Below are 113,798 nucleotides of genomic sequence, written 5' to 3'. Positions count from 1 at the left end.
CTCAGCGCGTAGTTGTCTGCTGCTCCTGCAGCCCACTTGTTGATCGTGTTGTAGGTCGCCGGCGCCACGATCACCGCATCCGCGGGCGGCACCGACTCGTCGCCCTCAACACGATACGTAGTTCGGACCTGATGCCCAGAAATCTTGCGTAGCTCGTCGAGATCGACGAAGTGTTCGACTGCGGCCGCGGTCACGATGCAGTAGGTATCCCAGCCATCCTGCCGCGCCAGATCGATCATGTCCGCGACCCGCTCCGCAGGGCCAGCGCCGCAAACGATCAGATGCAGAACACGACTCACGCTTCGACTCCTGCCCGCAGTGCCATGGTTCTAACGGAACAACTTTGGACTGCCTAGCTCCGGCCGTCGTGGAGGTAGGCGACGGTGTGCGACTCGGCGGCCTTGAGAGCTCCTTCGAGTCGAAGCCAGACGTAGGGACGAAGGCGGTCGCGAGCCTCGTCGAGCGTGAGGAACGCGTAGCGGCGCAGTTCGTCGAGGTCGGGCTCGAGGTGAGCGAGTTGCTCGGGCGAGACGCGGCCGGCGTCGAAGATGAACATCAGCGAGTCGTCCCACGGGCCGTGTGGCGACACCCAGTCGATGCATGCGAGTGTCAGGCCAGACGGGTCGAGCCGAAGGCTCAGCTCCTCGTTCAGCTCGCGGAGAAGCCCGTCGAGCGGCGGCTCGTTCGCCTCGATCATCCCGCCAGGTAGATCCCAGTCGGGCTTGTAGTCAGGGTCGACGAGAAGGATCCGGCCGCCTTCGTCGCGCAGAATCGCATCGGCACCGACGCGCTTGCGCGCCTGCTTGGCGTTGCCCTCGGCCAGGTGCTCCCGCCAAGCCTCCGGATCGCGCTTGTAGAGCGGTTCGTCGGCCGTCATCGTTGCTCGGTCTGTGTCTCGACGGTGCCGGAAATGATCCACTGCTGCAGCCAGGCGCGCTGGCGTAGGGTCTCGGCGAGCATCTGCCTTGTCTCGGCGACGCTGTTGATTCCCGCGTACGGCGTCAGGCGTTCGTAGATCTCCCGGAGTTGCTGAACGACGAGGTAGGAGCCCAGGGACTGCGTCGATTCGACGACGTCCTGCAGGACCCGACAGGCATGTTCCGGCTCGCCCTGATCAATGAGCGCAGCCGTCAGGAAGAGCTGGCCGAAGGCATGACTCCGAGTCCGGTTCGACGGCCGGAGTCGAATGATCGCCTCGGCGTGGCTCTGGGTTTCCGCGGGGCGCCCAAGCTGTCGCATGCAACGCGCGGCCTCGCTTGCCAGGCTTCCGCTGTCGAAATGGCTGATCCATTCCGATGGTTCGCCTGACGACGATCCGGTGAGTGCGGATTCCGCCTTGCCGAGTAGGGTCCGCGTCTCGTGATCGTCTCCTAGCGCGGCTCGCCCGCGTGCTTGCATGGCCAGTAGCCGTGCTCGAAGTTCTGGATTTGCGGGTCCTTCAGCAAGCGCCGTCTCGCCCGCCTGGGCGAACCGGATCGCGCCGTTCGGGTCGGCTCGGTGATGTGCCAGATGGCTGAGACTGGCGAGCACGTGGACTCCGAGTTGGCGGTCCTGGCCGGCCTTCGACAGGTGGAACGCGCGGAGGAAGTGGCTGTACGCGCGGTCGTCTCGACCCGCGTCGTGAGCCATCCAACCAGCCATCTCGGTCAGACCGGCGGCGGCCGTGAAGACGCCCGGATCTTCCACGGCATCGTCACCGCCGAACAGCCGCGGACCAACCTCCGTGCGTAGGTACTTCACGACCGACCCGTACAGGTGTCCGCCGCCGACCTGCAGGTCAGCCGATCGGAACGAACGCATCGCGAGAACATCTGGATCTTGGGTTCGTCGCCGGGCAAGCGCGGTGGCTGGCCGACGCTTCACAGCGACAGGGATTGGGCCTGGTTCCCTGGCATTCTCCAGGCGCGCGGCAAACCGTGTCCGTACGTCGTCGGTCGCGCTGGCGAGAAGCGAATCCAGGCCCTCCTGGTTGATCGGCCTCGGCCGGATGCGCTCACCGCCGGCCTCCCATCGGGACACCATCCGCTCACTCACGCCGATCCGCGCCGCGAACTCGCGAATACTGAGCCGCTGGCTTTCGCGCAGAGCTCGCACTTCACGGCCGGACCAGACCTGCACCATCACGGGCTCAGTCTGGCACTCAACCGAACACCTCTCCAGCCGAACAACGGGTGTCGGTTCAGTACAAGTTCAGTTGTACGTCGGCGGCGAACCATGTCGCTGTCAAAGCACCTTCCCCGACGCTGGTTGCTCGTCAGCAACTCAGCAGCAACGGGGTCAGACATGCGGTTCGCCTTCGGCTACTTCAAGAAACACTTCCTGATGACAGACGCCGAAGTAGCGTCACGTCGCCAACGAATCGTCGACTGCGCGGCGGCCAACCACCGCGAGCTCGTTGCCCTGTTCGTCGACGAGATCGCGACCGCTCCTGACGAATTTCACAACGCGTTGGTGGCGGTCATGGAGCTGAACGACAGGGCCATGATCGTCCCCAGCCTTGTCCACTTCGCAGGTAGCGGCAACCCGATCGAGTTCCGCGAACTGCTCCGAGCTCAGCACGTCGCCGTACTGCTCTCAGAGCCTCCTCAGCAAGCGGGGCGGGCGTGCTGACATCAGCTCCGCGCCCGTCCCGCTCTCCATCCGAGGACCGACGCCGGCCGTCGCCGAACCACCTGCTCCGCGGAGCAAGACTCCGCACCCCATCCCCGGCTGACGCCGACCGTCCCATGTCACGCGCGGAGCTGGCGGAAGCCGTCTGTGCCTGGTTGTGGCTCACGAAAGGCGACAACCGCCCGCTGGACGCCCACTACATCGCAAAGCTCGAGCGAGGCTCCGTCCGTCGTACCGGCGGCTCCTATCGCGAAGCCTTACGCGCAGTCCTGGGAGTCGCAAACGACGCCGATCTAGTCAGCTGTCGGTTGTGTCTTTCTCAGCCCGGCGGCGTGACCCAACGGTCATTGTGGCCATGAAGAGGCCGAAGAAGGCAGCGGCAAGCCCACCCCAAGCGTAGCCAGCCGGCAACCACGAGGGTGCCAGCGCTTTGCCGATCAAGGCGACGATCCAGAAAATACCGCCGTGGATCAGCACGAGAAGCCACCAGGGAGCTTTCGTCGTCAGGTAGTTGCGCATATCAGAGTTGTAGCCGGAGCACGGGGGCAACTCCATCACTCCAGCACCTGCCGGTATCAGTCAACCAACAGGAGTCTTGCTGCCTGGGCGCCTTCAGTCGAGTCATCAGAATTTCATCGCCAGTTCCTACGGTGAGCTGTACACCGACCGAAGGGACCTGGAATGACCATCAAGCGAGTTGCAGCATTGTTCGCCTCGGCCGCGCTGATCGTGGCCGGGGCCTGGATCCTCAAGCCGACCACCACAGTTGACGCAAGCGAAACCCCGGCCAGCCAGGGCCAAACCGACGGCTTCGAGTGGAACTAACCGCCAGGACAGAGTCCAGCGAGCTACGGCGGCGGTGAGTGGTCAGGTGCGCAAGATGCGGGCGCGGCGGGCGGGGAGGTCGACGGTTGTGACGCTGCGCCCGGATTCGTCGCGGTACGGCATTGGGAGGGTGACTCGGCGGGAGGTGTCCGGGTCGGAGTTCACGAGCACGAGGCCGTGCTCGAACGCTCGTTGGTGGAGGTTCGGTTCGAGCTGGGTACGGCGGCCGGTCGGCTTGCCGAGTTGCCAGTCGTACATGTCACGGCTCGCAACCCAGTCGCCGACCACCGCGTCGACATTCGACTCCATGAACACCTGCGTACCGTCGTCGGCCAGCAGGAACCCGGCATAGCCGTAGCGGGCACACTCCGTACACCGCCCGCCGGATGTCTGGGCGCTGAAGACCCCGAGCTTCCCGGTCGCGGCAGCAGTCTCGACCTCGGCCAGTTGGACCTGCCAGCCCGAGGGCTCGTAGGCAGGCAGGTTGTCCGGCTCGGTCTCCGTGCCGCCGAAGGTGGTCCAGAATTCGTCGAATCCACCGGACTGCTGAGCGGAGTACCGGTCCCACAGACCCGCGAACAATCTGGCGTCAGCCATGTTTGCCAGCACACCGAACCCGGCGTTGCGCAACTGGCTTCCCGCATAGTCGATGAACGACTGGTACGCCGCCTGCCCGGCCCGGTCGTCAGCGTACTGATCGGGTGCGACCCCGCCCGGCGTGTAGGCGCCGATCTTGGTCAGCTGATTGTCCACGAAGACACCGTCGAAAGCCGGGCTTCCGTGCAACTCGGCCAGAACGTTCGCCGTCCAGCGTTCCTTGTAGTCCGGCGCGCCGACATCGGCATGCCAGTGCGACCGGTAACCGGCGTACTCGAAGCGGTCACCGTGGACAGTCAGGAACCACTTGGGATGGTTGGCCACGGCATCGCAGTAATCCACACCCCAGTCGCGACCGATCGTCCCACCGTCGGCGTTGCACCACTCACTCGCGGGCCGGCTCAGATCGCGACGGGCCGAGCTCGCATCCTTGTAGACATAGACGAGTGCGTCCGCTCGAGCTTCCTTCACGGCGGCCGCGATCTTCCGCATGTACGGGCTGAGAAGGAACAGCCGATACCGGCTGACGTCCACCTGTGCGAGGCGGCCCGGATCGTCCGCACCGCCGAACAGCCGGAACGCAAAGCTGTCCGCTGACTGCTCAGCAGCCTCCACCGACGACCGACTGCCGGACACCAGCCCCACCAGTAGCAGAACGATGGCCACGCCGGCGACAGCCAACCGCCGACCGAAAACACCTCGAGAAAGTCGAACGCATCCACTCATAGCCGCTCCGTGGTGGTCGCTGTCAGTTGTCGATCTTCCACCAGTGCTCGTAGCGGTTACTGCCGGTGCGGCACTCCGATGCGACGACCTCTGGGTACTGGGGATTGTCGTTGTAGTAGTTGACCTGAGCCAAGCAGGCAGTCAGACCGTCTGTGGTCTGCGGAAAGGTCTGGTGCAGCTTCCACTGGGCCGGTACTGCGGCCTCCGCGATGCTCACGGCCGGCACACTGCCGGGTGCCGCCAAAGCTGACCCGCTCATCCCGGCCGCCATGGCGAGCCCCGCCACCACCAGAACGGGTACGCATTGCCTCCACCTTCGTTCGACGAATGATCGACTGACCGCAAAGTATTGCTACCGGCAACTAGTTCGGGAACCCATTCGATGAGCATCAAATCCTTGCCTCTGGCACGCCCGTGCGGTCCGAGCGAACATGAATCACCCTCATCGCCGTGCAGGCGGCGGGAATCATAATTGCTTACAGCAACAGAAAATTGGTCTACATCAATTTTCACCTTGTTGCCCGCCGCAATTATTGAGGAATGCTCGAGGTGGCAACCGTGGCGTTAGGGCGGCTCGAACTTCTCGAGCCGTTCTGCTCTGAGCTGGACGGGTGGTGACAGTCGACCCAGACGTTGAAGACCCCGGTGCGGGTCACCTCGGGCGGCATGTCGCCCTTGAACCCGGGGACCAGGTCATAAGCGGTGTTGTTCGCATAGAGCGACAGCAGTGCCGGGTTACTCGCCGCCTTGGCCGAACGCACCACGTACTGCAGCCAACCCGGCACTGGGTTGTTCCAGCAGCCCGGCACCACCCATTGGACTCCACTGCCGTAGTAGCCGCTATACAGGCACACCTTGCCGTCGGGGCAGGCGTAGTCCGTGGTACCGGCTTGTGCGGCTGTCGGTGCGGTCAGGACGACGGCCGCGGCGCCGAGCGCCGCAACGCCGGCGAAGGCTGTACGGGTCGTGGTCTTCATGGTCCTGCCTTTCGTAGTCAGGCCTCCAAATTTCCAGCGCGCGACACGGATGCCGATCCTTTCGAGCCCAGTGAAATCCGGACTTCGGCCACAACCGATCAACGGGACCATGCGGAGTCGTCGTCCGACACGCGGTGGGGCGGCGGCATCGGTGGGCGGACAGTAATGTCCGGTGGGCGGGCCTCGGGCGGAAACGATTCCAACATCTTTCAGGTGGAGGCAGAGTATGCGTGGGTTCAGGCCGGTTGCCGCTCTGGTGACAGCGCTGTTCGTCGCCGTCACCGCCGCGCCGGTCGCGTACGGCGTACCGAGGCCAACCGTGGTTGGACCGGCGACGGTGAACGCTGATGCCGCGTTCGACGCGTTGAACCGGGCGTTTCTGATCTCCGACGGTGATCGGCGGTATTACAAGGAGTCGCTCGCCAAAACGGAGAAGGACTACTTCTGGCGTCAGGCGCTCGACATCCAAGCGGCCGAGGACGTCTACGACAGCACTCGGCGTCCGGCGACCCGGGATTTGGTCGCACGCCTGCTCGACACTTTTCTTCAGCAGAACCACGGTGACGGCGGCCTGTACGACTGGGACTGGAACGAGTACAACGACGACCTGCTGTGGGCCGGGCTGGCGTTCGCTCGCGGCTACAAGATCACCGGCAACAGCACCTATCTGTCGCAGGCGCAGTACGCCTTCAATCGGGTCTACGACCGGGGATGGGACAGCGCACTCGGCGGAGGTGCGTGGTGGAGCATCTACAAGGAGGAGAAGAGCGCCCTCAGCAACAGCCCGGCGGTGATCCTGGGTGCACTGATCTTCGAGGCGAACGGCGAGCGCGGCTATCTGGACAAGGCTCGAGCGATCTACGACTGGACATGGACCCGCCTGCTCGACCGGTCGACCGGCGGTGTCCACGAGAAGATCACGGCCGACGGTACGGTCGACAGCGGCCAGAATGTGTATTCCGCAGGTGCGTTCGTCAGCGCCGCCCAAGCCATGTACCGGAACTTCGGGCAGCGGTCCATCTTCGACGACGCGAAGCGCACCACCGACTGGGTGATCCGGGAACGCACCACCAACGGCATCATGACCAACGGGCAGCGCGAGGGCACGTGGCAGTCGGAGTTCGCCCGCGGCATGCGCGAGTTCGTCCGGGAGAACAACCTGTGGGACCAGTACTACGACTTCATGAAGCGCAACGCCGACGCCGCGTGGAACATGAGGCGCACCGATCTGCTCCTCACCTGGAACCAATGGGACGTGCAGACACCGCGTGATGACACCCGCGCGATCGAGGCCATCGGCTCGGTGATCATGCAGGCGGTCACCCCGGCGTACAAGCCCGCCGGAAACACGGTCGTCAGCAACTGGAACGGCAAGTGCCTCGACGTGCCCGGCGGAAGCTACACCGACGGCCAACGCGTAGCCGTGTGGGACTGCAACGGCGGCGCGAATCAGCAGTGGCAGTTCACCGGCAGCGAAGTGCGCACGCAGAACAACAAGTGCCTCGACGTCAACGGTGGCTCGACCACGAACGGCGCCGCGATCCAACTGTGGTCGTGCAACAACACCGTCGCCCAGCGATTCGAACTGACCTCCACAGGCGATCTGGTCAACCACCACTCGAACAAGTGCATCGACATCTCCGCCTGGGACCCCGCCAACGGTGCCGTGCTCGTCCAGTGGGACTGCGCAGCCACCGCCAACCAGAAGTGGCACCGCGTCTGACGGCGGGATGACAGGAGGAGTCAGCGAAATTTCATCGCCCTGGGTCATCGTGTCGACACGTCCTGTCAACCCATCGCCCCCAGGGAGACCTCATGCCGGATTCACGTGACACTCGATGGATCGTCGCCTTCGACGCGGGCTGCGCCGCGTGCCGCAAGGTGTCCGAACGCGTCGCCGAGGCCAGCGACGGCCAGCTGGAAGTCTTGCCGTTGAGCAACGCCGAAGTGGTCGGCTGGCGTGCGGCCGCGCTGGGGCCCGAGCCCGACTGGGCGCCGACCTTGATCAGAGTCCGTGGCGGGGAAGTGCGCGCCTGGACCGGGCGGGGAATGATCGCGCCGCTCGTACGGCGCCTCGGTGTCCGGCGTTCGGTCGCGGTCGCGACTGCGATCGGTGGCGCGCGCCGCGCGGGTGGCAAGCCGGCCGTCGAGGCAGGCGGGGTCAGCCGCAAGCGATTCCTGCAATGGGGAGCGGGTCTCTCGGTGGCCGGCGTACTCGCTGTCACGGGCGAGCTGCCCGCCTTCGCCTCCGACCCGGCGGCCGCGTGGGTGCGGGAGCAACTCAAGCAGGGCACACTTCCTTCGTCGTACGGCGAGATGGCGTCGATCCCGGTCGAGTATCGGTGGGCAGTCTTCGTCCAGGCCGAGCCGCGGGTTCGCAGCGCCTTGTTCGTCGAGCACCTGCAGCACAGCCGCGCCTCCATGGGCGTGCTGACCAGTGAGCAGCGCGCCGTGTTCGACCTCGCCCAAAGCTGGGCGGCCCAGCCGTCCCTCTTCGCCGACCGCGAGGGTTCGGCCGCGATGGCCCAGTCGGCCAACGTCCGCGAGCGCGCCATCGCGGCCTTCGGCGCCGACCAGGCAACGGCAATCTTCACGACCCTCGGACCGGTCGAGGCTGTTCGGGGACCGTCCGCGCGTTGTAATTGCAATGCCTTCGATTCCTGGTGCAAGGCACCGACACCGTACTGCGACAAAGGCAACTGCCCCGAGAACTGCTGCTGCGGTTGGCTCGGATGGGCCAACTGCGACGGCATCTGCGAGTAAGCACGCGCGGCGCCGGCCACGAGTCCCAGATCAAACTCCGGGTACGACGCCGGCGTCGACGGCTGCAACTACTGACCAGCCCGGTCAGAGGTTGTGGGGGGCGTCTTCTATTTGGGAGAGGGCGATAGTGATGATGTTCTCTCGGGTGAAGACGTCGACGGCGGCCAGGCGGGTCAGCCATTTGCGGTGGGTGATCGGTTCGACCTTGTCTGCGACGGATTCCAGCCAGAGCCGGAAGAGGGCCCAGTTGTTGCCTGCCTCAACGAGGTCGAGGTAGTCGCTCACGGGTGTCCGGGCGATCGCGTCGGCGGTGTGGTTCCACAGGTCGCGGATGAACTCGCGGGACTCCTTGATGTCGCGCGGTGTACCGAGCCGGTGCGCGTGGCCGCCGATGTAGGTGTCGATGTCGAGATCGGCCAGTACGTCGTGCGCGCGGATCACGCCGGGAACGCTGTCAGCCGATCCCCAGGCCCGGAAGGGAGCCCAGCCGGGCAGCACGACGTCGACCATCATCGCGGTCCGTTGGCGCGGCGCGTGGATGATGATGTTGCCGGCTTCGTGGTTGACGCCGGGGTAGCTGAGTTCGAGCCGCTGGTTGCCGACAGCAAGGGTGTGGTGATCGGTGAAGGTCTCGGTCGGCATCGGGCGCTGCGGGTCCTGCTCGGCCTTGATCAGCCGGGCGGTCTCGGCGTGGGCGATCCGGGCAATGTCGCCGAACGCGGCAGCGTTGGCGATGTGGTCGGCGTGGTGGTGGCTGTAGACGAGGTGCGTGACCCGCTTGCTGGTCACCTCCTTGATCGCGGCCGGCAACGCATCGGCAAGTGCGGGCGGCGCATCGACCAGGATCACGCCCTTGCTGCTCACGACGAACGCAGCCTGCGTGCCGCCGGCGGTCACGGCGTACATGTCGCGCCCGACCCGCTCCAATCGGTAGCCCGCCGGCCCCACCGGCAACGGCTTCGCACCAGCCGGCAGCGGAGCGAACTTCGGCACCGGCTTCGTCGCCGACCCGGTGGCGGCGCTCGCGGTACCACTGATCAGCACTGCCCCAACGCCGGCCGCCGCGGCCGCCGACCCCCACTTCAGCAGACCCCGACGAGAGGTTGGCTGCACATCGTTGCTGTCCATCATCATTCTCTTTCCGCTACTCCAGCGATTGAAGGTTCAACAACAGTCTGGAGTGCGTTCCGGCGGACAGCGAGGGGTTCTGATCCCTAGGGTTGGTTGCCCAGGTTCTGGGTTCCGATGACGGCCAGCAGGTCCAGCTTGTCCGCGCTGTCGGTGCCCAGCGCGGGAGTGAACCAGATCAGTCGCTGGCGACCGTCCTCGCTGAAAAGAGTGAGCCCGTTGAACTCGATCAGCCCGACGGCCGGGTGGATGACACGTTTACGATCGTCGCGCCGGAAGGCCACCTCGTGCTCGGCCCACAGCGCCGCGAACTCCGCAGAGCTGTCGAGCAGATCCGCGATCAGAGCGGTGGCCTCGGTGTCCTTCGCCGTACGGCGCGCCGCGGCCGCGCGGAGGTCCGCGACGAACGCCCACGACTGGCTCGGGTGATCCTGCTCGACGTAGAGGTCGCGTGCGGTCGAATCCGTGAACCAGCGATAGACCAGACTCGCTTCCTTGCCGCGATAGCCGCACTGGTCACCGAGAAGGGCGACCGCGAGCGGGTTCTGCACCAAGGTGACGTGCAGATCGGTCATGACCTGGGCAGGGGTCGTCGTCAGCCGCGTCAGCAGATCGAGCATGCCTGGATGGACGTGCGCGGAGGACCCGGTGTCACGCGGGAGCGGCCGGTCGGCCAGGTGATAAAGGTGGTCGCGTTCGTCGGCCGTGAGACGCAGTGCTCTGGCCAGGGCCGCGAGCATCTGCTCGGATGGCTGGGAGCCCGCCCCGCGTTCGAGCTCGTTGTAGTAGTCCACCGAGGCACGGGCCAGGAGCGCCACCTCGTCGCGGCGCAGCCCGGGCACCCGTCGGCGAGGCCCCGACACGAGTCCTACCTGAGCAGGCTGGATGCGTTCTCGACGCGACCGCAGGAACGCGCCCAGCTCGACGTACTTCGGAGAAGTCACCCCTCCAGTGTGCGACGGCGGGGCACGCGGACCCAGGGGATGACATCCCCTGGTTCAGATCGTTGCCCACGGCCATCGTCGAAGGTATGAAGACCATGCAAGCAGCAGTCGTGTCCACACCAGGTGGCCCGGAGGCCATCGAGATCGTGGAGAGGCCGATTCCCCAACCGGGACCAGGCCAGGTCCGGGTGCGCGTCGCCGCGGCGGCCGTCAATCCCGTCGACCTGTCCACGCGGGCAGGCGTCTACCACCGGATGGGCCGGATCACCGGACCGATCACCGGCCTCGGCTGGGATGTCGCCGGGACTGTGGATGCGGTGGGAAGCGACGTCTCATTCGGCATCGGCGAACCAGTTGCCGGAATGCTCGACACCTTCGATCGCCCCTACGGAACCTATGCCGAGTACGTCGTCATCGCTGCGACCGCGCTGGCGAGGGTTCCCGACCAGGTACCACCGACGATCGCCGCCGCGGTACCCCTGGCAGGAATCACCGCACGAGCGATCGCCGACCAGCTGGGTGTGGGTAACGGCCGTCGGTTGCTCGTCACCGGAGCGGCAGGCGCCATCGGCGGCTACCTCATCCGGCTGGCAGCGGAGCACGGCTGGCAAGCCTCCGGACTGGCCCGCGCAAGCGACCGGGCCTTCGTCGAGTCCCAAGGTGCTCAGCTGGTAACCGAACCAGGACAAGGCTGGGACGCCGTCGCGGATCCGGCGGCGATCGGTTCCCCCGCGCTGGAGGCGGTGGCAGACGGCGGCAGGTACGTAGGCGTTCGTCCCGGGCGCGGAGCCGAGAGCACCCGAGGAATCGTGACCAACGAAGTACGAGCGGCTGCCGACGGCGTCGTCGTACGGGACCTTCTTGACCGGGTGCGCCGCGGAGTCCTGGATGTCCGGGTGAACACCGTTCTGCCGCTGAGCAAAGCGGCCGATGCACACACGCTGGCCGAGACGCGTGGTCTCCGCGGCCGGATCATCCTCGACCCGACCCAATAGTTGCAGTCTGACCTGTTCAGGTCACGCGGCTGGTGCGGGTTCGGAGGTCCATTAGCGTCGGCCTGAAACCGTTGGGGGTGCTATGACCGATCAGATGGATGTGGCCGCGGTGAACCCGGTCTTCCGTGCGTTGCTGCGCGCCCGCGAACAGGGGGATATGGCCGGGGCTCTCCTGGACCTGCGCCAGATCGCGACCGGTGGTTCCGAGGACGCCGTGGGTGCGACGTTTCATCTGGGGTTGTTGTTGCACGAGACCGGGGATGTGCAGGGCGCCGAGGAAGCGTTCCGGTACGTCGTCTATGACGGCGACGGTGAGTCGCGGGGTGAGGCTGCTATCCGACTCGCCTTCCTGCTGACCGAGCGGCACGACCTCGCCGGCGCCGTCCAGGCCTACCGGATCGCGGCCGACCTGGATGACCTTCCGGAGCTCGACGAGCAGCATCGCTCCGACGTGGATCTCCTCGGCGCCGGCGCCCTGGAGGCCGCCCGTCAGTTCATCACCGACGACGCCTCGACCGCAGAGGCATGCGCCTACGAGCAGGCGATGGACACCGGCCACCCGGTGTACGCGTCCGAAGCGGCGGCTCAGCTCGCGGCGATGTACCGGCGGCAGGGCAGAGCGAACGGTCCGCAGACAGCGATCGATGCGCTCATCGCGAAAGGCCGGTCCGCGCTGGTCTCTCGTGCTTGGTTCCGCTACGGCCACCAGCTCGCGACCGAAGGCGACCTGGAGTCCGTGGATCAACTCTGGGCGCGCCTGAGTACGACGATCGGCGGGCCAGGCCTCCTGGCGATGGAATGCGGCCGCCACGTCCTGCACGGCCGGACCACCGCGGCCGAGGTCACGTTCCACCAGGTGATCGCCGCCGCCCCTGACCTGGCCGAACAACTCGGCAGCTTCGCGATGGAGGTCGGCAGCGTCCGCGAGCGCCGAGGTAACCACCCCGCGGCGCGAACGGCGTACGAGATCACGGCAACGTTCGGTACGGCGGCCGCGATCGACTGGCTGGTCGAAGACGCCGAATGGGCAATCGGCCAGCTCTAGAAACAGACCCCGGTTCAGCCGTTGAAGATCTTGATCGGGTTCACGATATCGGCGATGACGAGCAGGACGCCCATCACGACCATGCAGGTTGCGGCCAGGTAGGCGACCGGGAGCAGTTTGCCGACGTCGACGTACCCGGGGTCGGGGCGGCCGAACAGCTTCGCGAAGCCGCGCCGGATGCCTTCCCAGATCGCGCCGATCATGTGGCCGCCGTCGAGCGGCAGCAGCGGAATGAAGTTGAACAGGGCAAGGAAGAGATTCAGCGAGGCGAGCAGCGAGATCAGGAAGGCGATCCGCTCACCGCCGCTGAGCGTCTGGTTGGCGGCGATCTCACCGGCCACCCGGCTCGCACCCACGACGCTGATCGGGCTGTCCTGGTCACGCTCGCCGCCGACGACCGCCTTGGCGACACCGACCAGCTTGGCCGGGAAGTTGCCGAGGGCCTTGACCGTGGCGACGGTCAGCTCGCCCATCCGGTCCACGGCGAAGCCGAAGTCCTGCCGCTCGACCTTCATCTCGGGTGTGACCCCGAGGAAGCCGACCGCGACGATCGTGTCCGACCCGGCCTTCTCCCGGACCTGGTTGATGATCGTCGCCGTCCGCAGGGTCTGCTGCTGACCGTTGCGCTCGACAACGATCGTGGCGGGCTTGTCGGTGTTCGCGCGGATCAGCGGGGTGAGCTGGTCCCAGCTGGAGATCGGGGTGCCGTTGAAGGACAGGACCTTGTCCCCGACCTGGAACCCCGCGGTCTTCGCCGGTGACACCTTGTCGGCATCGGTGCACTTGCGGCCGGGGGTGGCCTCGGCGGCCGGGATCACACAGTCGGTGACGGTGTGCACGGTCGTCTGCGCGACATTGGCGCCGTACAGCATGAAGAGACCGGCGAACAGGACGAACGCGATCACGACGTTGACCAGCGGCCCGGACGCCATCACGATCAGCTTCTTCCACCACGCCTTCTGGTAGAACAGCCGGCCGTCGTCGGCGGGGTCGATCGTCTCGTACTCCGCGTTCCGGGCGTTCTCGACCATCGACTGGATCGGGCCGGTGCTGCCCCGGCGCACGGTCCCGGGTCGCTGGCCCTTCGCCGGCGGCAGCATCCCGATGATCCGGACGAACCCGCCGGCCGGGATCAGCTTGATCCCGTACTCGGTCTCACCGCGCTTGGTCGACCAGACAGTCCGGCCGAACCCGGAGAAGAACTGGGTGACCTTCATCCCGAAGGCCTTGGCCGGCAGCAGGTGCCCCAGTTCGTGCAGGGCGAACGACAGCATGATGCCGACGAGGAACACCACGATGCCGAGAACGGTGAGAAGCACGGTCATCCGGTCATCATCCGTCACCGGAGGGCTACTACAGCCATAGGTGATGACATTGGGATGCCATCACCTATAGCTGGTGGTCGAGCTCAGCCTCGGGTCGGGGCTACCAGGGTGGCGCGGCCGATGGTGTGACTGCTGATGAAGAAGCCGGTGAGGGCTCCGCTGGTCGTCGGGGTGACGTCGACGGAGGCGACGTCCAGGGCGGTGACGGTGATGTAGTAGTCGTGCGTGGAACCCTTCGGCGGGGCGCCGCCGATGTAGCGGGCCGCGCCTGCGTCACCGGTCAGCTGGACGGAGCCGGCGGGCAGCTTGCCGCTGCCAGGGGTGCCGGCGCCGAGCGGCAGGGAGGTTGTGGTGGCCGGGACGTTGGCTACCACCCAGTGCCAGAAGCCGCTGCCGGTCGGAGCCTGCGGGTCGTACATCGACACCACGAAGCTCTTGGTCTTCGCCGGGAACCCACGCCAGGTCAGCTGCGGCGAGATGTCCTTTCCACCCGGTACGCCGAAGATTCCGGACTGCTGGTCGAGCGGCAGCGGGCGACCGTTGCGGACGGTCGTGCTGCGCAGGTCGAACTTGGGCACCTTGGGCAGGTACCGGTACGGATCCGTTCGCTTGTGGATGAGGTCCTGCGGGATGGTCGCTTGGGCGGCGTCGGCCTTGGGCGCCGTGGTCGACGCGGCGAAGGCCGTGGTCAGCCCGAGGGCGAGGACTGCTGCCGCGATCCAGATCTTTCGCATGGTCATTGCTTCCTTACATCGATAGTTTGAACAGTTGAACCGGGAAGTGAATGTGTGAGGTGCCGCCGTTGAAGATGGCGGCCCGGTCCAGTTGTGGGACGGGGATCCACAACTGGTGCCGGGGGTCGAGGTAGAGCGCGTCCGCCCAGTGCAGCCTGGGATCACGAAGAACCTCGGTGATCCGGCCGTCCGGGCTCCGGCGCTTGATCGCGTTCTGCGCGAGGTCGGAGAAGTAGAGATTGCCGAGGGCATCCATGGCGGTTCCACCGGACGGTGGCAGGTCCGCCCACGCCCGGACCTGTGCAGCCAGGCGGTCGGGAGTGACGGCGGGGTCGTCGAGCGCGCGGGTCGGCACCCGGGACCACGGTCCGGCGAGCGGGCCGTAGTACAGCCACTTCCGGTCCGGCGAAAGTTCGAGCGGATCGGCGTTGACCTTCAGTGGATTACCGTCCGCCCCACGCAGGATGGTGCCGTCGACAACGATCGGCCGATCGTCAGGAGCCACGGTGGACGGGTGTCCGTCGAGTACTCGCCGGGCGGCGCCGGTGCGGAGGTCCAGGACGATCAGCCCCGGTCGTCCGGCATCCGTGAGGTAGGCATGCGTGCCGTTGAAGCGGATGTCGTCGATGTAGCTCCCCGCCAGCGCCACGTCCGAGCCGAACGGATAGATCCTGCTGACGCGATTGGTTGCCACGTCGACGCGAATCAGCTTGGCGCCTCCGGGCAACGGGTCGCCGCCGAACTCCGGCGTACCGGTGTCAACCGCCCACAGTCCGCCGCGGCCGTCGAGGTTGATCGCGTTGACGTTGACGAACGTCCGGCCCGCCGGTGTCCCCGGGCGCCAGGAATTCCAGGCCACATCCGGGTACGGCGCGACTCCGCCGTCCGCGGTGAGCTGACCCAGCGCGGGCCCCGCCGAACCGGACCAGCGCAGCCCGCCGACAAAGGTCCGGCCGTGGTCGGCAGCGACCGAGTTCCAGATCATTCCGTTGCTTTGCACAACTACTTCGAGGCGGCCGGCGCCGACCGCCGGTGGTGCGCCGACCGCCACGAAAGCGACCGCTAGCAACGCTGCCAAGGTGCGACGGAGATTCGACATGACGCGAAGGTAGCGGGCAGGTGGTACTCACTTTCAAGGCCGACTAGTTACCTTCAGGAAAGGGCCGCACGCTTGACCAGCGCGGTGAGACGGTGCTCGACGAGGCGCCGCATGACGAGCGAGGTCGTGGTTCGCGAGCGCGTCAGCGACGGCGTCGAGCTTCCGCTGGGTCACGGTGACCGACAGGTACACCCCGAGCGGATAGCCGAGCGCCGCCGGATCGATCCGGCGCTCGCCGCTGCCCAGTACGCCGTTCTCCTTGAGCCGCTGGAGCCGGGCCTGCATGGGCATCCGCACACCCTGGCCTCCCTGGCCGGCATCGACACCGACTCCGTGGTCAAGGCCGCCCTCGACCTGATCTGACGAATCCCCTTCAGAAGAAGGCGAGAGGAGTCGTGGGGGCGCCGGATGCGTTGGCGACCGGTAGCGGTGGGGCGGTGAGGAAGAAGTCCCATCGCCCCAGCCGGTCGCACATCGTGGCGAGCTCTTCAAGCCACCACAGTTCGCCGATCGTCAGGCCGAGGTCGCGAATCAGGCGGGAGTGCAGTGGGTAGGTGACGTCGTACGGGCGCTCGAACGGCGTCACCTCGAAGGTGCGGTTGTCGATCGCGATCGCGGCGAACTCCTGATCGTGGATCCAGTCGACGGTCGTGACGGAGAGTCCTGGATGACTGCCGGTCCAGTACTCCGTCTTGTCGTCGAGGCCGTAGAACCAAGCCATCTCCCCCGTGCGGACGAGCAGGATGTCACCGCTGCGGAGCTCGACCGCTTGTGCCGCGGCGCAGTCTGCCAGCTCCCCCGCGGATATCGCCTGGCCGGGCAACAGACGTCGTACGCCCTGGTGACGCGGAAGATCCAGCAGCACACCTCGACCGGCGAGCAGGCCGCCGAGCAGGTGCGTTCCGCATCTGCGTGCTCCTCCGGCCGCGCCGACGGTGCCGACCCAGAAGCCGTTGTACATGGTCTCCGCGTAGTAGGCATGCGTCAGCCCGTCCCAGTGCGTACCGCTCTGCAGCGGGAACGACAGATAGTCGTCGCTACCGAAGAAGCCTCCGTTCGCCCGGTCCTCGACGAGTCCGGCCAGTACGTCGGTGCCGGTGAAGGCGTGCGTGTGGACAACAGCCGGCCGCGACGGATGCACCGGCATCTCCGCGGCGATCGGGATCGCGCAACTGACCACCTGGCCGGTCCCGGCCAGAGCCATCGCCGCACGCCGGCGCTCCTCGGTGATGAAGTTGACGGTCCCGATCTCGTCCAGGTCACCCCAGCGGCCCCAGTTGTTCGGGCTCCGCCCGGCCGCCGCGCCGATCACCTTGCCATCGGCGTCGACCCGGTACGTCGGCGGCTCCCAGCCACGCCCCCAGTCGTCCATCCAACAGTCCTCTCACTCACGGACCGTTCACGATACCCCCGCGGTTCAGCCGGTGTAGGCCTGTTCGTACAGCTTGCGGAGGTCCGGATCGCTGGGGCCGCTGTGGCCGCAGATGCTGACCTGACCGTTGCTAGCGGCAACTAGATAGTTGTCGCCGACGGTGAAGTCGACGCCGAGCAGGGTGGCGACGTCCTCGGGCATCGACTGGACCTCGACGTTGTCGGCGGGGCCGCCGCGGTACCAGTGGGCGACCTTCAGGGTGATCAGGTCGCCCTTGATGGCGGTGACCTGGCCTTCGAAGGCGACCGGCAGGTCCTTGAAGTCGGCGACCTCCGGAGCCCGGCACTTACCGGCGGCGCCACCGGCCAAGGTCAGCTTGACGGCAGGCACTGGCGGCGTAGCGGTCGGTGGGTTGTCCTGTGCGTTGACTCCCCAGACGACGCCGCCGGCCGCGATCAGTACGGCGGCCGCGGCGGCGGCCGGGATCCACCGGCGGCGCGGGCGAATCGGGGTGGGCTGGATCTCGGTAGTCATTGTGTTCTCCAGGAGACGGTCGAGGTCGGGCTGGGGAGCACCCCGCAGTGACGCCGGGTCGGCGGCCTTGAGCTGGGCCAGCAGTTCGTTGTCGTTCACAGTTCACTCCCTCTCTTGACCTGTTCCTGTCCGGCGGTGGCGCCGTTCTTTCGCTCGAGCTCGGCGGCCAGTTTTTTCTTTGCCCTATGCAACCGAATGCTCACCGCGTTCGCCGTCAGCGTTGTCACTTCGGCGATCTCCTGCGGGGCCAGGCCCTCCCACGCCCACAACATCACCACTTCGCGATCGACCTCACCGAGCGTCCGCAACGCGTCGTACAGGTCGGCATGCTCGGTGCGCTCGCCCGGTGGAGACGCCGTGCGCGCCAGCTTGTCGACCAACCGCAGGCGGCGGCGGTCGGCGCGGCGAGCGTTGGCCAGGCATCCGCGGGCGACGCCGTAGCACCACGGCAGCACCTGATCAGGATCAACCTCGGCACGGTCGGACAGGTTCGGTACGTCGTCCAGCCGTCGCCACAGCACGAGCATCGTCTCGGCCAGCACGTCATCAGCGGCAGCTGGCTCGGCCCGGCGGACCAAGTAACGGTGCAAGGGCGCGCCAACCGCCCGCACCAACACCTCGAACCGGGCCTCACGCATGGAAGTCACATCCCCACCTGTCCGGCACCCCGCCCATCCTTTCAACCCACCCGATCCCCGCAGTCAGCCGGTACGCCGGTGCCCGCTCCGCGACGCGGTTGGTGGGAACGTGGTTTGCGGGGATCTGCTGTCACGGAGCGGCAGTGGATCCCCGCAGAGGCGCCCGTGGATCGGCGATCGGTCGCTCATCCACCGTCCAACCCAGGAACCCGCTGCCCCGAATGTGCTCGTCCTATCCGGCCGCTCACATCCGGCCGACGACGTACGCAACGGTTACTCGCCGCTGCGGCCGGTTCTACTGAAGCGGGTGGCGGGGGTGGTCTGTGGCTGGGCCGGATGGTTCGGTCGGTGACCGCGCGCCCGTGGCCTGTGGCTGACGGGCTGTGGTTGCTCCCGACGACGAGGAGGCCTGGCGGCTGACCCATCGCGACGGCGGAGGACTATGTTCCGGTGGTCTACCGGCGTGCTTCATTTGAACGGATATCCGTTCAAATCGGCCCTTCTCTGGTCAAATATTGAGGGGAGAACCAGCAACTTGAGGGGAGATCCCCTCGTTTTCCATACAGCAACCGGAGCCCGGAAGCTCAGACGGCCGGCAGGCGGTCGCCGACCTCGCCATCCCCCTCAGCCACAGGATCGGCCAACCACTCTGCTCGTTAGCCACGGCCGCTGCGGCGACGACCCGGCATCCGGGTATCCGGCCGCGCCGAAGCGTGCTTTGCGGGGATCTGCTGCCGCTGGGTGGCAGTAGCGCCCCGCGAAGCCGAGCTTTCGCTCGCGGGGGCCACCGGTGACCCGTGGCGAATGGCTGGTGCGCCTTCACGGATTCCTACTGTCACGGAGCGGCAGTCAGGCTCCGTGGATCTCGTCCGGACAGTCTGTGTCGGGGGGCGGGGATACTGGGTGGCATGTTGGTGGGTTGGGTGGAACGGGATATCGCGGATCAGAGTGGGCGGACTGTGCTGATCACGGGGGCTAACTCGGGGCTGGGGTTGCGGGCTGCGGTGGTGTTGGCGGGGAAGGGAGCTCGGGTGCTGATGGGGTGCCGTTCGTTGGAGCGGGGGCGGCGGGCGCTTGCTGAGGTCGGGTCGCCGGAGGCCGAACTGGTCGAGCTTGATCTTGCCGATTTGAGCTCGGTGCGGGCGACCGCCGCTACGGTCCGCGAGCGGACTGGGGACAGGCTCGACGTACTGATGAACAACGCGGGGATCACCGGGACTCCGTTCGGGCGGACGGCCGATGGGTTTGAATCGCAGTTCGGGACCAATCATCTTGGGCACGCTGCGCTGACCTGGCTCTTGATGCCTGCGCTGCGTAACGGGGCCGAGGCGCGGGTGGTCACGGTCTCGTCCATCGCGCATCGGGGGCCTGGGCTTGACCTTGACGATCCGAATTTCGAGCACCGCACTTACCGGGCGCATCTCGCGTATGCGCAGTCGAAGCGGGCGAACCTGATCTTCGCGTTCGAGCTGGATCGGCGACTCCGTGCGGCCGGCTCGTCTGTTCGCAGCATCGCGGCTCATCCCGGGATGACGAATACCGAACTCTTTCCCAACGCTCTGAAGAACCGTGGTCGGCTGGCGGTCAAGGCGAGCCGGGTCTTCAACGCGATCGCGACGCAGTCGGTGGACGCCGGCACCCTGCCCCAGCTGTACGCCGCAACCTCGCCGACCGCGCAGGGCGGCGAGTACTACGGACCCGGCGGACCGTTCGAGATCGCCGGGAAGGTCGGCCGCGCCCGACCGAACCCGAAGGCAACCGACGAAGGAACCGGCCGCCGACTCTGGGAACTGACGGCCGAGCTCACGGGAGTCACGCCGGATCCGAGCTAGCGGACCTGGCGACCTTCCACCGGCCAGTGGACCTTGCCGAGCTCACGGCCCGACTGTCGAAGTACTGGCAGACCCTCAGCACCTCTCCACGCGTGAGCTGCCAGGCTCCCTATCCTTCAACGGTGACTAGCTTTCCGAACATCGCCGTCGGCACTCCCGGCGAGCAGCTCCCGATGCCCCTCGGTGTCCTGACGATCCGGATGACCGGCGAGCCCCTGACCCCCGAACTCCTCAACACCCTCCGCTCGGCCCACCAAACCATCCCCGCAACCCTCTGACCGCCAACTTCAGGGACCTGATAAGGCTCGGCTCCGGCCGGCTGATTACTCAGCCCGCCGGAGCCTAGGACCGCACTACTTGATCGTGTAGCCGAAGGTGTCGTGGCGGAGGGCGTCGCCGGAGACCTTGACGATCTTGACGGTGTGCTGGGCGTTCTTCAGGTTGGTCGCGGTGAAGACCTGCCGGTTGGTGACCCGGGCGTCGCCGTGCAGGTTGACGCGGCGGACGACCTTGCCGTCGAGGTAGACGTCGGCTTCACCCTGGTCGGCGGCCAGTGCGCTCGCCCACTCGATCGACGTACCGGTGAAGGTGAAGGAGGCCGAGGCGCCGTTCGCCGTGGTGGCGTGGACGTCGTCGCGGTAGTCGCCGCGGAAGCGGAAGTCGAGGGCGACGGCCCCGACCGGCTGCTTGGCGAGGTACTCCTTCTTGATGGTGACGGTGCGGCCGGTGACGGTGTAGTCGGTGCCCTTGACCAGGTCGGCGCCGGCCTTGGAGAGGGCGGCGAGTTCGCTCGGGTCGCGGCTGATCTCGATGCTGACGTCGGCCGGCTGTGCCTTGTTGAACGTCGCCTTGTCCGGGTTGAGCAGGCTCTCCTGGCGGACGTTCAGCTTGTCGACCAGCATGTACTGGCCGCTCTTCTTCACCGCGCGGATGGTGTGCGCGCCGTTCGGCAGGTCGGAGATGCTGTAGACGACCTGCTGTGCGCCACGGCCGTCGGCCTGGAAGGTGTTGACGGTCTGCTTGAGCGTGCCGTCGATGTAGATGTCCACCTCGCCTTGCGAGTTGTGCGTCTCGGTCACGTAGTCGACGCCGTTCCCGACGAAGCTGTACGAGAACGAGTCACCGTTCTGCTCGGAGTACTGGACGTCGTCCTGGTAGTCGCCGAGACCGCGTCCCGTGCTGCGGCTCCACGAACCCGTGTAGACGATCTGCGAGTTGTCGTTGTTGACCTCGAGGGTCCGGGTGCCGGTGTTGGCCGCGCCCGGGGCGCTGGCGCCGGCCGAGTCGGAGACCGTGACGTTCAGCGGCTCGGAGGTGGCGGGCACCTCGTAGTTGCCGTTGCGCTTCCAGTCGCCGTCATACTTCACCCGCAGGTCGTCGTCGTTGACCTTGATCGTCGAGTTCTTCTGCGGCGTGATCTTGAACAGCCGGGTGCCATGGATCGGTACGTCGTTCGCCGTGAAGCTGCCGTTGAACGTGCCGAGGTCCTTCTTGGCCCACAGGTCACGGACCTTCGCGGAACCGGTCAGACCGAGGTCGGCGAAGGTCGCCGTCATGTTCGCGTCGGTCTGGCCGAGGTTGAACAGGGCCACGGTGTAGCTGCTGTCGGCGTTGAGCGAGTACCAGACCTGGCGGTTCGAGGTGGTGGAGACCGGGTGCGCGGGGCGGCCGGCCTGGTTGACCGCGATGACCTCGCGGTTCGTCAGCAGGTCGAGGCCGTACTGGTCGAGCCGCGTCATGTCGTTACCGGTGTACATCGGGGCGGCTGACACGGCCCACAACGTCGCCGCCGTACGGCGCTCGTCCTTGGTCATGCCGTCCATCTGGCCGTTGCCGACGTTCAGGGAGTCGAGGTCGTTCCAGCCGCCGGGGCCGGCGTGCCGCCACCAGTCGGCGAGCTTCGGGAAGAGCCGGCTGATGTTCGGCCAGGCCGTCAGCGCGACACCTTCGCAGTAGCACTCGACGTCCCAGTCGATCCGCCAGCCGTTCGCGTACTGCTTCCAGTAGTCGGCGTAGTTGATGTCGAGCGCCCAGGACAGCTCGAGCCAGATCTTGTGCTTGGCGAGCGCGGTCGACCAGGCCTTCACGTCGTCGCGCGCGTCCAGCGTGAGGTTGCTGACGCCCGAGCCCGGGGTGACGCTGTCGAACTTGAGGAAGTCGATCCCCCAGGAGCCGAACAGGTCGGCGACCGAGTCGATGTACTTCTGCCCACAGGGCTTGGAGAAGTCGATCTTGTAGCCGATCCCCCAGTAGTCGGCCTTCACCAGCGGCCGGACCGGGAGGTCACCGGTCGTGCACTCGGGAGCGCCGTAGACCGGCAGGTTCGCGTCGATCACCTGCTGACCGATGCCGGGGATCGCGTAGATCCCGATCTTCTGGCCGTTCTTGTGGATGTGGTCGATCAGCTTCTGGAAACCGCTCGGGTAGTTCTTCGCGCTCGGGGTCGGGCGGCCGTACGCGTCGATCCCGTCGTTCCACGCGGCGTCGATGTTGATCCGGTTGTAGCCGTACGGCTGCAGCTTCGCCTTCATCGCGTCGGACTGCGCGGTGATCTGCTTCTCGTTGATCCAGGTGCCACCGTTCCCGGCGTACACCTGCATGCTGTAGCTGCTCCAGCCCATGTACGGCTTGTCCGCCTGCGTACCGGCTGGTCCACCAGGAGCCACCGTGACGTTCGACGGGAGGGGAGCCTGCGGTACGGCGCCCTGCTGCGAAGCCGCGTCGGGAACAGCGCCCGGACCCGGCACTGGAGCCGCGGACGACACCACTGTCGAACCGGCCGGAATGAGTGCGGCGAGGACAAGGGTGGCGAGCACGCCTCGTAATGCCTTGGTTCGGATGGATCTCGTCATCAGCGGCGACCTTCTGCCTGGCGGATCGGATAGGATATTGGAATCTTGATCGGGTTAAGTAAGTCCGTCAAGATCCGATAGGCCGAAATCCACCAGGAGGGCCGATCTGCTTCCCGCTAAGTCAGTGCGGGCGTCAGGTACGGCGTGACGTTCCGCAGTGCTCTGGTCACGTACTCGTCCTTTTCGCCCACCGGAGCCACATAGTCCATCGCCTCGATCGCCGCATCCAGACTGTGCAGCCGGGCGATCGTCCAGGTGGCCAGGTAGGTGGACGCGAGACATCCACCGGCGGTGGCGAGGTTGCCGCGGGCAAAGAACGGTTGATCGAGCACCTCGACGCCGGCGGCGATCACCCACGGCTTGGTCGTCACGTCGGTACAGGCAGGTACGTCGTCGAGCAGGCCGAGCTTGGCCAGCACGAGCGCGCCGGAGCACTGTGCGGCCAGGAGCTGACGCTCGGGATCGAGACCACGCAGCACGGACATGATCGCCGGGTCCTCGACCACTTCCCGCGTCTTGATGCCACTGCCGACGATCACGGCGTCCGCCGTACAGGCTTCTTCGAGATCGATGCCCGCGTCGACAGTGACATTGATGGTAACGCCGTTCATCGAGGTCACCCAGGGGGTCGGGCTGGCGATCGACACCCTCCAGCCGGGTTCGCGGACCCGGTTCAGGATGCCGAGAGCGATCAGCGAGTCGAGTTCGTTGTAGCCGTCGAAGGTCAGGATCGCGATGTGCATGGAGCGGACGGTACGCCGATCGATCCATGACCATCCAGGAATTGTCATGCATACAATGCGGTGATGCGGACGCCGAAGTACAAGGGACTGGTCGACGGGCTGGCGGAGGAGATCCGCAGCGGGCGCCGACCGGCTGGTTCGCGGCTGCCCACACATCGGGAGCTGGCCGCTGCCGAGGGGATCGCCTTGGTGACCGCTTCTCGTGTGTACGCCGAGCTCGCCGCGATGGGTCTGGTCAGCAGCGAGCAGGGGCGGGGCACGTTCGTCCGCGATCTCGCGACCGCCGGTGACGGATTCGATCAGCGGTCGGTCGCGGTCGACGCGATCGATCTGAGCTTCAACTCGCCTTCGGTACCGGGACAAGCCGACCTGCTGCGGCAGGCCTTGCGGGAGCTCGCGGCGGCTGGGGATCTCGATGCGCTGCTGCGGTATCAGCCGCATCGGGGCCGGGCACAGGATCGGGAGGCGGTGGCACAGCATGTACGGCGGCGTGGGCTGACCGTCGGTCGGGAGCGGGTGCTGATCGTGAACGGCGCTCAGCACGGGCTGGCGGTGTCGGCGATGGCGATGTTCCAGGCGGGCGACGTGATCGCGGTCGATGCGATCACCTATCCGGGGTTCATCGTGCTGGCCCGGACGCTCGGACTGGAGCTTGCGCCGCTGCCTGCCTCGACGAATGGGATCGATCTGGATGCGCTCGATCAGTTGTGCCGCCGGCGGCGCGTGCGCGGTCTGTATGTGATGCCCACCGTGCACAACCCGCTCGGCTGGGTGCTCGACGGGCCGGCCCGCGAACGCTTGGTCGCGATCGCCCGGCGCAATGAGCTGACCGTCATCGAGGACGCGTCGTACGCATATCTGGCCGAGGATGCGCCGCCACCGCTGGCGATGTTGGCGCCGGAGCTGGCCATCTATGTGTCGGGGTTGTCGAAGAGCGTCGCGACCGGGCTGCGGATCGGGTACGTCGTCGCGCCGGATCCGCTCGTCGCCGCGATCGAGCGCGTCATCATGGCGACGACCTGGCAGACGCCCGGAGTGACCGCGGCCATCGCCTGCCGGTGGCTGGAGGACGGCACGGTCGATCGGCTCGAGGTCCAGAAGCGTGCGGATGCCCGGGCGCGGCAGGCCATCACACTGGCCGCGTTGGGCGAACTGCCGTCGATCGGGCACCCCTCGTCGTACGTGCGCTGGTTGCCGTTGCCGCCGGATACCCGGCCCGATCGGATTGTGGCTGCGCTGGCCCGGCGCCGGGTGGCGGTCTCCACGGCGGCGCCGTTCGCCACGACTCCCGCCGTACCGCAGGCGTTGCGGTTGGCGATCGGATCGGTGCCACTCGACGACCTGGAGCAGGCTGTTCGGGCAGTCCGCGAGGAAGTCGAGGCAGACGCGGTCCGGTGACGGCGGCCCCGACGTACTGTCGGCTACACAACGACATGAAGGATTGGGGAATCGCATGAGGGTGGTGGCGCTGAGCGCTTTCCTGCCGAGCTACCGGATCATCTCGAACTGGGCGGAGCGCAACGGGCACGAGATGGTGCTCGTGGTCACGCTGCCGGCCGAGGCGGCGAGCCGGTACGGCGATGGGCCGTCGTTCAGCGAGACGGTGTCCGCTGAGACGAGCGTGGTGGTCACCAGCAAGCTGAAGACAGAGGCGGCCGAGGCGATCGCCGCGGTGCAGCCGGACCTAGTGGTGTCAGCGGCGTTCCCGCGGCTGATCCCCGAGGAGATCCTGCGTCTCCCCGCCTACGGCGCCTTGAACCTGCACCCGAGCCGGCTTCCGAATGGACGTGGACCGAACCCAGCGCGGGTGGTCTACGAAGGCTCGACCACGGTCGACGTCACAGTGCATCGCACCGACGGGGCCTTCGACACCGGCGCGATCATGGCCCAGCGCTCGGCCCCGCTGCCGGACAACCTGAACGGCCCTGCCCTCTTCAAGGCCTGGGTCGACCTGCTCGGTGACGCGCTCGACGAAGCCGGTACGAAGGTGTTCGCCCGTGATCCCGGTTATGTGCAGCACGACGACACCGCGTCGTACGCGGGGGTCTTTGAACCGGCCGAGTACGAGCTTGACCTGACCGAAGCCACGCCCACGATCATCCGGAAGGTTGCGGCGTTGAACATGTTCGCGCCGCACGCCAAGGCCGTCATCCAGGGCGAGCAAGTCCTGATCGCCGAGGCTCAGGTTGCCGAGAGCAACAGTTCTGTCGCGCCTGGGACGGTGCTGGCCAAGCACCCGGACGGCTGGGAGATCCGGACCGCCGATGGGGCGATCCGGATCATCAAAGCCTGAGGTCAGCGCATCCGTGCGGCGGCCCAGGTGAGCATGTCGGCCTTGGCCGCCGCCATCACTCCACCGTGGTCGGCGCCCGGATAGAACGTGAAGGTCACCTTGCTGCCGGCCTCGCGGAGCTTGTCGGCGGTGATCTTGGTCGCCAGCGGGTACGCCGTGAGGTCCGCCGTCCCCTGGCCGATGAAGAGCGGCTCGCGGTAGCGGCTGATCGGGATCTCAGCGTCCTGATCGATCATCCGCAGCAGCTCCTCCTGCTCGGCCGCGTCGACGTCGAAGATGTCAGTGCCGTGCTTCCCGGCCAACTGCTGCGCGATCGCGGTGTAGCAGTCGGTGTTCATTGCCTTGGCCAACAATTCCTGCCCGTACGGCGTCAGGTAGCGCGCCGCGTCGAACGTCTTCGGGTGCGTGTTGCGCAGCCCGGCGACGATCATCAGCACCGACGGATTCGCCGGGGACGCCGCATCGAACGGCTTTGCCACGCTGGCGGTCAAGCGGAGCTGGCTGCTCGGAGCAGTCGCGATCGTGCCCCGGTAGTCCAGCTCGGGCGCGTACTTGCGGATCACGGATCCGGTGAACAGGCTGGCCTGCCCACCTTGCGACTGTCCGACCGACAACCACGCCCGGCCCAGCGAGTGGTCGAGCTTGCGGGCGGCGCGCACGATGTCGATCACGCCGTACGCCTCGGAGCGGCCGTTGAGATAAGCGTGCTCGCCGGGGGTACCCAGGCCTTCGTAGTCCGAGGCAACGATCGCGTACCCGGCCGCGAGCCAGGTGGTGAGGAAGTCGATGTCGCGCTGCGAACGTCCGGCGCGTGAGTTCGCACAGACATCGGCGACACCGACCGTGCCGTGCGCCCAACTGATCACCGGCCAGCCGCCCTTGGGCGCGCGGCCGGGCGGGACGAAGACCGCGCCGGACACGATCACGCGGCGGCCGTCGTACCCGGTCGAGGTGTATTTCACCCGGTAGGCGCGGCCCGTCTCCGGTAGCCACAGGTCCTTCGGGAGTCCTTCCGCGTTGACCAGCCGGCCGGGCTGCTCATGCGCTTCGGCACTGGTCGTGCCGGCTCCAACCACTGCCGCCGCGACGATCATCGCGACCATCCACCGTCGAATTCTCATCCCACCAGGGTGCTGACCAATCCTGGCCCGGTCTTCGGTAGCGGTCGCCTATTTCACGCTTCGCGGTACCTATTCGAAGTTCCACCCATCCGGGGTGCGAGCGGCCCCGAAGAGCAGATGTGAGCGACACCGTTCACGGCCCTCTCCCCAGGAAAGAGATCGTCATGTCTCGCAAGATCGTCCGCGCCGGTATCGCCGCGTCTGCTCTGGCCCTCGTTCTGGCCACCGCCGCGTGTGGCAGTGACAACAAGGCCGACACCCCGGCCGCCTCGACGCCGACCTCGGCACCGAGCAGCGCGCCGTCGAGCGAGCCCTCGATGAACAACGCCTCCGGCCTCGTCGGCCCCGGCTGCGAGGCCTACGCCAAGGCCAACCCCACCGGCGCGGGATCAGTCGACGGCATGGCCGCCGTACCGGTCGCCAACGCCGCCGCCGGCAACCCGCTGCTCACCACCCTGGTCGCGGCCGTCTCCGGCAAGCTCAACCCGAAGGTCAACCTCGTCTCGACCCTCAACGGCGGCCAGTTCACCGTCTTCGCACCCGTCGACGACGCCTTCAAGAAGATCGACGCCAAGACCATCGAGACCCTCAAGACCGACGACGCCCTGCTCAGCAAGATCCTGACCTACCACGTCGTCGCCGGCCAGCTCGACCCCACCGCGGTCGTCGGCAAGCAGATGACGGTCGAGAAGCAGGAAGTCGACGTCACCGGCTCGGGCCAGAGCCTCAAGGTCAACAACGCCAACGTCATCTGCGGCGGCGTCAAGACGGCCAACGCGACCGTCTACCTGATCGACACGGTCCTGATGCCCCCGGCCGCATGATCATCACCACCCCTTAGTACGCCGGGCCGGTGCCGCGTGCAGTTGCCGTGGGCACCGGTCCGGGACCACCATGAGGGTCGAACAGAGGAACATCAGCGTGAGCGAACCGACCGCACTCCCCTGGCCGGGCAACGGAGCCCGTCCAGGAGTCAGCGATGCCGACTTGCTGGCGCGCACCGCCATCGGTGACACCGCGGCGTTCAGCACGCTCTACGACCGGATCAGCCCCTGGGTCTACGGCCTGGTACGACGGGTGCTGCGGAACCCGGCCCAGTCGGAGGAGGTGACGCAGGAGGTGATGATCGACATCTGGCGGACGGCCAGCCGGTTCGACGCGGCGCGTGGTTCGGCGCACTCCTGGATCCTCACCATCGCTCATCGCCGCGCGGTCGACCGGGTCCGCTCCGAACAGGCCGCCACCGATCGCAACGACCTGGTCGGCGCCCGGACGACCGAGGTCGACTTCGACCAGGTCTCCGACACGGTGACGACGCGGCTCGAGGCCGAGCAGGTCCGGCGGTGTCTCGGGACACTGACCGACCTGCAACGCGAGTCGATCACGCTGGCCTATTACAACGGCTACACCTACTTGGAAGTGGCCCAGCAACTCGATGCGAAACTGCCGACCGTCAAAGCCCGAATGCGCGACGGTCTGATCCGGCTCCGTGACTGCCTCGGAACCAGCAAGGGGGGTACGTCATGACCGAACCAGACGTCCACACGCTCACCGGCCCGTACGTCCTGGACGCGTTGCCCGAGGACGAGCAGGTCCGCTTCGAGGCGCACCTGGCCGAGTGCCAGTTCTGCACCGCCGAGGTGGCCGAGCTCCGTGAGGCCGCGATCAAGCTGGCGACCCAGGTCGAGACCGCGCCGCCGCCGCACCTGAAGGTCAACGTCCTGCAGGCGATCGAGAACGTCCGTCAACTACCTCCGATGGTCGCCGGTACGCCGGAAGTCGTGGCACCCAAGCGCTACAGCCGTCGCTCGGTCTTCGCGCTGGCCGCGGCCGCGCTCGTGATCGCCGGCGCCGGCGGGGTCGCCGTCGATCAGTACCGGGACAAGAACGCGGCCGTCCAGGCCAATGACCGGCTGACCGCGGTCCTCGCCCAGCCGGATGCGAAGACCTCACACGGTTCCGTCAAGGGCGGTGGGCAGGCCACCGTGGTGATGTCCGCGCGCGCCGACGCGGTCGTCGTCGTACTGCACGGTCTGCCGAAGCCGCCCAGCGGGAAGATCTGGCAGATGTGGCTGATGGACGCCTCGCAGAAGGCCCGGTCGATCGGGCTCACCTCGGGCGACGTCTCAACGGTGATCCAGGGCAACGTCGTCGGCCAGACGACCTTCGGCCTCACCGAGGAGCCGAGCGGCGGATCCCCCGCGCCGACGACTACCCCAGTGGCCGCTGTCGAGATGACCTGAACCTGACAGCCATCGGGTGGACCGTTTCTTGGGGAGAAAATCGCCAACGTACGACTACTGACTGTGCCGTCGCCCACGGCACAGTAGTCGCTCAGAGACGGAGTCATTGATGAAGCATGTCCGCCCATCGCGCTGGGGAGTCGCCCTCGCGGTCTTCGCGCTCCTGGGGGCAGGTGCCTCCAGCCAGGCCCAGGCCGCTGACAACCTCGCTCCGAACCCAGTTCTGGCAAGCAACACCACCGGCTGGGGAACCCTGTCCGGCGGAACCGGCGCCCGGGTGTCGATCACCGGGCACCCGATCGCGTCGTACGCGTATCAAGTCACGCTCTCCAGTGGGACGGCCGGGATCTACCTGCCGCAGCTGCCCGTCGCCGGCGGGAAGAAGTACACGGTCGCTGTGGATGCCAAGACCAGCGGCTCGGCCAAGATGCAGATGGACTGGTACGGCGCCAATGGCGGCTACCTCGGCAGCACCGAAGGTGCGTCGGTCGCGACGAACGCCTCGGGCTGGACGAAGGTCTCGGCCCAGTTCACCGCGCCGGCCGGAGCGACGAACTCGCATCCGCTGACCTCGATCGCGGGCGGTTCCGGCAAGTGGCAGACGACCGCCGCCGACTACCGCGTCGCCGGGGACGAGCCGCCGCCGACCGGGGACGGTGATAGCGCGGCCGCGAACTTCCAGTGGGGTACGCCGTTGCCCGCGAGCGACGAGTTCAACTACACGGGCGCTCCGGATGAGAGCAAGTGGGGCATCTACGGCGGGGCCGACGGCTGCTCGGCGGGTCACGCGGGGAACGGACAGCGCTGCGGGTACACGAACACTGTCCAGAGTGGGTATCTGCGGCAGACCGGTTACGCCAATGGCGATTCGGCCGGGCTCGCCTCGCATCTCGGGCAGAAGTACGGCCGGTGGGAGGTGCGGGCTCGCGTGCAGTCGGGCGGCGGTAGCGGAGCGGCGTACCACCCGGTGTTGATCACGTGGCCGGACTCGGACCAGTGGCCGCAGGGTGGTGAGTACGACTACTTCGAGGTGAACGTCGGGGAGACTCGCGCTACTGCCTTCATGCATCACCCGACGGACTCTGGTGTGGTGCAGGACGAGTACCACTCGGGTGGGCTGGATCTGGCGCAGTGGCACAACTACGGGTTCGAGTGGGCGCCGGACGGGCTGACCGGGTACATCGACGGGCAGCCGTGGTTCCACGACACCGATCCCGACGTCCAGGCGCCGGGGCCGATGCACCAGACGATCCAGCTGGACAACTTCTGCGGGTGTGCGATGCAGAAGGCTTACTTCGATGTGGACTGGGCTCGCGTCTATCCCCTCTAAGTTCCTTAGGGCACGGCCAGGGTCAGGACCACCTCGTTGCGGCGGATGGTGAGGTGGCCCCCGGTGGCCTCGGCGTAGCGGCGGGCTATGTCGAGGCCGAGACCGGACGAACCGCGGTCGCTGCGACCGCGCTCCCCCGCCCCCAGCGGGATCCCGGGCCCCTCGTCCGCGACCGTGATCTGTACGGCGTTGGTCGTGCGGAGCAACGTGATGCGGGCCGGGGTCCCGTCGGGGGTGTGGGCGACCACGTTCTCGACGAGGGCATCCAAGGCGGCGGCTAAGTCCTCAGGTGCGGACCGCACCATCGCCGGCGGATCCGGCAGGTCGAGGGTGAGGTCGCGGCCCTGATCCTCGAAGAGCGGCTCCCAGAAGGCGGCGCGGTCGCGCGTCACCTGGACTGCATCGCAGTGCGGGACCCGGCCTTCGCGCTGCGGTCTCCTGGCGGCGCTGATGACTGCGGTCAGGGTGCGTTCGAGCGTGGTGACCTGGGTGTTGAGCTCCTCGGCGCGCTCGCGGTCCGGAAGGGCCTCGACCTGGAGTCTGAGCGCGGTGAGCGGTGTCCGGAGTCGGTGGGACAGGTCTGCCACCGATTCGCGTTCGACCGCGATGACCTCGTCGATGCGGTCGGCCAGGCGGTTCAGAGCCGCCCCGACCTTCGCCACCTCGGCCGGTCCGGTGACCGGGGCGCGGGCTTCGAGATCACCACCGGCCAGGCGCTCCGCCGTACTGGCTGTTTCTTCGAGGGGGCGGGCGAGGCGGCGGGAGACGAGCTCGGCGCCGGCGATGCTGAGCAGCAGCACGAGCAGACCGGCACCGGCGACGACGAACACGCGCGGCATCAGGCCGGCGTACAGCTGGTCGTCGGTCAGGTAGAGGCAGACCGAGGCCGCGCCTTGCGGCGTACCGACATCGATCTCGACGGCCAGGCCGCTCTTGAGGTCGCGGAAGGCGGCATCGCCGATCTTCGGTGGGCCCTTGTGGTCGCCGTTGTAGTCGGCCGGGGTGTTCTTGGGCGGCGAGACGCCACCGGGCGGAGCCTGGCCGAGCGTCGTACCGTCAGGCATCCGGACCGAGATCCGGCCGGGGCCATCGTTGACGAGACCCTTGATGTAGGCGTCGATGTCGGCGGCGGAGCGGTCCTTGTCGCCGACGTAGTACGCGACCGCTTCGGCGCGGTAGCGGGCCTTCTCCTTGGACTCGGCGGCCGTCGTACTGCGCAGGAGCAGGATCAGCGGCACGGCGAACCCGATCACCACGAGCGTGGTCAGGCCGACCGACAACAGCAGGATCCGGCGCCGCATGTCAGCCTTCCAGTACGGCGAGTTTGACGCCGACCCCGCGGACGCTGTGCAGGAGGCGCGGCGCTGCGGCAGTCTCGCCGAGCTTGCGCCGCAGCCACGACAGGTGAACGTCGACCGTCCGGTCCCCGCCACCCCACGGCAGACCCCAGACCTCGGCGAGCAGCTCCCGCTTGCTCACCACCGCGCCTGGTCTTCTCGAGAGCGCCAGCAGGAGGTCGAACTCCTTGCGGGTCAGATCGACCGCATTGCCGTCGAGGGTGACTTCGCGACTGCGCGGGTCGATCTTCAGCGGGCCGACATCCACGGTCACGTCCTGCTGGTCGGTGCCGAGCCTGCGCAGTACGGCGCGGATCCGGGCATCGATCTGGGCGGAGCTGTACGGCTTGATCACATAGTCGTCCGCCCCGGCGTCCAGCAGCTTCACCACACTCGCGTCGTCATCACGCGCGGTCGCCACGATCACCGGCACATCACTCACCGCCCGCACCATCGCCAGCACGTCGCGCCCATCCAGATCCGGCAGCCCCAGATCCAGCAGCACCACCTCAGGCCGCTCCCGCGCCACCCCCGCAACGCCCTCAGCACCCCCCGCCACAGCCGTCACCACATGACCGACCGCCGTCAGAGCCTTCGTGAGCGACGTACGAATCGCATCGTCGTCCTCCACCAACAACACCCGAGCCATACCAACGAGCCTAACGACCCACCCCCGCCCCGCCCGCAATCTGAACGGATAACCCCGGAAATGTCCGGCCGCGGCGGCTGCCCGCGCCACAACCGGTGGCCGGAGACAGCAACGCGTGGGCGGAGACAGCGCACACCATGTCCCGAGCCACCGCTACCTGTCTCCACCCCCAACTCCCAGCCCCGCGCCACAACTGGTGGCCGGAGACAGGAACGCGTGGGCGGAGACAGCGCACACCATGTCCCGAGCCACCGCTACCTGTCTCCACCCCCAACTCCCGCGCCCGCGCCACAACTGGTGTCCGGAGACAGGAACGCGTGGGCGGGAACAGCGCACACCATGTCCCGAGCCACCGCTACCTGTCTCCACCCCCAACTCCCAGCCCCGCGCCACAACCGGTGGCCAGAGACAGGAACGCGTGGCCGGAGACAGCGCACACCCTGTCCCGAGCCACCGCTACCTGTCTCCACCCCCAACTCCCGACCCCGCGCCACAACTGGTGGCCGGAGACAGGAACTCGTGGGCGGAGACAGCGCACACCATGTCTCGGGCCGCCGTTTCCTGTCTCCGGCCCCAACTCCCGGCCACACCGCCGGCGCGAACGGCGGATTGGGCAGCCGCCCAGCCAACGTCCGAAGGATCGGGGGGCGTGGTCAGGGGGCGTGGTCGGCGTTTTTCGGACGTTAGCTGCACGGGCCCCGGCCGAGGACTCCATCAGGCGGGTTCGGCTGGGTGTGGGGCTCAGGAGAGGAGGAGCAGGGCTGCGAGGAGGCAGAGGGTGAAGGTGGTGGTGGCGGCGAGGGCTACCTGCCGGCCGCGGCGGCAGCGGGTGGCGATGGCGGTGGGGTCGACGGTGATGGCGCAGGGGTCGAAGTCGGCCGGGTCGGCGGGGGCGAAGACGCTGCCGACGCGCTCGAGGACGGGTCGGGTCGCGGCCTGCCGGGTCGCCTCCTGGACGACCCGGCGGCGCAGGAACTCGCGGGGCTCCCGATCCGGCACCGGCAGCCCCGGAGGTACGGCGTACTGGACGACTCGGTGGGCCGTCGCGATCCGGCGGGACCGGCTCAGCGACGGCGGGAGGATCAGGTAGGCCAGGCGGGCCAGCGACCGGTACTCGTCCAGCAGCAGCGCCTCGACCATCGGCTCTTCCCGCGTCGGGCCCTGGATCGGCCCCGGGACCAGCGGTGTTTCGACCGTGGCGGTCAATGCAAACTCCTCGGTTCGGCGTACCCCAGGTCCAACGAGCCAATCCCTGACCGGTCACGGACACCCTGAGCCTGTATCTGTTCAGCAGTTAGGCTCACGCCATGGCTGACGAGGTAGTGGCGGGGCGTTGGGGTGGGGTCGAGGTCAACTTCGGTGAGGAGGGTGGCCGGCTGACGTACGGCAGCTACCTCCGGCTGCCGCAGTTGCTCGACCAGCAACGGCTGGAGTCGAACCCGCCCGCGCACGACGAGTTGCTGTTCATCACGATCCACCAGGTCTACGAGCTGTGGTTCAAGCAGGTGCTGCACGAGCTGACCGCCTCCCGGGACGCGATGCTGAACGACGAGCTCTGGCTGGCCCAGCACCTGCTCCGCCGCGTGCACACCATCGAGCGCACACTCACCCAGCAGGTCGACATCCTCGAGACGATGACCCCGCAGGACTTCGGCGAGTTCCGGCACCGGTTGTCGCCGGCCAGCGGGTTCCAGTCCGTGCAGTTCCGGGAGATCGAGTTCCTGTCCGCCGCGAAGGACCCTTCCTTCGTACGCCGGTTCCGCGGCCTGACCGAGGTCGAGACAGCTCGCCTGGAGCGCCGCCTGGACGAACCGAGCCTGTGGGACGCGTTCCTCGCCGTACTGGGTCATGCCGGTTTCGACACGAGCTCCGACGATTCGATCCATGACGCGCTGCGCAAGGTGGCCGGCGACCGCGGTCACTACGGCGCCGTCTGGGAGCTCGCCGAGGCTCTCCTCCAGCACGACGAACTAGCCGCCGCCTGGCGCGCCCGCCACGTCGTCATGGTCGAGCGCATGATCGGCACCAAGCCCGGCACCGGCGGCTCCTCCGGCGCCACCTACCTCCGCAGCCGCCTCGACCTTCGTTACTACCCGTTGCTGTGGGATCTCCGCTCCAGCCTCTAGGCAGCCACATATCCGCCTGGAGGTTCTGCTTATCCGCCCGTATCGACCAGTTTACTTGTTCGATACGGGCGGATAACACCAAGACATGTTCGCTCGGCAGGGCCTGGAAGAAGCCCTCGAAACGCTCGGTGCAGTCCTTGAGGACCGCGGCATCCGCAGCCAGATCCTGGTTGTCGGCGGCGCAACCTGCTCTTGCTGGGAGTAGTGCAGCGACCGACCGCTGATCTCGATGTCGCCGGGTTCGCCCAAGGCACCCACTATGTGAAGGCTGAGCGTTTGCCGACGGGTTTCGAAGGACGTGTGCGGGTGCTGCGCTACAGCGCTCTGGAAGTCCACGTGGCGGGCCGCTTCGACATGATCTGCTTCAAGCTGTACGCCGCCGTCGATCACTCGGGCTACCGGAACAGCAAACATCTCGACGATCTGCGAGCGCTGACGCCTAGCGTGGACGAACTGCTCGCAGCATCACAATGGACTCGAACCCAGGACGGCTCCGACGGCTTTCTGGGCGAGCTGGAGAAGATCCTCGAGATGCTGGGGGTGCTGGTCAACGATGCCGGCCTCTAAGAAGCCGCAGACCACGTTCAAAGAGCTCGAGATCGCTCTCCTCTGGGGAGCGTGGGTCGAGCTGGGCGTCTCGGGCTGGGAAAAGACACACCGTGACTGGGCGGTCGATCCGGAGCCCCTGATCCTGCGCACAGCAGAGCTGGCCGACAGCGAGCCTCGATTGCGCGACGAGGCACTGGATTGGTCCATCCACTTCTGGCGGTATGTGTCGAAGGTCAGACTCCGCAACTTACTCAAGGAGCGTAGCGGACGGGCGCTCGACGACTGGGGCCGATTCGCGGCTACCGTGAACGAGCATTCCGGCGCTCACTGGCCGCGTGCCGGCGAGCCGTTCGCCTACCAGATCACCGGCCGGTCGACACTGGCCTCGATGAAACAGCCGTCGCGGGCCTGGCTACGACTGCGCGCGGCATTCGGCGTCGGCGCCCGGGCGGAGATCCTGCGCTTCTTTCTCTCCGGAACGTCACGAGCGAGTACGGCGCTCATCACCGCCGAACTGGGCTATGCGAAGAGCAATGTGATGGCGGAGTGTGAGTCGCTCGAGAAGGCCGGTGTGTTGCGGCGAGGGCGGATCGGAAACAGGTACTTCTACTCGCTGATGCACCCGGACGCGCTTGCGGAGTTCGTCGGTGAGATCGCACCGGTCCGACCTTCATGGACAGCATTACTCGAGGTCACATCGTCGCTGGTCCAGTTGGAGACAAGGGCGGCGGAATCTCCGCAGCGCGTCCTGTCGGTCGAGGCGCATCGTACCTACCGAAGGCTCGATGGCCTTCTGGACCGGCTGGACATCGAGGCTCGACCGGCGCTGGCTCGACCAGACGGGTATTGGACCGATCTTCATTCCTTCGCCGAGCCCTACCTCTCAGCTTGGGCCAGTGGCCGCTGGGATCCGAAGAGACCGCCAACAACGATTGCGCGCCGTACCCACGAACGGTAAGAAGATGCGGTGAAGGTCTATTCGCAGGTTGGTGGTCAGCGGTTCTGGCAGGTTTTCGGGGATCTGTTGCTGGTCGGGTGGGTGTATGTGTGCGTGAAGGTCGGCCTGCTGGTCTTCCGCATCACCAATGCGCTCGGTGCCCCGGGGCGCAAGACTGCCGAGGCCGGCGACGGTCTGGCGGAAGACCTCCGGCGGCTGTCCGATCCGATCGGCAAGGTGCCTGTCGTCGGTGACGAACTGCGCTCGCCGATCGACGGGGCTGCCGCTGCTGCTGCCCGGATGGCGCAGGCCGGCCGGGATCAGGCGCATGCCGTTGAGCAGCTCGCCTACCTGCTGGCCGCGGTCACCATCGCGCTCCCGATCCTCTTCGCACTGCTCATCTGGCTGCCCCGCCGCCTCCGTTTCATCCGCCGGGCTTCCGCCGCCCAACGCTTCATCGACAACGCCGCCGATCTGGATCTCTTCGCGCTCCGCGCCATGGCCAACCAGCCGATGCACAAACTCGCCCGCATCTCCGACGACCCGGTGACGGCCTGGCGGGAAGGTGACCCGGCGGTCATCCGCGAGCTGGCGACGTTGGAGCTCCGCACCACCGGCCTGAAACCGCCAACCTGACCGCGTTGTCTTGACGTTGCGGGGGCGGCCGCTTACTTTCGGTTCACCGCATACGCCCTACCGCCCCAGGGAGTTTCGTGATGTTCGGTGGAATCGTTTCCAGTCTCAGTCTGCTCATCAGTCCACTCGGTGCCCCGGCACCCGCGCCCGCGACCCCGGAGGTCCCCTTGGCGCCGCAAGCCACGATCTGCAACAAGTACTGCGACGCCCGCGATCCGGCGTTGTCGCCGCAGACCCGCGCGTCGGTGTCGAGCACGCTGTTCGGCCGGACCTTCCGGTTGTACTTCGACGACGCCGACGCAATGGGCTGGGGAGCCGTCGAGAACGGCAGCCCCGGTGACGAGGTCTGGCTCGACCGCTCGATGGACGGCGGCCGCAGCTGGAACGGCGGCAGCAAGCTCGGCGCCACCTCGATCCCCAGCGGGCAGACCGGCTGGCGGACGCAGATGTTCAACGTCGACGACTGGGCGAACCAGGGCGTCGGCGCACTCCGCGTCTGCGGCAAGGCCGGCGACCGCGCCGACATCACCTGCTCCCCCTGGGCTCGTACGACGTGGAACGCGTGGGACCGCCGGACGGCGGCGGCGACCGCGCTGATGCAGGACTACAACCGGTCCACGGGGTTGTTCAGCACCACTGGCTGGTGGAACAACGCCAACGCGCTGAATGCGCTCATCGACAACATCCGGGTCAGCGGGATGAACAGCTACCGGTATGCGATCGGCACCACGTACGACAAGAACCTGAATGCGCAGCAGGGTCAGTTCCGCAACGACTACATCGACGACACCGGCTGGTGGGGTCTGACCTGGATCGCCGCGTACGACCTGACCGGTGAAGCGAGATACCTGCAGACGGCTCGGGCCGACGCCGACCACATGGCGGCGTACTGGGACAACGTCTGTGGTGGTGGGGTTTGGTGGAGTCAGGCGAAGACATACAAAAACGCGATCACGAACGCGCTCTACATTCAGCTGAGCGCCGCGCTGCACAACCGGATCGCCGGCGACACGACATACCTGCAGCGTGCGCAGAGCGGGTGGACGTGGTTCCAGCAGACCGGGATGATCAACAGCTCGAACCTGGTCAACGACGGCATCAGCCTGTCCACCTGCAAGAACAACGGCGACACCACCTGGACCTACAACCAGGGCGTCCCGATCGCGGCCCTGGTCGAGTTGTCGAAGGCAACGAACAACTCGGCGCACCTGACCACTGCACGCCAGCTCGCCAACGCCTCGACCACCGCGGCCGGGCTACACACCGCGGACGGCATCCTGCGCGAGCCCTGCGAGAACGGCGACTGTGGTGGTGACGGTCCGTCGTTCAAGGGCATCTACGCCCGCGCACTGACCAAGCTAAACGCGGAGTTGTCCGACCACCCGTATTCGGCGTACCTGCGGCGCCAGGCAGATCGCGCGTACGCCGCGGACCGGACTCCGATGGATCAGTACGGACTGCGTTGGTACGGGCCGATCGACAAGCTGGACGGGGCACGTCAGCAGTCGGCCCTGGACTTGCTCAATGCTCCAGTCTGAGAGGGTGTCTGGGGGACTGCACGCCGTAGCGAGCATGTGCTCGGTGCGGTAGCTCGGCGTGCTGGGGCGAAGGCCTCGATGCTTTTCCATCGTGGCCTTTGCACCAGTGCGGCGAGGTGCCGTGCCGAGTGCAGCGCAGTAGGCGTGGAGTCCCCCAGACACCCTCTAGCATTCGCCCGGTGGAGATCGAGGAGTACGGCTCGCAGTGGCGCGCAACGCTGCTGCGGGTCCACCGGGAATCAGACTGCATCTTCAAACTGACCCTGCTGGTCGACCCGGAGCGCGGGGCCGAGGGGATCGTCTTCACCGAGTTCTACGACTACGGCCCGCTCGGTGACGACCCAGGACGTGAGTACGGCTACAGCGTGCAGGCCCCGTACGCCGTACTCGACGTACTGGCCGATGCCTACTCGCCGGGCATTGCCGGGCCGGCGCGGCAGCGGCTGGCCGGTGGACTGGCCACCCTCGTGGATGAGGGGGTGCTGGGTGACGGGCTGGCGTTGAAGGGGAACCAGGAGAAGGTACTGGCCGGGTTCCAGGCAGCGGGGGTACCGGCGAAGACGAGCACCTGGTTCTGGATGAACTCTAGAGGGTGACTGGGGAATCCGCGCCGTAGCGAGCATGTGCTCGGTGCGGTAGCTCGGCGTGCTGGAGGGAAGGCCTCGATGCTTTTCCATCGTGGCCTTTCCTCCAGTGCGGCGAGGTGCCGTGCCGAGTGCAGCGCAGTAGGCGGGGAGTCCCCAGTCACCCTCTCACTGAATTGAGCCGGTCTCCGGCATAATTCGGCTCCATGAGTGCGGGAACGGATCTGGGCGGGCTGCGGCGGATCAACGAGTTGGCGATCCTGACCGCGGTCCGCGCGGGTGCGGACACGCTGGCCGAGGTCGTGCGGGCGACCGGGTTGGCGCGCGCCTCGGTCGGTGAGGTGACGCGCGATCTGGTTGCCAGCGGCTGGCTCAGTGAGGCAGCGCCGGTGGTTCGTGGTCGTGGACGACCGGCCGCGCGGTACGAGTACCGGGCCACGGCCGGCGTGCTGATCGGCGCGGATATCGGGGCGTTCAATCTGCGGGTCGCGATCTCCGATCTGTCGGGTCGCCGGTTGGCTCAGTCGCGGCGGTTCACGACGCCTGAGGTTCCGGCGCGTCAGCGGCTGAAGATCCTGGATTCGGCGATCGACGACTGCCTGCGCGACACCGGTCGCGATCGCGGTGACATCTGGGGCGCGGTCGCTGGGAGCACCGGTCGCGTTGGCGATGGGCGCGTACTGCTCTCGCACGCGATACCGGATTGGAGCGGCCTCGATCTCGCCGGCCACGTCCGGGAGAGCTTGCCGGGCGCGCTGGTCGGGGTGGAGAACGACAGTCGCCTGGCCGCGCTCGCTGAACAGAAGCTCGGGCCGGGAAATCCACAGAGCCTGGTACTGCTGCAGGCCGGGCGCCGGACCGGTCTGGGGCTGGTGGTGAACGGGCGCCCGCATGCCGGATTCGGCGGCGTCGCGGGCGATCTCAGTCGCTTTCCTGCTTTGAAGTGGGAAGGCGCGATGGAGTACCTGCAGCAGAGCGGGGTCGCACCGGCAGCCGGCGCGACCAGCGATCCGGTCGCCGACACGTTGAACGCCGCGATCGAGGGCTCCGCTGCTGCGCTCGCCGCGGTCCGGCGCTACATCCGGATGCTGGCGAACACCGCGGGCGCTGTGGTGTCGATCCTCGACCCCGAGGTACTCGTGCTCGGCGGCTCACTCGCGGCGTACGGCGAGCTGCTTCTGCCGCTGCTCGCCTCGGAACTCGAGCTGCTCTGCCTGCGGATGCCTCGACTGGAGGCATCCACGCTCGGCGCGGACTGCGCCGTCCTGGGTGCGCTGTGCGCAGCCGCCGAGTTGGTCGACGACGCGCTGGTCGGGTCCGGTCCTGGTCCGCTTCCCGTGCATGCGCGGCCGAGGGTTTCGACCTGAGTCGAAGGGTGGTTGCCAGGGCGGCCAACCACCCTTATATGTATGGAGTCCGTCATAAATAAGGAGCTCCGATGTCCGATACCGCCCCGCATCGCTCCACTCCAACCAACCAACCGGTTGGTCGGCGGCAACTCCTCGGCTGGATGGGAGCCGGCGCGGTCGTCGCCGGGGTCCCGCTGACCACTCAGCCAGCGGCAGCGGCCGCACTGGGGACGGCCGCGGCACCGCTGACCGTGTGGCTGCCGTCGCCGGCCGACAAGATCAAGCGCGACCGGGCGTTCGGCCCGTCGACGGACACCATCCGCCTGCAGGCGGCGCGGAACGAGTACGAGTCCGGCCAGGTGATCGTCCGGACCGCGAGCGGCAGCACGGACATCGGCGTCACCGCGAGCGAGCTCACCGGACCGGGCGGCGCCAAGCTGACCGGGATCGAGGTCTTCGAACAGCGCTACATCACCGTCGACCGACGGACTCCGGACTCCGGCGGATGGGGTCCCGGGACCTATCCGGACGCCCTGGTCCCGCTCACCCCGACCCGCCGAATCACCGCGAGTACGAACGCGAACCTCGGCATCTGGTTCACCGTGAACATCCCGAAGGGCGTGGCCGCCGGCCACTACACCGGCTCCCTCACCATCACCGGCGGTACGGCGCCGGTCGTCGTACCGATCGATCTCGAGGTCTGGAACTTCGAGCTGCCCGACAAGTGGAGCACCGCGACTGCGGTCGGGATCTGGTACCAGCAGGTTGCCCGCGCGCACGGCGTACCGTTCGGGGATCCGCGGCACGAGCCGTTGATGCGCAAGTACTACGACTTCCAGCTGAAGAACCGCCTGCACACCTGGGACATCCCGGCTCCGATGCCGCCCAAACTGCAGCACCCCAACTCGTCCGACGGTCTGCTCGCCCCAGGGCCGGGGCAGGATCCGGAGCCGGCGGAGTTCCTGGCCCGAGCTGATCAGTACCTGAACGATCCCCGCGTCGTACGGTTCCGCATCCCGCTCTACACCACCGGGGAGAACAGCACCGGCTTCACCACCGACACTGTCAAACTCCGGCAGGTGGTCGAAGGCCTGCGTGCCAAGGGATTGATCGACCGCGGCTACTTCTACTACGCAGACGAGCCGATCGGGGACACTGCCTACGCGAACGTGCGGGCACTCTTCGACCGGGTCGAGGCGATCGCGCCCGAGGTCCCGCATGTCCTCACGCTGGAGCACCTGCCCGAGCAGAAGCTGCTCGACTTCGTCCACGCCTGGTGTTTCGTGATCACCGTCCCCAAGCCTGAGCTGCCGGGAATCGTTGCCCAGCTCAAGGAACGCGGCGACCTGGTCTGGTGGTACACCGCGGTCGGTCACCAGTACCCGCTGCCCGGGGTGTTCATCGCCGACAGCGGTGTCGGGCATCGACTGCTGCCGTGGATCCAGTACGACCTCGGGGTCGAGGGGTACCTGTTCTGGTCGAGCACGGTCTTCAGCAACTGGACCGGCGACGGGTACGAGCCCGACAACCGGTGGAGCGATCCGTTCGGGGTGGAGACCGCGGGCGGTGACGGCTTCCTGATGTACCCCGGCAACGCTGTCGGCATCGACGGACCCGTCGGCACCGTACGCCTGGAGTGGATGCGTGAGGGGTTCGAGGATCTCGAGTACCTCGCCCTGTACGACCGGAAGTCGGCCGCCCTGGCAAGCAGTTGGGGGGTGCCGAAACCCGAGCGTGGACTTGGCTCGTACCACGACGTCCTGCACGACTGGCTGGCGCCGTACCGGGATGATCCGGCCTTGTTCCACAAGGTTCGTGCTCAGGTCGGCGCCGAGGTCGCGCAGCTGTTCGGGCCGACGCCCGCGCTGGTCCGGATCGACAAGCCGACCGCCGGACATGTCGTGGTCGAGCTGATCACGCTGAAGGACGCCGCCGTCCAGATCAACGGAGCCACCGGTACGCCGGTCTCGTCCCAGGGGCCGTCCGCCACCCATCGCGTGGTCCTCAACCTGGCGGCCGGCGAGCAACAGATCGCGATTTCCGTTGCTGGCAGCAACTTCGCGCGAACGGTCAAGGTCGCGGCCGTCGCGACCCCGCACGAGATCGTGTTCAACTCCTTCGAGTCGGAGGCGGACGTTGCGCGGCTGAGCACGCAGGAGGCCAGTGCGACGTTCAGCGATCAGCACCCGACCACCGGCGGCCGCAGCGCCAAGCTCGTCTTCAACGCGAACGCTGCCGATCCGAAGTGGGCTGGGGTCTACCTGTACACGCTGAAGGAGGGGCACCCCGAGCAGTCGATCGGCCGCAACGACTGGTCCCAGCTCGATGCGGTCGCCTTCGACCTCTACAACGACTCCGACGACCTGATCGCGATGTACTGCGACTTCCATGACCCCGTCTACCTGGACGACGGCAATCCGTTCTATCTGGCACCCCGCAAGCAGCAGCGCGTCGTCGTACCGCTGACAAACCTGGTCAGCGACCTGCCGCGGATCACGTCGATCCACCTGCGCGTGGACCGACGGGCCAACCCGCTGACGGTCTACCTGGACAACGTCCGGTTCCTGCGGAGCAAGACCGGGCTACCGACGCCGGGGACGTGGTCGCGGCAGGACGCCGAGCGGCGGGTGACGTTCCAGACCGTCCGGTCCGACGGGACGATCGGATACGGGCGGGAGAACGGCACGGCCTTCGACGTCACGAGTGTCGCGGCCGGTGTGACCGGAGTGGTCGCCGGTGCGGTCGACACGGCGGCCCGGATGAACCTGATCGGGCTCACCAGCAGTGGCCAGGTCCGGTGGAGCCGACTGGACGGGAGCTGGGCACACGCGGTTGTCGACTCCCCAACGACAGTGACCGGTACGCCGGCCGCCGTACTGGATGCTCTTGGTCGCCTCACGTACTTCGCGCGCACCGCCGACGGAAACCTGGTCCGGGGTCGGCAGACCGCGCCCGGGGCAGCCACGTGGACAGCTGCCTACGTGCTCGACGGTGGCGGAGCGAAACTCCGCATCGGCGGCGATCCGGCCACCATCCAGGACCCTTCGGGGAAGCTGACCTACTTCGTGCGCAGTGCGACCGGAGAGCTCATCCATGGCTGGGAGAACGCCCCCGGCAACGACCAGTGGAGCATCGACGTCATCAGGCAAGGCGGAAACGGCGCACCGGCTCTCCTCGAGGGGCGTCCCGCGGTGTCGCAGGACATCTCCGGACGACTCACCTTCCACGCGCGGACTGCCGCGGGCGGCATCATCACCGGCTGGCAGTCCACGCCTGGCAACGGACCGTGGCGCTACGACTCGCTGCCGCTCACAGTCACCCTTGCCGGGGATCCTGTCAGCGCACTCGATGCGTCCGGCAAGCAGGTGTTCTTCGCGCGCACCACTGACAACCGCATCTGCCACGGCTGGTCGCGGTACCCGGGCAACGGTCCATGGGACAGCACTGTGATCGATGCCGACGGCATCGCAGCAGACGGCACCACCACGCAGTCCGCCGACGGACGCCTGCACTACTTCGCCCGGCTCGCGTCCGGCCGCCTCGGCCACTGGTGGCAGGACCGGCCCGGTATCGGCCCATGGCACAGCGCAGACGTCCCGAATGCGTGATCCGGTCATGCCCGCAGCTAGTTGGTGACCGATGCGTAATGCCATGATGGCGCCATGGAACTGAAGCTGTCCGCGTCGTACGACGCCACGCCCGAGGAAGTGTTCGCAGTCGTCACGGACAAGACGTTCCGTGAGCAGGCCTGCGAGAAGACCAACGCGTTGTCGTACGACGTGCAGGTGAGCCAGTCCGGCGGCGACACGATCGTCAAGGTGACCCGCGAGATGCCGTCGGACGACGTACCGGATATCGCCCGCAAGTTCGTCGGTGGGACGCTGACCGTCGTCCAGACCGAGACGTGGCACCCAGCGGCCGCCGACGGGTCCCGCAAGGCCGAGGTGGCCGGGGAGATCACCAACACCCCGGTCAGCCTGAAGGGCACCGCGGACATCACCCCGGGCGGAGCTCAGACCACCCAGGGCATCACGCTCGACGTGAAGGTCGCCGTACCGCTGATCGGCAAGAAGATCGAGCCGTTCGTCGTCGACGCCATCCGCAAGGGCCTGGTGAAGGAGCACGAGCTCGGCCAGGACTGGACCAACTGACTCCACCTTCCGTGTCGCTGCCGGGTCAACCGGACCGGCAGTGGCACGCTGTGGTGTGAGTGCTCCCTGGAGGTGAGCCTGGATGCGGAAAAGACACCTGTGGTCAGGGCCGGTCGCCGACACCGCCCAGTACTGCGTGATCTGCGCGGGAACGATGCCCTTCGAGCGCGTCGACGCCGCTGATCACCACGACGAAACGACCGAGCTGGTCTGCGTGGCCTGCGGGTACGCGCTGCTCATCGACCCACCACTGCAGGAGCTCGGCCGCCCCGCCTGAGTGTTCTACAGCGGCGGACCGAAGCCGCAGACGACGCGTTTGGCGTGCGCCGGGTCCAGTGCGTTCGAGATCAGCTGGGCGACGGTCGGGTCGAACGCCAGCCCGACATGGCCGACCAGGTCCAGCGGGCAGCTGTCCTGGACGAACTTGTTGGTCACCCCGGGCTCGCGGACGAACGACGTCTCGTGCGGGGTGACGAGCGCGTCGAAGCGGCTCGCGATCACGGTGTACTTGACGCCCGGCTGGGCGATCGGGCCGGTGGTCAGCTTCCTGGTGGCGGCACCGCCAACGATGATCTCGTCACACGCCGGGCAGCCGAAGTCCCGCAGTACCTGATCCACCAGCGGCCGCAGGCCGAGATAGTCGCCGACGCTCACCAGGCCGGCGAACGTGGTGCCATGGGTCGGCGGCGCGAGCGCGACCACCTTGCCCACGTGAGCGGCGTACCCGCGGATCTTGGGGCCGTAGAGGCTCTGGAACGCGCCTTCGGAGTGGCCGACGATGTCGACCTTCGCGGCACCGGTCGACTGCCTGACCTGCTGGATGAAGGTGTCGATCTGAGCGGCGGACTCGGCGATCGAGATCGTGCCGCCGACCGGGATCAGCGGCGAGGCCTGGCCGTAGGTGAGCGTGAAGGTGCAGTAGCCCTTCGCGGCCAGGTACGGCTGCAGGTAGGCGTAGTTGCCGGGGCCGTTGCCACCCAGGCCGTGCAGTAGGACGACTGGGTTCGGATGGGCGGCCGAGGGCTTGCAGGCGGCCGCTGCCGGGGCGGCGTTGGCGGGCGTCGTGGTAACCAGGGCGGTTGTCACCACAGCGCCCGCCAGAAGAGCCGTCAGGACTCTTCGGAGGCGATTGGACATGAGGGGCTCCCCGTGACGTATCGTTCGGTAACCGGCGGGTAACCGAGAGTTGAGCACGTCCCTGGGTTATTGACAAGACCTCGTGTTCAAAACCAGTTCACTCGGTTGCTTAGCCCGAAGCGGGGGTAACGTCCAGCGCATGAGTCGGACCATTCGGGGACTGGACGCCGAGCAGCGGCGGGCGGAACGGCGCGAGCACCTGCTCGACGCGGCGCTCAAGCTGTTCGCGGCCAACGGGTATCTCGGCACGTCGATCGAGCAGATCTGCACGACGGCGTACATCGGGACCAAGAGTTTCTACGAGCTGTTCACGAGCCGCGAGGAGTGTTACGTCGCGGTGCTGCGCCGGACGTCGGACCGGCTCGAGGAGCGGATGGTGGAGGCCGCGCGGCAGGCCACCGGCAACGAGCGGCAGGAGGCGCCGCGGCTGCTCGCGACCTTCGTGCACGCCCTCGTCGACGATCCGCAGGTCACCCGGGTCACCTTCGGGATGGCGTCCGGGATCTCGGAGAGCGTCGAGCGCGAACGCCGGGCCAACCGCCGCTGGGCGGCCGGCTTCCTCGAGCAGCTCTGGGACGCGTACGACGGACCGCCGGCCGACGAGCTGCGGACGGTCCGGCACGGGGTGGCGATCGGCCTGGTCGGCGGCATGTTCGACCTGATCTCCGACTGGCTCCTCGACGCCGACCTCACCGCCGAGAAGCAGATCGAAGCCCTCATCGACGACCTCACGACCTTCTACATCACCGTCCGCCGCGGCCTCACCAAGTAACGTCCGAAGATCCGGAGAAGGTGCCTGCGGATTCTTCGGACGTTAGTCGCTGTGCAGTTCTAGCTGAAGGCGAGCGTGCGGAGGGCTACGTGGCCTTCCTCGTCGATGACGTAGTGGGCGTGGCCTTCATGGTCGACGGCGATGCCCTCGATCCGGCGGATCCCGCCGAAGTGGTGCAGCGTCTTGGTGCCGACCGGGCCCGCCTCCGCGGAGAGCTCGAAGCGGATGTGCTCGGAGTCGGCGAGCGCGCCTTCGGGGTGGTCGGCGAGCACTGTCGCGGACTTACCGATCGCGTCCAGGTCGCCGATGATCGCGTCGAACTCGATCCCGTCGCGGGTGTCGAGCGCGCGCAGCCCGGCCGGCGCTTCCCGGGTGCCGACGTCGTTCAGGACCCAGACCTTGCCACAGCGCGGTACGGCGTTCGGGTCGGCGAACAGTTCGTCGACGTTCTCGAGCTCGACCACGATCGGGTGCCCGTCCGCGGTGACCGGGTAGCGCAGTCCGAGCAGCAGATTGCCGTCGGCGGCGAACTCGGCGGCCTCGATGTTGACCGGGTGATCCGTGGCGCGGACGGCCCCGCCCCAGCTCTTCGTCTCTCCCTTGGCGATCGTGGCGTCGACGTACGACGCCTGTCCGAGCGGGCCGAGCGGGATCAGGTCGAGGCCGGCCAGCGCATCATTGATCGCGCGATGCAGGCCGAATCGCATCCGCACGACCTCCAGCTCGGCCGGCGTACCGGTGTCGAGGGCGCGACCGATCGAATCCTCGTGGACCCGGGCGATCCAGGAACGCTTGGCCGACAGCGGGCCGCGCTTCTTACCGAACTGCGAGCCGACCAGGTACACGTAACCGTCCCGGGACGCACAGGCCTCCGCGTCCTCGGTGCGGCCGTTGTGGATCCCGGCGTCGGTCGGCACCCGGACCGCCGTCCAGCCCTCGTCGAGCGGTGCGCCCGCGGCGTGCGCGAGCAGGGCGATCGCGTTCTCCGCGGTCGCCTCGTCCAGGACCGTGACGAACGCGCGCTCCCAGCCCCGCCGTACCAGCTCGTCGGGGCCGAAGACGCGGCACAGGTCGGAGGCTTCATTGGGGTCGAGGTGCAGATCGGTCTCATGCATATCCGGTAGACGCTCCGTCAGCCGCGGTTGATCCCTGCAGACAGCAAGACCCGGGACAACCCTGAGGAACTCCAGGGTGTCCCGGGTCTGCGGTGCTCAGCCCTGGTGCGGGTAGCGGTACTCGGTCGGCGGCGCGAAGGTCTCCTTCATCGACCGCGGGGAGGCCCAGCGGATCAGGTTCCACATCGAGCCGGCCTTGTCGTTCGTCCCGGAGGCGCGGGCGCCGCCGAACGGCTGCTGACCGACGACCGCACCGGTCGGCTTGTCGTTGACGTAGAAGTTGCCCGCGGCGAAGCGCAGGTACTCCGAGGCCTCGGCGACCGCGTGCCGGTCCTGGGCGATGATCGCACCGGTCAGGCCGTACGGCGCCGAGTGCTCCATCCCCTTCATCACGTTCGCGTAGTCGGCATCGTCGTACACGTGCACGCCGAGGATCGGACCGAAGTACTCGGTGTTGAAGATCTCGTCGGTCGGGTCGTCGGAGACGATCAGCGTCGGCCGGACGAAGTAGCCCTCGGAGTCGTCGTAGGTGCCACCGGCAACGACCTGCAGGGCATCGGTCGCCGCGGCCCGGTCGAGCGCGGCCTTGTGCTTGGCGAAGGCGCGGTCGTCGATCACGGCGCCGATGAAGTTCGACAGGTCGCTGACGTCACCCATGGTCAGGGACTCGGTCTCGGCGACGATGTCGTCCTTGATCAGGTTCCACACCGAGCGCGGCACGTAGGAGCGGCTGGCCGCCGAGCACTTCTGGCCCTGGTACTCGAAGGCGCCGCGGACCATCGCGGTCTTCAGCACCGCCGGGTCGGCCGACGGGTGCGCCAGGATGAAGTCCTTGCCGCCGGTCTCGCCGACGAGGCGCGGATAAGTCTTGTACGACGCGATGTTCGTCCCGACCGTGCCCCACAGCGACTGGAAGGTCTTCGTGGAACCGGTGAAGTGGATCCCAGCGAGATCGGGGTGGGTCAGCGCGGCCTTGCTGACCTCGATGCCGTCACCGGTGACCAGGTTGATCACACCGGCCGGCAGGCCCGCGGCCTCGAGCAGCCGCATCGTCCAGTGCGCCGCGAACTGCTGCGTCGGCGACGGCTTCCAGACGACCGTGTTGCCCATCAGGGCCGGCGCGGTCGGCAGGTTGCCGGCGATCGCGGTGAAGTTGAACGGGGTGATCGCGTAGACGAAGCCCTCGAGCGGGCGGTAGTCGACCCGGTTCCAGATCCCCGGACTCGAGATCGGCTGGTCGTTGATGATGTTGCGCGCGAACGCCACATTGAAGCGCAGGAAGTCGATGAACTCACACGCGGCGTCGATCTCGGCCTGCTGGACCGTCTTCGACTGGCCGAGCATGGTGGCCGCGTTCAGCGTGTCCCGCCACGGGCCGGCCAGCAGGTCGGCCGCCTTCAGGAAGATCGCCGCCCGGTCGTCGAAGGACAGCGCGCGCCAGCTCGGCGCCGCCGCCAGCGCCGCGTCCACGGCCGCCTTCCCGTCCGCTGCCGTGGCGTTGCCCAGATTGCCAAGAACGTGGGCATGCTTGTGCGGCTGCACGACCTCGATCGAGGCCCCGCCACCGAGCCGCTGCTCACCACCGATCGTGCAGGTCAGATCGATCGCGCCCGCGGCGTTGAACTCCTTCAGCTTCGCCTCCAGACTCACCCGCTCCACCGATCCGGGCGCGTAGCCCTTCACCGGCTCGTTCACAGGGGTCGGGACTGCGGTGACGGCATCCATCGGGTACGGCGCTCCTCGGTCGGCTCTACTGGATCTCAGCTGGCGTCTTCATGGTGCCACGACCAACCCCGGACCACGAACCTGACAGGTATGACGTGGAGTACGTTCTTTTGTGTGACCGGCGTAGGACATTTCACAAGCGCGCAAGCCCAGGCGTCCTATCTTTCTCTGTACGACGCGGCGGTGGCGGCGATCCCCGGTGAGCGGGAGTCCCGCGACGTGTCGACCACCTTCGGGCAGGTGCGCGTCTACCGCTTCGGCTCGGCCGAGGGAACGCCGTTCGTCCTGCTGCACGGCCGCGGCGCCACCAGCGCGATGTGGGAGCCCAACATCCCAACCCTGGCGGACACGCACACCGTCTACGCGATCGACTCCCTCGGCGAGCCCGGCCGCAGCGTCCAAACGCTCCCCATCCGCACCTCCGCAGACCAAGCCACCTGGCTGACCGAAGTCTTCGACGTACTAGGCATCGAACGCGCCCACGTCGCCGGCGTCTCCGGCGGCGGCTGGCTGACCTTCAACCTCGCCGTCCACAACCCCGACCGTGTAGCCACCGCAGCCCTCATCGAGCCGGCCCACGTCCTAGCCCGCTTCTCGAAAAAGTTCTTGCTCGGCGGCCTCTCCCTCATCCCCGGCGTCCCCCAACGCTACGGCGACCGCTTCCTGGCCTGGGTCTCCGGCAACCCCGACCCGAACCTCCCCATGGTCCGCCTCCTCCTAGAAGGCATGCGCAACTACCGCATGCAACTCCCCCTCCCCGAATACGGCCGCGACGACCTCCTCCGCAACCTCAAGGTCCCCGTCCTAGCCCTCCTAGGCGGCCGCACAGTCCCCCACAACCCCCTGGAAGCCACCCGCCGAGCCCAAACCCTGATCCCCAACAACCAAACAGAACTATGGCCCGAAGCCACCCACGCCCTATCCGGCGAATTCCCAGCCCAGTTGAACGCCCGCCTCCTGAAGTTCGCCGACCAGGCATAACGGGGTGTCGCACCCTCATAAGGGCGGAGCAAATGAAGTTGGGCGCCTCACACCTCGGCTCGCCGGAGCAATTCTGGAAAGACTTCGAAGTATCGAACGAAGTGCCGTCTGCACCTTCCCGAGGTCTCTCGCGTCGCGGTCGGCTAAGGCATCATCCGCACCCAGGAAGGCACCTGGGTCGTCATCTGCGACCATGTCCGGCGGCTCAAACCTAGTGACCAGAATAACTATCCGGTCCGCAAATGGTGACACCTTCCGATATCTCAAGGAGCCCGCGCTTCACAGAGTCTTGGATGTATCGATCGATTCCACAGTCCGTCGAGAAGATCGAATTGAGTTGCTCGACCACGACACAAAGAATCCTCAACGACACCGCGCCCCGGTGCCCGTGAGGAACTCAAAGAGATCTGAATCACTCAGTCGGCTCAAAATTTCCATCAGCCGCAGATCAGCCTCACTACTTTCCAATTCGCCGAGCTGACTACTTCGAGAATTACAAGCAAGTCACTCTCCTCCTCGCTGGCTAGCAGGAACAGTCGAATTAATTCCTAGAGTTTTCGAAGAGTGATCGACACTCCGCCAGTTCATCCTCTGCGTTGCACGCAAAGGAAAACCTGCGCCGAATACTCCTCGCATGTCCTGGCAGCCTCTAATTTTTCCAATCCCTCACCACAGCGAGAATCAGTGCGAACGACGAAGGAGATGTTGTTCATACTGATTCCCGCCACAGTAGGTCAGCGCTCAACCATGCACCATGCGTATCGCACGAGCGCAGTCAGGTGCACAAATATCCAATATCTCCAGGCAGGCATCTCGTAGCAGTGCGTCGCTCGCCAACGCCTCCCGGACCAGAAGCCATCCCCCCTGGGCCGCAACCATCAGACATCGCCCTCCGAGTTCGTCACCGCGATAACTGGCCGGCTGCACGAGATGAAACAACAGGTCGAGAATTCCTATCCATGCCGTACGGGACCTCGGTTCGGAGAGTGCAGCAAGCAGAACTTCGATTGTCGGCTCAGCGGCGCTGAAGATGTCATCCTGCGCGAAGACTCTATTGTCCATCGTGTCCCATAGATCATCAGCCGTACGACTCTCGTCGGCGGCGATGAAGGCAGCAAGCAACTCCCCAAATCCGTCTGCCGTGCCATTGAACAACTCAAAGGATGCCCAGTCGGTGGACCGAATGACAGCATCCGCCAAGGACTCTTGGCGACCGCTCATTGTTCCCACGCTCCAGGATCTGGTTTTGTACCTCGCGGAAACAATGACTGCGGGTAATTTCCCTGGCACTTATCACAAACGTTCTTGGGTCTCCATATCATGTTTCCAGTGGGCTTATGCCGTCGCCATTCATAAGGCCTGCTCATCTGACCACCCGGCTCGAGCTCCTGGGCGACATCTTCAGCATGCATCCCTCCAGGTCGTGATCCCACAGTCTCGATCGCTCCGTCAGCGCGCCGGACGTTAATATACGCGGCACTGGACCTGTCGGGCTTCCCCTTGGCATTGAACACGGGAGCAGGATCGGGCACTTCATCCGCGGCCTTGCCTGCACGGCCTAGCACCTTGCCTAGCAGCATTTTCCCGCCAGCTCCGGCCGCCTTGCCAACGGCTCCGCCAACCGCACCAGATACTGTGCCGATCGCCACCTCTTTCGCGAGGCTCGCCATGCTGAAGGTCTCCTGGTCATCGAGCGCAACCCTTGTCCCATAGGTGGTGCCCGCGCTCAGCGCGCCCGCGATCGCTCCCGCGATGACCACACAGCCGAGGCCAGCCGTTGCGGCACAGAAGGCGATGCCTGCGACTATCCCGACCGCCAAGCCGGCAACTATCCCAACGACGGAGGCATGCTCCTTGGCCCAGTCGCCGGCGTGGTCGACGGCGTTGGTTACGTTGTCGGCGACGCGGTCGTACCAGTGCTTCTTCTGCTTGGGGTGGTTGGTGCCGCCGTCGCCGTAGCCGCCGTTGGGGCCTCTGGGGTTGGGGTTGTCGTTAGCGCCACCGGAGGGGTATATGACGTCGACGTCGTCGTCGGTGTAGCCGCCGCCGCCGTCGCCGTCGTCGGCGTTCATGAGGCCCGTTGGGTCGGAGCCGGAGACGGGGTTGTCGTTGGCGTAGGTGTAGCCGAGCATCTGCTGGGGGTCGTTGGGGTCCAGCAGGGGGTCGAGGCTGATGAAGCGGCCGATGGTGGGGTCGTACTCGCGGGCGCCGACGGTGGTCAGGCCCGTTGCCTTGTCTTCGGGTTTGTTGAGGAAGTTGTGGTCGTCGGGCCAGGCCACCTGGCTGCCGCGGGGGTCGCCGAAGGGTTTGGCGTAGCGCTTGGTGGGTTTGAGAGTGGCTGCCTCTACCGCTACCTGGGACGTGCCGTGGTAGTCGGTGACCAGCCAGGAGATGTCCGAGGTCGGCGTGCCGTTGTCGGAACGGATGGCGATGGTCTGGCCGTTGAAGGCGTACTGACGCTTGCCCTGGACCTTCTTGGTCGCCTTGTCGAGGGTCAGCTCGAGCTCGCCGAGGAAGAGGGTCGCTTCGCCGGGGTTGCTTCGGACCAGCAGGCTGCCGTCGGCGTCGTAGACGTACGTGGTGTCGCCCTCGGTGCTGGACAGCTTTGCAAGCTTGCCCTGGGCGTTCCAGGTCAGGGACTGGCCGGGGCGCACCGTGGTGTTGCCACGAGCGTCGTAGTCATAGGTCTTGGTCGGAGCACCCGTCTGGGTGACGTTGGCCAGCGTGTGGGGCTGGTCGGTGTTGTAGTTGAAGGTACTGGTGGTGTCACCAGCAGTGGAGTGGTCGGTCTGCGTCTTGCGCAGGCCGATCGGGGTATAGGTCCATGACTGCCAGTACGGCGCGGGCCCGCCAAGCCCAAGGTTGCTCGGAGCCTGCGTGCAGTCGGCATTGGCCGGAGTCCAGGCTTGAGTGATGCGGCGGTTGCCGTCGTAGTTGAAGCACTGGGCATCGCCGCCGTCGACCAGGTTGTGATCCTTGAGGACGTTTCCAGTGGCGTCATAGGTGTAGACGTGGTCCGAGAAGACCTCTTCCTTGCCGCTGATGCTGCGACTGAGCCGGCGAGTGTCGTCCTCGTAGAAGTTCGAGATCCCCATGTCGTGCTTCGATCCGAGGTCGAGCAGCGTCTGGTCACCGAACTGGCTGTACTCGGCATTGTTGACGTACGTCGCACCCGCCGCGTTGTACATGCGCTTCGGCAACCCGAGCGGGGTGTAATCGAACGAGACGTTGTCCGCCCCGAGACCCCCACCGTCGGGGAACGAGATCAGCTTCGGCGTCTTCTCATCCGGCTTGTAGTCGTAGTTCGTGTAGTAACTGCCCTTGAGTCCTTCGGCACCCTCGACCGACGGGATACGCGTGGTGATCTTCGTCGGCTTGTACAAAACGTTGCGGGAATCGATCGTCGTCACATACGCCGCACCGGACTGGCCGTTGGTGTAGCTAGCCGACTCAGCGGCCTGGCCGAGCAAACCGCTCCTGTCGTACCTCCAGCTCGCGAGCATGTTTGCCGGAGCGACTGCCGACTTGTACAGCGCAGTCTTGCGGTCGAGCGAGTCGTATGTCGTGACCAGCGTGTTGTTGGTCGAGTCGGTGGTGGACACCAGCCGGTCGCCCTCGTCGTAGGTCGAGACAGACTTCCCAGAGTCAGGATCAGTGCTCTCGATCTTCCGCCCACGCAGGTCGTACTTGTTCGTCCAGGTTCCGCCTGCCCCGTCCATCCGGGTCATCCGGCCGGCCAGGTCATAGGTGTACTTCGTACTGTCCGGCGTGCCTGTCGCGGTGTTGCCGTCGTATTCACGGCGCTCGACGACCTGGCCCATGACGTCAGTGACGGTCTCCGCAGCGCTACCGCCGGCAGGCGGAAGCACGAGCGTGGTGTCACCGTCATAGACGGTCGTGGTCGACCACTTCGGCTGCAACATGCTCATGAACGTCGACTTCACAGCCCGACCGGCACCGTCGTACTCGTTGAACGTCTGATTCGGCACCGACGCATTCGGTACGTCGACCAGGACCGCCGCGGGTGCCGACTCGTTCCAGATGTCGCTGTTGGCATAAAGCGTCTGACCACGCGAGTCATACCGCGTCTCACTGATCACCCGCCCGCTATTCGCGCCAGGTGACTGGGACTGCCGAGGCCGCAGTAGCGAATCGAACAGCTGGTACGACGTGATGTACCCGTTCGCCTCGATATTCAGCGAATCCGTGCGGATTGACGACGCCGAGGTCTTCGAAATCGTGTAGGTGTACTTGGTGTTCGCAAGCTTCGGCGAGGCGATCACCTGGTTGGGCAGCCACACCGCAGTCAGTCGGCCAAGCCCGTCGTAGGCCATCTCGGTGACCTTGTCGTTCGGGTCAACGGTCTTCGACGGCAGCCCCCACTCCGGTCGGTAGGTGGTGACTGTCTTGAAGTTGACCGCCGCACCGTCGTACTTGTTGACGGTCGGAGCAAGCACCTCGGTCTGGGTGAGCGGACCGGTGAGCGCCGGCGTGTACTTCGTCGAGGTCACCCGTCCGAGCGCATCGCCCGACGAGGTGACCCTTCCGAGCGCGTCGTACGTCTTGGTGCCACTCGTCTGGTACGACGGGACCCCGTTGGTGTAGTGGTGTAGCCGTTCCACGCTCGTCGCATCACCGAGTGTCGTCGTACCGAACGGTTTGGCGTCGTAGTAGCTGCGCACATCCGACAGAACCCGGTTCTCCGGCGGCGTGGCGGAGGTCGCGTCACATGCACCGGTCGACGACACAGTCCGCAGCGGCAGCGCGATCAACCCGGTCGTCGGATTCTTCGCGTAGCTGGTGAGCGTGCAGGTCTCGTCGCCGCTCTTCGCCGCATCACCGAAGTCCGTGACCTTGACCGGCATGTTGTTGTCCGGATCGTAGGCCGTGGTTGTCCTCCGAACCTGGTCCGAACGGCCGTCTCGGACGACGCGTGACCTCGTCTCGGACGCAGCGACGAAGTTGGACTTGAGCACACCGCCAGGAACAGTCTGCGATGCCTTCTCGGCGATGGAATAGTCCGTGATCGTGCCCGAGAGTACGGGCGAGAAAGCTGCCCCGTTGAGATACGTGATCTGTTCGCGGGGGCTACCGGCCAGGGGCTCAGCATCAGCCGTCAGCTTCCCTTCGGAGTCCTTGACATCCGCGTTGCGCCGAGCCGTCGTGTTCTCGAGTTTGTCGCCGTCCATACCGCGGAAGTACGTCGTCACCGACCTGGATCGCTTCAACGGCTCCGCCGGGTCCCCGGTGTAGGTCGTGACGGTGCCGTAGCCGCGCCACTCGGACCAGGTCTTGTCGTTGTCCTTGAGCATGGGCGATTCCTGGTAGTGCCAGGCGCCGCCGCCGGAGTACACGTACTGGGTGGTCATCATCGCGCCGTTGCCGATCGCGTCGGCCGTGACAACGCTCTCGAGCACGTACTTGTGGAACCAGTCTTCGCGCTCCTGTTCGCCCGGCGGAGTCCACTTGGCCGGGTAGCAGCGTTTGGTGTTGGTGTCCTTATCCGGATGTACGCCGGACACACACTCCTTCGGCGCGTAGTTGACCATGATCTTGGCGCCGGTCTCGGTGTTGATCTCGTGGATCCGGTACCGCACCAGGCCGGACGGCCCGTCGCCGGTGCCATCCACCCGGTTGGCCAACCCGACCTTGGCGAAGGTCACGTCCGGCATGCTGAGCGCCGTGCCGGCCTTACCCGTGTGCGAGATGCCATTCAGCCACATCGGCTTGCTGGCGGTGTCACCGTTCGACTCGAACGTCAGGTTGGTCTGCCAGAGGTCGACCGACTGGAGAGCCGACCCGACCATCGTCTTGGTCTCGATCTGATACAGCCGCTTGCGAGTGAAGAACGTCGGCGACACCTTGTTGGTACAGGCCGTCGTCCCTTCACAAATCTGATCGAACGGCACGTCGGGCCAGTTCGCCTTGGTCGTGCTGGTCAAGGTCGAACAGTTTGCCAAGCAGCGCTCGGCGGACGTGAACACAACCTGCTGCGGCGCGACCGTCGCGTCGGACAGGGTGCTGTCGCTCAGGCCGTAGTCGATCCGGTTCAGATAGCCGCCACGCACGTACGGCGCGCCCGGCGACGCGACGCCGTTCTTCGCGTAGTTGTTGACCTCCTTGGTGTACCAGTACGACATCGCGTTGCCGTGAAGGTCGACGACGTAGTCGAGGTTCCAACGCCACGCGGTCGTGCAAAGCGATGCAGCGAAGGTCGATTGGTGGCAAGGCTCACCGGCGTCGTCTCCTGCGACCGGGACGGTGAACACCGACTGGGTGTACTTGTTCATGCCGGTCTTGAGCTGATGCTTACCGAAGTAGTACCGGGTTCCATCGGTCGTCGTGACCATCCAGTACTCCTTGCGGGAGTCACCGTTGAGGACCGTCGTGACCAACCGTTCGACCTTCGAGCCGTCGTCGTTCTTGAGCCTCCACGTGCTCGCGCCGGTGTCTCCGCCGGAAGTGCGGACAAGCTCGGTGGATTTCCCGTTAAGAGTCAGCGTGGCGTTGTCGTACTTCCAGCACTGGTCGTACTTGCCCTTGTTGGGATTGGTGGCCTTGTCACCGTCCTCGTCGCAACTGGTGTACTTGCGTTCCACGAACGACTCGGTCATGTCGAAGCCTTCGCCGACCCAGGAGACCTGGTTGTTCGTCGCCGAGGTACGTCCGTCGACCGACTGCGCCGAATACGAGAAAGCCAGACTTGGCGTCGGGCCCGCGGCCGCCGGCGGCACCCGCAACGGATACGACCAGGTGAAGTCACCACTCGACCCACCACCCGACCAGCTCGACGACGCCGACAGCTGGGTAGCCGAGTAGCTGCCCGTGCTGGACTCCGATCCCGCCGTGACCGCGAACACTGACTGCTGCGGGCTCAGCGGCGCGGTCGCAGTGACAGTCTTCGTGGCCGCATCATTCTGAGTCCGCAATGGGGTACTCGTCGCGCAACCGGGCGCACTCGGCGTCGTTAAAACACAAGCAGGCAAGGCGATGACCTGCAACCGCTGATCCCAGTCGGCACCAAAGGCCTTCGCGTAACCGGAATAGTCGAACGTCAGCCGCGCGTCAGGTACGGACTTCGTCGCTGTGGCCTTGACCAGCACCCCACTGATGCCTGCCCGTGCACTCGACGCCTGGTCGAGAAACTCCAAGTCAGCGGTCACGCCCTGTCCGGCCTTCGCCGAACTGGCGGCCACCACACCCTTGGCTTTAAGGTCCGGCGCCCCGAGCGTGATCGACTGATGCCCAGCCTGCGGCCAGTTGATCGGCGTGCTCGCCACCTTGGCTGCGTCCGCAGCCGCCTGGGCCGGATCGACCACAGGTGGCGGGGTGACCGTCTTGAACGGCTTGACCTTCGTGTTCTTCTGCTTGGCCGCCTTAGGGGCATTCGGGTATTTGTCCCGGGCCTCGGCGGAGTTGGTCGGGCCGACGACCGCCACGGCGGCGGTCAGCGACAGGGCCAGCAAGATGGGCAGGCTACGGACCTTGAGTTTGCGCATAGTTCGCTTCATAAGGAGCAGCTCGCCTTTCCGGCTTCGGTACACAACACGGCATCCGGTACGACGCCCGCGTAGACGCGCAGATCGTCGAGGAAGCCCGTGAACGGAACGTAGGTGGCATCCGCCGGCGGCTTACCAACAACCGTGGTACCGGTGCCGAACGGGGAGGTGAAGTCCGCAACGCTGCCGTCCGCGGAACGGTCGGCGAGCTTCAAGAAGACCTGATCGGTCCTGGCGTCGTAATGAGCCGCCAGCGCCGTCCATTCCTCCGTTGCCGCCGTCATCGTCGTGGCCTGGACAGCTGGGATGGAAGGTTTACCGGTCGCGGAGTCTTCAGTGGTTCGGATGAACGCCCATTGCGCGTCTTCGTCGGTGGCAAGTCGCCGGTACTCCAGCCGCCACGAGTCTTTCGTCGTACCCGCCTGCCGCACGATCACCTGATTCTTCGACGCGTCCGCGAGCCTGACCCACACCAGGACCGTGAAGCTTCCCGTGGCATCCACCAGCGGACGTCCGATCGAGACGCTCTGGGCGCTCTGCCCGGTCCCCGTCAGAACCTTTCCGCGATCGTCGTCCTCGGTGATGGCCGCGCTCTGGTCGGTGCCAGCGAAGCCGGAGACGGTGAGATCCGAGCCGTACACAGTGTCCGGAGTCTTGCCACCGGCGGTCGCGTCGAACGGATAGTTGGCCGCCAGGGCCGCGATCGGGTTGTCGCTCCCTGACAGGTCGACGCGCGGGTTGGCGAGTTCTCTTGCCTCAGCGGGCGGAACGAGGCGTTGGAAGATCTTCACTTCGTCGATCGAACCGGGGAAGATCCCCGGTCCTTCGACGGGATCGGCCCGAACCGAGCCCACTTCGACCCGGCCGGTCGCCTTCCACGGTGTCTGGCTGAACTTCACGGTTCCTTGCGACCTGCCGTTGACGTACAGCGTCATCTCCTTGGTCGCGGCGTTGTAGACACCGAGCAGGTGCGTCCAGGCATTCATGACCGGCGGGGCCTGCGAATTCACCCTGGCCTGGGGTTGTGCGGGCTCGTCCGTCATGGTCTGGATGAAGCTCCAGCGATTGATGTTCGCCGCGTAACGCAACTGGCCACCGCGTGCAGCTTGGCCGGTGATCGTGACCACACCACTGTCCGTCGTACCGGTCAAACGAGCCCAGGCCGAGATACTGAAGTTCTTCGAGGTGTCGACGAACGTCGCCGGCACCGTTGCGCGGCTGCTGACACCGTTCGACAGCAGCGAACCGTTGACCCTGCCCTTGCCGTCGAACTCGGCGTCCGTCACGGTCAACGGATAATTGCCCGCCGAATCCGCTGCGGTGCCGCCCGGTCCGTCATCAAAATTCCAGGCCGCTACTGCCGGGAGACCCGGACCAACCGTCAACCTGTGAGACCGCAGGCCGCTGGCGTGCTCAGCCGCATCATGCGTTTTGGCTTCCAGCACCATCTCGAGCGGATTAGGTGTCTCCAAGGTCACCGTAACCGAGCTCTTGTTGACCCGGGTCAACGTCTGGCCCTTGAAGCCATAGCTGATGGCAGTGACATCAGGGCTGGTCGACGAGATCGTGTAGGTCACCTTGTCAGCGAACGGAACCACCGCAGGGCAATGATTCGGATCCGCGCTGGTGAGACAGTCCTGCACCTCCTGGCCCTTGTAGGTCGCCTTGATCGTAGGAGGCGGCGGAACAGTGGTATCGACCTTGAAGAAGCACGGGCCTGCGTACGCCGAGACCAGTTCCCCGGCGGGTGTGGGATAGGCGGTCCTGGCGTTGTAGGTGTACAGCCTGCCCTCGACCAGGTTGAATCCAGGCGCGCGCTTCTGGACGACACCCGGCGATGCCAACCCACTCCGCAGCGTATAGGAATTACTGAAGTTGTCGCGGATCAGGAAATCGACATAGACCCGGGCACTGGTGTCACCCGAACCCACCTTGCCCGCGGCGAACACCTCGGGCTGCTTGGAGGCCACGACGGTCGGATCATTCGCCGGCCTGCAGATATCCGCGAAGTCGCTCGGGGCCGCCGCACCCATGGTGGTCGCCGGCAACGGCAGGGCGACGTACTCGACGTGCAACTGGGACCGTGCGTCGAACTGCTTCCAGGCGAGCTTGTCCGTCTCGTTGGACGCACGCAGCCGGAAGCTGGTCGACGTGAGGTTCGCGTTCGAAGTGGCTTGTATCGAGGCGGTCACATCGAATTCGACGAAGCCGGCCGGGCAGGCCGAACTCCACCCCTTGGCTTCCAATTTCGAATCGACGTCGGCTTCGACAGCAGGCTGGTTGTTCCAGGTCGTGCGCGGAGAGATCGGCTTGACCCGCGAAAGGACAATCCCCTTGGGGGTGCAGTTGGCCGAGTGCGTCTCGAACGCCGACATCGACGCCTTGATGATCTTCTTGTTCGTGTAGTACGAGGTCGTGAACTGGTAGTACGAGCGGACGATCTTGCTCTGCTCGAAACCCTCGAAACCGACACCGAGACTGTGCTCCGTCTTCCAGAACGACGTACCCGGGTACAACTCCCAAGCCGCAGTCCAACCCACCCGGTCCTTGGTCAGAGCCATCGTCGGATCGAGCACCACCGGGAAGACCGTGTCAGCGGCCGAGAGCATCGTCTGATCAGGCTTGACCGTCAGCCCTGCCGCGCTGCCCTCGAACTGCATCAAGGCGTGCTTCGACTCCGCAGACGGGCCCTCCTCGACCGCCATAGCCGAGCTGGCCTTGCTCTTCGAACCTGCCGTCGACTTGGCACTCGCTGCGTCCCACATCAACGCCTCACCGACGCTCAGCACCTGCTTGCCGGAGCGATCGACGTACGACGGACGTCCCGGCTGCGTCGTACGGAGCTCAAGGTTCTGCGTGGTCACTGGGAAGGTCAGGGCCTTCAGCGCCGGGTTCGAGGCCGCTTCACGGGTCTGGACGACCAGGTTGTAGCTGAAGGTGTCAGACGTCGCGTTGACGACCAGGTCGACTCCAGGCAGGACAGCCGCGTACGTCGCCTTGGACCCGGACAGAGTCGGTTTCGGCAAGGCCCACGGGCTCTTCAGTTCGAAGACTCCACCGTCCAGCCTGTACCGAGCCAGCGGGCCGGTGCCTCCGTTCGAGAAGACCACATCCGCACCGGAGGCCTTCGGCGCGATGAGTCCGTCTGCGCGGGTCTCGAGCGTGGCGTCAAGATCGACCCACGCACCGCCCTTACGCATCCGGACCGGCTGGTTCGAAACCTCAGCCTGGAGCGTGCCTTGCGGAGTCGCGACCGTACGCGTGTACTCCGTCAGCTTGTCTTCCACCTCGACCGAGGTGTTGAACTGCGCGGCCAAGCGCGAAGCTTCAGCCTCGGTCTTGGCCGATTTCGGTGCGACCGGTGGCTTGGCAGCCACCGCTGGAGACGTCCCGACCAGCCCGGCCGCGATCACCGTCGCCGCGGAAAGAACAGCAATTGGGCGCGCGAAGGCGCGCAGAACCCACCCGTTGGAAGACATACCTCACCCCTGAAGTCACCTCAGTTGAACTGCAAGCACCCCCGAGGTGCGCTTCTCAAGGCGGTTGAGAAGCGGACCAACGATGACCCGCGGATACGCTCCGAGTCAACAAAATTGCACGAAGTGACATCCGTGAGTTCCTGGTCAACTCCCAGGAATTGGTGTTCTCGCAGGTCAGCGCACTGTTCGACCCATACAAACGCGGCTGGATGGCGATGCGGCACTTCTGGCGCGATGCTGTCCGGGTTGTCCGGTACGGTCGGACGCGCAGACGAGCAGAGGATCGGTGACAGGGTGGTAGGGCGCAGGTGGGTGGCAGTGCCGGGTGCGGCGCTGGGCGCGGCGGCTGCGGTGATTCTGGGGGGCGTGCTCCGCGGGACTTATCCGTTCGGGCCGCATGGGCGAAGCATCTTGGATTTGGGGCAGCAGTTCATTCCGATGCATGCCCACCTGCGTGACGTGTTGACCGGTGGTGCGCCGGGGGACTTTCTCTTCAACTGGTCCAGTGGGTACGGCGTGCCGTACCTCGGTGATTTCATGGCCTACAACGGGGCCGCGTTGTCGTGGATCGTGGTGCTGTTTCCGCGGGACAGGATCGACCTTGCGCTGTACGTGATCATGCTCGCGGCGATCGCGGCTGCGGCGGCCGGGATGACGGCGTACCTGCGGATGTTGCGCCCGAGCGGGGCGAGCTGGCTCGCGGGGCTGGCCGGGGTGTCGTATGCGACCTGTGGGTGGGCGCTCGATGACGGCGGCTATATGACGGGCTGGCTGTATGGGCTGATCGCGTTTCCGCTGATCTGTCTGCTGTGTGAGTGGGTGCGGCAGAAGCGCACGGTCCTGCCGCTGGTGGTGGCGCCGTTCGTGATCGCGCTGTTCTGGTATTCGCACTTCTACACGGTCTACATGGCCACGCTCGGCGCGGGGCTGGTGCTGATCGCGCGGGTGCTGTCGGATCCCGACGGCGGCTCCTGGCGAGACCGGTTCATCGGGTCGTTGCGCTGCCTGGTCGTTGTGCTGTCCGGGATCGCGCTGTCGGCGCCGCTGTTGGTGCCGACCTTCAAATCGGTCGGGTATGCCCGGCCGAGCCCGGACGAGACCTTCCACCCGATCGGCTGGCTGTCGTTCCTCGGCCGCCTGTTGCCCGGCTCCGAGGGAGTCGGGCTGAACCCAGGGCTCGCGGTCGGGACCGTGCTACTGCTGGCGGCGCTGAGTTTCCCCTTCAATTACGGGATTGTGCGGCGCGAGCGGATCATCTGGTCGGCTCTGGTCGTGCTCACGATCGCGAGCATGCAGGTCCGGATCACCCACGAGATCTGGCACGGCTTCGACTCCCCCAACGGGAACCCGTTCCGGCAGGCGTTCATCGTCGCCGGGATGTTCGTGATCATCGGCTGGATGTCACTGGCCGCGGGACCACGGAGCGTGCTGGCGATCGCCGTACCGGTGGTGCTCGTCATGGCCTTGTACGGCGTCGCCTTCGGCTCGTCGTCAACGACTGCGGTCACCCACGTGATTGTGCCGGTCATGCTGATCCTGACTGTCCTGATCTGGGCGGCTTGGCGTTGGCGGCCGTCGCGCCTGGTTGGGCGGGTGGCCGCGGCCGTGCTCGTGGTGGCTGTGCTGGGCGAGGTGGCCGCTTCGACGTACGCGATCGACCAGGCGCGAGCGGAGACGTTCCCCGTCTCGCCGGCCTGGGGTCCGCGACAAGAGCAGGCACGCGCTCTGGTGTTGTCAGCGCAGGACTGGCCTCGGCAGCGGGTGTCGGCGGGTGCAGTCAGCACCGTGAACGATCCGATGCTGATCGGCGGGGAAGGGCCGGAGTACTACAGCTCGACGATCCCGAACGAACTGTCGGAAGAGCTGATCAATCTCGGCTTCGGGTACTGGGCGTTCGGGCGGGCGATCATCGATCCCGCCAATCCGGTGATCGATGCGATCTTCTCGGTCGGGGCACGTGTCGAGGCCGATGGTCAGGGCGGACTGCGCCTCGTGCGGAGTTCGGCGTCGCCACTCGTCACGGTCCGGCCGGGCAAGACCTGGGTCTCGGCGGATCCGGGGTCCTTCGGCCTGCAGGAGACCGCGCTCGGTGGTGACGTCTATGCGATCCCGAAGTTGACGGTCGTGCCCACGGCCGGATCCGGGCTCGCGTTCACCGGCCGGCGTTCTGGTGTGCTGTCGATCAAGCTGCCTGCGGGTACGGCGGCTCCGGCGGAGTTCCGGCTCACCGGGCAGTGCGCACCTGGTTCCGAACTCTATCTCTCCGGACCTACCTTCGCCGGGGCCGCGCTGGTCGACGGGCGGTGGACATCACTCCTGCCACCGCCACCGCTGGGGAAGCGTCCAGGGACCTACAGCGGAGGCGTACTGACCCCGGTCGGCTCGGCCAGCACGAGCGGCGCCTTCGACGTACGGCTCCGCACATCGGCCTCGACCCACCTGCCGTCGTCCGGAGCCATCGGCTGTCTCGACCGTGGCAAACTCGACCTGGCCGTGACTCGGCTCCAGCAGAGCCAGCCGGCGGACGTCCACGTCGGTGGGCACAGCATCGACGTCAAGCTGACGCCGGGCACGCAGGGCCGTGTAGTGATGGGGACTGTCCTGTCACCGGGCTGGCAATGCCAGATCGACGGTCAAGCAGCCCGCAAACCAGTCCAGGTCGGCGGTCTGATGGCCGTGCCGGTCGGCACCCAGGCGACCAGCGTCGCCTGCGTCTACCACCCGGCCGGTCTCCGGCTTGGTCTCCTGGTCGGAGCCGCCGCCATGCTCGCCCTCCTCGCCGGGGCCGCCGTACTCAAACTGCTCGAGCGTCGTCGGGGTTAGGCGCGCCAGGGCATGTGTTGGAGGGCCCAGGTGTTGCCGTCGGGGTCGGGGAACCAGGCGTAGTAGACGCCGCCTAGGTCTTCGGTTTCGGTGACTGCTACGCCGCGGGCTAGGAGTTGTTGGCGGGCTGCTTCGATGTCCTTCACCACTAGATGCAGGCCTCGTTGGGAGCCGACGGGCATGTCCATTTGGGGGAGGCCGGTGGAGAGGAGGATCGAGCAGTAGGAGCCTGGTGGGGTGAACTGCACGATCCGTACGCCGTCGGTCGGGCTGATGTCGACGTCGCAGGTCCAGCCGAGTTGGTTGGCGTAGAAGACCTTGGCTCGGTCTACGTCGGCGACCGGCATTGGGATGAGCTCGAGCAGGTAGGCGCCCGGCGCGACCAGAGGGTGCGCCGGGTCTACCGGGATCTCGGAGAGGTCCTTCGGAACCTCTGTTCGTTCAGTCATGCCCTTACCTCTCCGTTGAGTGCCCGAATCCCAGAAAGCGAGGCCCCTGAATCCCAAGACACGCAGGGGCCAAATCCCCAAACGCGAGGGGGTTGAACTCCAGAACGCGAGGGTTGGGTGGCAAGACACCAGCAACCTGGTGGTGCCGGTCCGGCGGGTTGTGGGCCGCCGGACCGGGCTGTGGTCAGGCGGACTTCTTGGTGGCCTTCTTGGCGGCGGTTTTCTTGGCCGTCGTCTTCTTGGCGGCGGTCTTTTTGGCTGGGCTCTTGGCCTCGGCGGCCTTTTTCGCCGTCTTCTTGGCGGGGGCTTCGCCGGTGGCGGCTCGGCGGGCTTTGGCGGCTTCTACGGAGGCTCGGAGGGCGGCTACCAGGTCTACTACCTCGGCGCCTTCGGTCTCTTCCTCTTCCGAGTCGGCGGGGAGTGGGACGCCGGCGGCCTTGGCCTCGACTACCTGTTCGAGGGCTGTGCGGTACTCGTCGTGGTACTGCTCGGGGTCGAACTCGCCGCGCAGGGTGTCGATGTAGGAGGAGGCCATGGCCTTCTCCTGGGAGCGGATCTCGACGTCTTCGGGCGGGGCCGCGAAGGCGGCGTCGCGGATCTCGTCCGGCCAGAGCATGACCTGGAGGATCAGGATGTTGTCGACGGTGCGGAGCAGGCCGAGGCTCTCGCGGGAGCGGAGCGCGACCTTGACCAGGGCGTAGAGCTCGGAGCCCTCGAGGGCGTCGCGGAGCAGGACGTACGGCTTGGCGCCGGGGCCGCCGTCGGCCTGCAGGTAGTAGGACTTGCCGAGGTAGAGCGGGTCGACCTGGTCGGCCGGCACGAACTCGAGGACATCGATGACCTTCTTGCTGGTCAGCGGCAGGTCGGCGAAGTCGTCCGGTTCGAGCACGATCATCCGGCCGTCCGGCATCTCGTAGCCCTTGCCGATGTCGGAGTACGGCACTTCTTCACCGTCGATCGAGCAGATCCGCTTGTACCGGATCCGGCCGCCGTCGGCGACGTGCACCTGGCGGAAGGAGATGTCCTTCTCCTCGGTCGCCGAGAACACCTTGATCGGAATCGTCACCATTCCGAACGAGATGGCGCCCTTCCAGATGGCCTGCATGGTCATCAGCTCCCTAAAGTCTGCCGCGGGGTCCCTCCGCGGCCAGCAGATCGGGGATCTCCTGTGTCGCGTACCACATCAGGTCTTCACCCTCGCACGAGTCGAGGGCGAAGACGGCGTCGTCGTCACCGTTCTGCGCCGCCGCCCACAATTCTGCGGCCTTCGCGACGATTTCGGTGGCTCTGGGCTCGTCCAGATGTGCCGAGGCGACCGAGCGCCACGGCACGACTACGTGCAGCTCCAGCCGGGCGTCACCGAGCTCGGCCACCCCGTCGGCGGGCGGGATCGCGCTCACCTCGGCGGACACGACCACCCGGCGGCGCGGGGTCCCCGGGTCGTCGGCGAGCAGGCCGACCGAGGCCCGGGCCGCCTGGGTCATCGCGGCGTACTCGAGCTCTTCGTCCTCGCCCTCGGCGTACCACTCGCGCAGCGCCGGGGTCACGGCGTACACGGTGAGCGGCTGCGGGCCGAACTCGCCCGCGTGACAGGCCTCGTCGAGCAGCCGCAACGTGGATGGGATGTAGACCCTCATTGACCCGCCTTCTTCGTCGTACTGCGGGGTTTCTTCCGTCCCCGGGAGGCCCGGTTGCGGCTGCCCTTGGTGGTGTCGACCAACTCGTCGAGGGCATCGGTCACGCATTGGGCGAAAACAGCCAGATCGGGCATCGCGGTGCGGTCCGCGTTCAGCCCGTAGAACACCTTGCCGTCGTACGACGTGACGCCGACCGACAGGCCCTGACCGGGCATCAACGGCACCACCGGGTACGACGCGAGCATCGGAGCGCCCTGGGCATAGAGGGGGAACTGCGGGCCGGGCACGTTCGTGATCACGACATCGTCGATCGGACGGACCGTGGCGGTGGCGACCCGGGCCGCCAGCGCGTGCAGCGTGGTCGGTGCGAAGCCCGCGATGCCGACCAGCGAGCGGGCGCTGACTGCACGACCGGTGTCCTTGTGGACCTTGGTCTGGTACGAGATCTGGTGCAGGCGCATGACCGGGGAGTTCTCCCCCACCGGCAGCGTCACCGCGGAGGCGATCACGCGGGAACCGAGCGAGGTCGGCTCCTCGTCATCGTCGTCGCGGATGCTGACCGGGACGACCGCGCGCACGTGGCGGGTCGGGCCGACGCCTTCGCCCCGCGTCATCATCCAAGCCCGGACGGCGCCCGCGACGACCGCGAGGATCACGTCGTTGACCGTGCCGCCGTGCATGGCCCGGACCGTCCGGTAGTCCTCGAGGTTGGTCTCGACCGTGGTGAACCGGCGCTGACCCGAGGTCTTCACGTGCAGCGAGCTCTCCTGGGCGTGCTGCCGCGCGGCCAGCGAGCCGACCACGCCGCCAAGGACCTCGCGGACCGAAGTCGAACCGGTCAGGCTGGCCATCTCGGCCCGCGCCAGCTCCAGGGCCGCCGTCGGGTGCTTGGTCGCGTCCGTGAACACACCGAGCAGCAGCTCCAGGGCGGACGGCGGGTGCTCGGGCTGCCAGGTGTCGGTCGGGGTCTCGTTCGGCTTGGCGGTCGCGTCGAGCACGACCTGGCCGATGTCGACCGTGCTGTTGCCGTCGACAAGCGCTTGGTGCGACTTCGCGATGATCGCGAACCGGTCGCCCTGCAGTCCCTCGACCAGATACATCTCCCACAGCGGCCGCGCCCGGTCCAGCCGGCGGGACATGATCCGGGCGACCAGCTCCAGCAGCTGGGCGTGCGTGCCCGGGCGGGGCAGGGCAGAGCGCCGTACGTGGAAGGTGATGTCGAAGTCTTCGTCGTCCACCCAGACCGGGCCGGCGAAACGGCCGGGGATCTGCTGCACGCGCTGCCGGTACCGCGGCACGAAGGCGATCCGGTCCCGGATCAGCGCGACCAGGCTCTCGTAGTCGAACTCGTCGTCACCGTGCACCGGCGGCTCGAAGATGTCGACCGTGCCGACATGCATCGGGGTGGCCGGTGACTCGGCCTTGAGAAAGGTGAGATCCAGCGATGACAGCCGGTCGGGCATGTATGTCACCTTCCTCTCTGGCGGATAGCTTTCCGTCACCCTAGCTGCCCCGCCGGACAGTGGGCTGCGACACTGGCCGGGAAGAGAAAACACGGCCGGGAACACTGAGTCCTCGGTGTTCGTCAGGCAAGAGGGTGCGTCCCGCACCCTGAGAACTGAACAGACCCTTTGAAAGGCCCCTCGACCCATGCGTTCGACGATCGCTCGCGGCACCGCCACCGCACTCCTGCCCGCTCTGGCCGTGTTCGTCCTGGCCGCCTGTGGCAACGAATCCAGTAGTGGCGGCTCCCCCAGCACCCCGACGACCGCCCCGACAACGGCTCCGTCCGACGTACCGACGAACACGCCGACCCCGGGCAAGCCGAACTCGTCCGGCCCCTCGAACACGGCCGACCCGTCCGGTGACCAGGCCGACGTGACGCTCGCCGTCACCGTTGCCAACGGCAAGGTGAACCCGAGCGGCGCCACCGTCAAGGTGAAGGCCGGTCAGTCCGTGCTCGTCACCGCGGTCAGCGACGCCGAGGACGAGCTGCACATCCACGGTTACGACAAGGAGCTCGAGCTCGCCCCGGGCAAGCCCGTGCAGGTGAAGTTCACCGCGGACATGAAGGGCACCTTCGAGGTCGAGACGCACAAGAGCGGCAAGCTGGTCGCGAAGCTCGTCGTTTCGTGACCCCGCTGCTGCTCCCGCTGCACGGGATCGGCGGCCGGCAGGACCTTCCCGTACCGTTCGGCCTCGCGGTCGGCGGTGCGGCGGTCGCCGTCGCGGTCTCGTTCGTCGTACTCGGGCTCGCCTGGCGGACGCCGAAGTACCGGGGTAACGAGTCCGGGAAGCCGTTGCCGACTGCAATCACCCGGACCGTCGACGCGGGGTGGTTCCGCTGGTTGGTGCGGCTGGTCGGGCTGGCGATCTTCCTGTACGCGATGGTCTCGCTGGTGTTCGGCGTGGACCGGCTGACGAACCCGATCTTCGGCTTCATCTACATCCTGCTCTGGGTCGGCCTGGTACCGATCTCGATCCTGCTCGGCCCCGTCTGGCGGACGCTGAACCCACTGCGCACCCTGCACCTGCTGCTCTGCAAGCTCCTGCGGCAACCGCCCTCGAAGGGCGTGCTGACGCTGTCGCCGCGGCTCGGGCTCTGGCCGGCCGCGCTGGGCATCTTCGCGTTCACCTGGCTGGAGCTGGTCGCCCCCGACCGCGCCACCATCCCGGTGCTGCAGGCATGGATCGCGCTCTACGTAGTGATCATCATGTTCGGGGCGATCCTGTTCGGCGACCGCTGGTTCGCGACCGGTGATCCGTTCGAGGTCTACGCCACGCTGATGTCCCGCCTGTCCCCATGGGGCCGCCGGACCGACGGCTCTCTGGTCGTACGGCGTCCGCTGGAGAACCTGGACGGCCTGAAGGCGCAACCGGGGCTCGTAGGCATGGTGGCCGCGCTACTGGGCTCTACCGCGTACGACGGCTTCTCGAACTCGTCAGCGTGGATCGGCTGGGCGCAGAACCAGGACATCTCGATGACCTGGCTCGGCACAGCCGCACTGATCGTGTTCATCCTCTTCGTGCTCGTCACGTACTCAGGTGCCACCCTGCTCGCCGGGCGGCTGTCAGACAGCTCCCGTACGACGTTGCCCGGGCTGTTCGCGCACTCCGTCGTACCGATCGCGCTGGGCTATGTCATCGCGCACTATCTGACGCTGTTCATTCTGGAAGGGCAGCGGACGCTCATCTACCTGAGTGATCCGCTCAGCAACGGCGCCAACGTGTTCGGCACCGGACTGCTCGCGGTGAACACCGGAATCACCAACCACAGCTCAGCAATCTCGGTCATCCAGGTGCTGGCCGTGGTCGGCGGCCACCTGCTCGGCGTCATCTCCGCCCACGACCGGGCCGTCGCCCTGTTCCCCCGCCACAAGGCTCTGGCCGGTCAGCTCCCCCTGCTGATCGTCATGGTCGGCTACACCGCAGGGGGACTTCTCCTACTGTTCTCGTCTTAGTTGTAGGGCACCGTGGCCCAGAGGCCACAGTTGTGCGCATCTGACAGGTTGATCGACCGTACGGCGTGCTGTCCCAGCTCCTGGGCCTGCGCGCCGTGCGGGGTGACCCGCGGCCACGTGACGCCACCAGGGTGGTTCGGGTTCGACGTGTGCGCGAACCGTGTCCAGTAGTCGACCATCTGGTCGGACAGCTTGGTCTGCTCAGGGTTCAGGTCAGCCAGGTGGAACAGGTAGGCCAGCTCCGAGCCATGGTGAGCGCCGTACGGGAAGGCCGGGTTCTCCTCCAGCCCTGTGCTGTTGGGAGCGGACCGGTCCGCGAAGTCGTAGGCGTAGACCGGTACGTGTTTCGCCAGCGCCTGATCAGCTTTGAGCGCCTGACAGGTCCAGCCCGCGTCGGTGAGCGCCGCTGCCCAGACAAGCGCCGCCGTATCGCCGTCCGGCCCCGGATAGACCGCTGCGACCCGAGCGACGTCGTCCGGGAATGCGCCGTGCAGCAGAAACTCTGTATAGATGTCCGGCGTGATCTCGAACTTCTTCGCCAGCGCTCCACCGACGTACAGGCGCATCTCGTCCTTGTTGGTGCCCTGGATCACCGGCACCCGGGCAAAGCGGCCGGCGTCGAGCGCGGCCGACGGCTTCTCCGGAAGCGTCTTGGTGCCGTAGGCAACGAAGGAGAACGAGTTCATCAGGTCGGCGGTGGCGAGCTGCGCGGTCGACTTACCCCGCAGACAAGCCAGTACGTCGGTCGCGCAGCCGAGGCCTGTTGCCGCCTCGGCCCCACCGGCCTCGACGTCGGCGGTCGGCTGCCACGGGTCGTAGACACCGCTGGTGGGATACAACCCGTTGGCCGGGAACCGGGTCCGGCAGGAGCCGCTCTCGATGATCGCCTTGTCGAACAGGCCCTTCGCGGCCGGCGCGGTCAGCTGTGAACAGGTACTCATCCCGCCTGCGGACTCACCGAACAGCGTGACGTTGCCCGGGTCACCACCGAAGAACGCGGCGTTGTGCTTCACCCAGCGCAGCGCGGCCTGCTGGTCCTGCAGTCCGAAATCACCTTCACCCTGGAGCGCCGGGTGACCGAAGAATCCGAAGACGCCCAGCCGGTAGTTGATCGTCACCACGACCACATCACCGCGGGTGGCGAGCTTCGCGGCGTCGTAGTCGCTCCCCGAGCCCATCGTGAACGCACCGCCGTGCACCCACACCATCACCGGCCGCGGACGGCTCGGCTTGGTCGGCGCGGTGACATTGAGGAACAGGCAGTCCTCGGATCCACTGCCATCGAGCTGCACGCACTTCGACCCCGGCTTGGTCGCGTCCCGTACGCCGGTCCAGACGGCTGCACGCTGCGGCGCCTTCCACCGCAGGGCACCGACCGGCGGCGCGGCGTACGAGATGCCCTGGAAGGTGCGGACTCCGTTCTGGTCAACACCGCGAACTGCACCGCGATCGGTCAGGGTGACTGGACCGCTGGTGGTTTCGGCTGCCGACGGGCCGGCCAGTGTCACCGCGGCGAGCGCGGCAAGAACGGTGCCTCCAGCAATCAACCGGGACTTCATCATCCGGAGATCTCCTTTCGGGTGGCCGCGTCGAAGAGCGCGACGAGCTCCTCGGCGTAGGCGGGGACGTCGAGGTCTGTGTGGGTGAAGATCTGCTCGGACGCGCCGCCGAGCGTGGAGCGCAGGGCGACCGCCATCGCGCGCGGGTCGAAGTCGCGGAGCTCGACGGCGGCCTGGCCGGCGCGGAAGATGCCGATGACCTCTTCGTACTCCGGCTCGTGGATGAGCGGTCCGAGCACCAGGCGGCCGTCAGGATCGCGGAAGTTGTTCCAGATCTCGCGCAGCGCGAGCACCTCACGCCGGTCGGCGGCGTACCAGTCGAGGCTGGCCCGGATGAAGGTGGCGATCTTCTCGGCGGGCGCGTCGACCGCGGCCATCCGGGGCCGGATCGCGGCTTTCGCGCGATCGAAGACGCGGTCGACGATGGCCTGCATCAGCTCGTCTTTGGCGGTGAAGTGGTACGAGATCAGGCGAGTACTGCTCAGCTCGGCCCGCTCGGCGATCCGCGCGTACGACGTGTGTTGATAGCCGAGGTCGACCAGACACTCCACGGCCGCGGCCATGATCTGGGTACGCCGAGCCTCAGCAGTGACCGACCTTTTTACCTGCACAGGTAATTTCTACCATAGGCAGGTAAAATTCAGCTCTCAGTAGATGTGGAGCGGGTGAGACCGCGGCTGGTGATCGCGAGGACGATGAACGCGATCAGGCCGAGGATCAGGTGCGAGTTGCCCGGGATCGACTGCCAGAACGTCCAGCTCAGCTCGCGGTCGTCGCGGTACGGGACCCACCAGATCGAGCGCAGGACGAACAGGCCGTACCAGAGGACGCCGGCGACGACGGCCGGGTTCAGGCCCCAGACGCGGTTGACGCCGCGGATCAGGCTGATGCCCAGCGGGATGATCCAGACCCAGTGGTGGCTCCACGAGATCGGTGAGGCGAAGAGGACGGCCAGGGCCATCACGGCGATCGCGGTGACGCGCTCGTCGGCCAGCCAGTACTTGCGAGCCAGCCAGAGCACGGCCAGGCCGACGATGACCGAGGCTACGAACCAGGTCGGCTGCACCCAGCTCGCCGTGTTGCCGAGGCGGTGCAGGAAGCCGTTCAGTGACTGGTTGCCCGAGTAGGCGATGCCGCCGACCCGGTTGGCGTCGAAGACGACCTCGGTCCAGTACCGCCAGGACTGCTTCGGCGCGAACGCGAAGCCGATCGCGATCGTGGTGAGCAGGCCGAGGAGCGCGTTCCGCAGGGCCTTCCACTGCTTGGTTACCACGAGCAGCGCGAGGATCGGCACCGGGGTCAGCTTGATGCCGATCGTGACGCCCAGCCAGAAACCGCGCAGCCGCGCGTCGTTCGGCCGGATCAGGTCCAGCACGATCATTGCCACCAGCATCAAGTTGATCTGGCCGAAGTCGATCGTGGCCCAGACCGGCTCGAGCACCAGGGACAAGATGGTCAGCGCCACCAGCACCACGGTCCGCTTGCGCAGGGTGACGAAGGACCAGAAGGTCTTCGGCAGGCTCGCGCGCCAGATCAGCGTCAGGCACAGCACGGACGCGGTGGTCCAGACGACCAGGGCGACGCCCCACGGCACGATGGCCAGCGGGACCATCGCGATCGCCGCGAACGGCGGGTACGTGAACGGGAGGCCGATCCCCGGCAGCTTCGCGTCGTACAGGGCGGGTCCGTGCAGCAGCGCGTCACCGCCGAGCCGGTACACGCGCAGGTCGATCATGCCGTGGTACTTGCCACCGATCCACGCGCCGAGCGCGACCAGGACCGCGGCGGCGAGGATCCAGAGCAGCATCCGGCGCCTGTCGAGCGGGCGGGATGCGGGGGTGGTGGTCGTCGTCGTGCTCACGTCAGGTCTGCTCCGAACAGGGACTCCAGCTCGCGCCGGGTCTCGTCGTACGAGGTGTGCAGGATGCCGGTCATGCCGACGGCTCGGGCGCCGTCGACGTTCACTTGAAGGTCGTCAACAAAGACGCACTCGGCGGGCGGAAGGTTCACCCGGCCGGCGGCGAGCAGGAAGATCTCCGGCTCGGGTTTGCGCAGGCCGACCTCACCGGAGATCACGATGTCGTCGAACATCCCGTCCCAGGTGTCGCGGGGGTAGGTGTTGCCCCACGAGTTCGACAGCAGGGCGGTCCGGATGCCGAGCGCCTTGGCCCGGCGGACCAGCGCGTTCATCGCCGGGACGTGCTCGAAGTGCGCGAACATCCGCTCCATCAGGCCTTCCGACGGCACCTGGGTGCCGTCCGGCCGGATCAGGATGGTCGCGAGCTTGCGCTCGAAATCCGGTACGGCGATCTGTCCGCGCTCCAGCGCGTGCACCGGATTGATCTCGGCCGCGCCGGCATCGACCGGCAGCCAGGCCATGATCGCCTTGACGTACTCGTCGAAGTCGAACCCGTCCAGCTCGGCCCAGCGCCGCAACGCCGTATCCAGACCGGAGGTCAGCACGCCACCCCAGTCCACCAGCAACCCACGGGGTACCGCGCCGACCTCTGCCATGGCCGTCAGCCTACTCAGGACAAGCTCGGGCTCACTGACGTGGTCCCGGTCGTGACTGTCAGTGCTTGTACTCGATGGAGATGTCGCCGGACGACGTCTTCGCCTTGATGCTGCGGCTGGAGGCGGGGTCGACCTTCACCTCCGGCTCGTAGTCGCCGGAGGAGGTAGCGGTCTCGACCTTGTACGTCTCGTCGCCCGCGGGCACGGTGATCGTCACCTCGCCCGAGCTGGCCTTCGTGTCCACCGACTGCGGCGCACTGGCGAACTCCAGATCCGCGCTCCCCGAGCTGCTCTTGGTGGTGACCGTGCTCGCGGTCAGCGCATCGCCCTCGATACTTCCGGAGCTGGTCTCCATCCGCAGCGAGCCGCCCAGACCCTGCGCGGCGATGTTGCCCGAGTTGGTCTTCAGCTCGGTCTCGCCGGACATCCCGGACACCTTGATCTGGCCGCTGTTGTTCTTCACCGTCAGCTTCACGTCGCGCGGCACCGTCAGCACGTACGTCGTCTTGCAGCCGAAGGAGAGGAAGCCGCAGTTGGTGTCCTTGAGCTCCAGCTTGCCGTCCTTGAAGGTGTCGCTCGGAGCGGACCCGAACGCGTTCCGCTCGAACTGCCGGTCGACCGTGAGCTGATCCCCGTCGCCCGGCCGGATCTCGACACTGGTCGAACCGCCCTCGACGACCAGCGACCGATCGTCCAGTTTGTAGGTGCTCTGCCCGTTCTTGGCGCCCTCGGTCAGACCGGTGAGCGCCCAGTAGATCCCACCCAGGATGAGCGCGACCGAGATCGCGATCCCGTACCGCCGCTCGGCACTCATCGGCGGCCGCCCCTGCACCTCGGACATCAGTCTCCTCTTTCCGTCTCCAGTGGCCCGAGTCTGAAGTTGCTTGATGGTAGGCGGTGTTCAGGTGCGTGCATCGTGGTGACGGAGAAGCTGCCTCGATGCTCTTTATCGTGGCAGTTTCTCCGGTGCCGCGAGGTGCGTGCCTGGGCGCCGCCTACGTCAAGGAACTTCGGACTCGGGTCACTAGCAGCCTGTCAGATCATCGGGCCGCTGTCGGTGGGGTTAACCCCCATATCTCCCTGGCCAGAACCCTGGGCTAGCGGACGAACGTCTGGTCGATCGAGACGGCCAACTGCTGCAGGGACTTGCGGAGCTTGCTGGACTTCGCGGCCTCGGCCAGGCTGCGGCCGTGCGCCATCGCCGCGTCCACCGCACTCAGGTCGTAGGGAAGCAACGCCGACGCCTGGAGGCCGGCGTACTGGCTGAGGGCGTCGGCGACCGCGTCGGACGGTGAGCTGCCCAGCGAGCCGGAGCGGATCCGGTTCACCACGATGCGCAGGGTGACCGAGGGTACGAGCCCGCGGAGCTCGTGGATCGCGCGGATCAGCCGAGTCAGGCCGACCGGGTCCGCCGACCCCACGACGATCACCTCATCGGCCTCCTCCAGGGTCGCGACGGTGGCGCCATTGCGACGCGGCGCGAGGGAGTCGAACGAGATCTCTTCATCCGTCTCGATGCAGAACCCGAGATCGACGACCGTGCACGGTGACAGCAGCCGCGCCGAAGACCAGATCGCCTCGACCGCAGCCGGGCGCAGCTCCGTCCAGCGGTCGGCGCGGCTGAGCCCGGTGAGCACCATCAGATGCGGCTCCACCTGCCGGGCGTGCTTGGCCAGCGTCATCAGATCCAGCGTCCCGCTCGATGCGGAGCGTGCCGCGGCGGCCAGGCCGGAGGTCTCGTCGAGCATCCCGAGCTGCTGCGCGACGGTGCCGCCGTACACGTCGCAGTCAGCGAGAAGGGTGGGCAATCCTCTGGCTGCAAGCTCGGAGGCCAGGCCGACCGCGACCGTCGTCCGGCCCGGTGCGCCGGTCGGGCCCCAGACCGCGATGATCCGGCCGCTGCCCGCGGCGTACTCGGGTGGCTCGGTCCGCAGGCCGGTCTCCCCCGTGCTCGGCACGAAGCCGCCGGCGAAATGCGACAACGCGATCGGCGGACCCGCTTCGACCGCATCACTGATCGCGCGCCCCAGATCCTCCGGACTGACATCAGCAGGCAGGATCCGCTCGATCCCCATCCGGCTGAGCCGGTCCTCGGGCCCGAATGCTGCACCGGTTTCACTCGGATCGACCAGAGCCAGTACGGCGATGCCGCGCGCATGCAGAGCGGACACCGCATCGGAACTCAGCCGCGCGAGGTCGTCGGCGAGCAGGACCGCCCTCGCCTGACCGCTCGCGGCAGCTGCCATCACATCCGCGATGTCGACGCACCGCCGGACGACGCGGATGCCCGGTGCCCGCTCGGTCCGGCGTACGACGTCTGCCTCCCATGGCGCACCAGTCACCGCCAGCAGGACCGGAATCGCCATCAGGCCGCCCGCCGGACCAGCGTCGGCTCTCCTTGGCTCATCGCGGTCAGGGCATCCGGGAGCTTCCGCAGGTCCTTCGGCGTCAGCGCGACCAGCACCTGACGGCGGGCCGATCCGCCCGCGACGCCCTTCACCGCATCGATCTGCAGGACGCGGATGTTGCTCCACAGCAGCTTGGCCGCCTGGTCCTCGTCCTTCGGCACGACCCAGATGTCGACCCGGTCGCCATCCGCCGTGTCACCAGGCAGTCTGCCGGTCGCCACCGACAGCGGCAGCTCGGTCCGATCACTCTCAGCCTGCGGTACGGCGGCGTCGCGCGGAAGGAACTCACCGGCCGCGACCGCCCGGGCCACGACCAAACCCTTCAGCTCGGCGCCGGCAGCGACGTACATCGCGGCGTCCTGACCGCTGGTGAAACGGACGCGCACGGTGGTGAGGTCGTCGCCGGTCAGCTTGGTCCCGGCGGCCAGGTCGCGCTTGGCGGCCCAGATCGTGCTGGTGTCGTCGGCGGAGGAGAGCAGCTTGGCGCCGACCAGGGCGGTGATGGCGACGAGAAGGACGCCCAGGACCAGGCGGCCGTCTCTCCAGCGCGCCTTCCGGTTGCGCTGCGCCGGGATCGAAGGCGCTCCGAACCTTGGTGTGTCGACCACGTCAGATCCCCCAGTCGTTCGATCGCTGCTGTGGACATTCTGCCGTGATTCCGCACTTACCGTGAGCATTTATCCACAGGCTGTCATACTGGGGACAAACTTGGTCAGGCCGCTGTGAACCGTGGCAAACTGACGGAACCAGCTGCTACCCGAAGGAGTCCGGAACGATGTCGGCACCGCGTTTTCTCCAGCTCGCCGACGTCGCCGAGGTCCTGAACATCTCCGCCAACCAGGTCTACGCGCTGGTCCGCCGCGGTGACATCCCCGCGGTCAAGATCGGCGGCCGCGGCCAGTGGCGGGTCGAGGCGACCGAGCTGGAGAAGTACATCGAGCGTCTCTACACGGAAACCAAGCAGTTCATCGACACCCACCCGTTCGGCGAAGAGGCCGAGACATCGGAGGACGCGCAGCACTAGTGGTGTGTCGCGTCTAAAACTTGAGTGCTGGCGGTGTCCAGGTGGGTGCATCGCAAGGCGGAGGGAAGGGCTCGATGTTTTTCCATCGTGCCCTTTCCTCCAACGCAGCGAGGTGCCCGCCTGGGCGCCGCCAGTGCCAAGATTTAGACGCGACACACCACTAGCGTCTGCGGACTGCTTGGAGTGCTTGGGTCGGGATGAGTCTGACGTTGTAGACCTCTGAGCGGCGGCGAGGTGCGTCGAGCGGGTGCTCCGCGACCTCGAGGAAGTCGGCGCCGACGCGGTCGATCGTGCCGGTGATCGGGATTCCGCCGCAGAAAACCGTGACTAATGAGCGGTCGCGCGCTATCCCACGGAGCAGGTGCGCCAGGCCCAGCTTCCCCGCCACCGCGCCAACGGCCGGCTCGGCCCATGGTCCGAGTCGGTGAACCGCGACCAGGGCGCTGACCGGCACGAGCCATTCCTCGCGGCCGGCCTCGATCAGGAGGCAGTCCTTGCCAACGCGGGTGAGCAGACCCTGGAGCGGTTCGGTCCCGGTGAGTTCGATCCGGATGACTGAATCGACGGCACCCCGGAGCCGGTCGAGCACCGTGATCTTGCTGAGCTCGGTCCGGATCCGGTCGGCGACCTCGCCGTACAGGTCGCCTTCCTGGAGCGCGTCGAACTGCGACTCCAGGTCCTCGAACAGCGCATCCCACCGCATATCTGCCAACTTACCGTGCTGGGATCTGCACGCTCGGTGACATCTGCACTTGCAAACTGTCAGTAGTTGCGGTCTATAGTGATCAAGCCGAAGCAAACTAAAGCAAACTCATAGATCGGAGGTGAAGAGGATGATTCGAGGGGCTAAGAACCTGCTGCTGGTCGGCGCCTTGGTGGTTGTCGGGCTGGGACTGCGCTGGATGACGGGCGGCACGCTCGCCGCGATGAACAGTCAGGATCTGGATTCGCTGACCGTGCTTGCGGTCGGCGCGGTTGCTTGGGTCGCCTACGGCTGGCTTGTCCTCGCGGCGGTGGCTACCGCGCTGGAGCAGCTGCCTGGTGCGATCGGTGCGGCGGCTGGGGTGCTTGCTACGCGGATCACCTCTGCGACCTCCCGGGCGCTGCTCCGCTCTGCGCTGGGCGTCGCGGCAGTCACCCCGCTTACGGTCGGGGTCGCCCATGCGAACTCGCCGCACACCTGGAGCGCTCCGGCGACGTCGGTTGGGATCGAGGGTGGTGGTTCCGACTTCCGAGCTACCGAGCCGCGGTCCACGGTTCAGCTCGGCGCTCCGCGGAACGGCGTACGGGCGGGGGCTGGTGTGCCGCAAGCGCGGCTCGCTGGGGCCCCGAGCCCGGCGAGCAGTCGCATCACCGTGCCGGACCGGCCTGGGACAGGCGCTCCGACGCGCTACACGGACCTGCGGTCTGGGCGTGGAGTGAACCTGCCAGCGCGGGTCACTGTGCAGGCCGGGGACACGCTCTGGGACCTTGCCGCGCACGAGCTCGGGCCGCGCGCCACCAACGAGCAGATCGCCGTGCGCTGGCCGCAGTGGTACGCCGCGAACCGGCAGGTGATCGGTGCTGATCCGAACCTCATCCTCCCCGGCCAAGTACTGCGAGTGCCGCGCACACACCAGGAGCAGTGACATGAGCCAGATGCCGAGCAGTGCGGAGTACCAAGAGGTCTTGCGGCGACGGCGGCTGGACGTCGTACCGCCGATTGACGAGACCCGGCCGGGTCTTCCGGAGGCACGCGCCTGGGGTGGCCGGCTCGCGCAGGCGGTGTCGGAGGTTCTGGCGGGAGATCGTCCGGTGGCGCAGCTGGTCCGGTTCACCGACGAGGAGGTGTTCGTCGAGCTCAACCGGCGCGTGCGGGTGCTGGGGCTGACGACTACGGCAGGCGGTCGCGGTACGAAGGAACGGTGCGCATTGCGGTCGGTGCGGGTCTGTCGGCCGAGCTCGGAGGTCGCAGAGATCGCCGCACACGTCCGGCACGGCGGACGCCACCGGGCGATCGCCTTGCGGATGGAGATCCGTCGCAACCGCTGGGTGTGCACCGCTCTCGAGATCGGCTGAGGCAAGGGACTTTTCGGGCAATGCAGACGGTCATTCGGGATCGGGCCGAACAAACCGCCTGGTCCAGGAGTCCTTAGAGCGCAATGTGATCGTGTGGTTCTCGTCATGTGACTGGTGGGCGTTCGGCGTACCGTTGCCGAGTCGGTCGCCAGGCCGGAGTCGTTCGGGGGAACGAAAATGCGTGAGAGCAATATCAAGGTGGGGCGGGTTGCACGGCCGGCGTCCACTGGGGTGATGCCAGATCGTGAGCCCGCCGACCCCGGTGAGGTGACCTTCGCCTGGCGAATCGGTCTCGACGAACTGAGCGCGACAGAGCGCGCCCGCGTCGCCCCGACCGCGCGTCGACGACGCTGGTCCGAGCGAGTGCCCGCCCTGTACCCGGTGGCGGTGCGCTACCACCGCGCCCGCAAACGCGTCGAGTGGATGCGAGGCAGTACGGCGTACGCGCGGGAGCGGCGTACTGCCGATCTGCCGGTGCGCGTGAAGCGGCACAAGTCGCTGCTGTTGCGGCAGCTCGGTGAGACCGAGATGTGGATGCAGCACAACAAGGTGACCAACCTGCGGCTCGCGTGTGAGCAGGTCGACGGTCTGGTCATCCGGCCCGGCGAGACGTTCTCCTTCAATCAAGTTGTCGGGAACGCGACACGTCGCAAGGGCTATCTCAAAGGGATGCGGCTGTCGAACGGCCAGGCGCGCCCGGGCATCGGCGGTGGTATCTGCCAGCTCGCGAACCTGCTGCACTGGATGGTGCTGCACTCGCCGCTGACGGTGACCCAGCGATCCACCCACAGCTTCGATCCGTTCCCCGACAACGGCCGCGTGCTGCCGTGGGGCGTCGGGTGCAGCATCGTCTACAACTACGTGGACCTGCAGTTCCGCAACGACACCGAGCAGACGTTCCAGCTCCGGGTCGGGGTGAGCGATCGGTACCTCGAGGGTGAGATTCTCACCGACGTTCCGGCGGCGACGTCGTACCGGGTGTTCGCGCAGGGCGAGCGATTCCTGCGGGCCGGCACCGACTACTTCCGGCGCAACGAGATCTGGCGGACGGTGATCGACCGGCGGACCGGGCGGACCACCGCCGAGGAGCTCGTCCGGGAGAACGTTGCCCTGGTCAAGTATGTGCCGACCGGCGTGACCGTGTACGACGTGGTGGACTGACACCGCGATAGATTCGGAGCCATGTCTTCGTACGGTCCGCCCGGTGGTCAGCAGTACCCGCAGCAGCAGTACGAAACCCTGCAGTACGGCGGCCCGCCCCGGCCGCCGCGGCGTGGACCGTCGCCGCTGCTGATCGGCGGGATCGTCGGTGGAGTCGTGGTTGCCGTCGTGATCGCCGCGCTCGTGATCAGCAGTCTCCTGCGCGGCGGCTCCGCGGAGCCGCCGCCTGCTGCCGGACCGAAGACCGTCACGCTGGGCGGCGACTCACCCGGCCAGGCGAAGGCGCTGACTGAAGCGCTGACCGCGTCGAAGATGGAGTGCTCCGTGCGCTTCACCGTCAACGACGGTGGCCTGGCCGGCTGCTTCCTGTGGACGGACCGGGGCCACACACAGAGCGAGGTGCGCTTCCAGTACCGCACCGACGGGACTGTGATCGCGGTCAACGCGCAGTCGCTCAAAGCGGACGCCCTCAGGCCGCTGATCGCCACTCTGGCGGGTGTGGTCTTCCCTGCCGACCAGGACCCGGTGAACCAGGCCTTTGGCACCGACCGGGGCAAGTTCGACGGCAGCTGGGGCACCTACAACACCAGCACCGGAACCATCACCCGATTCGTTGCCGGCAAGTCCGGTGCGAGCCCGCTGAGCCCGCCGCGACTCAAAGCCGACACCCCCTCAAGTGCGGCAGCAACCGCCCTCAAGGCCAAGGGCTTCACCTGCGACGAGTCCGACGAGGACTGCAAGAACACCTTCCCCAGCTACAACAAACACACCGGCGACCTCACCATCCGCACCACCGGCCTCGGCTCGGACGGCATCTCCTACCTAATCGCCTCGGTCTCCGACACCTCCAAGGACGCCCTGGAGTCGGCGAACTACGACGCCTTCGCCGCCCTGATCGAAACCGCCTTCAACGTAGTCCACGGCCCCGGAACCGCCGCGGTCCGCGAGTGGATCACCAAAAACACCGACGGCGAATCACACACCGCCTACGTCAGCGGCTGGCGAGTAGAACTAGTCGTCAACTACGGCTCCCCCTACGAACCAAACCTCCCCGGCTACATCCACGCCACCATGTACACCGACTCCCTCTGGACCACCCCGGACCAGTAGATGAGGCTGCTGCTGAGTTCCTGGTTCCTGACCGCCGACACCCGACCGCCGGCGCTGCCCAGCGCCACCGGCCGGGCTGGCATCGTCCTGAACGCACTCGACCAGTACGGCGACTCGCGCACCCGCGACTACGCCCGCGAATGCCACGCCCTGGAAAGCTTCGGCTACACGTGCGAAGAGCTCGATCTGCGAGACTACTTCACCGCTCCCGAGAGTCTCCAAGCCCGCGTGGCCGACCTCGACCTCGTCTGGGCCTTGGGTGGCAACGCGTTTGTCCTGGCCCGCGCCATGACCCAAGCCCGCCTGGGCGACGCCCTCCACGCGCAACTGCACCGGCCCGAGTTCGTGTACGGCGGCTACTCAGCAGGAGCCTGTGTCGCCGGGCCGGACCTCCAGGGCATCGACCTCATGGACGATCCCACCGTCCTGCCCGACGGCTATTCACCAGCCGTCGCACCAGACTGCCTGCAGCTCGTGCCCTACCGAATCGTTCCCCATTGGCGATCCGACCACCCAGAGACCGAAGGCGCGGACCGAGCCGCCGCCCATCTCACGGAACGCGGTCTCCCCCACCGCTGCCTACGCGACGGCGAGACGCTAACCGACGTACCAACCAACGGGTAGTAGTCCGCTGGTCGGCGGGATGCAGCGTCTCCCACCGCGCAACACCACCAACCACTACCCGTTCTGAACCGTTCCCGCTTCGGTGGACACCGGGGGTAGCTGCCCGATTCGTCGGGAGTTTGTAGATGGGTTCGACTCGTCGTAGTTTCAGTGAGGAGTACAAGCGCGAGGCGGTGGGTTTCGTGCTTGCTGGTGGCCGGTCGGTTGCTGAGGTCGCGCGCAATATCGGTGTTCACGAGATGACGTTGGGTAGATGGGTGAAGAAAGCTAAAGACTCCGAGGAGCCGGCGGTGCCTGATGATGGCCCGTTGGGTGAGTCCGAGCGGCTGGAGCTGATCCGGTTGCGGGAACAGGCCAAGAATGACAAGGCCGCGATTGCCGAGCTGCAGATGCAGGTCGAGTTCGCGAAAAAAGTAGCGACCTGGTTCGCGAAAGGAAAGCAGTGATTTTCGCTGCTGTCGCGGATTGGGCTGATTCCGATGTTTATCCGGTGGCGTTCATGTGCGCCGAGCTGGGTGTCTCCAGGTCGGGCTACTACGCCTGGCGCAAAGCTGCCCCGTCGCAGCACCAGACCGACGACGAGGCGTTGATGGTGCTCCTGCGGCATCTGCATGCTCAGGCGCGCGGGAACCCTGGCGTGCGGCGGATGCGCGCGGAGCTGGCCGCTGCCGGGCACCGGGTCGGGCACAAGCGCGTCTACCGTCTGATGCGGCTGGCCGGGCTGCGTGGCCGGCATCCGAAGGCCTGGAAGCGAACCACGGTCCACGGCGACCATCCAGTCAACGCACCAGACCTGATCGACCGCTCGTTCACTGCTGACGAACTGAACCAGAAGTGGTGCGGAGACATCACCTACGTCAAGACCTGGACCGGCTGGGCCTACGTCGCGACCGTGATCGACCTGCATTCGCGCGCCATCATCGGCTACGCGATCGCCGACCACATGCGCACCAGCCTCGTCACCGACGCGCTCGACATGGCCATCGCGAACCGGAAACCATCGGCCGGTGTCATCTTCCATTCCGACCGCGGCACACAATACACATCCAGCGAATTCGACCGGTACTGCACAAAAGCCGGAATCCGCAGATCGCTCGGCCGGACCGGGATCTGTTACGACAATGCGGTATCCGAATCAACATTCGCGACTTACAAGAAAGAACTCATCCACACCCGGCCCTGGCCGGACCTTAAAACCCTCACGGCCGCAACAATCGACTGGGTAGATGACTACTTCAACACTATCCGCCGTCACTCCACTCTCGGATATTTGACACCCCGAGAATACGAGCTAGGGTTCAGAGAAATCAACCAACTGGCAGCCTAAACCGGCGTCCAAAAAAGCGGGAACACTCCATTCGTCGGTACACCCGCGGCTGCAACCGTCGTCGGGCAGGCGGTCGGCCCCGCGCCACCAGTGGTGGCGCGGGGCATCGGGACTGGGGAGACTTACCTGTCGTTTTCGGGAGGTAAGTCTCCCCAGTCCGCCATCACTGCCCCGCCGAGTGGCGCCACCGTGCAAACAGCACCCGAGTGGACGCGCGGCACCTCAAACAGCCCGAACTGCGCCACCAACCACCGCGACGGGTCAGCCACCAAGCCTCGTCACCACCCTCCTCAGCCATAGCCCGTCAGCCATCGGCAACGTGCACCCCTGGTCACCGGCCTCGCCACCCGGCCCAGCCACCAGCAACCCCAGCCACCCGCTTCAGGAAAACTAGCCGCAGCGACGACCAGCCACCACCCACCCCACCGGCCGAATCCGAGCGGCCGGACGGGACGAGCACCTTCGGGGCGGTGGGGCTCCTGCCCAAGCGAAGTGCCCAGCCACCCACGTGGTGTACGCGGCCAACCAGTCAGGACAGGCCCGTACACCACCGGCGACCGTGCTCACCACGACGCGCCATCGGAGTGCGCAGATCTCCGTCCACCCCGGGCAGTACATCTTTGTGGTGATCTGCTGCCGCTGGGTGGCAGTAGATCACCACAAAGCCGCGTTTCGCCGCTGCGGACCGCCCTTGATGAGAGCCGTGGCGGGGTTGTCGGTGGGAGGTTGCACACTGGTGGGGTGACTGTGGAGCCCTATCGCGAACGACCTGCGCTGTTGGCTGGGGCCTCGGTGTGGACTCGGACCGCGCCGGGTGGGGAGTACCTGATTTTGCCTGATGGGTGCATGGATTTGTTGTTGATGGATGACGAGCTGGTGGTGGCTGGGCCGGATTCTCGGGCTTGGACTGGGGCAGCGGTGGCGGGGACCCGGTTTGCGGGGGTTCGGTTTGCGCCGGGGGACGCGCCGGCGTTTCTTGGGGTGCCGGCGAATGCGTTGCTGAATGATCGGGTGCCGTTGAGCGAGTTGTGGTCGCGGGGGCGGAGCCGTCGGCTGGCGGATCGGGTTCGGCGGGCGGGTGATCCGGCGGGTGAGTTGGATCGGGCGGTGGCTGAGTTGATGGGCACGCCGGCGGATCGTTTGGCTCAGCAGGTGTTTCGCCGAGTTCGCACCGAGGGCGGTGTGGCGGGGCTTGCGCGGGGGTTGGGGATTTCGGAGCGGCAGCTGCATCGACGGTGTCTGGCGGCGTTCGGGTATGGCCCGAAGATGCTCGATCGGGTGCTGCGGATGAACGCGGCGCTGGACCGGGCCCGGACCGGGCGAGCCCTGGCAGAGGTGGCTGCGGTCAGTGGGTATGCGGACCAGGCGCACTTCACTCGCGAGGTGAAAGCCCTCACGGGCCTGGCGCCCAAGACGCTGCTGGCATGAGCGAACCACAAGCGACGGTTCTCCGGCACAACCCGTTGAACGCGGTGACCGAGACCGTCGAGCGGCTCACGTACACAGATGGCCGTACGGCGATTCGCAAGCGGCTGCGACGTCCAGTCGGGGCGAGCGGAGATCCGTGGGCGGCGTCCGACGATCCTCGGCACTGGAACTACTGGCGCCGCGAGGTCGAGGTCTACCGCGACGAAACCCTGCGAACGGACCTCGCGGCAGCTGGCCTGGTGTTGCCGGAGGCTGACATCGCGGAGGACGACATCGGCGCCGTGTTGGTGATGGAGGATGTGGTCGGCCTTCCCGGGACCGAGTTCGGGCTGACCGAGCATGGCGAGCTGGCGCGAGCTTGTGGTCGCTGGCAGGCGAAGCCCGCGGAGCAGCACAACTGGCTGAGCAAAGGGTTTCTGCGCGACTACTCCACCACCCGCCAGGTGCCGTGGGAGCTGGCGGACGATGACGACGCCTGGAAGCAACCGCTCATCGCAGAGACCTGGCCAGCTGGTCTGAGGACCGCGTGGCGAGACCTGCTGGCCAATCGTGAGCACCTGCTGCGACTGGTGGAGACTCTGCCCCGGGCGCGCTGCCATCTGGACCTGTGGGTGTCGAACGTGATCCAGCGCCCCACCGGCGAGTTCGCCTTGCTCGACTGGGCTTTCACCGGCGACGGCGCTCTCGGCGAAGACATCGGGAACCACATCCCCGATGCCGTCTTCGACCTGTTCTGGCCGGCCGAACAACACGCGGAGCTCGCCGACACCTGCATCACCAGCTACCTCGCCGGACTCGACGAAGCAGGCTGGCGCGGCGACAGCGACGTCGTACGGCGGGCTGTGCTCGCGTCGGGGGTCAAGTACGCGTGGTTGCTGCCACATCTCCTCGGCCGCGCGTCGCTCGAGTCCCATCAGGCCTACCACCAGCAGGCAGACAGCCGGCACCTCTACGACCAGCGTGGGCAGGCGCTCGCGTTCGTCGCCGACTGGTGCGCCCAGGCACTCAGCTGAGCAGGATGGCGAAACCACCGGCCGGTACGACGTTGCGCGGGCCGGTGGAGAGTTGCCCGGATGGCGTGTAGCAGTAGGCGGTCCCGCCACGGACACGTTGTGGGTGCGGACCGACGTTCGTGATGAGGGTTGCCGGGCCGGCGTGCATTGTGCTGAGCAGTGGCAGGAGCAGCAGTACGTCGATCTCCGCGGACCCGCTCGCCGCAGCGGTCAGCCGGGTGGCACTCGCCGGGAAGGTAGTCGGCAAGGTGACCGACTGAAGGACGCCCGGCGCTGCCGAGATGCCCTGTGCACCCGCAGTCCCGTGATCGATCGTCCCCAGCCTCCGGCTGCCAGACGTCCATGTTGTGTGGCCGATGGCAGGGTTGTCGATCAGGTTCACCACTGGGAGGACATAGCGCGGCTGAGAGGCCACGGGCAGGTCCCAGCTGGCGGACTGGCCGTCAGACAGGTGCAGGTAGGCGTTGCTGCTCCACTGCGACTCTCCAGTCCAGGCTGACGGCGGAGTCACCACCTGACCGGTGCCGCTCGCGGACTCGGCCTCCACCAGCCGCAGTCCGTCGTACGTCGGCTTGGTCAGTCGACGGGCGAGCCGCGCGATGGCCGGGGCGGCGTCCAGCGCGAGCATCGAGAGCAGTCCGTGGATGGTCGACTCGGCGCCTGAGTTGCGGTTGACCGTTCCGTCGGCCGCGAGACCGTCGTACGTGCGACCGGTGGCAGCGTCGTACATCGGGATGCCGGCGCGGTTCGCGCCGAAGTACCAGCCGGCGACGAAGGCGGCGAGCTGCCGGGTGCCGGGGCGGTCGACGGCGAGTAGGCCCTGCAGGCGGGCGTCGACGCCGTACGCGATCTGGGTCCGGTCGATCGGTGCGGGCAGCCAGCCGTTGTCCGGCCCGCCGGCCGTCAGCAGCAACGGAGTGAACCCAGCGGTGTCAGCGATCGCAGGCTCCAGCAACTGGCCGGACCTCAGCACAGCGGACGCCGCCGCCAGGGCGGACGGCATCTGCGCACCCCACGCGTGCCACATCGAGATCGTCTCTGCCGACGGCAGCAGCGCACGGAACGGCCACTGCCGCGTCGAACCGGCGCTTAACGCCGCAATCCCTTCGGCGAACTGACTCAGCGCCCGCCGAGCAGCAGTAGAGCCTCCAGCGCGGACATACGCCGCCAGGCCGAGGACAGCCTCCGACGTCGCGTCCGCACCGTTCACGATCAGCCAGGCCGGAAGCCGCCGCCCGTCGACCACGTTCCACCGGCCGTACCGCACCAGCACCTGACGCTCCAGAGCTCGCACAGCCAGGTCGAGCCGAGTCTTCAAGAACGCAGCGAAAGGACCGTCGACGTGCCGGAAGACCTCGTAGCCCTCCCCCAGCGCCCACACCGTTCGGGCCAGCCAGAAGGACGGTCCGGAATCGGACGGGTCCGGCAGCTCGACCGGATCCGCGCTGGGGTTCAGAGTCCCGTCAGGCTGCATCCAGAGGACCACGTTGCCGTTCGGAGACTGCAGGTAGGTCAGGCCGCGCAGGAGATCGCGAGCAGTGGCCAGACCAGAGCCGAAGAGGCGGTGGTGGCGCAGGTAGACGACAGCTGCGCGGGCGATGTCGTCGGCGTTGTACGCGCCCTGACCGTAGGTGTCCGTCGCGGCGTCGTAGGTGCCGCCTCCGATCCGCCGGTACGAGCCGTCGGCCTGGCGATCGGCGTACGTCCAGAGCAGACCGATCGGTCCGCTGCCGTAGGTGCTGTGACCGGGCGTGGCCGGCGGAGGGACCGCGGTACGGAGGAAGTCGAGGTGCGCGAGGTTGGTCAACCGCGGTGAGCCAACAGCCACAGCCGGGAGGGCGGTGGTGCCGACGGCAACGGCTGCCGCGGCGAGGACGGTGCGCCGGGTTGGGCTCATGCGAGCCGGTCCAGCCGAGCGACGCCTATGGCCGCGTCGGCCATGCCATAGAAGACGTACCGGACGCCGTCGACCTCCTCGATCGCGGTCGGGAACACGACGTTGCCGACCGTTCCGACCTTCTCTTCCTCGGTCTCCGGAACGAGGATCGGCTCGCTGGTCCGGGCGATCACCCGCGTCACGTCATCGGGGTCGAGCAGCAGCGCGCCGGCCGCGTAACAGACCTTCTGGGTGGTCGGATCGAATCCCTCGGGCTGCTCACCGGTGACACCGTGATGGATCACCAGCCAGCCTTCCGGTACGCGCAGCGGGGCCGGCCCGGCGCCGATCTTCAGCTCCTCGAACGGGTACTCCGACATCGCGACCAGCCGGTGGTTCCGCAGATGGACAAGGTTGTGAATGTCTTCCGCCACCGCGGAGACCGGCACGAACGAAATCCAGATTCCCGGGCGTTCGTCGGTCACGCCGGCCGGCAGGTGCACACCCTCGCCCGGCCGGAACCAGCCGAGGTCCCACATCGGCCGGTGCAGCATCGCGTACGACGGTTCGCCGTCCGGACCGCGAACGGGTTCAGGGAAGAAAACCGTGTCCTTGTTGGGGAACAGATTCAGATCCGTGTCGAGCGTCGGCTGGTACTCGAAGTGCAGCGGACCGAGCCGCCGCCACTCACGTAAATCCGACGAGACCGCGAGCGCCGGCTTCGGCCCGAGCGGCCCATAGGCGACGTACGTCATCACATGCAGTCCGAGCGCCGGAATGAAGGTCACCCGCGGATCCTCGACACCGGCGTTGTTCAGGCCGCGCTCCCAGCCCTCGTCCGGAGCCAGTACGACGCCCTCGCGCTGAACGCCGACCGGGACGCCGTCGACGAGCTCGACCTTGGCCAGCCCGACCCGCGACACGTTGCCATCAGCAACCAGTCGCGGGAGCAGGTAGAGCTGCCCGTCCGGGGTGCGTCCACTGGCCGGGTTGAGCACCCCACCGGCCTCCAGTTCGTTGCCGGGCTCGGCGGTCATCAGCACGCCGACACGGGTGAGGGTATAGGGAACAGTCACAGCAAAGCCTTTCAGGGAAGGAAAGAATCAGCCCTTGACGCCGGACTCGAGGTTCGACGCAATGAACCGGCGCTGGAAGATCAGGAACAAGGTCACCGCGGGCGCGGCCAGGACGCAGGCCCCGGCGAGTACGGCGCCGAACGGGTTCGCGGCCCGCGATGCCACCGTGGTCAGGTAGTTGGACAACGACACCGCGAGCGGCTGCAGGTCCTGCTGTTTGGTGATCAGGAACGGCCAGAGGAACTCGTTCCACGGCCCGATGAACGTCAGCAGCACCCCGGTCAGCAAGGCCGGCCGGACCAGCGGTACGGCGACGCGCCACAGAATGTTCAGCTCGGACGCACCGTCGATCCGGGCCGCGTCGAACAGCTCGACCGGCAACTGCAGGAAGTACTGCCGGAACACGAAGACCGCGGTCGAGTTGATCAGGAACGGCAGGATCATGCCCAGGTACGAATCAGCCAGTCCATAGCTGCGAACGATCAACACATACAGGGGAATCGTCAGCAGCTGGAACGGCACCACCTGGATCAACAGCATCAGGTTGAAGACCAGCCCACGGCCCCGGAACTGCAACCGCGCCAGCGCATACCCAGCCAGTACGCCGAAGACCAGCGTGCCGAGGATCACCCCACCGGTGAAGATGCCGGAGTTGATGAGCGAACCGACCAGGTTGATCGCCTTGTCGATCTCGGCGTAGTTGTGCAGCGTCAGGTTCCCCGGCGAAGGGAACGCTCCGCCCACCGACGGGTCGGGCTCGGTCTGCAGGCTGCCGATCAGCATGTAGTAGAAGGGAAACAGGAAGACGAACGATCCGATCAGCAGCACCACGAAACGTCTCTTCATCGGTCCTCCCTCGCAACGAAGCGGCGTTCTATCAGTGCGAGCAGCAGGACGCCGATCACCAGCAGGACCCCGATCGCGGAGGCGGTGTCCGGGTTACCCTGCTCGATCCCGCGCTGGTACATCACCAGCACCGGCGACGCCGAGGCGCCGTCCGGGCCGCCACCACCGGTCAGCAGGTACGGCTCCGTGAACAGGTTCGCCCCCGTGACCGTGGCCAGCAGGACGACCAGGGTGGTCGCCGGCCGAACACCCGGCACCGTCACATTCAGGAACGATTTCCACCGGTTGGCACCGTCCATCGATGCGGCCTCGTACAGATCCTTGGACACGTTCTGCAGAGCTGCCAGGTAGAGCAGGATGAAGAACCCGAGCTGTTTCCAGGTCACATAGATCGCGACCGTCGGCATCGCCAGCCCGGAGTTCACCAGCCAGGACGGATCCGGCGCGAGCGGTCCGAGGACCGAGTTGACCAGCCCGTTGGAGTTGAACAGGAACAGCCACACCCCGACCACAGCCACGCTCGCTGTCACATACGGAACGTAGTAACTCACTCGGAAGAACGTCCGCCACCGGATCGCCGCGTTCAGCGCCGTCGCCAGTCCGAGCGCGAGGATCACCGTCAGCGGAACATTGATCACCAGAAATACGAGCACGTTCCCGAACGCCCGCCGTACGGCGGGATCCCCGAGCACCGCGGCGTAGTTGTCGAACCCGACGAACGGCCGGTCCACGATCGCCCCGGGCGCCGCGAAGAAGTAGTCGTGGAAGGACATGTACACCGCGAACCCGAGCGGATACGCGAACACCGCCGCGATGAAGACGACGTACGGGGTGACGAACGCCGTCCCGATCGGATGCTCACCCAGGATGCGGAGCCGCCGGCTCATGACTGCTTGACGAGCTGGTCGACCTTCTGTGCAGCGCCGTCGAGGGCTGTGCCGGGGTCTTCCTGGCCGAAGATCACGGACTTGGAGTAGGCGTCGCGGAACGTCTGCCAGATCGTGATCGAGTTCGGCACGTTCGGCACCTCGACCGTGCGGGCGGCCTGGTCAGCGAACACCTTGTAGGCCGGGTTCTTCGCGAAGTACTCCGGGTAGGCCCCGGCGACGTCCTTGCGCAGCGGCATCTGACCGGACGCGGTGAGGAACTTGCCGTCCTGCTCCTGACTGGTGGCGAACTTCAGCACGTCCCAGGCGGTGCCACGATTCTTGCACGCCGAGTACATCGCAACGTTCTTGGCATCACTGAAGGTATGGATCTCGCTAGCCGGCTTGGCGCTAGAGGTCGGGATCGGGACAACACCCCAGTCGACCTTGCCCTGGTACGTCGCGATCGCCCACGGACCGACCACTGCCATGGCGGCCGTGCCGTCGACGAACGCGTCGCCGGTGTACTTCTCCTGCGAGGCGAGCTTGTCGGCGTAGACCGTCCGCCAGAACGCGGCGACTTTCTTCCCCTCGTCGGAGGTGAACTGTGCCTTGCCGTCGGCAACCAACTGCTTGCCGCCGGTCTCGGCCGCGAAGAACGGGTAGAAGTCGAACCAGGACTGGTAGAACTCGTTGCTCGGCGCCGGATAGATCGCGAACTTCGCCGCCTTCGCGGCCACCACCTTGCGCGCGGTTGCCAGGAATTCGTCGTACGTCGCGAGCGGTGGCTTGGTCGCGTCGATACCGGCCTTCGCGAAGACCTTCTTGTTGTAGAAGATCATCACCGGGTTCGACTTCCACGGCAGCTGGTAGTACTTGCCGTCCGCCGACTTGTACTGCTGCGCGATGTCACCGGACCGGTCCTCGACGTACTGCTTCCCGTCGGGGAAGGTGTCCAGCGCGACCAGGCCGCCCTGTTTCTGGAACTGCGAGACGGACGCCGGTGAGGTGTTGAAGATCAGGCAGGGCGCGTTCCCCGCGGTGATGGCGGCGCCGATGACCTCTTCCGAGCTCTTGCCGGCCGGGACCTCCTGCGCGTTCACCTTCTGGTCCGGGTGCGCCGTGTTCCAGGCCGCGACCATCTGCTTGCCCCAGGCCACTTCTTCGGCGTTGTTCGAGTACCAGATGTCGATCGGTCCGCGGGCCTTGGCCGCAGCGTCGGCGTCACCAGCGCCGCCGTTGCCACCACAGGCTACGAGCGAACCGGCCAGCACCAAGGCGAGTGCTCCGGTGTACAGCTTCATGGTTCCTCCAGGGGACTACTCAGGGGGTGGTGCGGTGGAACGTCGTACGACGAGTTGTGCCGGAGGCAGCTCGACATCGGGTACGTCGGGGATGCCGTCGACGACCTGGTTGAGGGCCTCCGCGGCCGCGACGCCGAACCGGAACGGATCGGCGCGGACCGTGGTCAGGCCTGGGTGGACGTGTTCGGACAGCTCGCTGTCGTCGAAGCCTGCGATGCTCAAGTCGTCAGGGACGGTCAGCCCGGCGGCCTGCGCGGCACCGAGACCGGCGATCGCCATCCGGTCATTCGCATAGACGATCGCGGTCGGCGGCTGCGGCAATGCGAGCAGCCGGCGCGTGGCCGTGATCCCGCCCGCGGCGGTGAAGTCACCGGCTTCGATCGCCACCGGCTCCAGACCGGCCGCGGCCAAGGTCTCAACCAGGGCTGCGGATCGGGCCGTCGCATGCACGAACGCGGCCGGACCGGCGACATGCGCGATCCGGGTGTGACCGAGCGCCAACAGATGCTCGACCACTGCCACGGTCCCGGGGCGGTCATCCAGTACGACGGCCGGGAACGGCGACGCGCCATCCGGACGGTTCAGCGTGACCGCGGGCAGCTCCAGCTCGCCGAGCAGGCCGATCCGGGGGTCGTCGTGCCGCAGGTCGGACAGGATCACTCCGTCGACCCGCCCGTCCTGCGCGAGCCTCCGGTACCCGGCTTCCTCGTCCGGCCCGCCGGTGACGACCTGCAGGACCAAGGCCTGCCCACGCGTCGACAGCACGCTCTCGACGCCGGCGATGAAGGCCGGGAAGAACGGGTCCGACGACAGCACGGCCGGATCCCGGGTGATCACCAGGCCGAGCGCGAAGGCCTTCGAGACCGACAGCGACCGGGCCCGGTTGCTCGGCCGCCAGCCCAGCTCGTCGGCGGCCGCGAGGATCTTGTCGACGGTTGCCTTGGCCGGACCCGGCCGGCCGTTCAACGCGAACGACACCGATCCCTTCGACACCCCGGCCCGGGCCGCGACATCGGCGATCGTCGGCCTGACTTTGCTCACGAAGAACCTCACTCGTTGTTTTGAACCGGTTTAACGAGACATTAAACCGGTTCAAACGCCAACGTCAAGGGCTCATGATCTTGCGCAGTACCGCAATCTGCTGGCGTTTCCGCGCACTCGTTTGCAGTTGGACCTTGACGCCCCGCTGGCGGCCGGGCTTATCTTGGTCGCCAGTGACGCACCCAGCCGGTAGCGGATCGATGATCCGGAGTCCGGTTTTCAGGCGCCAGGGCGGCCAGGACTGTGGCCGACCCGAGGCGGGGTACGCGTCCCCGGGACCGATGGAGCAATCGTGTCCAAGCCTCGCTCAGTCATCCGCCGCGTGCTCCTGGCCTCTCTGGCCACCGCCCTCGCGGCTACTGCCGGCTACTCCGCCCTCAACCTCGGCTCCGAAGCCGATGCGGCCGCCACGCTGCCGCCCACCCACGCCAAGTTCGACTACCAGATCGGCGGCGCCTATACACCGGCCGCCGGGGTCCAGGTCGTCACCCGCGACTGGACGGCCGCCCCCGCCGCCGGGCTCTACAACATCTGCTACGTCAACGCGTTCCAGGTCCAGCCCGGCGACGAAGGCTCCTGGACCTCCGACCTGCTGCTGCGCGACGCGAGCGGCAAGGTCGTATACGACGAAGACTGGGGCGAGGCGCTGCTCGACCTGCGCACCGCCGACAAGCGCAACCGGATCGCCACCAAGGTGAACGGGTGGATCGACCAGTGCGCGGCCAAGGGCTACAAGGGTGTCGAGCCGGACAACTACGACAGCTACTCGCGCTCGAAGAACCTGCTCACCGCCTCGCAGGCCAAGTCGTTCCTGACCCTGCTGGCCACCCACGCGCACAGCAAGAACCTCGCCATCGCGCAGAAGAACACCGTCGAGCTGGCCAGCTCGACGACCTCGGTCGGCCTCGACTTCGCGGTCGCCGAGGAGTGCGGCCAGTACGACGAGTGCGGCGACTACGTCCAGTACTTCGGCAACAACGTGATCGTGATCGAGTACACGAACTCCGGCCGCACGAAGGCCTGTTCGGCGTACGGCAGCACGCTCTCGATCGTGCAGCGTGACGTGGACGTCTCGACGCCGGGCTCCTCCGGCTACGTCCGCAAGACCTGCTGACGCCCTTTCCTTTTCATCCCGTCTCTGGAGACCGTCATGTCTCAGCATGCTCCTGTCCTGACCCGTCGCGGCATCCTGCGCGCCGCCGCGGCCGTCACCGCCACCGGTGCCCTCGCGGCCTGCGGCAAGAACGACGACCAGGCCACCGGCGGCACCGTCGAGGTCGAGCTCTGGCACGGCCAGGTCGACACCGGCAAGGCCGCGATCGATGCCCTGATCAACGAGTTCAACCGCACCCATCCAGCCATCCGGGTGAACGGCGGTGGTGGCGGGGTCACGGCGGACAGCATGCTGCAGAAGGTCACCGCGGGGCTGGCGGCGGGGTCCTTCCCGGACATCGCCTACATCTTCGGATCGGACCTCGCCAGCCTGACCCGCAGCCCGAAGGTCGCCGACCTGTCCGGCGCCCTGCACCTCGACGACTACTGGCCGGCCGCGCGAGATGCGGTCACCGTCAAGGGCAAGATCCGGGCCGCTCCCGCGCTGCTCGACTCACTCTGCCTTGTCTACAACAAGAAACTCTTCGCCGCCGCCGGCCTACCTGCACCCGAGCCTGGTTGGACGTGGGACGACTTCATCAGCACCGCGAAGGCCCTCACCAACCCGACCAAGGGCGTCTTCGGCACGGGTTGGCCCGGTGTCGGCGACGAGGACACGGTCTGGCGGCTGTGGCCGATGATCTGGGACCTCGGCGGCGATGTCGCCAGCTCAGATGGCAAGAAGGTCGCCTTCGACCAGGTCGGCGCGCAGGCTCTCGGCACTCTCGACCGCCTGCGCACCGACAAATCCCTGTACGTCGACCCGAAGCCCGGCAGCGAGCAGCTCTACCAGGTGTTCCTGGGTGGCCGGATGGGCATGGTTGCCACCGGCCCCTGGCAGCTCCCCGACCTCGCCGCCAAGGGACTCGAGTACGGCGTCGTCCCGCTCCCGACGTACTCGGGGAAACCGGTGACGATCTCGGGGCCGGACACCTGGACGGTCTTCGACAACGGCAAGGCCAAGGTGAAGGCCTCGACCGAGTTCGTGAACTGGCTGATCCAGCCCCAACAAGACATCAAGTGGGACGTCCAGGGTGGCAGTTTGCCGCTCAGCAAGGCGACTGCGGCCACTCCCGCCTGGACCAAGCACGCGTCCGAGACGAACGGGCTCAAGGTGTTCGTGGACGCGCTCGACACGGCGCGCGGCCGGCCGACGATCACGGCGTACCCGAAGATCTCGCAGTTCGTCGGTGAGGCGATCGTGTCGGTGCTGCTCGGCAAGAAGAGCCCGGACGACGCGATCAAACAGGCGGTCGACGCCTCGAACGCCGTACTGGCGGTGCCGAGCTGATGGCCAGCGTCGTCGGGACGTTCACCCTCGATCCACGCACCAAGTCCAAGCGCCGCCGGATGCGGAGTGAGAGTGCGACCGGGTGGGCGTTCGTCAGCCCGTCGGTCCTGATCATTCTGGGGCTCAGCGTCGTACCGGTGGTGTGGTCGCTACTGCTCTCGTTCCAGGTCAACGATCTGGTGTCGCCGAGTGAATGGGTCGGGCTGGCCAACTACAAGGCGCTGGTGCAGGACCCGACGTTCGGTGCCGCGGTCAAGCACACGCTGCTCTACACCGTGCTGTACGTGCCGTTGAGTGTGGTCGGCGGTCTCGCGATCGCGATCGCCTTGGACCGGAAGATCAGGTTCATCGGCCTCTACCGGACGCTCGTCTTCGTGCCGTTCGTGGTGTCCGCGGCGGCGCAGGGGGTGCTGTTCTCGTTCGTTCTCGATCCTGAGTTCGGGGTCGCGAATTCCCTGCTGCACAAGGTCGGACTGCTCGCTCAGGGCTTCTTCGGCGATCCCGCTCAGGCGCTCCCACTGCTGGTCGTGATCTCGCTGTGGAGCGGTACGGGGTTCTGCGTCATCGTCTACCTGGCCGGTCTGCAGGGTGTCTCGTCCGAGCTGGTCGAGGCGGCCCGGATCGACGGTGCCGGACGCTTCGGCGTACTGCGGCATGTCGTCGTACCGACGTTGTCGCCAGTCACGGTGTTCCTGCTGCTGTTCCAAACCATCGGCGCGTTGCAGCTCTTCGATCTCGTCTTCGTCACCACGAAGGGTGGGCCGCTCGGCTCGACGACCGTGATCGTCTACTTCATCTGGGAGAAGGCGTTCAAGACTTTCACCGCGGGCTACAGCGCGGCGGCAGCGTACGCGCTGGCCGTTGCTTTGCTGGTGATTGGGCTCGCCCTGCAGATCTCGCGGCGAAGGGCGGCCCGATGAAACGGCCGAGTGCCTGGCATCTGGTGCTGGCTCCGATGGCGTTGCTGTTCGCGCTGCCACTGTTGTGGCTGCTGGTCAGCTCTGTGATGAGCAACGCGGAGATCAACCGCTTTCCACCGGCGCTGATCCCTTCACATATCGATCTGGGCGGCTATCGGTACGTGCTCGGCAACGCGCTGTTCCCGCGCTGGTTCGTGAACTCGATGATCGTCTCGGCGGTCGCGGTGACGGCGAACCTGGTGCTCGGCACGCTCGGCGGGTACGCGTTCGCGCGGATCCGATTCACCGGGTCGAAGGTCGTCCTCGGGATGATGCTGGCGACGATGGTGATCCCGTTCCAGCTGACGATGATCCCGACCTTCCTGGTGATGAAGCAGCTCGGACTGATCGACACCCTCGGCGCACTGATCATCCCGTCGCTGGTGACGCCGCTGGCCGTGTTCCTGTTCCGGCAGTTCTTCGTGAGCCTGCCGCGGGAGCTCGAGGAGGCGGCCTGGATCGACGGTTGCGGACGGCTCCGGATCCTCATTTCGATCGTGATCCCGCTGGCTCGGCCCGCGCTCAGCACGGTCGCCGTACTGACCTTTCTCGCCACCTGGAACGACCTGACCTGGCCGCTGATCGCGATCAACAGCGACACCAACTACACCCTCCAGCTCGGACTGACCACCTTCCAAGGCCAGCACCACACCCAGTGGGCAGCAGTGATGGTGGGCAACGTCATCACAGTGCTGCCTGTGCTGCTCGGGTTCCTGCTTGCTCAGAAGGCGTTCATCCGTTCGCTGGCCTCCACCGGACTCAAAGGCTGACTCTCAATGAAATATGACCTGCTCGTGATCGGCGACGCGAATCCCGACGTGGTTGTCGGGCCCGTCGAGCAACCGATCCTCTTCGGCCAGCGGGAACGGCTGGTTCCCAATGGCGCGCTACTGCTGGGCGGTTCGGCCGCGATCATGGCCTGTGGCGCCGCGCGGCTGGGGCTGCGCGTCGCCTTTGCCGGTCGTGTCGGTGACGATGCCGCAGGCAACTTCGTCCGTACGGCGCTCGCTGATCGCGGCGTGGATGTCTCCGCGATGATCGTGGACCCGTCGTTGCCGACGGCACTCACCACGGTCCTGACGTCCGGCGACGACCGCGCCATGATCACCTCCCCCGGATGTCTGCCGGCCACCAGCGCGGACGACGTACCGACTGCTCTGTTGCGATCGGTACGGCATGTGCACGCGTCGTCGTTCTATCTGATGCCTGAACTGGCGGCGGGGCTTGCCGGGTTGTTCAAGGAGGCCAAGGCGGCGAAGGCGACCACGTCGTTGGACCCGAACGACGATCCGTCCGGGCGCTGGGATCGGATAGTCCTCGATCCGCTGCTGCGACAGACCGACTACTTCCTGCCGAACGCGTCGGAGGCGCAGCAGTTGACCGGGCACCCGTCTGTCGCGGAGGCGGCCGGGATCCTGGCTCGGCGCGGGCCGCTCGTCGTCGTGAAGGACGGTGCTGCCGGCGCACTGACGCATGACGGGACGAAGGTGCGGAAGGCGCCCGCATTGCAGGTCGACTACGTCGATGCGGTGGGCGCCGGGGACAGCTTCGACGCCGGATTCGTCGCCGCTCGGCTGAACGGGTTCAACGGCGCCCGCGCGCTCGCGATCGCCGCCGCGTGCGGCTCACTGTCAACGCGGGCGGCCGGCGGCACCGCCGCGCAGGCCGATTGGGAACTAGCGCTGGGGAGCGTGACCGCATGACCAAGATCGTGTTCGTCGGTGCGGGCAGTGTGGTCTTCACGCAGGGGCTGCTGGCGGATCTGTTCGGATTCGACGTCGGGCCGGTGCACATCGCCTTGCACGACATCGATCCCGAACGGCTCGACACGGCCGCCGGGGCGGCGGCGTACATCGCCTCCGAGCGTGGCGTGACGCCGCGGATCACCACCCACCTCGATCGGCGGGCCGCGCTGGAAGGTGCGGACTTCGTGATCAACATCGTCCAGGTCGGGATGAACGCCGCGACCCGGATCGACTTCGAGATCCCCGCCCGGTACGGCGTTCGCCAGACGATCGGCGACACGCTCGGGGTCGGCGGGGTGTTCCGGGCGTTGCGGACCTTCCCCCTGTTGCAGGGGCTGGCCGCCGACATCACCGAGGTCTGCCCGGATGCGTGGCTGCTGAACTACACCAACCCGATGGCGATGAACGTCTGGTACCTGCAGGCGCTCGGGCTGCGGAACGTCGTCGGCCTGTGCCACTCGGTCTACTGGACGATGCACGATCTGTCCGCGCTGATCGACGTACCGTTCGAGGAGGTGAACTACCTCGCGGCCGGGGTGAACCACCAGGCGTGGGTGCTGCGGTTCGAGCGCGACGGCGTGAATCTGTACGACCGGTTGGACGAGGTCATCGATGCGGATCCGGAGCTGCGGCGGCGGGTGCGGGTGGACATGTACAAGCGGCTCGGGTTCTATCCGACCGAGACGAGCGAGCACTCGTCCGAGTACGTGCCCTGGTATCTGCAGCATGCCTCGGAGGTCGAGCGGCTGCGGTTGCCGGTCGGGGACTACCTGGGGATCGTGGCGGAGAACCTCGCGTCGTACGAGCGGACTCGTGATGCACTCAAGGCCGGGGAGCCGCTGCCGATCGAGGGGACGATGGAGTACGCGCCGCAGGTGATCCACAGCATGGTCACCGGGACGCCGCGGACGATCTACGGGAACGTGCCGAATACCGGGCTGATCAGCAACTTGCCTCGGGGGGCAGTGGTTGAGGTTCCCTGCCTGGTGGACAGTCTGGGGGTGCAGCCGACTGCTGTGGGTGCGTTGCCTGCTCAGTTGGCGGCGCTGAACAAGGGGTATCTGAACGTGGCCGAGCTCGTGGTGCGGGCGGCGATCGAGGAGGAACCGCGGTCGATCCGGCAGGCCGTGATGGCTGATCCGGCGACCGCGGCCGCGCTACCGGTCGAGCAGATCTGGGCGCTGTGCGACGAGATGGTCGATGCCCACAGCAACTACTTGGCGCCGTCGTTGAGAGCCGCCTGCAGGTAGGTCCGGTAGCCCGCGAAGCCGTCGAGAACCTCGGCGGCCGTGGGCCTTCCGGTGAGCGCGCCGACTCCTTGGCCGGCGTAGATCGAGGCACGGGTGACGTCTGCCGTCTTCGTACCCTCGACGTACTCGCTGTGTCCGGTGTCGTTGGCTTTGAGCTCCTGCTCGCGACCTTCCCACTGGTCGAAGTACTGGTTGCGCAGAGCCCGGCCGCCGAATTCGTCGGGCCAGCCTGCCCTCGATGCTGCGTCGAAGACGGTGCCGTAGACGGTGTCGGTTTCGTCGGCCTCGATGACTCGCTGGGCGACTGCTTCTTTGGTGAGGCCCTCGACGCAGGTGAGGAACGCCGTACCGATCCAGCCGCCTTGGGCGCCGGCCGCGAGTACGGCGGCCAGGCCGCGCGCACCGGAGATCCCGCCACCGGCCAGCACCGGGAGGTCGGTTTCGTCGAGGATCGCTTGGAGGAGTGGGAGTGTGGCGACTGCGTTTCGGCCGTGGCCGCCTGCTTCGGCACCGCGGGCGACGATGAGGTCCACGCCGGCGGCTCTCGCTTCGCGGGCGTCGGCGAGGGTGCCGGCTTGGGTCGCCACGGTGATACCTGCGGCTTGCAGCGGGGCGACGTACGGGGCGTAGTTGCCGAAGCTTAGGGAGACTAGGTCGGGCTTCAGCTCCAGTACTGCTTCTAGGTGTTCTGGGCGTTGATCGACTGACCAGGCCATCAGGCCGATGCCCCAGGGCTTGTTGGCCTTCGCGGCGATCGTTCCCTCGGTGCGGATCCAGTCGGCGGTGACCGCGGAGCCGGCTCCGAGCATCCCCAGCCCACCCGCGGCCGAGATCGCCGCGGTCAACTTCCCGCCACTCACATTAGCCATCGGTGCCCCGACAACCGGAACGCTCAGCCCGAACCTCTCCCGTAGCCACATACCTCCAAAACACCACATCCCTCACCCCACCCGCCATGTCCCACGCCACACGTTCCCCTCGCCGCGCGCACCCGCGCTCCTTCGCCGCGTGCTCCCGCCCGTGCGGGTGGGGCCGTGCGAGCCGAACTGGCCGATCTGCGGAGGACTACTGCCGCTATATGGCAGCAGGTCCACGCAAAGCACGCTTCGGCGCGCTGGGATGCGGCCGGAGACCTCGGTACCGGGTACTCGCCGCCGCGGCCGGCGCCAACGAGCAGGGTGGCTGGCCGATCCCGCGGCTGAGGCGGACGGCGAGGCGGGTGCCCCGGGTACCCGTCGCCTGAGCTTCCGGGCTTCGGCTGCGGTGCCGAAACGAGCGGATCTCCCCGCAAGTTGACCCTTCTCCCCTCGAAATACGAGCAGAGAAGGGCCAATCTCAACGGATATCCAGCGAAATTCCGCAGGCTCGGCAGATGACCTGACAGGAATGCTCATCGTCGGGAGCAACCACCACCCGTCAGCCACAGACAACGGGAACCGCGGTCACCGACCGCACCATCCGGCCCAGCCACAGACCGCCCCAGCCACACCGCTTCAGTAGAACCGGCCGCGGGTTACCTGTTGACGTAGGGGGCGAAGGTTGCTTCGTACTGTTCGTAGTTCGGGGTGCCTTGCACGGTGGGGTTGTCGCCGGCGGTCGTCAGTTGGAGCGGGCAGGGGGTATTGCTGCTCTCGACGGCGACGTCGGCGACCATTCGGCCGGTGCGGGCCTCGTACAACCTGACCGAGGTGGTGGTCTCGACGATCGGCAGTTGACGGTACGTCGGGATGTTGAAGGTGCACGTTCGGCCAGGGGCTGGATTGCCCGGGCTCACGGTGCCGATGCAACCGATCAGCTGGATCTGCGACCGTTGGGGCTTCCAGGCGGCCGGAACCTTGGCGTCGGGAGTGGCGGAGCCGTCGTTGAAGCCGACGACCACGATCGGATGCGGCGCCGGGCCCTCGTACGCAGGCGCATCCGGGAACGACACCTGCCCCAGGTTCTCGCACAGGTCGTCCAGACGCGCGGTCGAGATACTCCTATCAGCCGTCGGGCCAGGATCGTGCTCCACCAGCTTCAGCGCACCGAACGTCAGTGCCGCCAGACCGATGACGGCGCCCACGATCTTCATCGCGGTCTTCATCCGCGCAGTATGGCCGACGGCGGCCGGGAGCCCTCCCGAGGGACGACGAAGGCCGGTCCCACGGGACCGGCCTTCGTCGATAAGAGTTAGAACTTGTAGGCGTCCGAGGCGGGGTCGCCGTGGCAGCGCTTGTACTTTTTGCCGGAGCCGCAGGGGCAAGCGACGTTGCGGGGGGTGCCCGCATACATCAGGGAGCCTTCGTCGACTGCGTCGCCCATGACCGAGACCTCGTCGTCGCCGTCGATGGTCGGGGCCGAGTAGGTCAGGCGCTGGGGCTTCTTGTCGCCGGTGAGGCCCTTGGCGCGCAGGCGCGGGGTGTCGCGGGGACGCTCCTCGTCCTGGACGCGGCCGGGGAACTCCGCCACCGGGGCACCGGGGGTGAGGATGTCCTCGACGCGGCGGCCTTCGAGGCCGGCGCCGCTCAGGTCCAGGTCGACGCCTGCCGCCTCGGCCTGGGCCGCGGACTCCATCTCGGCCCGCATGGCCTCGATGTCGACCTCGACGTTGAAGATGAAGGCGACCGACTCTTCCTTGATCGACTCCATCATCGTGGCGAACATGTCGTAGCCCTCGCGCTGGTACTCGACCAGCGGGTCGCGCTGCGCCATCGCGCGCAGGCCGATTCCCTCGCGCAGGTAGTCCATCTCGTACAGGTGCTCGCGCCACTTGCGGTCGAGCACGCTCAGCACGACCCGGCGCTCGAGCTCGCGCATCGCGTCCTCGCCGAGCAGCTCCTCGCGCCGCTGGTACGCCTCCTGGGCGTCACCGATGAAACGCTCGACCAGGAAGTCCGAGGTCAGACCGGCCCGCTCGCCGCCGGCCTCCTCGATCAGGAGCTCTTCGGTCAGCTCGGTCGAGTACAGCGTCTTCATCGCGGTGAACAGGGCGTCCAGGTCCCAGTCCTCGGCGAACCCGTCGGCGGTCGCGCCCTGGACGTAACCGGTGACGGTCTCGTCGAGCATGTCCGACACCTGCTCGCGCAGGTTGGCGCCTTCGAGCACCCGGCGGCGCTCGTCGTACACGACGTGGCGCTGACGGTTCATCACGTCGTCGTACTTGAGGATGTTCTTGCGGGTCTCGAAGTTCTGCGACTCGACCTGGGACTGCGCCGACGCGATCGCCTTGGTGACGATCTTGTTCTCCAGCGGCTGGGTGTCGTCCTCGTTGCGCGACATCGCCCAGTCGACCATCTCGCGCTTGAACAGGCGCATCAGGTCGTCCTCGAGGGACAGGTAGAACCGGGACTTGCCCGGGTCGCCCTGACGGCCGGCGCGACCGCGCAGCTGGTTGTCGATCCGGCGGGACTCGTGCCGCTCGGTGCCCAGCACGTACAGACCGCCGGCCTCACGGACCTCGACCTGCTCGTCCTTGACCTGCTTCTCGAACTGCTCGAGAAGCTTCGGGTACTCCGCGTCGTACTCCTCGACGTGCTCGACCGGGTCGATCCCGCGCGAGCGCAGGTCCTTGTCGGCCAGGTGCTCGGGGTTGCCGCCGAGGATGATGTCCGTACCACGGCCGGCCATGTTGGTGGCCACCGTGACGGCGCCCTTGCGGCCCGCCTCGGCGACGATCGCGGCCTCCCGCGCGTGCTGCTTCGCGTTCAGCACCTCGTGCGCGATGTTCTCCTTGCGGAGCTGCGCGGACAGCCGCTCGGACTTCTCGACGCTGGTCGTACCGACCAGGATCGGCTGGCCGGTCTGGTGCACCTCGACGATGTCCTGGACGACCGCGTCGAACTTGGCGTCCTCGGTGCGGTAGATCAGGTCCCGCTCCTCGACCCGGACCATCGGCTTGTTGGTCGGGATCGGGACCACGCCGAGGCCGTAGACCTTGGAGAACTCGGCCGCCTCGGTCATCGCCGTACCGGTCATGCCGGCCAGCTTGCTGTAGAGCCGGAAGTAGTTCTGCAGCGTGATCGTCGCGAGGGTCTGGTACTCCTCCTTGATCTCGACCTTCTCCTTGGCCTCGATCGCCTGGTGCAGACCCTCGTTGTAGCGGCGGCCGTGCAGCGTCCGGCCGGTGTGCTCGTCGACGATCAGGACCTCGTCGTCGACGACCACGTAGTCCTTGTCCTTGCGGAACAGGTCCTTGGCCTTCAGCGCGTTGTTCAGGTAGCTGATCAGCGGGGTGTTGGCCGACTCGTACAGGTTGTCGATCCCGAGCCGGTCCTCGACCTTCTCGATCCCGCGCTCGAGGATGGCCACGGTGCGCTTCTTCTCGTCGACCTCGTAGTCGGCGACCGGGCGCTGCTCCTCGGGGATCTTGTCGTCGGCGATCCGCGGCTTCAGCACGGTGGCGATCTTGGCCATCTCGACGTACCAGCGCTGGGAGTCCTCGGCCGGTCCGGAGATGATCAGCGGCGTCCGGGCCTCGTCGACCAGGATCGAGTCCACCTCGTCCACGATCGCGTAGTTGTGCTCGCGCTGGACGCAGTCCTCGATGCTGGAGGCCATGTTGTCGCGCAGGTAGTCGAAGCCGAACTCGTTGTTCGTGCCGTAGGTGATGTCCTTGGCGTAGGAGACCCGCCGCTCGGCCGGCGACATGTCGGGGAGGATCACGCCGTAGTCCAGACCGAGGAAGTGGTACACCCGGCCCATCCACTCCGCCTGGAACTTGGCCAGGTAGTCGTTCACCGTGACCACGTGCACGCCCTTGCCGGACAGCGCGTTCAGGTACGTCGGCAGGGTACCGACCAGGGTCTTGCCCTCACCGGTCTTCATCTCGGCGATGTTGCCCAGGTGCAGCGCCGCGCCGCCCATGATCTGGACGTCGTAGTGCCGCTGGTGCAGGGTCCGCTTGGCGGCCTCCCGGACCACGGCGAAGGCCTCCGGGAGCAGCGCGTCAAGGGACTCGCCGTTCTGGTGGCGTTCCTTGAACTCCGCGGTCTGCCCCCGCAACTCCTCGTCGGACATGCCGACGAAGTCGTCTTCGATGGAGTTGACCACTTTCGCGATGCCCTGGAGCTGACGCAGGATCTTGCCTTCGCCGATCCGCAGGACCTTGTCGATCACCTTCATGGTGGGGAGTTCTCTCCTTGCTGCTGTCGCCTGGTTGCGGCCGATGCCGACGGGCACGGCCGGCCCAGTGGAACGGCGTGCGACCCCCATCGTACGGGGCGAGGTGTGCCAAGCCACGCCCGCAGCGTGCCCCCGCCTGTAACACACCCACGCTCAAGCGTGCTCGAAAGTTCCCGTTACCGCGTCAGCTACCTCGCAGGGAGTCACTCAACGCTGGCGAAAGGTCACCGCCACCGGCCACCCGGACCTGGTCGAGCCCCAGCCAGCCGGCCAGCTGAACCAGCTCCGCGGCCAGCTCCTCGGCGGTCTCGGTCGGCGCCTTCGGCTCCGCGTGCGCCGACTGCACGAGCAGCACGCCGGCCGCCCGGTCCGCCTTCAGGTCGACGCGGGCCACCAGCTTGTCCCCGAGCAGGAAGGGCAGCACGTAGTAGCCGTAGATGCGTTTCTCGGCCGGGACGTAGATCTCGATCCGGTAGCGGAAATCGAAGAGAACCTCGCCCCGCGTCCGCTCGAACACCAGTGAGTCGAACGGGCTGATGAGAGCCCGCGTGTTCACCCGCCGCGGCAGCCGCGCATCCCGGTGCAGGTACGCCGGGCGCTTCCACCCGTCGATCTGAACCGGCAGCAGCTCCCCCTCCTCCACCAGCTCCGCGATCGCCTGCGCGGTGTGCGCAGGCTCCGTACGGAAGTAGTCCTTCAAGCACTGCGCGGTCGCCACGCCATGCGCCCGGGCGGCGATCGACACCAGCCCGCGGTGCGCCTCGTCCAGAGTGGGTGTCGGAGTCTCCACCACCTCACGAGGCAGGACACGCTCCGGTACGTCGTACTCCCGCTCGAACTGCTGGTTGCGCCGGGCGACCGTGACCTCGCCGGCGAAGAACAGGAACTCGAGGGCCCGCTTCACGTCCGACCAGTTCCAGCCCCAGTTCTCGCGGGCGCGCTCCACGTCGTCGTCGATCTGCCGGGCCGTCACCGGACCGTGCGCCCGGACGTCCGCCAGCACCTGCTTGACCAGATCCGGCCGCTCCTTCGCGATCGACCGCGGCCCGCCCCAGGCCTCGGTCGCCGCCCGCGCCATCCGCCAGCGCATCAACGGATGCGTCTCGACCGGGATCAGCGATGCCTCGTGCGCCCAGTACTCCACCAGTCGCCGCGGTCCCTTCCCGGACGCCTTGTCCAGCAGGGTCCGCGGATACGGCCCGAGCCGCGAGTACAGCGGCAGGTACTGCGCGCGGCTCAACACGTTCACCGAGTCGATCTGCAGCAGCCCGATCCGCCCCAGCACCCGAGCCAGGGCGCGCGCGTCCGGAACGCCCTTGGGCCGAGGGTCCATGAACCCCTGAGCGGCCAACGCCACCCGCCTGGCCTGCGCCGTCGACATCGTCTGCGTACTCACCCTGCCGATCGTGCCAGGCCCCACCGACAAAGAACGTTCGTGGCCTCAGCCGAGACGACGGCGCGGCCACCAACTGGCCGGCCACCAGCGGCGCCGAGCTGAGCCAGCCAGGACCGCCAGGTGGACTGCTGCGATCGGCATCGCGATAAAGGCCACGTCCAGTGGCCAGTCGACGTTTTCAGGGTAGAAGAGCCATCCGATCCCGGTCACCAGGTAACCGGCCGCGGGGATCAGGAGCCAGGGATTGCGGCGCTGGATGGTCAGCGCGACCATGGCGACCCAGCTGCCCAGTCCGAAGGTGACGAAGGGGACCAGCGCGGATCCCGTCTTGAGAGCAACCTTCTGCCACCGCGGCGGGCGCGGGATCCCGGGCACGGCAGGCGCCGGAGCAACCGCCACCGCCCCTGCCCAGGCCGGCGTCAGGGCCGACGGCACCGGCAGGTCACCGACGGGCAGCGGAACCGCGGCCGGCGTCGGTCCGGTCAGCAGGGTCGGGTCCTGGCGGGCGATCCGGGCGGCCAGTTCGCGCAGCTTCAGCGACGGCTCGCGGCCCTCCACCCGCTGCAACCGCGCCGAGATCTCCTCGAACTGCTGCAGAGCGTCGTACTGGCGGCCGGTGCGGTACAGCGCGAGCAGAAAGCTTGCGCGCGCGTTCTCGCGGAGAGGGTGCCGGGCGACATGGTTGGCCAGGTCCGGGAGGACCGCGTCGGGGACACCGCGACCCAGCTCGATCACGAAGAGTTCGTCCAGGACCTCCAACCGGCTCTCCTGCCGTTGTGCGCGCCCCGTGTCGAACAGCGGGCCGCTCTGACCTTCCAGGAAGTCACCGCGCCACAGGTCGAGGGCGCGGCGCAGAAATTCGGCGGCATCAGGTAGGTGACCACGTGCGTGGGCCGCCCGGCCGCTGCGAACGTTTTCCTCGAAAACGAACAGATCGACGTCGATGCGATTGGCACAGAGCATGTAGCGGCCGTCGGTGAGCTGGATCAGCGCGCCCTCCGTACCTGGGACCCGCTGTGGGTCGAGCAGCTCACGCAGGGACGCGATGACGGCACGTGCCTGCTCGGGCGCGTCGTCCGGAATGGCGTACCGCCAGCCTGCCTCAAGGAGGTCAGTCATCGGGACCGGTGCGTTCGGCTGTAGCAGCAGCCCGGCGAGGATTCGCTGCTGCAGTTCAGGACCCAGGTCGAGGTCCACACCGTTGCGACGCACGACGAGCGGCCCGAGCACGTCGTACGACGGCGCAGCCATTCATCCCCCCTGACCTGTTGGTTCCGATAGACATCCTAAATTGGCCGAGGGTCTCAGTCAGGCGGGAGGACCACGAGGAACGTCGCCACGGCCAGCGGCAGCGGGATTGGGAAGAGCCCTCGTTCGGAGAGGTTGTCAGGCGTGCTGAACGGCGCCTCTTCGCGGCCCTGGACGATCAGGGCCGCGTGCTGGGCGGTCACTCCGGGGATGCGGGTCAGGACGCCGGCCGGTACCTCGTTCGGGTCGATGAGGCCGCCGTCGTCGTACTCGCGGTGCAGGTGCGGGCGGCCGATGCCGAGGCTGCGGGCGAACGCCGGATCACGCTCCAGAACCTGGCGAGCGCGGACACGCTGCTCGAGGGCCGCCAGGCCACGGATCCGGCGGACGGACACGGGTGCGACGGTGACGGCGAGGTGGATCGCGCTCAGGACCGTCGCGATCAGGATCACGAGGAAGCCGACGTACGTCACGCTCTCGCCGGTGGGCTCGCTGAAGAAGGACCACACCAGGCCGAAGATCCAGGCCGCCAGATAGCCGAACGCGGCGAGCCGCAACTGCTTGTTGCGGCGGAGGTAGGCCAGCGCGAACATCCCCGCGATGCCGCCGAGCCCGACTGTCAGCAGCGTGATGAGGACAGCGGCGGCCTTGATCAGGATCCGGCCGGTGCGGGGACGCTGTGGCGGGATCAGGTCGGTCATGCTGATCGGCCAGCCGCGACCCAGCTCCCAGTCCCGGCCACCGCGGCGACGGATGTCCGCGGGCGGCTCCGCGGTGAGAGTGGCCGTGGCACCGGTTGTCTGCCGGAGTGCCGGGTCGTCGCGCTCGATGCGGGCCTGGAGCTGCTGCAACTCCAGACCGGGCTCGACGCCGTACTCGTCGACGAGGTGGTCGTGCAGGTCGCGGTAGGCCAGCAGGGCGTCATCTGACCGCCCGGTGCGATAGAGAGCCAGCATCTGCGCACCACGCAGCCGTTCACGCAGTGGGAAGGCCGCAGCGAACTCAGGAAGCTCCGCCGCCAGTGGCTCGTGGTGGCCGAGCTCCAGCTCGATCTCAGCGCGATCCTCGATCGCCCCGGCGCGCAGCTCGCTCAACTGCAGACGCGCCTCGTCGAAGATCGGACCGGTGAAGCCCTCGAGGGGTTCGCCGCGCCACAGCCCCAGAGCCTGCCGCAGCTTCTCGGACGCCTCCGGCAGCTGCCCGGCCGTGCGTAGCTCCCGGGCCGACCGAACCAGGGCCTCGAACTCGTCGACGTCCGAATAGCCTGGCGTCACGACGACGCGGTAGCCGCCCGCTTCCAGGATCAGCAGGTTCCCCGCGCTGCGCGGGGCTCGGTCCGGCTCCAGGACCCGGCGCAGACCGGCGACGTACTTCTGAACGACGTTCGGGCCGTTGACCGGCGGCTCACCGTCCCACACCGCCTCGACGATCCGCGCGGTCGGCACGACCTGGTTCGGAGCGGTGAGCAGCGTCGCCAGCACGGCCTGCTGCTTGGCCGGACCGAGCAACAGCTCCTCCTGTCCATGCGTGACTCGCAACGTGCCGAGCACATCGAACCGGACCGGTACTTCGTTCACCGGTGCTCCTCCTTGGGGGCGTCCTGGACTGGGACGACGAGTACGACGTCAGCGATCGGTCGTGGCAACGGCCAGGGAAACACACCGCGGGTGGCTACATCCTGCAACGAGCCGAACGGCCCGCCGTGATTGCGTTCGGCGATGATCAGCGCCGCGTGTTCCGGTGGAACACCCGGCAGCGTACGCAGCACCTCGAGCGGCGCGCTGTTCAGGTCGATCTTCAGAAGCGGGCCGGGGCGTACTGCGCGCTCGGGAACGATGATGGCCAGCTGCAGGCTGCACAGCGCAACGAGCAGCAGCCAGGCGAACACCACCAGCCATTCACCCGGTCGCAGATCCTCGCCTTCAGGGCCGTCCAGGAACCAGATGCCGACCGATATGGCTACCAGGTAGCCCACTGCTGCCAGGCCCAGCCACCAGCTGCGGCGACGGATCGCGAGCACGCCCAGCAGCAGTCCGCCCCCGGCGCCACACGAAAGCCACGGCACCAGAGCGGCCGTTACCTTCAGCAGCAGGCCACTCCGGGTCAACGGCGGCCGCATCTCCGGCGAGGTCCACCGAACTGGTTCGGCGACCCCGTCGACGGGCGCGGGTGTGCCTTGCAGGATCCGCTTGTGGACGGCTTGCAGCTCCGGGCTCGGGCGACCGCCGCTGAGCTGGAGGGCCTCGTGGTACGAGGTGAGAGCCTCAGCACGCCGGCCCGTGCGGTAGAGCGCTGTCAGGTACGCGGCCCGCAGGCGCTGACGAGCCGGGTACTCCGTGATCAGCCGGGTGAGCTCCGGCAGCAGGGTCTGCTCGTGATCCAGTAGGAGCTCCAGCTCCGCCCACTCCTCGAGCGCATCGGCGCGGCTGTCGGCCAACTGGGCCCGGACAGCGTCGAAGTACCCACTGGACAGGCCGGCCAACGGCGTGGAGCGCCAGAGCGCCAGTGCGCCCCGGATCGCCTCGACAGCCTCGGTGGTGCGACCGAGGGCCCGCAGGTCGCGAGCCTGCTGGACGCCGGCCGTGAACTCGTCCAGATCCGAGCCGCCCACGGCGACGGTGAGCCGGTAGCCCGTCGGCGTCAGTGTCAGGAGCTGCGCGGCGGCCCGCGGCGTCCGGTCCGGCTCCAGGACGCGGCGCAGACCGGCGACGTACTTCTGGACGACATTGGCACCGTTCGCGGGTGGGTCGTCGCCCCAGACCTGGTCGACGATCTCGCTCACCGGTACGGCGTGGTTCGCGCTCACCAGCAGCGCCGCCAGAACTGCCTGCTGCCGGGCCGGGCCCAGCTCGAGCTCCTGCGGGCCCCGGTGCGCGCGGAGCGGTCCGAGCAGATCGAACCGCAAAGCGTCGTCCACCCGACCTCCCGGCCCGAACCTGTCTGCCTTCAGGCGACGGCAGCCGACGCAGTCTATCGAGCGGGCGAGCCCGCTTCGGCACTCCGACCGCAGTGGGACGGCAGTGGGCCGCAGTTGGACCGCAGCGTCCGGACACGGCGAGCGGCCAGGCTCATCACCAAGACACCGACCACTCGGGCCGGTGCATCGGCAAGAAAGCACGCATCATGTCCTTCCCCTGGATTCGCACCACCACCACTGCCGCTCTGCTGATCGTCACCGTCGCCGGCTGCGGCAACGGCGGCAGCACGGCAGCCGACCAGCCGTCCACCCAACCGCCCTCGGCAACGAGCACTCCGACCCCGACTCCGGCGCCCGACCTGAGCAAGCTCAGCGCCGCCGCGCTGTTCGCCAAGGCCAAGGCAGCTGTCACCGCGGCTGATGGCTTCCGCGTCCGGGGCACCGTCACCGACGGGGAGAAGATGACGTTCGACGTACAGGCAGCCGAGACCATCGGGCTGGGCAAGTTCACAGTGAACGGCGAGGAGATCACTGTGCTGACCAGCGGCAAGACCACTTATCTGGCGCTCGGCGAGAAGTCCATCCGGCAGCGCGGCAAGGAGGCGAAGGACTCGGCAGCCGAGATCGACGCGACAGTCAAGGTCCTCAAGGGCAAGTGGATCAAGCGAACGAAGAAGGACGAGGAGTTCGACTATCTGGCCGACATGACCAGGCGGGCGACGTACCTCGGCCTCTTCGCGCCGAGCGGTGCGCTGACCAAGAAGCCGCAACAGACGATCGACGGCGTACCCGCGATCGGTCTGAACGACGGCGAGGGCACGCTGTGGGTGGACAGCCGGACCGCGTTGCCGCTCCAGATGCAGACGGCCGGCGACACCCTCCGGTTCAGCGACTTCGGCCGGATCAAGACCCCGAAAGCGCCGGCGGCCGACGACGTCCTGGACGGGAAGGCGATGGGTCTCTGAGGGGTCATAACTCCGGTGTTACCGCAAGTGAGAGGTGCGCTACCTGCGGTAGCCGGGAGAAGGTCGTCGAGGAGGTCGTGCCGCCCGCACGGCCCCTGAGCCCTGGAGTGTGAGGCATGACAGGAAGACTGCAGCTGATCCGTGCGGTTGTCGCCGCCGGAGCGTTGACCGCGGCGTCGCTGGGCGCGGTGGCGACCACAGCGAGCGCGGCACCGGCCCCGGACGGCCCGAAGACCCGCATCGTCGGCGGCACCATCGCCCACACCGCGGACACCCCGTGGGCGATCGCCCTGAACAACAGCGGCTCACCGGTGCCGAGCGGCCAGTGGTGCGGTTCCACGCTGGTTGCGGCGAACAAGATCGTCACGGCCGCGCACTGCGCCCAGGAGGCCGCGTCGACGTACACCGCGATCCAGGGTCGCGATGTGCTCGCCGACAAGACCACCGGCAAGGAATCGAAGGTCAGCAGCATCTGGGTCGACCCGAAGTACGGCCAGGAGGCCGGCCACGACGTCGCGGTGCTGACGCTGGCCACACCATTCAGCGGCGTACCGACGCTGGCGCTGGAGACCAGTACGGCGGCCGACGCGGTCGGTGCGGCTTCGGTCGTCTACGGCTGGGGCTCGACCGAGGGCACCGGCCCGGCGGACACCTTCCAGAAGGTGGACGCTCCCGTGCTGGGCGACGCGTACTGCGCGAAGGCCTACGCGAGCGAGGGCTACACGGCCGAGGGTGAGATCTGCGGCGGCTTCGAACAGGGCGGCAAGGACTCCTGCCAGGGCGACTCCGGCGGCCCGCTGGTGCTGAACGGCCGGCTGTTCGGCGTCGTCTCCTGGGGCGTCGGCTGCGCGGACGCCGGCAACCCGGGCGTCTACGCCGAGGTGGCGGCCTACGCCACCGAACTGCAGGCTCAGATCGGCTAACAGCACCAGGTAGACCTTCACAGGGGAAGGCGAAGGGGCCGGGTTCACACTGTGAACCCGGCCCCTTCTGTGGCTGTCAGACCGCTAGGCGGATCACGCCGTAGTCGTAGCCGCGCCGCCGGTAGACGACGCTCGGCTGGTTGTCGTCGGCATCGACGAACAGGTAGAAATCGTGCCCGACCAGTTCCAGCTCGTAGAGGGCCTGGTCAAGGGACATCGGCTTGGCGGTGTGTGTCTTCTCGCGCATCACCAGGGGACCGTCCCCGGTGACGGTCAGCGAGCCGACCTTGTACGTCGCCACCTCGTCCTCGACGACGGTGTCCTCCACCACGGGGGCGTTGCCGTTCACGGGCTGCTTGGCGTTGACGTGCCGCAGGCCCTCCGGAGTCCGTCCACCGTGCACCCGGCGGCGGTCGGCCGCCTTGCGGACCTGGGCGCGGAGCCGGTCGAGGCAGACGTCGAACGCCGCCGACTTGGTCTCACCGCACGCTTCGGCGCGGACCACCGGACCCTTGGTGTACATGGTGAGCTCGACACGCATCGCCCGGTCGTGCTGTCGCGGGTTCTTCTCCTGGCTGACTTCCACCTCGCACCGCAGTACTCGGTGATCGACCTTCTCGATCCGCTCGAGTTTTTCCTCGACGTACTGCCGGAAGCGGTCACTGACCTCGCAGTGATGACCCTTGACAACGACGTCCACGGAAACCTCCATCGATCGGCGACTTCTTGTTACGTCTCCGGACCCCCGACGGTTCGGAACTCAACTCCTTGATCTGGGCTACGGATGCTGGGGCGCCCGAAACGAAAGACACCCGGCGCGGAGCCGGTCGGAGTCCGTGGCCAGGAATCCGGCTGATCCGGTCCTGCTCCACAGCACTGCTCGACAAGCCCAAGCGGGTGTCATAGGCCAACGCTAGTCGGCTTCGGCGAAAACCGGTAGGGAAGTTCTCATGAACCAGACGGCAAACGTCTCACCGTGGCGGCGACCACCGCGCAACCGAGCACCGGAATTCCCCGTGATTCCAGGGCGCGGCACGCTTCGGCGAGCGTGGACCCGGTCGTGATCACGTCGTCAACAACAATGATCGGTTGATCCGTCAGCGGTTCAGCCCAGCGCGAACGGAGCCCGAAAGCCCCGGCCAGGTTGGCGGTACGGCGTTCCGCGGACAGGCCGGCCTGGTCGTCGGGACGCCGTACCAGCCGTAGCGCCGGAGCGATCCGAGCGTCGATCCCGTGTGCACGCAGGGCGCGCGCCGCGGCCCGGCTGATCCGCCTCAGCGGGTCGTGGCCGCGCTGCCGGACCGTTGCCGGCGCGGACGGCACCGGCACCAGCCACACGCCGCGGTACTCGCCGAGCGCGGCCCGCACCGCGGTCGCCAGAGCTGCGCCGAGCGGGCGCGCCAGCGGATACCGGGCGTTTTCCTTGTGCGCAATCACCAGCTGCCGAATCTGATCCCCGTACGGCGCGGCCGCGGTCGGCGGCGCGAGCCCGTGCGGCGGCGGATCCGGCCAGGCACGGAACGGAGCCATCCGGCTCAGGAGCCCCCGGCAACCATCACACAACGTCACGCCCGGAACTCCGCACCCGGCACAGCCTCCTCCGAGCAGCAGATCGACCGCGGCGCCCCACACTCCACCAACCATCGTCACTCCCCCGGCCGTCCACAAGCAGCAGCCGGCTGCCTGTGGAAAACCCGCGATCAGCCGGGGTAGCTGGGGATCAGGCCGTCGGCGAACTTGTCGTCGTCAGGGGTTACCCAGTCGAGGTCGAGGCCCTGCCAGTGGATGCGTCCGGCCGTGTCCTCGAAGACGGGCAGGATGTCCGGGTTCGCGTTGGAGGCGATGGCCTCGATCCCGAAGGTGGGAGGGGTTCCCGGGAGGGGCTGCGGGTCCGAACCGTCCGAGTTGACCAGCCAGGGCTGCGCGGTCGCACTGGAGGCCGGTCGGCCGGCGACCA

The 113,798-nt window shown here is 67.0% G+C and carries 103 protein-coding genes and 2 pseudogenes (2 of these 105 only partly in view); 49 read left to right on the top strand and 56 right to left on the bottom strand.

Annotated elements, in window-relative coordinates; all coding sequences use genetic code 11:
• From OG474_RS26600 to OG474_RS26585, 4 genes and pseudogenes are all read right to left on the bottom strand, one after another.
• Positions 1 to 299 carry the 5' portion of a flavoprotein gene (locus OG474_RS26600; protein WP_405056293.1) on the bottom strand. 226 nt of this gene lie to the left of the window's left edge, so the window shows 299 of its 525 coding nt (coding positions 1-299); its start codon is at positions 297 to 299; its stop codon lies off the left edge, out of view.
• A gap of 53 nt (positions 300 to 352) precedes the next feature.
• Positions 353 to 877 (bottom strand): NUDIX domain-containing protein, encoded by a 525-nt coding sequence (locus OG474_RS26595; protein WP_405056292.1) that lies wholly within the window; start codon positions 875 to 877, stop codon positions 353 to 355.
• Positions 874 to 1,800, bottom strand: coding sequence for a hypothetical protein (locus tag OG474_RS26590; protein WP_405064688.1), 927 nt, complete (start codon positions 1,798 to 1,800; stop codon positions 874 to 876). Before OG474_RS26590 ends, OG474_RS26595 begins: the two co-directional genes overlap by 4 nt.
• A 201-nt stretch (positions 1,801 to 2,001) precedes the next feature.
• Positions 2,002 to 2,121, bottom strand: a pseudogene (locus OG474_RS26585) (helix-turn-helix domain-containing protein); the annotation flags it as partial.
• A gap of 162 nt (positions 2,122 to 2,283) precedes the next feature.
• Here OG474_RS26585 and OG474_RS26580 point away from each other — a divergent pair.
• Positions 2,284 to 2,610, top strand: a complete 327-nt coding sequence (locus tag OG474_RS26580; protein WP_405056291.1) for a hypothetical protein — start codon at positions 2,284 to 2,286, stop codon at positions 2,608 to 2,610.
• 297 nt (positions 2,611 to 2,907) lie between these two features.
• On the opposite strand, the gene OG474_RS26575 is transcribed toward OG474_RS26580, so the two are convergent.
• Positions 2,908 to 3,129, bottom strand: a complete 222-nt coding sequence (locus tag OG474_RS26575) for a hypothetical protein (RefSeq protein ID WP_405056290.1) — start codon at positions 3,127 to 3,129, stop codon at positions 2,908 to 2,910.
• 162 nt (positions 3,130 to 3,291) lie between these two features.
• Between OG474_RS26575 and OG474_RS26570 the strand changes: the two genes are divergently transcribed.
• Entirely contained in the window at positions 3,292 to 3,435 is a 144-nt protein-coding gene (locus tag OG474_RS26570) for a hypothetical protein (RefSeq protein ID WP_405056289.1), read from the top strand.
• A gap of 42 nt (positions 3,436 to 3,477) precedes the next feature.
• On the opposite strand, the gene OG474_RS26565 is transcribed toward OG474_RS26570, so the two are convergent.
• The 3 genes from OG474_RS26565 to OG474_RS26555 form a co-directional block, all read right to left on the bottom strand.
• Positions 3,478 to 4,698 (bottom strand): putative glycoside hydrolase, encoded by a 1,221-nt coding sequence (locus OG474_RS26565; protein WP_405056288.1) that lies wholly within the window; start codon positions 4,696 to 4,698, stop codon positions 3,478 to 3,480.
• Positions 4,699 to 4,780: 82 nt separating this feature from the next.
• Positions 4,781 to 4,975 carry a hypothetical protein gene (locus OG474_RS26560; RefSeq protein ID WP_405056287.1) on the bottom strand — a complete coding sequence of 65 codons (195 nt, stop codon included), beginning with the start codon at positions 4,973 to 4,975 and terminating at the stop codon, positions 4,781 to 4,783.
• Positions 4,976 to 5,288: 313 nt separating this feature from the next.
• The gene (locus OG474_RS26555) at positions 5,289 to 5,735 is read right to left on the bottom strand and encodes a hypothetical protein (RefSeq protein ID WP_405056286.1); all 447 of its coding nucleotides are present in this window, start codon (positions 5,733 to 5,735) and stop codon (positions 5,289 to 5,291) included.
• A gap of 226 nt (positions 5,736 to 5,961) precedes the next feature.
• Here OG474_RS26555 and OG474_RS26550 point away from each other — a divergent pair, with 226 nt between their 5' ends.
• A complete protein-coding gene (locus tag OG474_RS26550; protein ID WP_405056285.1) occupies positions 5,962 to 7,458 on the top strand; it encodes a ricin-type beta-trefoil lectin domain protein in 1,497 nt (498 codons plus the stop codon).
• Between the two features lie 92 nt (positions 7,459 to 7,550).
• The gene (locus tag OG474_RS26545) at positions 7,551 to 8,498 is read left to right on the top strand and encodes a bacteriocin fulvocin C-related protein (protein WP_405056284.1); all 948 of its coding nucleotides are present in this window, start codon (positions 7,551 to 7,553) and stop codon (positions 8,496 to 8,498) included.
• 84 nt (positions 8,499 to 8,582) lie between these two features.
• Here the strand turns inward: OG474_RS26545 and OG474_RS26540 are convergent, their stop codons facing one another.
• Together OG474_RS26540 and OG474_RS26535 are read right to left on the bottom strand one after the other, a co-directional pair.
• A complete protein-coding gene (locus OG474_RS26540; protein WP_405056283.1) occupies positions 8,583 to 9,626 on the bottom strand; it encodes an MBL fold metallo-hydrolase in 1,044 nt (347 codons plus the stop codon).
• 86 nt (positions 9,627 to 9,712) lie between these two features.
• Positions 9,713 to 10,570, bottom strand: a complete 858-nt coding sequence (locus tag OG474_RS26535) for a helix-turn-helix transcriptional regulator (RefSeq protein WP_405056282.1) — start codon at positions 10,568 to 10,570, stop codon at positions 9,713 to 9,715.
• An 86-nt stretch (positions 10,571 to 10,656) separates the two neighbouring features.
• On the opposite strand from OG474_RS26535, the gene OG474_RS26530 reads away from it, so the two are divergent.
• Together OG474_RS26530 and OG474_RS26525 are read left to right on the top strand one after the other, a co-directional pair.
• A complete protein-coding gene (locus OG474_RS26530) occupies positions 10,657 to 11,565 on the top strand; it encodes an NADP-dependent oxidoreductase (protein ID WP_405056281.1) in 909 nt (302 codons plus the stop codon).
• Between the two features lie 82 nt (positions 11,566 to 11,647).
• Positions 11,648 to 12,610, top strand: coding sequence for a hypothetical protein (locus OG474_RS26525; protein ID WP_405056280.1), 963 nt, complete (start codon positions 11,648 to 11,650; stop codon positions 12,608 to 12,610).
• 14 nt (positions 12,611 to 12,624) lie between these two features.
• Here the strand turns inward: OG474_RS26525 and OG474_RS26520 are convergent, their stop codons facing one another.
• From OG474_RS26520 to OG474_RS26510, 3 genes are all read right to left on the bottom strand, one after another.
• On the bottom strand, positions 12,625 to 13,935 hold the full coding sequence (locus tag OG474_RS26520) for a M50 family metallopeptidase (protein WP_405056279.1): 1,311 nt from the start codon (positions 13,933 to 13,935) through the stop codon (positions 12,625 to 12,627).
• Between the two features lie 83 nt (positions 13,936 to 14,018).
• Entirely contained in the window at positions 14,019 to 14,669 is a 651-nt protein-coding gene (locus OG474_RS26515; RefSeq protein ID WP_405056278.1) for a YbhB/YbcL family Raf kinase inhibitor-like protein, read from the bottom strand.
• Between the two features lie 13 nt (positions 14,670 to 14,682).
• Positions 14,683 to 15,768 (bottom strand): L-dopachrome tautomerase-related protein, encoded by a 1,086-nt coding sequence (locus tag OG474_RS26510; protein ID WP_405056277.1) that lies wholly within the window; start codon positions 15,766 to 15,768, stop codon positions 14,683 to 14,685.
• Positions 15,769 to 15,879: 111 nt separating this feature from the next.
• On the opposite strand from OG474_RS26510, the gene OG474_RS26505 reads away from it, so the two are divergent.
• Positions 15,880 to 16,131, top strand: coding sequence for a hypothetical protein (locus OG474_RS26505; protein ID WP_405056276.1), 252 nt, complete (start codon positions 15,880 to 15,882; stop codon positions 16,129 to 16,131).
• 10 nt (positions 16,132 to 16,141) lie between these two features.
• Here OG474_RS26505 and OG474_RS26500 read toward each other — a convergent pair whose 3' ends face one another.
• Genes OG474_RS26500 through OG474_RS26490 form a run of 3 tightly spaced genes read right to left on the bottom strand, consistent with a single transcriptional unit; the run spans position 16,142 to position 18,312 of the window.
• Positions 16,142 to 17,140, bottom strand: a complete 999-nt coding sequence (locus tag OG474_RS26500; RefSeq protein ID WP_405056275.1) for a cyclase family protein — start codon at positions 17,138 to 17,140, stop codon at positions 16,142 to 16,144.
• 45 nt (positions 17,141 to 17,185) lie between these two features.
• The gene (locus OG474_RS26495; RefSeq protein WP_405056274.1) at positions 17,186 to 17,773 is read right to left on the bottom strand and encodes a hypothetical protein; all 588 of its coding nucleotides are present in this window, start codon (positions 17,771 to 17,773) and stop codon (positions 17,186 to 17,188) included.
• Positions 17,770 to 18,312, bottom strand: coding sequence for an RNA polymerase sigma factor (locus tag OG474_RS26490; protein ID WP_405064618.1), 543 nt, complete (start codon positions 18,310 to 18,312; stop codon positions 17,770 to 17,772). Before OG474_RS26490 ends, OG474_RS26495 begins: the two co-directional genes overlap by 4 nt.
• A gap of 923 nt (positions 18,313 to 19,235) precedes the next feature.
• Here OG474_RS26490 and OG474_RS26485 point away from each other — a divergent pair.
• Together OG474_RS26485 and OG474_RS26480 are read left to right on the top strand one after the other, a co-directional pair.
• On the top strand, positions 19,236 to 20,144 hold the full coding sequence (locus OG474_RS26485; RefSeq protein ID WP_405056273.1) for an oxidoreductase: 909 nt from the start codon (positions 19,236 to 19,238) through the stop codon (positions 20,142 to 20,144).
• A gap of 122 nt (positions 20,145 to 20,266) precedes the next feature.
• Positions 20,267 to 20,422, top strand: a complete 156-nt coding sequence (locus tag OG474_RS26480) for a hypothetical protein (RefSeq protein ID WP_405056272.1) — start codon at positions 20,267 to 20,269, stop codon at positions 20,420 to 20,422.
• 75 nt (positions 20,423 to 20,497) lie between these two features.
• Here the strand turns inward: OG474_RS26480 and OG474_RS26475 are convergent, their stop codons facing one another.
• Positions 20,498 to 22,996, bottom strand: coding sequence for a X2-like carbohydrate binding domain-containing protein (locus tag OG474_RS26475; RefSeq protein WP_405056271.1), 2,499 nt, complete (start codon positions 22,994 to 22,996; stop codon positions 20,498 to 20,500).
• 116 nt (positions 22,997 to 23,112) lie between these two features.
• A complete protein-coding gene (locus tag OG474_RS26470) occupies positions 23,113 to 23,739 on the bottom strand; it encodes a DJ-1/PfpI family protein (protein ID WP_405056270.1) in 627 nt (208 codons plus the stop codon).
• 63 nt (positions 23,740 to 23,802) lie between these two features.
• Between OG474_RS26470 and OG474_RS26465 the strand changes: the two genes are divergently transcribed.
• Both OG474_RS26465 and OG474_RS26460 read left to right on the top strand, forming a co-directional pair.
• Positions 23,803 to 25,137: a PLP-dependent aminotransferase family protein gene (locus OG474_RS26465; RefSeq protein WP_405056269.1), complete on the top strand. Its 1,335-nt coding sequence runs from the start codon at positions 23,803 to 23,805 to the stop codon at positions 25,135 to 25,137.
• Positions 25,138 to 25,192: 55 nt separating this feature from the next.
• The gene (locus OG474_RS26460) at positions 25,193 to 26,032 is read left to right on the top strand and encodes a methionyl-tRNA formyltransferase (RefSeq protein WP_405056268.1); all 840 of its coding nucleotides are present in this window, start codon (positions 25,193 to 25,195) and stop codon (positions 26,030 to 26,032) included.
• A 2-nt stretch (positions 26,033 to 26,034) separates the two neighbouring features.
• Here OG474_RS26460 and OG474_RS26455 read toward each other — a convergent pair whose 3' ends face one another.
• Positions 26,035 to 27,153 carry a lipase family protein gene (locus OG474_RS26455; protein WP_405056267.1) on the bottom strand — a complete coding sequence of 373 codons (1,119 nt, stop codon included), beginning with the start codon at positions 27,151 to 27,153 and terminating at the stop codon, positions 26,035 to 26,037.
• A 164-nt stretch (positions 27,154 to 27,317) separates the two neighbouring features.
• Between OG474_RS26455 and OG474_RS26450 the strand changes: the two genes are divergently transcribed.
• The 4 genes from OG474_RS26450 to OG474_RS26435 all read left to right on the top strand — a co-directional run bounded on the left by OG474_RS26450 (position 27,318) and on the right by OG474_RS26435 (position 30,726).
• The gene (locus tag OG474_RS26450) at positions 27,318 to 27,977 is read left to right on the top strand and encodes a fasciclin domain-containing protein (protein WP_405056266.1); all 660 of its coding nucleotides are present in this window, start codon (positions 27,318 to 27,320) and stop codon (positions 27,975 to 27,977) included.
• Positions 27,978 to 28,074: 97 nt separating this feature from the next.
• On the top strand, positions 28,075 to 28,680 hold the full coding sequence (locus OG474_RS26445) for a sigma-70 family RNA polymerase sigma factor (RefSeq protein ID WP_405056265.1): 606 nt from the start codon (positions 28,075 to 28,077) through the stop codon (positions 28,678 to 28,680).
• A complete protein-coding gene (locus OG474_RS26440; RefSeq protein ID WP_405056264.1) occupies positions 28,677 to 29,396 on the top strand; it encodes an anti-sigma factor domain-containing protein in 720 nt (239 codons plus the stop codon). Before OG474_RS26445 ends, OG474_RS26440 begins: the two co-directional genes overlap by 4 nt.
• 109 nt (positions 29,397 to 29,505) lie before the next feature.
• Entirely contained in the window at positions 29,506 to 30,726 is a 1,221-nt protein-coding gene (locus OG474_RS26435) for a family 16 glycosylhydrolase (RefSeq protein WP_405056263.1), read from the top strand.
• Positions 30,727 to 30,731: 5 nt separating this feature from the next.
• On the opposite strand, the gene OG474_RS26430 is transcribed toward OG474_RS26435, so the two are convergent.
• From OG474_RS26430 to OG474_RS26420, 3 genes are all read right to left on the bottom strand, one after another.
• On the bottom strand, positions 30,732 to 32,027 hold the full coding sequence (locus OG474_RS26430) for a sensor histidine kinase (protein ID WP_405056262.1): 1,296 nt from the start codon (positions 32,025 to 32,027) through the stop codon (positions 30,732 to 30,734).
• A gap of 1 nt (position 32,028) precedes the next feature.
• Positions 32,029 to 32,712, bottom strand: a complete 684-nt coding sequence (locus OG474_RS26425; protein ID WP_405056261.1) for a response regulator transcription factor — start codon at positions 32,710 to 32,712, stop codon at positions 32,029 to 32,031.
• Positions 32,713 to 33,453: 741 nt separating this feature from the next.
• Complete coding sequence (locus OG474_RS26420; protein WP_405056260.1) at positions 33,454 to 33,918, bottom strand: hypothetical protein; 465 nt, start codon at positions 33,916 to 33,918, stop codon at positions 33,454 to 33,456.
• Between the two features lie 101 nt (positions 33,919 to 34,019).
• Between OG474_RS26420 and OG474_RS26415 the strand changes: the two genes are divergently transcribed.
• From OG474_RS26415 to OG474_RS26370, 10 genes are all read left to right on the top strand, one after another.
• A complete protein-coding gene (locus OG474_RS26415; RefSeq protein ID WP_405056259.1) occupies positions 34,020 to 34,838 on the top strand; it encodes a tryptophan 2,3-dioxygenase in 819 nt (272 codons plus the stop codon).
• A gap of 204 nt (positions 34,839 to 35,042) precedes the next feature.
• Positions 35,043 to 35,405: a hypothetical protein gene (locus OG474_RS26410; RefSeq protein ID WP_405056258.1), complete on the top strand. Its 363-nt coding sequence runs from the start codon at positions 35,043 to 35,045 to the stop codon at positions 35,403 to 35,405.
• Positions 35,392 to 36,345, top strand: a complete 954-nt coding sequence (locus tag OG474_RS26405) for a hypothetical protein (protein ID WP_405056257.1) — start codon at positions 35,392 to 35,394, stop codon at positions 36,343 to 36,345. The genes OG474_RS26410 and OG474_RS26405 overlap by 14 nt, the downstream gene beginning before the upstream one ends.
• Positions 36,346 to 36,354: 9 nt before the next feature.
• Entirely contained in the window at positions 36,355 to 36,960 is a 606-nt protein-coding gene (locus tag OG474_RS26400; protein WP_405056256.1) for a hypothetical protein, read from the top strand.
• 80 nt (positions 36,961 to 37,040) lie between these two features.
• Complete coding sequence (locus tag OG474_RS26395) at positions 37,041 to 38,498, top strand: glycoside hydrolase family 76 protein (protein ID WP_405056255.1); 1,458 nt, start codon at positions 37,041 to 37,043, stop codon at positions 38,496 to 38,498.
• A gap of 179 nt (positions 38,499 to 38,677) precedes the next feature.
• Positions 38,678 to 39,094 (top strand): hypothetical protein, encoded by a 417-nt coding sequence (locus OG474_RS26390; protein ID WP_405056254.1) that lies wholly within the window; start codon positions 38,678 to 38,680, stop codon positions 39,092 to 39,094.
• 194 nt (positions 39,095 to 39,288) lie between these two features.
• A complete protein-coding gene (locus OG474_RS26385) occupies positions 39,289 to 40,449 on the top strand; it encodes an ROK family protein (protein WP_405056253.1) in 1,161 nt (386 codons plus the stop codon).
• Between the two features lie 71 nt (positions 40,450 to 40,520).
• Positions 40,521 to 44,039 carry a glycoside hydrolase domain-containing protein gene (locus tag OG474_RS26380; RefSeq protein WP_405056252.1) on the top strand — a complete coding sequence of 1,173 codons (3,519 nt, stop codon included), beginning with the start codon at positions 40,521 to 40,523 and terminating at the stop codon, positions 44,037 to 44,039.
• 54 nt (positions 44,040 to 44,093) lie between these two features.
• Complete coding sequence (locus OG474_RS26375; RefSeq protein WP_405056251.1) at positions 44,094 to 44,582, top strand: DUF2505 domain-containing protein; 489 nt, start codon at positions 44,094 to 44,096, stop codon at positions 44,580 to 44,582.
• 82 nt (positions 44,583 to 44,664) lie between these two features.
• Positions 44,665 to 44,859, top strand: coding sequence for a hypothetical protein (locus tag OG474_RS26370; RefSeq protein ID WP_405056250.1), 195 nt, complete (start codon positions 44,665 to 44,667; stop codon positions 44,857 to 44,859).
• A 5-nt stretch (positions 44,860 to 44,864) separates the two neighbouring features.
• Here OG474_RS26370 and OG474_RS26365 read toward each other — a convergent pair whose 3' ends face one another.
• Positions 44,865 to 45,719, bottom strand: coding sequence for an alpha/beta fold hydrolase (locus OG474_RS26365; protein WP_405056249.1), 855 nt, complete (start codon positions 45,717 to 45,719; stop codon positions 44,865 to 44,867).
• A 139-nt stretch (positions 45,720 to 45,858) separates the two neighbouring features.
• On the opposite strand from OG474_RS26365, the gene OG474_RS26360 reads away from it, so the two are divergent.
• Positions 45,859 to 46,491: a TetR/AcrR family transcriptional regulator gene (locus tag OG474_RS26360; RefSeq protein ID WP_405056248.1), complete on the top strand. Its 633-nt coding sequence runs from the start codon at positions 45,859 to 45,861 to the stop codon at positions 46,489 to 46,491.
• A gap of 59 nt (positions 46,492 to 46,550) precedes the next feature.
• Here OG474_RS26360 and OG474_RS26355 read toward each other — a convergent pair whose 3' ends face one another.
• Both OG474_RS26355 and pruA read right to left on the bottom strand, forming a co-directional pair.
• Positions 46,551 to 47,606 (bottom strand): hypothetical protein, encoded by a 1,056-nt coding sequence (locus OG474_RS26355; RefSeq protein ID WP_405056247.1) that lies wholly within the window; start codon positions 47,604 to 47,606, stop codon positions 46,551 to 46,553.
• Positions 47,607 to 47,702: 96 nt separating this feature from the next.
• Positions 47,703 to 49,331 (bottom strand): L-glutamate gamma-semialdehyde dehydrogenase, encoded by a 1,629-nt coding sequence (pruA, locus tag OG474_RS26350; protein ID WP_405056246.1) that lies wholly within the window; start codon positions 49,329 to 49,331, stop codon positions 47,703 to 47,705.
• Positions 49,332 to 49,421: 90 nt separating this feature from the next.
• On the opposite strand from pruA, the gene OG474_RS26345 reads away from it, so the two are divergent.
• Positions 49,422 to 50,312, top strand: coding sequence for an alpha/beta fold hydrolase (locus OG474_RS26345; RefSeq protein ID WP_405056245.1), 891 nt, complete (start codon positions 49,422 to 49,424; stop codon positions 50,310 to 50,312).
• Between the two features lie 741 nt (positions 50,313 to 51,053).
• On the opposite strand, the gene OG474_RS26340 is transcribed toward OG474_RS26345, so the two are convergent.
• From OG474_RS26340 to OG474_RS26330, 3 genes are read right to left on the bottom strand one after another with little or no spacing between them, the layout of a single operon-like run.
• On the bottom strand, positions 51,054 to 51,533 hold the full coding sequence (locus OG474_RS26340) for a hypothetical protein (protein ID WP_405056244.1): 480 nt from the start codon (positions 51,531 to 51,533) through the stop codon (positions 51,054 to 51,056).
• Positions 51,530 to 57,823, bottom strand: a complete 6,294-nt coding sequence (locus OG474_RS26335) for an RHS repeat-associated core domain-containing protein (protein ID WP_405056243.1) — start codon at positions 57,821 to 57,823, stop codon at positions 51,530 to 51,532. The genes OG474_RS26340 and OG474_RS26335 overlap by 4 nt, the downstream gene beginning before the upstream one ends.
• Positions 57,820 to 61,290 (bottom strand): LamG-like jellyroll fold domain-containing protein, encoded by a 3,471-nt coding sequence (locus tag OG474_RS26330; RefSeq protein ID WP_405056242.1) that lies wholly within the window; start codon positions 61,288 to 61,290, stop codon positions 57,820 to 57,822. The genes OG474_RS26335 and OG474_RS26330 overlap by 4 nt, the downstream gene beginning before the upstream one ends.
• Before the next feature lie 234 nt (positions 61,291 to 61,524).
• Between OG474_RS26330 and OG474_RS26325 the strand changes: the two genes are divergently transcribed.
• Complete coding sequence (locus OG474_RS26325) at positions 61,525 to 64,113, top strand: YfhO family protein (protein ID WP_405056241.1); 2,589 nt, start codon at positions 61,525 to 61,527, stop codon at positions 64,111 to 64,113.
• Here OG474_RS26325 and OG474_RS26320 read toward each other — a convergent pair.
• The 4 genes from OG474_RS26320 to OG474_RS26305 form a co-directional block, all read right to left on the bottom strand.
• Complete coding sequence (locus OG474_RS26320; RefSeq protein ID WP_405056240.1) at positions 64,110 to 64,562, bottom strand: VOC family protein; 453 nt, start codon at positions 64,560 to 64,562, stop codon at positions 64,110 to 64,112. The genes OG474_RS26325 and OG474_RS26320 overlap by 4 nt on opposite strands.
• A 184-nt stretch (positions 64,563 to 64,746) precedes the next feature.
• Positions 64,747 to 65,673 carry a Ku protein gene (locus tag OG474_RS26315; protein ID WP_405056239.1) on the bottom strand — a complete coding sequence of 309 codons (927 nt, stop codon included), beginning with the start codon at positions 65,671 to 65,673 and terminating at the stop codon, positions 64,747 to 64,749.
• A gap of 7 nt (positions 65,674 to 65,680) precedes the next feature.
• Positions 65,681 to 66,199, bottom strand: a complete 519-nt coding sequence (locus OG474_RS26310; protein WP_405056238.1) for a DUF6912 family protein — start codon at positions 66,197 to 66,199, stop codon at positions 65,681 to 65,683.
• On the bottom strand, positions 66,196 to 67,662 hold the full coding sequence (locus OG474_RS26305) for a WS/DGAT/MGAT family O-acyltransferase (RefSeq protein WP_405056237.1): 1,467 nt from the start codon (positions 67,660 to 67,662) through the stop codon (positions 66,196 to 66,198). The genes OG474_RS26310 and OG474_RS26305 overlap by 4 nt, the downstream gene beginning before the upstream one ends.
• 187 nt (positions 67,663 to 67,849) lie before the next feature.
• On the opposite strand from OG474_RS26305, the gene OG474_RS26300 reads away from it, so the two are divergent.
• Positions 67,850 to 68,335, top strand: coding sequence for a cupredoxin domain-containing protein (locus OG474_RS26300; RefSeq protein WP_405056236.1), 486 nt, complete (start codon positions 67,850 to 67,852; stop codon positions 68,333 to 68,335).
• Entirely contained in the window at positions 68,332 to 69,660 is a 1,329-nt protein-coding gene (locus OG474_RS26295) for a hypothetical protein (protein ID WP_405056235.1), read from the top strand. The genes OG474_RS26300 and OG474_RS26295 overlap by 4 nt, the downstream gene beginning before the upstream one ends.
• On the opposite strand, the gene OG474_RS26290 is transcribed toward OG474_RS26295, so the two are convergent.
• From OG474_RS26290 to OG474_RS26260, 7 genes are all read right to left on the bottom strand, one after another.
• Positions 69,657 to 71,222: a carboxylesterase/lipase family protein gene (locus tag OG474_RS26290; RefSeq protein WP_405056234.1), complete on the bottom strand. Its 1,566-nt coding sequence runs from the start codon at positions 71,220 to 71,222 to the stop codon at positions 69,657 to 69,659. The two genes, OG474_RS26295 and OG474_RS26290, sit on opposite strands and share 4 nt — an antisense overlap.
• Entirely contained in the window at positions 71,219 to 71,830 is a 612-nt protein-coding gene (locus tag OG474_RS26285) for a TetR/AcrR family transcriptional regulator (protein ID WP_405056233.1), read from the bottom strand. Before OG474_RS26285 ends, OG474_RS26290 begins: the two co-directional genes overlap by 4 nt.
• Positions 71,831 to 71,859: 29 nt before the next feature.
• Positions 71,860 to 73,080 (bottom strand): glycosyltransferase 87 family protein, encoded by a 1,221-nt coding sequence (locus OG474_RS26280; RefSeq protein ID WP_405056232.1) that lies wholly within the window; start codon positions 73,078 to 73,080, stop codon positions 71,860 to 71,862.
• Positions 73,077 to 73,733, bottom strand: coding sequence for an HAD family hydrolase (locus OG474_RS26275; protein WP_405056231.1), 657 nt, complete (start codon positions 73,731 to 73,733; stop codon positions 73,077 to 73,079). The genes OG474_RS26280 and OG474_RS26275 overlap by 4 nt, the downstream gene beginning before the upstream one ends.
• 58 nt (positions 73,734 to 73,791) lie before the next feature.
• The gene (locus OG474_RS26270) at positions 73,792 to 74,574 is read right to left on the bottom strand and encodes a DUF4097 family beta strand repeat-containing protein (RefSeq protein ID WP_405056230.1); all 783 of its coding nucleotides are present in this window, start codon (positions 74,572 to 74,574) and stop codon (positions 73,792 to 73,794) included.
• A gap of 256 nt (positions 74,575 to 74,830) precedes the next feature.
• Complete coding sequence (locus tag OG474_RS26265; RefSeq protein WP_405056229.1) at positions 74,831 to 76,099, bottom strand: CpaE family protein; 1,269 nt, start codon at positions 76,097 to 76,099, stop codon at positions 74,831 to 74,833.
• Positions 76,099 to 76,749: an SAF domain-containing protein gene (locus OG474_RS26260; RefSeq protein WP_405056228.1), complete on the bottom strand. Its 651-nt coding sequence runs from the start codon at positions 76,747 to 76,749 to the stop codon at positions 76,099 to 76,101. The genes OG474_RS26265 and OG474_RS26260 overlap by 1 nt, the downstream gene beginning before the upstream one ends.
• Before the next feature lie 167 nt (positions 76,750 to 76,916).
• On the opposite strand from OG474_RS26260, the gene OG474_RS26255 reads away from it, so the two are divergent.
• Positions 76,917 to 77,165, top strand: a complete 249-nt coding sequence (locus OG474_RS26255) for a helix-turn-helix domain-containing protein (RefSeq protein WP_405056227.1) — start codon at positions 76,917 to 76,919, stop codon at positions 77,163 to 77,165.
• 160 nt (positions 77,166 to 77,325) lie between these two features.
• On the opposite strand, the gene OG474_RS26250 is transcribed toward OG474_RS26255, so the two are convergent.
• Entirely contained in the window at positions 77,326 to 77,868 is a 543-nt protein-coding gene (locus OG474_RS26250) for a hypothetical protein (protein ID WP_405056226.1), read from the bottom strand.
• 130 nt (positions 77,869 to 77,998) lie between these two features.
• Between OG474_RS26250 and OG474_RS26245 the strand changes: the two genes are divergently transcribed.
• The 10 genes and pseudogenes from OG474_RS26245 (at position 77,999) to OG474_RS26200 (ending at position 85,886) form a co-directional block, all read left to right on the top strand.
• Complete coding sequence (locus tag OG474_RS26245) at positions 77,999 to 78,793, top strand: LysM peptidoglycan-binding domain-containing protein (protein WP_405056225.1); 795 nt, start codon at positions 77,999 to 78,001, stop codon at positions 78,791 to 78,793.
• Position 78,794: 1 nt separating this feature from the next.
• A complete protein-coding gene (locus OG474_RS26240) occupies positions 78,795 to 79,223 on the top strand; it encodes an Rv3235 family protein (protein ID WP_405056224.1) in 429 nt (142 codons plus the stop codon).
• A gap of 234 nt (positions 79,224 to 79,457) precedes the next feature.
• Positions 79,458 to 80,384, top strand: coding sequence for a VanW family protein (locus OG474_RS26235; protein WP_405056222.1), 927 nt, complete (start codon positions 79,458 to 79,460; stop codon positions 80,382 to 80,384).
• Between the two features lie 21 nt (positions 80,385 to 80,405).
• A complete protein-coding gene (locus OG474_RS26230) occupies positions 80,406 to 81,494 on the top strand; it encodes a hypothetical protein (protein WP_405056221.1) in 1,089 nt (362 codons plus the stop codon).
• The gene (locus tag OG474_RS26225) at positions 81,495 to 82,118 is read left to right on the top strand and encodes a Type 1 glutamine amidotransferase-like domain-containing protein (protein ID WP_405056220.1); all 624 of its coding nucleotides are present in this window, start codon (positions 81,495 to 81,497) and stop codon (positions 82,116 to 82,118) included.
• 125 nt (positions 82,119 to 82,243) lie between these two features.
• Complete coding sequence (locus tag OG474_RS26220; RefSeq protein WP_405056219.1) at positions 82,244 to 82,564, top strand: transposase; 321 nt, start codon at positions 82,244 to 82,246, stop codon at positions 82,562 to 82,564.
• Complete coding sequence (locus OG474_RS26215) at positions 82,561 to 83,445, top strand: IS3 family transposase (protein WP_405056218.1); 885 nt, start codon at positions 82,561 to 82,563, stop codon at positions 83,443 to 83,445. The genes OG474_RS26220 and OG474_RS26215 overlap by 4 nt, the downstream gene beginning before the upstream one ends.
• Positions 83,446 to 83,937: 492 nt before the next feature.
• Positions 83,938 to 84,450, top strand: a pseudogene (locus OG474_RS26210) (DUF6597 domain-containing transcriptional factor); the annotation flags it as partial.
• A gap of 102 nt (positions 84,451 to 84,552) precedes the next feature.
• Entirely contained in the window at positions 84,553 to 84,873 is a 321-nt protein-coding gene (locus OG474_RS26205; protein WP_405064617.1) for a helix-turn-helix transcriptional regulator, read from the top strand.
• Positions 84,870 to 85,886, top strand: coding sequence for an aminoglycoside phosphotransferase (locus OG474_RS26200; RefSeq protein ID WP_405056217.1), 1,017 nt, complete (start codon positions 84,870 to 84,872; stop codon positions 85,884 to 85,886). The genes OG474_RS26205 and OG474_RS26200 overlap by 4 nt, the downstream gene beginning before the upstream one ends.
• On the opposite strand, the gene OG474_RS26195 is transcribed toward OG474_RS26200, so the two are convergent.
• From OG474_RS26195 to OG474_RS26170, 6 genes are read right to left on the bottom strand one after another with little or no spacing between them, the layout of a single operon-like run.
• Positions 85,879 to 87,783 (bottom strand): hypothetical protein, encoded by a 1,905-nt coding sequence (locus OG474_RS26195; RefSeq protein ID WP_405056216.1) that lies wholly within the window; start codon positions 87,781 to 87,783, stop codon positions 85,879 to 85,881. The genes OG474_RS26200 and OG474_RS26195 overlap by 8 nt on opposite strands.
• Entirely contained in the window at positions 87,780 to 88,838 is a 1,059-nt protein-coding gene (locus OG474_RS26190) for a glycosidase (RefSeq protein WP_405056215.1), read from the bottom strand. The genes OG474_RS26195 and OG474_RS26190 overlap by 4 nt, the downstream gene beginning before the upstream one ends.
• A 27-nt stretch (positions 88,839 to 88,865) precedes the next feature.
• A complete protein-coding gene (locus OG474_RS26185) occupies positions 88,866 to 89,684 on the bottom strand; it encodes a carbohydrate ABC transporter permease (RefSeq protein ID WP_405056213.1) in 819 nt (272 codons plus the stop codon).
• Entirely contained in the window at positions 89,681 to 90,571 is an 891-nt protein-coding gene (locus OG474_RS26180) for a carbohydrate ABC transporter permease (RefSeq protein WP_405056212.1), read from the bottom strand. Before OG474_RS26180 ends, OG474_RS26185 begins: the two co-directional genes overlap by 4 nt.
• A complete protein-coding gene (locus OG474_RS26175) occupies positions 90,568 to 91,854 on the bottom strand; it encodes an extracellular solute-binding protein (RefSeq protein WP_405056211.1) in 1,287 nt (428 codons plus the stop codon). Before OG474_RS26175 ends, OG474_RS26180 begins: the two co-directional genes overlap by 4 nt.
• Positions 91,855 to 91,869: 15 nt before the next feature.
• A complete protein-coding gene (locus tag OG474_RS26170) occupies positions 91,870 to 92,895 on the bottom strand; it encodes a LacI family DNA-binding transcriptional regulator (RefSeq protein WP_405056210.1) in 1,026 nt (341 codons plus the stop codon).
• A 292-nt stretch (positions 92,896 to 93,187) separates the two neighbouring features.
• On the opposite strand from OG474_RS26170, the gene OG474_RS26165 reads away from it, so the two are divergent.
• From OG474_RS26165 to OG474_RS26140, 6 genes are read left to right on the top strand one after another with little or no spacing between them, the layout of a single operon-like run.
• On the top strand, positions 93,188 to 94,009 hold the full coding sequence (locus tag OG474_RS26165; RefSeq protein WP_405056209.1) for an endo alpha-1,4 polygalactosaminidase: 822 nt from the start codon (positions 93,188 to 93,190) through the stop codon (positions 94,007 to 94,009).
• A 36-nt stretch (positions 94,010 to 94,045) separates the two neighbouring features.
• The gene (locus OG474_RS26160) at positions 94,046 to 95,338 is read left to right on the top strand and encodes an ABC transporter substrate-binding protein (RefSeq protein ID WP_405056208.1); all 1,293 of its coding nucleotides are present in this window, start codon (positions 94,046 to 94,048) and stop codon (positions 95,336 to 95,338) included.
• Positions 95,338 to 96,258, top strand: a complete 921-nt coding sequence (locus OG474_RS26155; RefSeq protein ID WP_405056207.1) for a carbohydrate ABC transporter permease — start codon at positions 95,338 to 95,340, stop codon at positions 96,256 to 96,258. The genes OG474_RS26160 and OG474_RS26155 overlap by 1 nt, the downstream gene beginning before the upstream one ends.
• Entirely contained in the window at positions 96,255 to 97,067 is an 813-nt protein-coding gene (locus OG474_RS26150) for a carbohydrate ABC transporter permease (RefSeq protein WP_405056206.1), read from the top strand. The genes OG474_RS26155 and OG474_RS26150 overlap by 4 nt, the downstream gene beginning before the upstream one ends.
• Before the next feature lie 6 nt (positions 97,068 to 97,073).
• Entirely contained in the window at positions 97,074 to 98,000 is a 927-nt protein-coding gene (locus OG474_RS26145; protein ID WP_405056205.1) for a carbohydrate kinase family protein, read from the top strand.
• Positions 97,997 to 99,292, top strand: coding sequence for an alpha-glucosidase/alpha-galactosidase (locus OG474_RS26140; protein WP_405056204.1), 1,296 nt, complete (start codon positions 97,997 to 97,999; stop codon positions 99,290 to 99,292). The genes OG474_RS26145 and OG474_RS26140 overlap by 4 nt, the downstream gene beginning before the upstream one ends.
• On the opposite strand, the gene OG474_RS26135 is transcribed toward OG474_RS26140, so the two are convergent.
• The 7 genes from OG474_RS26135 to OG474_RS26105 all read right to left on the bottom strand — a co-directional run bounded on the left by OG474_RS26135 (position 99,256) and on the right by OG474_RS26105 (position 109,953).
• Positions 99,256 to 100,161: an NAD(P)H-dependent flavin oxidoreductase gene (locus OG474_RS26135; RefSeq protein WP_405056203.1), complete on the bottom strand. Its 906-nt coding sequence runs from the start codon at positions 100,159 to 100,161 to the stop codon at positions 99,256 to 99,258. The genes OG474_RS26140 and OG474_RS26135 overlap by 37 nt on opposite strands.
• Before the next feature lie 644 nt (positions 100,162 to 100,805).
• Complete coding sequence (locus OG474_RS26130; RefSeq protein WP_405056202.1) at positions 100,806 to 101,375, bottom strand: hypothetical protein; 570 nt, start codon at positions 101,373 to 101,375, stop codon at positions 100,806 to 100,808.
• Positions 101,376 to 101,461: 86 nt separating this feature from the next.
• On the bottom strand, positions 101,462 to 104,392 hold the full coding sequence (secA, locus tag OG474_RS26125; RefSeq protein ID WP_405056201.1) for a preprotein translocase subunit SecA: 2,931 nt from the start codon (positions 104,390 to 104,392) through the stop codon (positions 101,462 to 101,464).
• 184 nt (positions 104,393 to 104,576) lie between these two features.
• Complete coding sequence (locus OG474_RS26120) at positions 104,577 to 105,773, bottom strand: winged helix-turn-helix domain-containing protein (protein WP_405064616.1); 1,197 nt, start codon at positions 105,771 to 105,773, stop codon at positions 104,577 to 104,579.
• A gap of 60 nt (positions 105,774 to 105,833) precedes the next feature.
• Complete coding sequence (locus OG474_RS26115) at positions 105,834 to 107,039, bottom strand: BTAD domain-containing putative transcriptional regulator (RefSeq protein WP_405056200.1); 1,206 nt, start codon at positions 107,037 to 107,039, stop codon at positions 105,834 to 105,836.
• 53 nt (positions 107,040 to 107,092) lie between these two features.
• Positions 107,093 to 108,613, bottom strand: coding sequence for a BTAD domain-containing putative transcriptional regulator (locus OG474_RS26110; protein WP_405056199.1), 1,521 nt, complete (start codon positions 108,611 to 108,613; stop codon positions 107,093 to 107,095).
• Positions 108,610 to 109,953 carry a BTAD domain-containing putative transcriptional regulator gene (locus tag OG474_RS26105; protein WP_405056198.1) on the bottom strand — a complete coding sequence of 448 codons (1,344 nt, stop codon included), beginning with the start codon at positions 109,951 to 109,953 and terminating at the stop codon, positions 108,610 to 108,612. Before OG474_RS26105 ends, OG474_RS26110 begins: the two co-directional genes overlap by 4 nt.
• A 206-nt stretch (positions 109,954 to 110,159) precedes the next feature.
• Here OG474_RS26105 and OG474_RS26100 point away from each other — a divergent pair, with 206 nt between their 5' ends.
• Together OG474_RS26100 and OG474_RS26095 are read left to right on the top strand one after the other, a co-directional pair.
• Positions 110,160 to 110,918 (top strand): hypothetical protein, encoded by a 759-nt coding sequence (locus OG474_RS26100; protein WP_405056197.1) that lies wholly within the window; start codon positions 110,160 to 110,162, stop codon positions 110,916 to 110,918.
• Between the two features lie 116 nt (positions 110,919 to 111,034).
• The gene (locus OG474_RS26095; protein ID WP_405056196.1) at positions 111,035 to 111,841 is read left to right on the top strand and encodes a S1 family peptidase; all 807 of its coding nucleotides are present in this window, start codon (positions 111,035 to 111,037) and stop codon (positions 111,839 to 111,841) included.
• Positions 111,842 to 111,917: 76 nt separating this feature from the next.
• On the opposite strand, the gene hpf is transcribed toward OG474_RS26095, so the two are convergent.
• The 3 genes from hpf to OG474_RS26080 all read right to left on the bottom strand — a co-directional run.
• Positions 111,918 to 112,541 (bottom strand): ribosome hibernation-promoting factor, HPF/YfiA family, encoded by a 624-nt coding sequence (gene hpf / locus OG474_RS26090; RefSeq protein ID WP_405056195.1) that lies wholly within the window; start codon positions 112,539 to 112,541, stop codon positions 111,918 to 111,920.
• 248 nt (positions 112,542 to 112,789) lie between these two features.
• Complete coding sequence (locus OG474_RS26085) at positions 112,790 to 113,485, bottom strand: ComF family protein (protein WP_405056194.1); 696 nt, start codon at positions 113,483 to 113,485, stop codon at positions 112,790 to 112,792.
• 56 nt (positions 113,486 to 113,541) lie between these two features.
• A protein-coding gene (locus OG474_RS26080) for an LpqB family beta-propeller domain-containing protein (protein WP_405056193.1) crosses the window boundary here: on the bottom strand, positions 113,542 to 113,798 show its 3' end. It continues 1,525 nt past the right edge of the window; the window shows 257 of its 1,782 coding nt (coding positions 1,526-1,782); the start codon falls outside the window, past its right edge; it ends in the stop codon at positions 113,542 to 113,544.

It is taken from the genome of Kribbella sp. NBC_01505, assembly GCF_045040285.1.
Lineage (GTDB): Bacteria > Actinomycetota > Actinomycetes > Propionibacteriales > Kribbellaceae > Kribbella.
The sequence above is the reverse complement of the archived record's forward strand: the minus strand, read 5'-3'. Positions and strand labels throughout refer to the sequence as shown.

What these genes read in the sequence shown, in the direction of transcription:
- OG474_RS26380 (WP_405056252.1), top strand. Translation starts at nt 40,521, where the DNA reads ATGTCCGATACCGCCCCGCATCGCTCCACTCCAACCAACCAACCGGTT.
- OG474_RS26525 (WP_405056280.1), top strand. Translation starts at nt 11,648, where the DNA reads ATGACCGATCAGATGGATGTGGCCGCGGTGAACCCGGTCTTCCGTGCG.
- OG474_RS26180 (WP_405056212.1), bottom strand. Translation starts at nt 90,571, where the DNA reads ATGAGCCGGCGGCTCCGCATCCTGGGTGAGCATCCGATCGGGACGGCG.
- OG474_RS26255 (WP_405056227.1), top strand. Translation starts at nt 76,917, where the DNA reads ATGTCGGCACCGCGTTTTCTCCAGCTCGCCGACGTCGCCGAGGTCCTG.
- OG474_RS26375 (WP_405056251.1), top strand. Translation starts at nt 44,094, where the DNA reads ATGGAACTGAAGCTGTCCGCGTCGTACGACGCCACGCCCGAGGAAGTG.
- OG474_RS26385 (WP_405056253.1), top strand. Translation starts at nt 39,289, where the DNA reads ATGAGTGCGGGAACGGATCTGGGCGGGCTGCGGCGGATCAACGAGTTG.
- pruA (WP_405056246.1), bottom strand. Translation starts at nt 49,331, where the DNA reads ATGGATGCCGTCACCGCAGTCCCGACCCCTGTGAACGAGCCGGTGAAG.
- OG474_RS26160 (WP_405056208.1), top strand. Translation starts at nt 94,046, where the DNA reads ATGTCTCAGCATGCTCCTGTCCTGACCCGTCGCGGCATCCTGCGCGCC.
- OG474_RS26440 (WP_405056264.1), top strand. Translation starts at nt 28,677, where the DNA reads ATGACCGAACCAGACGTCCACACGCTCACCGGCCCGTACGTCCTGGAC.
- OG474_RS26550 (WP_405056285.1), top strand. Translation starts at nt 5,962, where the DNA reads ATGCGTGGGTTCAGGCCGGTTGCCGCTCTGGTGACAGCGCTGTTCGTC.
- OG474_RS26425 (WP_405056261.1), bottom strand. Translation starts at nt 32,712, where the DNA reads ATGGCTCGGGTGTTGTTGGTGGAGGACGACGATGCGATTCGTACGTCG.
- OG474_RS26225 (WP_405056220.1), top strand. Translation starts at nt 81,495, where the DNA reads ATGAGGCTGCTGCTGAGTTCCTGGTTCCTGACCGCCGACACCCGACCG.
- OG474_RS26195 (WP_405056216.1), bottom strand. Translation starts at nt 87,783, where the DNA reads ATGAGCCCAACCCGGCGCACCGTCCTCGCCGCGGCAGCCGTTGCCGTC.
- OG474_RS26245 (WP_405056225.1), top strand. Translation starts at nt 77,999, where the DNA reads ATGATTCGAGGGGCTAAGAACCTGCTGCTGGTCGGCGCCTTGGTGGTT.
- OG474_RS26540 (WP_405056283.1), bottom strand. Translation starts at nt 9,626, where the DNA reads ATGGACAGCAACGATGTGCAGCCAACCTCTCGTCGGGGTCTGCTGAAG.
- OG474_RS26460 (WP_405056268.1), top strand. Translation starts at nt 25,193, where the DNA reads ATGAGGGTGGTGGCGCTGAGCGCTTTCCTGCCGAGCTACCGGATCATC.
- OG474_RS26200 (WP_405056217.1), top strand. Translation starts at nt 84,870, where the DNA reads ATGAGCGAACCACAAGCGACGGTTCTCCGGCACAACCCGTTGAACGCG.
- OG474_RS26570 (WP_405056289.1), top strand. Translation starts at nt 3,292, where the DNA reads ATGACCATCAAGCGAGTTGCAGCATTGTTCGCCTCGGCCGCGCTGATC.
- OG474_RS26590 (WP_405064688.1), bottom strand. Translation starts at nt 1,800, where the DNA reads ATGCGTTCGTTCCGATCGGCTGACCTGCAGGTCGGCGGCGGACACCTG.
- OG474_RS26510 (WP_405056277.1), bottom strand. Translation starts at nt 15,768, where the DNA reads ATGTCGAATCTCCGTCGCACCTTGGCAGCGTTGCTAGCGGTCGCTTTC.
- OG474_RS26305 (WP_405056237.1), bottom strand. Translation starts at nt 67,662, where the DNA reads ATGCCCGACCGGCTGTCATCGCTGGATCTCACCTTTCTCAAGGCCGAG.
- OG474_RS26145 (WP_405056205.1), top strand. Translation starts at nt 97,074, where the DNA reads ATGAAATATGACCTGCTCGTGATCGGCGACGCGAATCCCGACGTGGTT.
- OG474_RS26395 (WP_405056255.1), top strand. Translation starts at nt 37,041, where the DNA reads ATGTTCGGTGGAATCGTTTCCAGTCTCAGTCTGCTCATCAGTCCACTC.
- OG474_RS26135 (WP_405056203.1), bottom strand. Translation starts at nt 100,161, where the DNA reads ATGGCTAATGTGAGTGGCGGGAAGTTGACCGCGGCGATCTCGGCCGCG.
- OG474_RS26470 (WP_405056270.1), bottom strand. Translation starts at nt 23,739, where the DNA reads ATGCACATCGCGATCCTGACCTTCGACGGCTACAACGAACTCGACTCG.
- OG474_RS26545 (WP_405056284.1), top strand. Translation starts at nt 7,551, where the DNA reads ATGCCGGATTCACGTGACACTCGATGGATCGTCGCCTTCGACGCGGGC.
- OG474_RS26575 (WP_405056290.1), bottom strand. Translation starts at nt 3,129, where the DNA reads ATGCGCAACTACCTGACGACGAAAGCTCCCTGGTGGCTTCTCGTGCTG.
- OG474_RS26300 (WP_405056236.1), top strand. Translation starts at nt 67,850, where the DNA reads ATGCGTTCGACGATCGCTCGCGGCACCGCCACCGCACTCCTGCCCGCT.
- OG474_RS26175 (WP_405056211.1), bottom strand. Translation starts at nt 91,854, where the DNA reads ATGAAGCTGTACACCGGAGCACTCGCCTTGGTGCTGGCCGGTTCGCTC.
- OG474_RS26595 (WP_405056292.1), bottom strand. Translation starts at nt 877, where the DNA reads ATGACGGCCGACGAACCGCTCTACAAGCGCGATCCGGAGGCTTGGCGG.
- OG474_RS26555 (WP_405056286.1), bottom strand. Translation starts at nt 5,735, where the DNA reads ATGAAGACCACGACCCGTACAGCCTTCGCCGGCGTTGCGGCGCTCGGC.
- OG474_RS26325 (WP_405056241.1), top strand. Translation starts at nt 61,525, where the DNA reads ATGCTGTCCGGGTTGTCCGGTACGGTCGGACGCGCAGACGAGCAGAGG.
- OG474_RS26250 (WP_405056226.1), bottom strand. Translation starts at nt 77,868, where the DNA reads ATGCGGTGGGATGCGCTGTTCGAGGACCTGGAGTCGCAGTTCGACGCG.
- OG474_RS26365 (WP_405056249.1), bottom strand. Translation starts at nt 45,719, where the DNA reads ATGTCCAATCGCCTCCGAAGAGTCCTGACGGCTCTTCTGGCGGGCGCT.
- OG474_RS26415 (WP_405056259.1), top strand. Translation starts at nt 34,020, where the DNA reads ATGGCTGACGAGGTAGTGGCGGGGCGTTGGGGTGGGGTCGAGGTCAAC.
- OG474_RS26500 (WP_405056275.1), bottom strand. Translation starts at nt 17,140, where the DNA reads ATGGACGACTGGGGGCGTGGCTGGGAGCCGCCGACGTACCGGGTCGAC.
- secA (WP_405056201.1), bottom strand. Translation starts at nt 104,392, where the DNA reads ATGAAGGTGATCGACAAGGTCCTGCGGATCGGCGAAGGCAAGATCCTG.
- OG474_RS26220 (WP_405056219.1), top strand. Translation starts at nt 82,244, where the DNA reads ATGGGTTCGACTCGTCGTAGTTTCAGTGAGGAGTACAAGCGCGAGGCG.
- OG474_RS26275 (WP_405056231.1), bottom strand. Translation starts at nt 73,733, where the DNA reads ATGGCAGAGGTCGGCGCGGTACCCCGTGGGTTGCTGGTGGACTGGGGT.
- OG474_RS26230 (WP_405056221.1), top strand. Translation starts at nt 80,406, where the DNA reads ATGTCTTCGTACGGTCCGCCCGGTGGTCAGCAGTACCCGCAGCAGCAG.
- OG474_RS26235 (WP_405056222.1), top strand. Translation starts at nt 79,458, where the DNA reads ATGCCAGATCGTGAGCCCGCCGACCCCGGTGAGGTGACCTTCGCCTGG.
- OG474_RS26100 (WP_405056197.1), top strand. Translation starts at nt 110,160, where the DNA reads ATGTCCTTCCCCTGGATTCGCACCACCACCACTGCCGCTCTGCTGATC.
- OG474_RS26580 (WP_405056291.1), top strand. Translation starts at nt 2,284, where the DNA reads ATGCGGTTCGCCTTCGGCTACTTCAAGAAACACTTCCTGATGACAGAC.
- OG474_RS26520 (WP_405056279.1), bottom strand. Translation starts at nt 13,935, where the DNA reads ATGACCGTGCTTCTCACCGTTCTCGGCATCGTGGTGTTCCTCGTCGGC.
- OG474_RS26315 (WP_405056239.1), bottom strand. Translation starts at nt 65,673, where the DNA reads ATGACCATGCAGGCCATCTGGAAGGGCGCCATCTCGTTCGGAATGGTG.
- OG474_RS26120 (WP_405064616.1), bottom strand. Translation starts at nt 105,773, where the DNA reads ATGTCGACGGCGCAGGCCAGGCGGGTGGCGTTGGCCGCTCAGGGGTTC.
- OG474_RS26360 (WP_405056248.1), top strand. Translation starts at nt 45,859, where the DNA reads ATGAGTCGGACCATTCGGGGACTGGACGCCGAGCAGCGGCGGGCGGAA.
- OG474_RS26530 (WP_405056281.1), top strand. Translation starts at nt 10,657, where the DNA reads ATGAAGACCATGCAAGCAGCAGTCGTGTCCACACCAGGTGGCCCGGAG.
- OG474_RS26240 (WP_405056224.1), top strand. Translation starts at nt 78,795, where the DNA reads ATGAGCCAGATGCCGAGCAGTGCGGAGTACCAAGAGGTCTTGCGGCGA.
- OG474_RS26310 (WP_405056238.1), bottom strand. Translation starts at nt 66,199, where the DNA reads ATGAGGGTCTACATCCCATCCACGTTGCGGCTGCTCGACGAGGCCTGT.
- OG474_RS26345 (WP_405056245.1), top strand. Translation starts at nt 49,422, where the DNA reads ATGACGTGGAGTACGTTCTTTTGTGTGACCGGCGTAGGACATTTCACA.
- OG474_RS26430 (WP_405056262.1), bottom strand. Translation starts at nt 32,027, where the DNA reads ATGCGGCGCCGGATCCTGCTGTTGTCGGTCGGCCTGACCACGCTCGTG.
- OG474_RS26095 (WP_405056196.1), top strand. Translation starts at nt 111,035, where the DNA reads ATGACAGGAAGACTGCAGCTGATCCGTGCGGTTGTCGCCGCCGGAGCG.
- OG474_RS26505 (WP_405056276.1), top strand. Translation starts at nt 15,880, where the DNA reads ATGACGAGCGAGGTCGTGGTTCGCGAGCGCGTCAGCGACGGCGTCGAG.
- OG474_RS26340 (WP_405056244.1), bottom strand. Translation starts at nt 51,533, where the DNA reads ATGAGCGGTCGCCAAGAGTCCTTGGCGGATGCTGTCATTCGGTCCACC.
- OG474_RS26130 (WP_405056202.1), bottom strand. Translation starts at nt 101,375, where the DNA reads ATGAAGACCGCGATGAAGATCGTGGGCGCCGTCATCGGTCTGGCGGCA.
- OG474_RS26465 (WP_405056269.1), top strand. Translation starts at nt 23,803, where the DNA reads ATGCGGACGCCGAAGTACAAGGGACTGGTCGACGGGCTGGCGGAGGAG.
- OG474_RS26290 (WP_405056234.1), bottom strand. Translation starts at nt 71,222, where the DNA reads ATGATGAAGTCCCGGTTGATTGCTGGAGGCACCGTTCTTGCCGCGCTC.
- OG474_RS26450 (WP_405056266.1), top strand. Translation starts at nt 27,318, where the DNA reads ATGTCTCGCAAGATCGTCCGCGCCGGTATCGCCGCGTCTGCTCTGGCC.
- OG474_RS26335 (WP_405056243.1), bottom strand. Translation starts at nt 57,823, where the DNA reads ATGAAGCGAACTATGCGCAAACTCAAGGTCCGTAGCCTGCCCATCTTG.
- OG474_RS26455 (WP_405056267.1), bottom strand. Translation starts at nt 27,153, where the DNA reads ATGAGAATTCGACGGTGGATGGTCGCGATGATCGTCGCGGCGGCAGTG.
- OG474_RS26490 (WP_405064618.1), bottom strand. Translation starts at nt 18,312, where the DNA reads ATGCGTGAGGCCCGGTTCGAGGTGTTGGTGCGGGCGGTTGGCGCGCCC.
- OG474_RS26475 (WP_405056271.1), bottom strand. Translation starts at nt 22,996, where the DNA reads ATGACGAGATCCATCCGAACCAAGGCATTACGAGGCGTGCTCGCCACC.
- OG474_RS26270 (WP_405056230.1), bottom strand. Translation starts at nt 74,574, where the DNA reads ATGTCCGAGGTGCAGGGGCGGCCGCCGATGAGTGCCGAGCGGCGGTAC.
- OG474_RS26150 (WP_405056206.1), top strand. Translation starts at nt 96,255, where the DNA reads ATGAAACGGCCGAGTGCCTGGCATCTGGTGCTGGCTCCGATGGCGTTG.
- OG474_RS26515 (WP_405056278.1), bottom strand. Translation starts at nt 14,669, where the DNA reads ATGCGAAAGATCTGGATCGCGGCAGCAGTCCTCGCCCTCGGGCTGACC.
- OG474_RS26320 (WP_405056240.1), bottom strand. Translation starts at nt 64,562, where the DNA reads ATGACTGAACGAACAGAGGTTCCGAAGGACCTCTCCGAGATCCCGGTA.
- OG474_RS26355 (WP_405056247.1), bottom strand. Translation starts at nt 47,606, where the DNA reads ATGCATGAGACCGATCTGCACCTCGACCCCAATGAAGCCTCCGACCTG.
- OG474_RS26405 (WP_405056257.1), top strand. Translation starts at nt 35,392, where the DNA reads ATGCCGGCCTCTAAGAAGCCGCAGACCACGTTCAAAGAGCTCGAGATC.
- OG474_RS26265 (WP_405056229.1), bottom strand. Translation starts at nt 76,099, where the DNA reads ATGGCGATTCCGGTCCTGCTGGCGGTGACTGGTGCGCCATGGGAGGCA.
- OG474_RS26435 (WP_405056263.1), top strand. Translation starts at nt 29,506, where the DNA reads ATGAAGCATGTCCGCCCATCGCGCTGGGGAGTCGCCCTCGCGGTCTTC.
- OG474_RS26370 (WP_405056250.1), top strand. Translation starts at nt 44,665, where the DNA reads ATGCGGAAAAGACACCTGTGGTCAGGGCCGGTCGCCGACACCGCCCAG.
- OG474_RS26085 (WP_405056194.1), bottom strand. Translation starts at nt 113,485, where the DNA reads ATGGTTGGTGGAGTGTGGGGCGCCGCGGTCGATCTGCTGCTCGGAGGA.
- OG474_RS26115 (WP_405056200.1), bottom strand. Translation starts at nt 107,039, where the DNA reads ATGGCTGCGCCGTCGTACGACGTGCTCGGGCCGCTCGTCGTGCGTCGC.
- OG474_RS26140 (WP_405056204.1), top strand. Translation starts at nt 97,997, where the DNA reads ATGACCAAGATCGTGTTCGTCGGTGCGGGCAGTGTGGTCTTCACGCAG.
- OG474_RS26155 (WP_405056207.1), top strand. Translation starts at nt 95,338, where the DNA reads ATGGCCAGCGTCGTCGGGACGTTCACCCTCGATCCACGCACCAAGTCC.
- OG474_RS26185 (WP_405056213.1), bottom strand. Translation starts at nt 89,684, where the DNA reads ATGAAGAGACGTTTCGTGGTGCTGCTGATCGGATCGTTCGTCTTCCTG.
- OG474_RS26330 (WP_405056242.1), bottom strand. Translation starts at nt 61,290, where the DNA reads ATGTCTTCCAACGGGTGGGTTCTGCGCGCCTTCGCGCGCCCAATTGCT.